Source organism: Microlunatus sp. GCM10028923, assembly GCF_042666975.1.
Lineage (GTDB): Bacteria > Actinomycetota > Actinomycetes > Propionibacteriales > Propionibacteriaceae > Microlunatus.
Genome location: NZ_JBHTFF010000004.1, coordinates 1 through 110,802, shown reverse-complemented (window position 1 = coordinate 110,802; position 110,802 = coordinate 1). Strand labels below are relative to the sequence as shown.

At 71.3% G+C, this 110,802-nt stretch carries 113 protein-coding genes and 1 riboswitch (1 of these 114 only partly in view); of the genes, 63 read left to right on the top strand and 50 right to left on the bottom strand.

Translation table 11 applies throughout. From position 1 onward, the window contains the following. A protein-coding gene (locus tag ACFQU4_RS10770) for a cupin domain-containing protein (RefSeq protein ID WP_377490901.1) crosses the window boundary here: on the bottom strand, positions 1-14 show its 5' portion. The gene continues 454 nt to the left of window position 1, outside the view; only the first 14 of its 468 coding nucleotides appear in the window; its start codon is at positions 12-14; its stop codon lies beyond the left edge, outside the window. An 88-nt stretch (positions 15-102) separates the two neighbouring features. Between ACFQU4_RS10770 and ACFQU4_RS10765 the strand changes: the two genes are divergently transcribed. Next, positions 103-1,137 (top strand): LuxR C-terminal-related transcriptional regulator, encoded by a 1,035-nt coding sequence (locus ACFQU4_RS10765; protein WP_377490898.1) that lies wholly within the window; start codon positions 103-105, stop codon positions 1,135-1,137. On the opposite strand, the gene ACFQU4_RS10760 is transcribed toward ACFQU4_RS10765, so the two are convergent. After that, on the bottom strand, positions 1,138-2,127 hold the full coding sequence (locus ACFQU4_RS10760) for a GlxA family transcriptional regulator (protein ID WP_377490895.1): 990 nt from the start codon (positions 2,125-2,127) through the stop codon (positions 1,138-1,140). A gap of 70 nt (positions 2,128-2,197) precedes the next feature. On the opposite strand from ACFQU4_RS10760, the gene ACFQU4_RS10755 reads away from it, so the two are divergent. Beyond that, positions 2,198-3,025 carry an MBL fold metallo-hydrolase gene (locus ACFQU4_RS10755; protein ID WP_377490892.1) on the top strand — a complete coding sequence of 276 codons (828 nt, stop codon included), beginning with the start codon at positions 2,198-2,200 and terminating at the stop codon, positions 3,023-3,025. Here ACFQU4_RS10755 and ACFQU4_RS10750 read toward each other — a convergent pair. From ACFQU4_RS10750 to ACFQU4_RS10740, 3 genes are all read right to left on the bottom strand, one after another. Then, positions 2,980-3,732 (bottom strand): dienelactone hydrolase family protein, encoded by a 753-nt coding sequence (locus ACFQU4_RS10750; protein ID WP_377490889.1) that lies wholly within the window; start codon positions 3,730-3,732, stop codon positions 2,980-2,982. The two genes, ACFQU4_RS10755 and ACFQU4_RS10750, sit on opposite strands and share 46 nt — an antisense overlap. Positions 3,733-3,803: 71 nt before the next feature. Next, the gene (locus ACFQU4_RS10745) at positions 3,804-4,526 is read right to left on the bottom strand and encodes a class F sortase (RefSeq protein WP_377490886.1); all 723 of its coding nucleotides are present in this window, start codon (positions 4,524-4,526) and stop codon (positions 3,804-3,806) included. Between the two features lie 2 nt (positions 4,527-4,528). Continuing rightward, the gene (locus tag ACFQU4_RS10740) at positions 4,529-5,314 is read right to left on the bottom strand and encodes a hypothetical protein (RefSeq protein ID WP_377490883.1); all 786 of its coding nucleotides are present in this window, start codon (positions 5,312-5,314) and stop codon (positions 4,529-4,531) included. 198 nt (positions 5,315-5,512) lie between these two features. Here ACFQU4_RS10740 and ACFQU4_RS10735 point away from each other — a divergent pair, with 198 nt between their 5' ends. After that, complete coding sequence (locus ACFQU4_RS10735) at positions 5,513-6,550, top strand: glutathione S-transferase family protein (RefSeq protein ID WP_377490880.1); 1,038 nt, start codon at positions 5,513-5,515, stop codon at positions 6,548-6,550. A 49-nt stretch (positions 6,551-6,599) separates the two neighbouring features. Then, positions 6,600-7,433 carry a TIGR03620 family F420-dependent LLM class oxidoreductase gene (locus ACFQU4_RS10730; RefSeq protein ID WP_377492227.1) on the top strand — a complete coding sequence of 278 codons (834 nt, stop codon included), beginning with the start codon at positions 6,600-6,602 and terminating at the stop codon, positions 7,431-7,433. A 3-nt stretch (positions 7,434-7,436) separates the two neighbouring features. On the opposite strand, the gene ACFQU4_RS10725 is transcribed toward ACFQU4_RS10730, so the two are convergent. The 7 genes from ACFQU4_RS10725 to ACFQU4_RS10695 form a co-directional block, all read right to left on the bottom strand. Next, positions 7,437-7,898 (bottom strand): hypothetical protein, encoded by a 462-nt coding sequence (locus tag ACFQU4_RS10725; RefSeq protein WP_377490877.1) that lies wholly within the window; start codon positions 7,896-7,898, stop codon positions 7,437-7,439. Positions 7,899-7,956: 58 nt separating this feature from the next. Next, on the bottom strand, positions 7,957-8,271 hold the full coding sequence (locus ACFQU4_RS10720; protein WP_377490874.1) for a nucleotide pyrophosphohydrolase: 315 nt from the start codon (positions 8,269-8,271) through the stop codon (positions 7,957-7,959). A 25-nt stretch (positions 8,272-8,296) separates the two neighbouring features. Further along, positions 8,297-8,707, bottom strand: a complete 411-nt coding sequence (locus ACFQU4_RS10715; RefSeq protein WP_377490871.1) for a GreA/GreB family elongation factor — start codon at positions 8,705-8,707, stop codon at positions 8,297-8,299. A 150-nt stretch (positions 8,708-8,857) separates the two neighbouring features. Continuing rightward, the gene (locus ACFQU4_RS10710) at positions 8,858-10,645 is read right to left on the bottom strand and encodes a cytochrome bc complex cytochrome b subunit (protein ID WP_377490868.1); all 1,788 of its coding nucleotides are present in this window, start codon (positions 10,643-10,645) and stop codon (positions 8,858-8,860) included. Beyond that, a complete protein-coding gene (locus tag ACFQU4_RS10705; RefSeq protein WP_377492224.1) occupies positions 10,645-11,646 on the bottom strand; it encodes a Rieske 2Fe-2S domain-containing protein in 1,002 nt (333 codons plus the stop codon). Before ACFQU4_RS10705 ends, ACFQU4_RS10710 begins: the two co-directional genes overlap by 1 nt. Before the next feature lie 125 nt (positions 11,647-11,771). Then, positions 11,772-12,587, bottom strand: a complete 816-nt coding sequence (locus tag ACFQU4_RS10700) for a c-type cytochrome (RefSeq protein WP_377490865.1) — start codon at positions 12,585-12,587, stop codon at positions 11,772-11,774. Between the two features lie 81 nt (positions 12,588-12,668). Then, positions 12,669-13,274: a heme-copper oxidase subunit III gene (locus ACFQU4_RS10695; RefSeq protein ID WP_377492221.1), complete on the bottom strand. Its 606-nt coding sequence runs from the start codon at positions 13,272-13,274 to the stop codon at positions 12,669-12,671. Positions 13,275-13,492: 218 nt separating this feature from the next. On the opposite strand from ACFQU4_RS10695, the gene ACFQU4_RS10690 reads away from it, so the two are divergent. From ACFQU4_RS10690 to trpD, 3 genes are all read left to right on the top strand, one after another. Further along, complete coding sequence (locus ACFQU4_RS10690) at positions 13,493-14,008, top strand: DinB family protein (protein ID WP_377490862.1); 516 nt, start codon at positions 13,493-13,495, stop codon at positions 14,006-14,008. A gap of 61 nt (positions 14,009-14,069) precedes the next feature. Further along, positions 14,070-14,510, top strand: coding sequence for a response regulator (locus tag ACFQU4_RS10685; protein WP_377490859.1), 441 nt, complete (start codon positions 14,070-14,072; stop codon positions 14,508-14,510). Between the two features lie 40 nt (positions 14,511-14,550). Beyond that, positions 14,551-15,615 carry an anthranilate phosphoribosyltransferase gene (trpD, locus tag ACFQU4_RS10680; RefSeq protein WP_377490856.1) on the top strand — a complete coding sequence of 355 codons (1,065 nt, stop codon included), beginning with the start codon at positions 14,551-14,553 and terminating at the stop codon, positions 15,613-15,615. Positions 15,616-15,640: 25 nt separating this feature from the next. Here trpD and ACFQU4_RS10675 read toward each other — a convergent pair whose 3' ends face one another. Then, positions 15,641-16,723, bottom strand: coding sequence for a DUF2510 domain-containing protein (locus ACFQU4_RS10675; protein WP_377490853.1), 1,083 nt, complete (start codon positions 16,721-16,723; stop codon positions 15,641-15,643). A 90-nt stretch (positions 16,724-16,813) separates the two neighbouring features. Between ACFQU4_RS10675 and ACFQU4_RS10670 the strand changes: the two genes are divergently transcribed. After that, positions 16,814-17,245 (top strand): pilus assembly protein CpaE, encoded by a 432-nt coding sequence (locus ACFQU4_RS10670; RefSeq protein WP_377490850.1) that lies wholly within the window; start codon positions 16,814-16,816, stop codon positions 17,243-17,245. On the opposite strand, the gene ACFQU4_RS10665 is transcribed toward ACFQU4_RS10670, so the two are convergent. Then, on the bottom strand, positions 17,231-17,956 hold the full coding sequence (locus ACFQU4_RS10665) for a prepilin peptidase (RefSeq protein WP_377490847.1): 726 nt from the start codon (positions 17,954-17,956) through the stop codon (positions 17,231-17,233). The two genes, ACFQU4_RS10670 and ACFQU4_RS10665, sit on opposite strands and share 15 nt — an antisense overlap. Before the next feature lie 50 nt (positions 17,957-18,006). Beyond that, positions 18,007-18,486: a hypothetical protein gene (locus tag ACFQU4_RS10660; RefSeq protein ID WP_377490844.1), complete on the bottom strand. Its 480-nt coding sequence runs from the start codon at positions 18,484-18,486 to the stop codon at positions 18,007-18,009. Positions 18,487-18,715: 229 nt separating this feature from the next. Between ACFQU4_RS10660 and ACFQU4_RS10655 the strand changes: the two genes are divergently transcribed. From ACFQU4_RS10655 to ACFQU4_RS10640, 4 genes are all read left to right on the top strand, one after another. Beyond that, complete coding sequence (locus ACFQU4_RS10655) at positions 18,716-21,985, top strand: S41 family peptidase (protein WP_377490841.1); 3,270 nt, start codon at positions 18,716-18,718, stop codon at positions 21,983-21,985. A 21-nt stretch (positions 21,986-22,006) separates the two neighbouring features. After that, a complete protein-coding gene (locus tag ACFQU4_RS10650) occupies positions 22,007-22,426 on the top strand; it encodes a DUF3592 domain-containing protein (protein WP_377490838.1) in 420 nt (139 codons plus the stop codon). Between the two features lie 54 nt (positions 22,427-22,480). Further along, a complete protein-coding gene (locus tag ACFQU4_RS10645) occupies positions 22,481-23,218 on the top strand; it encodes a tyrosine-protein phosphatase (protein WP_377490835.1) in 738 nt (245 codons plus the stop codon). A 62-nt stretch (positions 23,219-23,280) separates the two neighbouring features. After that, a complete protein-coding gene (locus tag ACFQU4_RS10640) occupies positions 23,281-24,417 on the top strand; it encodes an epoxide hydrolase family protein (RefSeq protein WP_377490832.1) in 1,137 nt (378 codons plus the stop codon). A gap of 70 nt (positions 24,418-24,487) precedes the next feature. On the opposite strand, the gene ACFQU4_RS10635 is transcribed toward ACFQU4_RS10640, so the two are convergent. Further along, entirely contained in the window at positions 24,488-25,492 is a 1,005-nt protein-coding gene (locus ACFQU4_RS10635; RefSeq protein ID WP_377490829.1) for a hypothetical protein, read from the bottom strand. Positions 25,493-25,847: 355 nt separating this feature from the next. On the opposite strand from ACFQU4_RS10635, the gene ACFQU4_RS10630 reads away from it, so the two are divergent. Next, positions 25,848-26,366: a peptidylprolyl isomerase gene (locus tag ACFQU4_RS10630; RefSeq protein ID WP_377490826.1), complete on the top strand. Its 519-nt coding sequence runs from the start codon at positions 25,848-25,850 to the stop codon at positions 26,364-26,366. A gap of 9 nt (positions 26,367-26,375) precedes the next feature. After that, entirely contained in the window at positions 26,376-27,233 is an 858-nt protein-coding gene (locus tag ACFQU4_RS10625; protein ID WP_377490823.1) for a rhomboid family intramembrane serine protease, read from the top strand. Here the strand turns inward: ACFQU4_RS10625 and ACFQU4_RS10620 are convergent. From ACFQU4_RS10620 to ACFQU4_RS10610, 3 genes are all read right to left on the bottom strand, one after another. Further along, complete coding sequence (locus ACFQU4_RS10620; protein ID WP_377490820.1) at positions 27,226-27,948, bottom strand: hypothetical protein; 723 nt, start codon at positions 27,946-27,948, stop codon at positions 27,226-27,228. The two genes, ACFQU4_RS10625 and ACFQU4_RS10620, sit on opposite strands and share 8 nt — an antisense overlap. A 61-nt stretch (positions 27,949-28,009) precedes the next feature. Continuing rightward, on the bottom strand, positions 28,010-28,450 hold the full coding sequence (locus ACFQU4_RS10615) for a hypothetical protein (RefSeq protein WP_377490817.1): 441 nt from the start codon (positions 28,448-28,450) through the stop codon (positions 28,010-28,012). A gap of 3 nt (positions 28,451-28,453) precedes the next feature. After that, entirely contained in the window at positions 28,454-28,732 is a 279-nt protein-coding gene (locus ACFQU4_RS10610) for an Lrp/AsnC family transcriptional regulator (protein ID WP_377490814.1), read from the bottom strand. 183 nt (positions 28,733-28,915) lie between these two features. Here ACFQU4_RS10610 and ACFQU4_RS10605 point away from each other — a divergent pair, with 183 nt between their 5' ends. The 3 genes from ACFQU4_RS10605 to ACFQU4_RS10595 are packed head-to-tail and all read left to right on the top strand — an operon-like array spanning position 28,916 to position 30,977. Continuing rightward, positions 28,916-29,614 (top strand): hypothetical protein, encoded by a 699-nt coding sequence (locus tag ACFQU4_RS10605; RefSeq protein WP_377490811.1) that lies wholly within the window; start codon positions 28,916-28,918, stop codon positions 29,612-29,614. A 5-nt stretch (positions 29,615-29,619) separates the two neighbouring features. Then, on the top strand, positions 29,620-30,294 hold the full coding sequence (locus tag ACFQU4_RS10600; RefSeq protein WP_377490808.1) for a DUF4166 domain-containing protein: 675 nt from the start codon (positions 29,620-29,622) through the stop codon (positions 30,292-30,294). After that, the gene (locus tag ACFQU4_RS10595; protein WP_377490805.1) at positions 30,291-30,977 is read left to right on the top strand and encodes a TetR/AcrR family transcriptional regulator; all 687 of its coding nucleotides are present in this window, start codon (positions 30,291-30,293) and stop codon (positions 30,975-30,977) included. Before ACFQU4_RS10600 ends, ACFQU4_RS10595 begins: the two co-directional genes overlap by 4 nt. 8 nt (positions 30,978-30,985) lie before the next feature. Here the strand turns inward: ACFQU4_RS10595 and ACFQU4_RS10590 are convergent, their stop codons facing one another. Then, positions 30,986-31,663, bottom strand: a complete 678-nt coding sequence (locus ACFQU4_RS10590; RefSeq protein ID WP_377490802.1) for an alpha/beta fold hydrolase — start codon at positions 31,661-31,663, stop codon at positions 30,986-30,988. Between the two features lie 54 nt (positions 31,664-31,717). Here ACFQU4_RS10590 and ACFQU4_RS10585 point away from each other — a divergent pair, with 54 nt between their 5' ends. From ACFQU4_RS10585 to ACFQU4_RS10575, 3 genes are read left to right on the top strand one after another with little or no spacing between them, the layout of a single operon-like run. Next, positions 31,718-32,521 carry an AraC family transcriptional regulator gene (locus tag ACFQU4_RS10585; protein ID WP_377490799.1) on the top strand — a complete coding sequence of 268 codons (804 nt, stop codon included), beginning with the start codon at positions 31,718-31,720 and terminating at the stop codon, positions 32,519-32,521. After that, a complete protein-coding gene (locus ACFQU4_RS10580) occupies positions 32,518-32,991 on the top strand; it encodes a DUF1990 family protein (protein WP_377490796.1) in 474 nt (157 codons plus the stop codon). The genes ACFQU4_RS10585 and ACFQU4_RS10580 overlap by 4 nt, the downstream gene beginning before the upstream one ends. A gap of 38 nt (positions 32,992-33,029) precedes the next feature. Continuing rightward, positions 33,030-33,911: an aminoglycoside phosphotransferase family protein gene (locus tag ACFQU4_RS10575; protein WP_377490793.1), complete on the top strand. Its 882-nt coding sequence runs from the start codon at positions 33,030-33,032 to the stop codon at positions 33,909-33,911. Here the strand turns inward: ACFQU4_RS10575 and ACFQU4_RS10570 are convergent. The 6 genes from ACFQU4_RS10570 to ACFQU4_RS10545 form a co-directional block, all read right to left on the bottom strand. Continuing rightward, positions 33,892-34,641, bottom strand: a complete 750-nt coding sequence (locus ACFQU4_RS10570) for a methyltransferase domain-containing protein (protein WP_377490790.1) — start codon at positions 34,639-34,641, stop codon at positions 33,892-33,894. The two genes, ACFQU4_RS10575 and ACFQU4_RS10570, sit on opposite strands and share 20 nt — an antisense overlap. Positions 34,642-34,690: 49 nt before the next feature. Further along, entirely contained in the window at positions 34,691-36,412 is a 1,722-nt protein-coding gene (locus ACFQU4_RS10565; protein WP_377490787.1) for a DEDD exonuclease domain-containing protein, read from the bottom strand. A gap of 55 nt (positions 36,413-36,467) precedes the next feature. Continuing rightward, positions 36,468-37,253: a DUF4097 family beta strand repeat-containing protein gene (locus tag ACFQU4_RS10560; RefSeq protein ID WP_377490784.1), complete on the bottom strand. Its 786-nt coding sequence runs from the start codon at positions 37,251-37,253 to the stop codon at positions 36,468-36,470. A 7-nt stretch (positions 37,254-37,260) separates the two neighbouring features. Then, positions 37,261-37,911, bottom strand: a complete 651-nt coding sequence (locus ACFQU4_RS10555; RefSeq protein WP_377490781.1) for a response regulator — start codon at positions 37,909-37,911, stop codon at positions 37,261-37,263. Further along, a complete protein-coding gene (locus ACFQU4_RS10550) occupies positions 37,899-39,182 on the bottom strand; it encodes a sensor histidine kinase (RefSeq protein WP_377490778.1) in 1,284 nt (427 codons plus the stop codon). Before ACFQU4_RS10550 ends, ACFQU4_RS10555 begins: the two co-directional genes overlap by 13 nt. Positions 39,183-39,247: 65 nt before the next feature. Further along, positions 39,248-40,321, bottom strand: coding sequence for a LacI family DNA-binding transcriptional regulator (locus ACFQU4_RS10545; protein WP_377490775.1), 1,074 nt, complete (start codon positions 40,319-40,321; stop codon positions 39,248-39,250). 161 nt (positions 40,322-40,482) lie between these two features. Between ACFQU4_RS10545 and ACFQU4_RS10540 the strand changes: the two genes are divergently transcribed. Together ACFQU4_RS10540 and ACFQU4_RS10535 are read left to right on the top strand one after the other, a co-directional pair. Beyond that, positions 40,483-42,108 carry an FAD-dependent oxidoreductase gene (locus ACFQU4_RS10540; protein WP_377490772.1) on the top strand — a complete coding sequence of 542 codons (1,626 nt, stop codon included), beginning with the start codon at positions 40,483-40,485 and terminating at the stop codon, positions 42,106-42,108. Positions 42,109-42,146: 38 nt separating this feature from the next. Beyond that, positions 42,147-43,811, top strand: coding sequence for an extracellular solute-binding protein (locus tag ACFQU4_RS10535; protein WP_377490769.1), 1,665 nt, complete (start codon positions 42,147-42,149; stop codon positions 43,809-43,811). A gap of 12 nt (positions 43,812-43,823) precedes the next feature. On the opposite strand, the gene ACFQU4_RS10530 is transcribed toward ACFQU4_RS10535, so the two are convergent. Genes ACFQU4_RS10530 through ACFQU4_RS10515 form a run of 4 tightly spaced genes read right to left on the bottom strand, consistent with a single transcriptional unit; the run spans position 43,824 to position 46,580 of the window. Then, entirely contained in the window at positions 43,824-44,720 is an 897-nt protein-coding gene (locus tag ACFQU4_RS10530; RefSeq protein ID WP_377490766.1) for an alpha/beta fold hydrolase, read from the bottom strand. Continuing rightward, positions 44,717-45,391, bottom strand: a complete 675-nt coding sequence (locus tag ACFQU4_RS10525; RefSeq protein WP_377490763.1) for a TetR/AcrR family transcriptional regulator — start codon at positions 45,389-45,391, stop codon at positions 44,717-44,719. The genes ACFQU4_RS10530 and ACFQU4_RS10525 overlap by 4 nt, the downstream gene beginning before the upstream one ends. Before the next feature lie 46 nt (positions 45,392-45,437). Beyond that, a complete protein-coding gene (locus tag ACFQU4_RS10520; RefSeq protein WP_377490760.1) occupies positions 45,438-46,151 on the bottom strand; it encodes a phosphotransferase in 714 nt (237 codons plus the stop codon). Between the two features lie 45 nt (positions 46,152-46,196). Then, positions 46,197-46,580 (bottom strand): hypothetical protein, encoded by a 384-nt coding sequence (locus tag ACFQU4_RS10515; protein ID WP_377490757.1) that lies wholly within the window; start codon positions 46,578-46,580, stop codon positions 46,197-46,199. 121 nt (positions 46,581-46,701) lie between these two features. Here ACFQU4_RS10515 and ACFQU4_RS10510 point away from each other — a divergent pair, with 121 nt between their 5' ends. Then, positions 46,702-47,634, top strand: a complete 933-nt coding sequence (locus tag ACFQU4_RS10510) for a LysR family transcriptional regulator (protein WP_377490755.1) — start codon at positions 46,702-46,704, stop codon at positions 47,632-47,634. A gap of 19 nt (positions 47,635-47,653) precedes the next feature. Here the strand turns inward: ACFQU4_RS10510 and ACFQU4_RS10505 are convergent, their stop codons facing one another. Then, positions 47,654-48,280, bottom strand: a complete 627-nt coding sequence (locus tag ACFQU4_RS10505; protein ID WP_377490752.1) for an AAA family ATPase — start codon at positions 48,278-48,280, stop codon at positions 47,654-47,656. A 16-nt stretch (positions 48,281-48,296) separates the two neighbouring features. After that, positions 48,297-49,067: an RluA family pseudouridine synthase gene (locus tag ACFQU4_RS10500; RefSeq protein ID WP_377490749.1), complete on the bottom strand. Its 771-nt coding sequence runs from the start codon at positions 49,065-49,067 to the stop codon at positions 48,297-48,299. Positions 49,068-49,209: 142 nt separating this feature from the next. Here ACFQU4_RS10500 and ACFQU4_RS10495 point away from each other — a divergent pair, with 142 nt between their 5' ends. From ACFQU4_RS10495 to ACFQU4_RS10460, 8 genes are all read left to right on the top strand, one after another. Next, entirely contained in the window at positions 49,210-49,449 is a 240-nt protein-coding gene (locus ACFQU4_RS10495; RefSeq protein ID WP_377490746.1) for a hypothetical protein, read from the top strand. Between the two features lie 120 nt (positions 49,450-49,569). Continuing rightward, a riboswitch (cyclic di-AMP (ydaO/yuaA leader) is annotated at positions 49,570-49,762 on the top strand. A 54-nt stretch (positions 49,763-49,816) separates the two neighbouring features. Beyond that, positions 49,817-50,899: an NlpC/P60 family protein gene (locus tag ACFQU4_RS10490; RefSeq protein ID WP_377490743.1), complete on the top strand. Its 1,083-nt coding sequence runs from the start codon at positions 49,817-49,819 to the stop codon at positions 50,897-50,899. A gap of 43 nt (positions 50,900-50,942) precedes the next feature. Then, positions 50,943-52,115 (top strand): hypothetical protein, encoded by a 1,173-nt coding sequence (locus ACFQU4_RS10485; RefSeq protein WP_377490740.1) that lies wholly within the window; start codon positions 50,943-50,945, stop codon positions 52,113-52,115. Then, on the top strand, positions 52,112-53,218 hold the full coding sequence (locus ACFQU4_RS10480) for a glycosyltransferase family 4 protein (RefSeq protein ID WP_377490737.1): 1,107 nt from the start codon (positions 52,112-52,114) through the stop codon (positions 53,216-53,218). The genes ACFQU4_RS10485 and ACFQU4_RS10480 overlap by 4 nt, the downstream gene beginning before the upstream one ends. Beyond that, positions 53,215-53,601, top strand: a complete 387-nt coding sequence (locus ACFQU4_RS10475; protein WP_377490734.1) for a hypothetical protein — start codon at positions 53,215-53,217, stop codon at positions 53,599-53,601. Before ACFQU4_RS10480 ends, ACFQU4_RS10475 begins: the two co-directional genes overlap by 4 nt. A gap of 137 nt (positions 53,602-53,738) precedes the next feature. Continuing rightward, positions 53,739-53,942, top strand: coding sequence for a type II toxin-antitoxin system VapB family antitoxin (locus ACFQU4_RS10470; protein WP_377490731.1), 204 nt, complete (start codon positions 53,739-53,741; stop codon positions 53,940-53,942). Between the two features lie 215 nt (positions 53,943-54,157). After that, complete coding sequence (locus tag ACFQU4_RS10465) at positions 54,158-54,586, top strand: SRPBCC family protein (protein ID WP_377490728.1); 429 nt, start codon at positions 54,158-54,160, stop codon at positions 54,584-54,586. A gap of 2 nt (positions 54,587-54,588) precedes the next feature. Then, positions 54,589-55,635 carry an ROK family glucokinase gene (locus ACFQU4_RS10460; protein WP_377490725.1) on the top strand — a complete coding sequence of 349 codons (1,047 nt, stop codon included), beginning with the start codon at positions 54,589-54,591 and terminating at the stop codon, positions 55,633-55,635. A gap of 3 nt (positions 55,636-55,638) precedes the next feature. Here ACFQU4_RS10460 and ACFQU4_RS10455 read toward each other — a convergent pair whose 3' ends face one another. After that, positions 55,639-56,013: a cupin domain-containing protein gene (locus tag ACFQU4_RS10455; RefSeq protein ID WP_377490722.1), complete on the bottom strand. Its 375-nt coding sequence runs from the start codon at positions 56,011-56,013 to the stop codon at positions 55,639-55,641. A 61-nt stretch (positions 56,014-56,074) separates the two neighbouring features. Here ACFQU4_RS10455 and ACFQU4_RS10450 point away from each other — a divergent pair, with 61 nt between their 5' ends. Next, positions 56,075-56,542, top strand: coding sequence for a MarR family winged helix-turn-helix transcriptional regulator (locus ACFQU4_RS10450; RefSeq protein ID WP_377490719.1), 468 nt, complete (start codon positions 56,075-56,077; stop codon positions 56,540-56,542). A 97-nt stretch (positions 56,543-56,639) separates the two neighbouring features. On the opposite strand, the gene ACFQU4_RS10445 is transcribed toward ACFQU4_RS10450, so the two are convergent. Both ACFQU4_RS10445 and ACFQU4_RS10440 read right to left on the bottom strand, forming a co-directional pair. Beyond that, positions 56,640-57,149, bottom strand: a complete 510-nt coding sequence (locus tag ACFQU4_RS10445) for a hypothetical protein (RefSeq protein WP_377490716.1) — start codon at positions 57,147-57,149, stop codon at positions 56,640-56,642. After that, positions 57,149-57,970: an alpha/beta hydrolase gene (locus ACFQU4_RS10440; protein WP_377490713.1), complete on the bottom strand. Its 822-nt coding sequence runs from the start codon at positions 57,968-57,970 to the stop codon at positions 57,149-57,151. Before ACFQU4_RS10440 ends, ACFQU4_RS10445 begins: the two co-directional genes overlap by 1 nt. Before the next feature lie 53 nt (positions 57,971-58,023). On the opposite strand from ACFQU4_RS10440, the gene ACFQU4_RS10435 reads away from it, so the two are divergent. The 4 genes from ACFQU4_RS10435 (at position 58,024) to ACFQU4_RS10420 (ending at position 61,397) form a co-directional block, all read left to right on the top strand. Then, positions 58,024-58,827: a lysophospholipid acyltransferase family protein gene (locus ACFQU4_RS10435; RefSeq protein WP_377490710.1), complete on the top strand. Its 804-nt coding sequence runs from the start codon at positions 58,024-58,026 to the stop codon at positions 58,825-58,827. A gap of 4 nt (positions 58,828-58,831) precedes the next feature. Beyond that, positions 58,832-59,617, top strand: a complete 786-nt coding sequence (locus tag ACFQU4_RS10430; RefSeq protein ID WP_377490707.1) for a lysophospholipid acyltransferase family protein — start codon at positions 58,832-58,834, stop codon at positions 59,615-59,617. A 42-nt stretch (positions 59,618-59,659) separates the two neighbouring features. Continuing rightward, complete coding sequence (locus tag ACFQU4_RS10425; RefSeq protein ID WP_377490704.1) at positions 59,660-60,517, top strand: GNAT family N-acetyltransferase; 858 nt, start codon at positions 59,660-59,662, stop codon at positions 60,515-60,517. 91 nt (positions 60,518-60,608) lie between these two features. After that, a complete protein-coding gene (locus tag ACFQU4_RS10420; RefSeq protein WP_377490701.1) occupies positions 60,609-61,397 on the top strand; it encodes a VOC family protein in 789 nt (262 codons plus the stop codon). Positions 61,398-61,400: 3 nt separating this feature from the next. On the opposite strand, the gene ACFQU4_RS10415 is transcribed toward ACFQU4_RS10420, so the two are convergent. Continuing rightward, a complete protein-coding gene (locus tag ACFQU4_RS10415; protein ID WP_377490698.1) occupies positions 61,401-62,642 on the bottom strand; it encodes a cytochrome P450 in 1,242 nt (413 codons plus the stop codon). A 44-nt stretch (positions 62,643-62,686) separates the two neighbouring features. On the opposite strand from ACFQU4_RS10415, the gene ACFQU4_RS10410 reads away from it, so the two are divergent. Beyond that, entirely contained in the window at positions 62,687-64,072 is a 1,386-nt protein-coding gene (locus ACFQU4_RS10410) for a class II 3-deoxy-7-phosphoheptulonate synthase (RefSeq protein WP_377490695.1), read from the top strand. A 10-nt stretch (positions 64,073-64,082) separates the two neighbouring features. Further along, entirely contained in the window at positions 64,083-65,123 is a 1,041-nt protein-coding gene (locus ACFQU4_RS10405) for a threonine aldolase family protein (protein WP_377490692.1), read from the top strand. Between the two features lie 86 nt (positions 65,124-65,209). Here ACFQU4_RS10405 and ACFQU4_RS10400 read toward each other — a convergent pair whose 3' ends face one another. Together ACFQU4_RS10400 and ACFQU4_RS10395 are read right to left on the bottom strand one after the other, a co-directional pair. After that, positions 65,210-66,979, bottom strand: a complete 1,770-nt coding sequence (locus tag ACFQU4_RS10400; RefSeq protein ID WP_377490689.1) for a SulP family inorganic anion transporter — start codon at positions 66,977-66,979, stop codon at positions 65,210-65,212. A gap of 52 nt (positions 66,980-67,031) precedes the next feature. Next, on the bottom strand, positions 67,032-68,612 hold the full coding sequence (locus tag ACFQU4_RS10395; RefSeq protein ID WP_377490686.1) for an ABC-F family ATP-binding cassette domain-containing protein: 1,581 nt from the start codon (positions 68,610-68,612) through the stop codon (positions 67,032-67,034). A 179-nt stretch (positions 68,613-68,791) separates the two neighbouring features. Here ACFQU4_RS10395 and ACFQU4_RS10390 point away from each other — a divergent pair, with 179 nt between their 5' ends. From ACFQU4_RS10390 to ACFQU4_RS10360, 7 genes are read left to right on the top strand one after another with little or no spacing between them, the layout of a single operon-like run. Further along, a complete protein-coding gene (locus tag ACFQU4_RS10390) occupies positions 68,792-70,060 on the top strand; it encodes an ABC transporter substrate-binding protein (protein WP_377490683.1) in 1,269 nt (422 codons plus the stop codon). Continuing rightward, positions 70,057-70,995, top strand: coding sequence for a carbohydrate ABC transporter permease (locus tag ACFQU4_RS10385; RefSeq protein WP_377490680.1), 939 nt, complete (start codon positions 70,057-70,059; stop codon positions 70,993-70,995). The genes ACFQU4_RS10390 and ACFQU4_RS10385 overlap by 4 nt, the downstream gene beginning before the upstream one ends. Continuing rightward, positions 70,992-71,849, top strand: a complete 858-nt coding sequence (locus ACFQU4_RS10380) for a carbohydrate ABC transporter permease (protein ID WP_377490677.1) — start codon at positions 70,992-70,994, stop codon at positions 71,847-71,849. Before ACFQU4_RS10385 ends, ACFQU4_RS10380 begins: the two co-directional genes overlap by 4 nt. 2 nt (positions 71,850-71,851) lie before the next feature. Beyond that, a complete protein-coding gene (locus tag ACFQU4_RS10375) occupies positions 71,852-72,868 on the top strand; it encodes a LacI family DNA-binding transcriptional regulator (RefSeq protein ID WP_377490674.1) in 1,017 nt (338 codons plus the stop codon). Then, positions 72,865-74,160: a sulfatase gene (locus ACFQU4_RS10370; protein WP_377490671.1), complete on the top strand. Its 1,296-nt coding sequence runs from the start codon at positions 72,865-72,867 to the stop codon at positions 74,158-74,160. Before ACFQU4_RS10375 ends, ACFQU4_RS10370 begins: the two co-directional genes overlap by 4 nt. A 29-nt stretch (positions 74,161-74,189) precedes the next feature. Further along, positions 74,190-74,834, top strand: coding sequence for an MBL fold metallo-hydrolase (locus ACFQU4_RS10365; RefSeq protein WP_377490668.1), 645 nt, complete (start codon positions 74,190-74,192; stop codon positions 74,832-74,834). A gap of 13 nt (positions 74,835-74,847) precedes the next feature. Continuing rightward, positions 74,848-75,495 carry an NAD(P)H-binding protein gene (locus ACFQU4_RS10360; protein ID WP_377490665.1) on the top strand — a complete coding sequence of 216 codons (648 nt, stop codon included), beginning with the start codon at positions 74,848-74,850 and terminating at the stop codon, positions 75,493-75,495. An 11-nt stretch (positions 75,496-75,506) separates the two neighbouring features. Here the strand turns inward: ACFQU4_RS10360 and ACFQU4_RS10355 are convergent, their stop codons facing one another. Next, positions 75,507-75,923, bottom strand: a complete 417-nt coding sequence (locus tag ACFQU4_RS10355) for a hypothetical protein (RefSeq protein WP_377490662.1) — start codon at positions 75,921-75,923, stop codon at positions 75,507-75,509. A gap of 69 nt (positions 75,924-75,992) precedes the next feature. Then, complete coding sequence (locus ACFQU4_RS10350) at positions 75,993-77,294, bottom strand: hypothetical protein (protein ID WP_377490659.1); 1,302 nt, start codon at positions 77,292-77,294, stop codon at positions 75,993-75,995. Positions 77,295-77,474: 180 nt separating this feature from the next. On the opposite strand from ACFQU4_RS10350, the gene ACFQU4_RS10345 reads away from it, so the two are divergent. Then, positions 77,475-78,287, top strand: a complete 813-nt coding sequence (locus tag ACFQU4_RS10345) for a hypothetical protein (protein WP_377490656.1) — start codon at positions 77,475-77,477, stop codon at positions 78,285-78,287. Between the two features lie 55 nt (positions 78,288-78,342). Here the strand turns inward: ACFQU4_RS10345 and ACFQU4_RS10340 are convergent, their stop codons facing one another. Together ACFQU4_RS10340 and ACFQU4_RS10335 are read right to left on the bottom strand one after the other, a co-directional pair. Further along, positions 78,343-79,284, bottom strand: a complete 942-nt coding sequence (locus ACFQU4_RS10340) for a DMT family transporter (protein ID WP_377490653.1) — start codon at positions 79,282-79,284, stop codon at positions 78,343-78,345. A gap of 690 nt (positions 79,285-79,974) precedes the next feature. Beyond that, complete coding sequence (locus ACFQU4_RS10335) at positions 79,975-82,170, bottom strand: PASTA domain-containing protein (RefSeq protein ID WP_377492218.1); 2,196 nt, start codon at positions 82,168-82,170, stop codon at positions 79,975-79,977. Positions 82,171-82,437: 267 nt separating this feature from the next. On the opposite strand from ACFQU4_RS10335, the gene ACFQU4_RS10330 reads away from it, so the two are divergent. From ACFQU4_RS10330 to ACFQU4_RS10305, 6 genes are read left to right on the top strand one after another with little or no spacing between them, the layout of a single operon-like run. Further along, positions 82,438-82,881: a TIGR03667 family PPOX class F420-dependent oxidoreductase gene (locus tag ACFQU4_RS10330; protein WP_377490650.1), complete on the top strand. Its 444-nt coding sequence runs from the start codon at positions 82,438-82,440 to the stop codon at positions 82,879-82,881. 18 nt (positions 82,882-82,899) lie between these two features. Then, positions 82,900-83,634 (top strand): thiamine phosphate synthase, encoded by a 735-nt coding sequence (locus ACFQU4_RS10325; protein ID WP_377490647.1) that lies wholly within the window; start codon positions 82,900-82,902, stop codon positions 83,632-83,634. Continuing rightward, positions 83,631-84,065, top strand: coding sequence for a ribonuclease domain-containing protein (locus ACFQU4_RS10320; protein WP_377490644.1), 435 nt, complete (start codon positions 83,631-83,633; stop codon positions 84,063-84,065). The genes ACFQU4_RS10325 and ACFQU4_RS10320 overlap by 4 nt, the downstream gene beginning before the upstream one ends. Next, on the top strand, positions 84,062-84,478 hold the full coding sequence (locus ACFQU4_RS10315; RefSeq protein ID WP_377490641.1) for a barstar family protein: 417 nt from the start codon (positions 84,062-84,064) through the stop codon (positions 84,476-84,478). Before ACFQU4_RS10320 ends, ACFQU4_RS10315 begins: the two co-directional genes overlap by 4 nt. Before the next feature lie 22 nt (positions 84,479-84,500). Then, positions 84,501-84,863: a VOC family protein gene (locus ACFQU4_RS10310; protein WP_377490638.1), complete on the top strand. Its 363-nt coding sequence runs from the start codon at positions 84,501-84,503 to the stop codon at positions 84,861-84,863. Positions 84,864-84,869: 6 nt separating this feature from the next. Continuing rightward, the gene (locus tag ACFQU4_RS10305; RefSeq protein WP_377490635.1) at positions 84,870-85,643 is read left to right on the top strand and encodes a MerR family transcriptional regulator; all 774 of its coding nucleotides are present in this window, start codon (positions 84,870-84,872) and stop codon (positions 85,641-85,643) included. A 25-nt stretch (positions 85,644-85,668) separates the two neighbouring features. Here ACFQU4_RS10305 and ACFQU4_RS10300 read toward each other — a convergent pair whose 3' ends face one another. Both ACFQU4_RS10300 and ACFQU4_RS10295 read right to left on the bottom strand, forming a co-directional pair. Further along, the gene (locus ACFQU4_RS10300) at positions 85,669-86,955 is read right to left on the bottom strand and encodes a hypothetical protein (protein ID WP_377490632.1); all 1,287 of its coding nucleotides are present in this window, start codon (positions 86,953-86,955) and stop codon (positions 85,669-85,671) included. Between the two features lie 21 nt (positions 86,956-86,976). Continuing rightward, positions 86,977-89,283: a DUF4838 domain-containing protein gene (locus ACFQU4_RS10295; RefSeq protein ID WP_377490629.1), complete on the bottom strand. Its 2,307-nt coding sequence runs from the start codon at positions 89,281-89,283 to the stop codon at positions 86,977-86,979. A gap of 226 nt (positions 89,284-89,509) precedes the next feature. On the opposite strand from ACFQU4_RS10295, the gene ACFQU4_RS10290 reads away from it, so the two are divergent. Then, on the top strand, positions 89,510-90,463 hold the full coding sequence (locus ACFQU4_RS10290; protein WP_377490626.1) for a glycoside hydrolase family 43 protein: 954 nt from the start codon (positions 89,510-89,512) through the stop codon (positions 90,461-90,463). On the opposite strand, the gene ACFQU4_RS10285 is transcribed toward ACFQU4_RS10290, so the two are convergent. Next, positions 90,460-92,868, bottom strand: a complete 2,409-nt coding sequence (locus ACFQU4_RS10285; RefSeq protein ID WP_377490623.1) for a family 78 glycoside hydrolase catalytic domain — start codon at positions 92,866-92,868, stop codon at positions 90,460-90,462. The two genes, ACFQU4_RS10290 and ACFQU4_RS10285, sit on opposite strands and share 4 nt — an antisense overlap. Positions 92,869-93,009: 141 nt before the next feature. Here ACFQU4_RS10285 and ACFQU4_RS10280 point away from each other — a divergent pair, with 141 nt between their 5' ends. The 4 genes from ACFQU4_RS10280 to ACFQU4_RS10265 are packed head-to-tail and all read left to right on the top strand — an operon-like array spanning position 93,010 to position 97,933. Beyond that, positions 93,010-94,275, top strand: a complete 1,266-nt coding sequence (locus tag ACFQU4_RS10280) for an SGNH/GDSL hydrolase family protein (protein WP_377490620.1) — start codon at positions 93,010-93,012, stop codon at positions 94,273-94,275. Further along, positions 94,272-96,020, top strand: a complete 1,749-nt coding sequence (locus ACFQU4_RS10275; RefSeq protein WP_377490617.1) for an extracellular solute-binding protein — start codon at positions 94,272-94,274, stop codon at positions 96,018-96,020. The genes ACFQU4_RS10280 and ACFQU4_RS10275 overlap by 4 nt, the downstream gene beginning before the upstream one ends. Then, positions 96,017-96,949, top strand: a complete 933-nt coding sequence (locus ACFQU4_RS10270; RefSeq protein WP_377490614.1) for a carbohydrate ABC transporter permease — start codon at positions 96,017-96,019, stop codon at positions 96,947-96,949. Before ACFQU4_RS10275 ends, ACFQU4_RS10270 begins: the two co-directional genes overlap by 4 nt. A gap of 6 nt (positions 96,950-96,955) precedes the next feature. Beyond that, positions 96,956-97,933, top strand: a complete 978-nt coding sequence (locus tag ACFQU4_RS10265; protein ID WP_377490611.1) for an ABC transporter permease — start codon at positions 96,956-96,958, stop codon at positions 97,931-97,933. 1 nt (position 97,934) lies between these two features. Here ACFQU4_RS10265 and ACFQU4_RS10260 read toward each other — a convergent pair whose 3' ends face one another. The 5 genes from ACFQU4_RS10260 to ACFQU4_RS10240 form a co-directional block, all read right to left on the bottom strand. Beyond that, positions 97,935-98,936 carry a LacI family DNA-binding transcriptional regulator gene (locus tag ACFQU4_RS10260; protein WP_377490608.1) on the bottom strand — a complete coding sequence of 334 codons (1,002 nt, stop codon included), beginning with the start codon at positions 98,934-98,936 and terminating at the stop codon, positions 97,935-97,937. Between the two features lie 57 nt (positions 98,937-98,993). Then, entirely contained in the window at positions 98,994-99,749 is a 756-nt protein-coding gene (locus tag ACFQU4_RS10255; protein ID WP_377490605.1) for a class II aldolase/adducin family protein, read from the bottom strand. Continuing rightward, positions 99,746-100,921, bottom strand: a complete 1,176-nt coding sequence (locus ACFQU4_RS10250; RefSeq protein WP_377490602.1) for a TIM barrel protein — start codon at positions 100,919-100,921, stop codon at positions 99,746-99,748. Before ACFQU4_RS10250 ends, ACFQU4_RS10255 begins: the two co-directional genes overlap by 4 nt. Next, the gene (locus tag ACFQU4_RS10245) at positions 100,905-102,323 is read right to left on the bottom strand and encodes a rhamnulokinase family protein (RefSeq protein ID WP_377490599.1); all 1,419 of its coding nucleotides are present in this window, start codon (positions 102,321-102,323) and stop codon (positions 100,905-100,907) included. The genes ACFQU4_RS10250 and ACFQU4_RS10245 overlap by 17 nt, the downstream gene beginning before the upstream one ends. 166 nt (positions 102,324-102,489) lie before the next feature. After that, positions 102,490-104,028 carry an amidohydrolase family protein gene (locus ACFQU4_RS10240; protein WP_377490596.1) on the bottom strand — a complete coding sequence of 513 codons (1,539 nt, stop codon included), beginning with the start codon at positions 104,026-104,028 and terminating at the stop codon, positions 102,490-102,492. Between the two features lie 122 nt (positions 104,029-104,150). Between ACFQU4_RS10240 and ACFQU4_RS10235 the strand changes: the two genes are divergently transcribed. From ACFQU4_RS10235 to ACFQU4_RS10210, 6 genes are all read left to right on the top strand, one after another. Further along, the gene (locus ACFQU4_RS10235; protein WP_377490593.1) at positions 104,151-104,858 is read left to right on the top strand and encodes an RNA polymerase sigma factor; all 708 of its coding nucleotides are present in this window, start codon (positions 104,151-104,153) and stop codon (positions 104,856-104,858) included. Next, complete coding sequence (locus ACFQU4_RS10230) at positions 104,855-105,493, top strand: hypothetical protein (protein ID WP_377490590.1); 639 nt, start codon at positions 104,855-104,857, stop codon at positions 105,491-105,493. The genes ACFQU4_RS10235 and ACFQU4_RS10230 overlap by 4 nt, the downstream gene beginning before the upstream one ends. Positions 105,494-105,584: 91 nt before the next feature. Beyond that, the gene (locus ACFQU4_RS10225) at positions 105,585-105,893 is read left to right on the top strand and encodes a hypothetical protein (RefSeq protein ID WP_377490587.1); all 309 of its coding nucleotides are present in this window, start codon (positions 105,585-105,587) and stop codon (positions 105,891-105,893) included. A 165-nt stretch (positions 105,894-106,058) separates the two neighbouring features. After that, positions 106,059-107,909, top strand: coding sequence for a bifunctional metallophosphatase/5'-nucleotidase (locus tag ACFQU4_RS10220; RefSeq protein WP_377490584.1), 1,851 nt, complete (start codon positions 106,059-106,061; stop codon positions 107,907-107,909). Further along, positions 107,906-109,393, top strand: a complete 1,488-nt coding sequence (locus ACFQU4_RS10215) for a hypothetical protein (protein WP_377490581.1) — start codon at positions 107,906-107,908, stop codon at positions 109,391-109,393. Before ACFQU4_RS10220 ends, ACFQU4_RS10215 begins: the two co-directional genes overlap by 4 nt. A gap of 35 nt (positions 109,394-109,428) precedes the next feature. After that, positions 109,429-110,628 carry an endonuclease/exonuclease/phosphatase family protein gene (locus ACFQU4_RS10210; RefSeq protein WP_377490578.1) on the top strand — a complete coding sequence of 400 codons (1,200 nt, stop codon included), beginning with the start codon at positions 109,429-109,431 and terminating at the stop codon, positions 110,626-110,628. Positions 110,629-110,802: the final 174 nt, after the last annotated feature.

The following is a 110,802-nucleotide window of genomic DNA, read 5'->3' as shown; positions in this document are numbered from 1 at the left end:
ACCTGATGGGTCATGGCAGCGACGCTAGGCCCGGCTTCCGGCTCCGGTCGATCCCAGGAATCGGGGATATCGGGGCCGCCGGCCCGAGCGCATACTGAAGGCGTGTGGGAGGACCGGGCCGACCGAGCGCGGCGCGAGATCACCGACCTCGCCGTACGGGGAGCCGGCGTGGCGGAGCTGCAGGCCGCCGCGATCACCCTGGTCGACCGGGCCGTGCCGAGCGAGCTGACCTGCTGGGCGACGCTCGACCCGGAGACGTTGATGATCACCGGCATGATCGGCGGTACGGCCACGATCACCGCCGCGGGCGAGGAACGGCTGGCGGCCGCCGAGTACGCGCCGGGGGAGCCGCACACGTTCGCCGGGCTGGCCCGGGAGCACCGTGTGGTGGCCCGGCTGTCCGACCTGCCGGAGCGGGAGCTGGCCCGCAGCGGCCGCTACCACGAGGTCTGGCGGCCGCTCGGACTGGACCGCGACCTCCGGGTGCTGTTCTCCGACGCCGGCGTGTGGTGGGGCGCGGCCGGCTTCGTCCGCCGCGGCGCCGACTTCACGGACCGGGAGACGGAGTACCTGGCCGCGGTCGCACCGGCCGTCGGCGCGTCGATCCGGGTGGCCGTACGGGCCGAGGCGTCCCGGGCCGGCGGCGTACCGGCGATCGTGGTGCTCGGTGCGGACGGCGCGATCCGGGCCGTCACGGCCGCCGCCGCCGACTGGCGGGACAGCCTGGACGAGATCGCCCCGGGCCGCTTCCAGACCATGATGCGGGTGCTGGGGTACGGGGCCCGGACCGCCGGGCCGGGTGGGTTCCACGGCCGGCTCCGGGACGCCCGCGGCCGCTGGGCGCAGCTGGAGGCGAACCGGCTGATCGGCGCCGGCGACGAACGGACCGTGATCACCATCGAGCCGTCCTCGGGGGATCGGCTGCTCGCCCTGCTCCTGGTCGCCTACGGCCTGTCGGCCCGGGAACGGGAGCTCTGCGCCGAGGTGCTGGCCGGCCGGTCCACCGCGGAGATCGCCGACCGGCTGTTCATCTCACCGCACACGGTCCAAGATCATCTCAAGTCGATCTTCGGCAAGGTGGGCGTCCATAGCAGGGGAGAGCTGATCGCCCGGCTCCGGCCTGCCGCCGGTTCCTGATCAGTTCTTGATCAAGGACCGGGTCCGGAACTGGGCCCGGTGCGCGGCCGGGCTGGTGCCCAGTTGCTGCCGGAAGTGGTGCCGCAGACTGACGGCGGTGGCGAAGCCGGCGTCGCCGGCGACCCGCTCGACGGGATCGTCGGTCGTCTCGAGCAGCAGCCTGGCCCGGTCGAGGCGCTGGTGCAGCAGCCACTGCTGCGGGCTGGTGCCGGTCCGGTCCCGGAACCGGCGGGTGAAGGTTCGGCGGGACAGGGCGGCGGCGCGGGCCCAGGCGTCCAGGTCGATCGGCTCGGCGAGCCGGGCCGACGCCCACACCATGGCTCGCTCGATCGGGTCGTCCTGGTCGGCCGCCGGCACCGCGACCGGGACGAACTGCGCCTGTGAGCCGCTGCGGTGCGGCGCCAGCACCAGCCGGCGCGCCAACTCGGCCGCGGTCCGGCTGCCGAGGTCGGTACGGACCAGGTGCAGGCAGCAGTCCAGTGCCGCGGCCACGCCGGCCGACGTGATCACGTCGCCGAGATCGGACCAGAGCAGGTCGGCCCGGACCCGGACCGCCGGATGGGCCCGGGCCAGCCGCTCGGCGTCCGACCAGTGGGTGGTCAGTTCCCGGCCGTCGGCCAGCCCGGACGCGGCGATCACCCAGCTGCCCAGGCAGAGCCCGACGATCCGGGTGCCGCGACGGTGCGCGGACCGGATCGCCGCCAGCAACGGCGCGGACGGGACGGCGTCGCGGATCCAGCTCGGCACGATCAGCAGGTCGGCGGGACCGGAGCCATCGCCGGTCAGCTCGTCCAGGACCTCGAGCCCGTACCGGACCGTGATGTCGAACCCCGCCTCGGTCGCCAGCTCTCCCGGCTGCTCCGCGCAGATCCGGAGCCGGTACGGCCAGTCAGCCGGGCGGTCGATGCCGGCCCGGCCGAACACCAGGGCCGGCACCGAGAGGTGGAACGGGCTGATCCCGTCGAACGCGAGGACTGCGACGGTAGGCATGGCCCGATCTTAACGAACATCGTCCATCGGGCCACTGTTGTGAACCTGTGGCAGCGCCGAGACTCGGGTCATGATCACTTCTGCTGAGACCGGCGCCGACCAACTGGAGGCGCTGCACGTGGGCGGGCCGACGCTCCGGTTCCGCTACGCCGGGCTGACCTGGCTGACCGACCCCACCTTCGACCCGCCGGGCGACTACCCGGGTCGGGTGGTGCTGCACAAGCTGACCGGCCCGGCCGTGCCGCCGGAGCAGGTCGGCCCGATCGACGTCGTGCTGCTGTCGCACGACGAGCACGCCGACAACCTGGACCGGTCCGGCCGTGCCCTGCTCTCCTCGGTGCCGACCGTGCTGTCGACGCCGGAGGCCGCAGGCCGGTTGCCGGGCGTCACCGGTCTGGACCCGTGGCAGACCGTCGCCGTGTCCGGGACCGTCGAGGTGACCGCGGTTCCGGCGCTGCACGGTCCGGCCGGTGCGGAGGAGTTCAGTGGGGTCGTCACCGGCTTCGTGCTGCGGTCGGACGGGGCACCGACCGTGTACGTCTCCGGCGACAACGCCTCGGTCGACCTGGTCGCCGAGATCGTGGACCGGCTCGGTCCGATCGACGTGGCCGTGCTCAACGTGGGCGCCGCGAACGTCGGCGTGTTCGGCGATGCCGACGTGACCCTGAACGCGCGGACCGCGCTCCGGGCGTCAGAGCTGCTCGGCGACGCGATGATCATCGCCGTGCACGGCGAGGGCTGGGCCCACTTCTCCGAGTCCCTTGATCATCTTCGGCGGACCTTCGGCTACGCCGGCCGTGCCGAGAAGTTGATCATCCCGCCGCTCGGCGTACCGATCATGATCACCGGACGTCAGTCCGACAGCGTCCTGGCGAACAGGGCCTCGAGTTCGGCGTAGTGCCGCTCGGCGCCCGCCTCCTGGTACATCGAGGTGTCCGGCATGGTGAAGCCGTGCGGCGCGTCCGGGTAGATCGCCGTGCTGCGGGTGATCCCCGCCGCGTCCAGCGCCTCGTCGAGGGCGGCGATCGCCTCCGGCGGGTTGGCCCGGTCGTTGTCAGCGTGGCCGGCCAGGATCTCGGCGGTCGCCGTCGTGATGATCTTGTGCACGCTGTCCGGCTCGTCGGTGACCAGGTTGGCGGCGTGGAACGCGCCGGCGGCCCGGATCCGGTCCGGGTGGGCGGCGGCCGCGCGGAGGGCGAGCATGCCGCCCATGCAGTAGCCGGTGCTGCCCAGCCGGTCGGCGACGACGCCGGGCTGGGCGGCCAGGGCGTCGAGGTAGGCGGTGATGTCGCGGAGCAGGTTCGCGGTGTCCAGGCCGGTCCGCCGGTTGCCCATGGTGGCGAAGAACGCCTCCCGGGCGCCCGGCTTCCGCAGGTCCTCGGCCGGGGCCAGCTCGGCCGCCGTACCGGCGCGGTAGAAGACGTTCGGCGCCAGCACGGTGTAGCCCCAGCCGGCGATCCGATCCGCGATGGTCTCGATCGCCGGCCGCAGCCCGATCGCGTCGACGAACAGCAGCACCCCGGCGTGCGGGGTGTCCGGGCCGGGGGAGAGGTAGGCCTCCGCCGTCCCGTCGGCCGCCGCGATCTCGATCGTCCTGCCCGCCATGCCCGCCTCCATCGGTCTCGTTTCCCTCGACCCTAAGGCGCGGCGCCCGGCCACTCGGACCGGGGCCGGGTTCAGTCGGCGAGCTGGGCGAAGACGACGAAGTTGAGGTCCTGCTTGGAGCCGTCCGCGTTCAGGTAGCAGCCGACCAGGACCAGCCGCCCCGGTACGGTCTCGTACACCTCGTCGGCCCGCTGGATCTCGTTCTTCGGGTACATCTTGGTCGCCTGCACCTGGTACGTCAGCGAGCCGCTCTCGGTCTCGACGATGATCGACTGGCCGATCTCGACGTGCTGCAGCGGATCGAAGACACCGCCGCCGGAGCGGACCGTGTGGCCGAGCAGGTAGACCGTGTCGCCCGAGTCGGAACCGGGACGACCTCGGTCGGCCCACCGGTAGACCAGCGAGGTCTTCGGCGGCACCAGTTCGTTGGTCGACGGGTCCGGGGAGATCGCACCGCCGGAGTCGCCGGAGAGGACGTCCGGGATCTTCAGCCGGACCACCTCGGACTCCGGCACCGAGCGGTCCCGGTCCGGCGGATCGCTCGACTCGCGCCGTGGGGGAAGGGATCCTTCGCCGGTGGTCTTCGCGTACGGCCGCTCCGGCGCCTTGGACGCCTTGGGACTCGACGAAGCGTCGGACGACGGGTCACCGGGCTTCGCCGAAGCGGAGGCGGGACTCGACTCCGGGGCCGGTGGCGGCCCGGCAACCGGCGGTGTCCCGCAGCCCACGAGGAGCCCGGACACCGCCAGCGCTGCCGTACCGGCGATCAGGATCGAACGCAGCAGCCGATGCACGATCAGTGGCGGCGGATGCGCTTCAGCAGCAGGGTCATCCCGGTGCCGACGATTCCGGTGCCGATCACGCCGGCGCCCGCCAGCAGCGGCCAGGCCGTGCCGCCGTCAGTGCCGGTGCCGAAGCCGGGCCGCGGTTCCGACGGAGTAGCGGTCGGCGACGGGCTCTCGCTCTCGCTCGGCATCCCCGACTCGGACGGCGTCTCGCTCGGCGACTCGCTGGGGGTCTCGGACGGCGTCTCGCTCGGCGTCTCGGACGGCGGCGGCGTGTCGGTCGGCGACTCGCTCGGAGTCGGCGTCTCGCTCGGGGTCTCGGTCGGCGACTCGCTCGGAGTCGGCGTCTCGCTCGGGGTCTCGCTCGGCGTCTCGGTCGGCGTCGGCGTGTCCGTCGGCGTCGGAGAATCGGACGGCGTCGGGGTCGGGGAAGGACCCTCGTCGGCGGAGCACAGGATCGCGTGCGAGATGTCCTTCTTCGTCGAGTGCTCGTACGCGGTGCCCGAGACCGGGTCCTTGATCACGTCGTTCTCGCTGTCCCCGGAGCCGGCCTTCAGGACCAGCAGAACCCAGGAGCCCGCCGGCACCTCGTACGGCGTGGCGACGGAATCGTCCTTCGAGCAGTCGGCGTTCTGGTACCCCTGCTCTTCGAGGTACTTCTCCCAGTAGCCCGGGTCATTGGTGTTCGTCGTCTCGTCAGCGCTGGCGGCCACCGTGGCCGCGGCGACGGTGCCGAACGCGAGTGTCAGGCCGGCGACCATCAAGCCGGCAACTTTGGTACGTGCGCCTACGCGCATCCTTGGTCTCCCCCGAATCCAGGTCCGCCTCGTCGGTGAGGCAAACAGGTTGCTCGGGGACAGGTGGTCCGGACGGACCGAGGAACTGATGCCGACACCCCCGAAATGTCACCATCCGCGGTGGATGCTATCGCGTTCCGCCGACACTGCACAGGAGGCAGACAGGATTCGTCCGAACTGACTTGTACGCTCGCGACCATGAGCGACAACGACGCGGAGCCGGGTAGCTACGTCGAGGCCGGCGAGTTCAAGCGGGACACCAACTACATCACCACCCGGATCACGGCCGACGGCCGGGACGGCTACCCCGTCGAGGCGGGCCGCTACCGGCTGGTGGCGGCGCGGGCCTGCCCCTGGGCGAACCGGACGCTGATCGTCCGCCGGCTGCTGGGGCTGGAGGACGCGATCTCGCTCGGGCTGTGCGGGCCGACCCACGACAAGCGGAGCTGGACCTTCGATCTTGATCCGGGCGGCGTGGATCCGGTGCTCGGCTACGAACGGCTGCAGCAGGCCTACTTCGCCCGGGTGCCGGACTATCCGCGCGGGATCACGGTGCCGGCGATCGTCGACGTACCGACGAAGGCGGTGGTGACCAACGACTACCCCCGGATCACGCTCGACTTCTCCACCGAGTGGACCGCGTTCCACCGCGACGGCGCGCCCGATCTCTATCCGGAGGACCGCCGGGACGAGATCGACGAGGTGGCCGAGTTGATCTTCCGCGACGTCAACAACGGCGTCTACCGGTGCGGCTTCGCGGGCTCGCAGGAGGCGTACGAACGCGCCTACGACCGGCTGTTCGCGCGGCTGGACTGGCTCGAGGATCGCCTGCGTGGGCAGCGATATCTGGTCGGCGACACGATCACCGAGGCCGACGTCCGGCTGTTCACCACGCTGGCCCGGTTCGACGCGGTCTACCACGGGCACTTCAAGTGCAACCGGCAGAAGCTGTCCGAGTTCGACGCGCTCTGGGCCTATGCCCGGGACCTGTTCCACACGCCCGGCTTCGGCGACACGACCGACTTCGTCCAGATCAAGCAGCACTACTACGTGGTGCACACCGACATCAATCCGACCAAGATCGTTCCGGCCGGACCGGACCTGAGCAACTGGTGGGAACCGCACCACCGGGAACAGCTCGGCGGCCGCCCCTTCGGTGACGGTACGCCGCCCGGCCCGCCGCGGCCGGCCGAGCAGGTGCGCGCCGAGCACGGGCTGCCGCCGCGGGCCGGGTGATCGTGATCTTGGTGGGAATGTCCGGGCCGGGCCGCCGGTTGTCGTGATCATGGTGAATGACGTACGCGGCGTGGGGGTCTGGCGCAGGTCCGGTCAGACCAGCCCACAGCTGGCGAAGGAACTGGAGAATCTCGGCTACCGGTCGATCTGGCTCGGGCTGTCGCCGGGCGACCTGGCCGAACCCGAGGAACTGCTGGCCGCGACCGATCGGCTGGTGGTCGGGACCGGGATCGTCAACATGTGGGCCGACGAACCGGAGCCGGTGGCCGAGGCCTACCACCGGGTCGCCGCGCGGTTCCCGGGCCGGCTCGCGCTGGGCGTCGGGATCGGGCACCCGGAGGCCACCCGGGAGTACCGGAGCCCGTACGCGACGATCGTCGACTACCTGGACCGGCTGGCCGCGGCCGGCGTGCCGGAGCAGGACGTCGTGCTGGCGGCGCTCGGGCCGAAGGTGCTGAAGCTGGCCGCCGAGCGGACCGCCGGGCCGCACCCGTATCTGGTGACCCCGGAGCACACCCGCCGGTCCCGCGAACTGATCGGCCCGGAGCCCCTGCTGGTGACGGAGCAGAAGGCGGTGCTGGGCAGCACGCCCGCCGCGCGCGACCTGGCCCGGCACGGGGTCGGGATGTATCTGCGGCTGCGCAACTACGTCAGCAACCTGCTCACGCTCGGCTTCACCGAGGACGACGTCGCCGGCGACGGCAGCGATCGGGTGATCGACGCGCTGGCACCGCAGGGCGACCCGGCCACCGTCGCGGCGGCGCTGACCGCACACCTGGACGCCGGCGCCAGCCAGGTGGTGCTGCAGTTGCTGACCGAGGACGGCGAGGACCCGCTGCCCGGCTATCGCGCGATCGCCGAGGCGCTCGGGCTGACGAACTGAACCTCAGCGACAGTCGAGGCCGGTGGACACGGACCCGGTCCGCCAGGTCGCGATCGTCCGGCCGTCCTTGCTGACGGTCACCGAGGTGATCTTGGCGGACTTGGTCTTGCTCGTCACGGCCTCGACGTCGAGGCCGAGGCGGGCGGCCTCGGCGTACGCCCGGTCCAGGTCCCACCCGTCCTGGGCCGCGGAATAGACCTGCTCGGCCAGGGCGCAGTCGTCCTCGGCGGCGGCCCAGCCGTGCACCTGGAACGCGAAGACGGCGAGCAGGACCGCGACCCCGAGATAGATCGCCCGGACCACTCCGCGCGGCAGTCCGCCGAGCCGGACCCGGCGGTCGTCCCAGCTCCGGTCGTCGCCGTCGGACACGCGTACCGTCCAGTTCCGGAACAGGTCCGGCTTCGCCACGATCACCAGGCAGAACAGCGACAACGCCCCGAGCAGGTAGGGAAGCAGCTGGACCATGGCAGGACCCTAGCGTCGTGAGTCAGTAGCGGGGCGCGGCACCACCAACCGGCCCAGGTCAGCGGTCGAGGTGGGCCCTGATCCCGGCCATGGTGTCGGTGAAGGACCCCTCCAGGTTCACGCCGTACGCGTCGGCGAGGGTCAGCACGCTCCACAGGCAGTCGGCGAGCTCGTGGGCGAGCTTGGCGTCCAGGTCGGCGGTCGGCCGCACCCCGGCCTTGCCCTGGACGAGCTTGGCAAGATCACCGACGTCGCCGACGAAGCCGATCATGATCTCCTCGGTCGTCCAGCTGCGCCCGTAGCGTTCTGCCTCGACCTCCGCGTACCGGGAGCGCACCGCCCGCGCCTCGGCCTGCATGGCTGCAAATTCCATCCCTGCAGCCTGCCACCCAGGGGCCTCAGCCGAACGGTGCCGCGGCGACCACAGTGGCCTTCACGGTGCCGTTCGGCGCCGGGTAGCTGATCGTGTCGCCGACGTACCGGCCCACGATCGCCAAGCCGAGCGGCGAGCTGGGGGAGTAGACATCCAGGTCGACGCTGGCGTCGAGCGCGGCCAGCTCCCGGCTGCCGACCAGGAAGGTGGTCGGCTCGTCCTCGCCGTCGAACCGTACGGTGACGATCATGCCCGGCTCGACCAGCCCGTCGTCCGGCTTGGCCTCGGTCTCGGCCCGCCGGATCAGCTCGCGCAGCTCCAGGATCCGCGCCTGCTCGGCGTCGTCCGGGGTCCGGCCGGGCCGGGTCAGGTCGGCCACCGTGTCCTCCAGCCGCTGCAGCGTGCGCGGCGTCATCCATACCGGTTCGGCGGTCATACCGATCAGTCCCTTCTGCTGTCCGGCCGCGTCCGCGTCCGGATAAAAACGTTCAGCCTACCGGCGGGCCCGGACAGTCGGCCCGGCGCGGAAACGAGAAACGCCCCCTCCGGCCGGCGGCCGGAGGGGGCGTGTTCCCCTTGCTGTTGATCAGTGCGTGGTCGTACCACTCCTGGTGGCCGCGTCGCCCGACTCCAGCTCGGCCTGATCATCGGCCGCTTCGAGCTCGCCGTGACCGTTGCCGTTGCCATGGCCGTTCTCGTGGCCGTTGCCGTGGGCCTGGTGCTCCGCGGCAGCCTCCAGTTCGGCCCGGGTCGGCTTGCGCAGCGCGTCCCGGTAGAAGAACCGGGTGGCCAGCCGGCGCCGGTTCTCCGCCTTGACCTCGCCGTCGCGCAGGCCGTCGCCCTCGCCGTCCCGGATCGGCTCCAGCGGCAGGTACTCCTTGTGCTGGGTGAGCGTGAACGCCTCGTCCTGGCTGATCGGCACGTGCTTCTCCTCGTACCCGCCGGACGGGTCGCGGACGATGATGCCGGACTCGGCGCCGTGCAGCAGCCGGGCCTCGTCCCGCCGCTGCAGGCCGATGCAGACCCGCTTGGTGATCATGAAGGCGATCACCGGGCCGACGAAGACCGCGACGCGGAGGAAGTCGGTCACCGAGTTCAGCGACACGTCGAAGATCACGGCGATCAGGTCGTTGCCGCCACCGGCCCAGAACAGTCCGTAGCAGGTGATCCCGGCGATGCCGAAGGCGGTCCGGGTCGGGTTGTTCCGCGGCCGCTCCAGGATGTGGTGCTCGGAGTTGTCGCCGGTCACCCACCGTTCGATGAACGGGTAGGCCACCAGGATCCCCGGGAACAACATCATCAGTCCGACGCCGGGCACGAAGATGTTCCAGGACCAGGTGGTGCCGCCGATGTGCGACTCCAGGCCCGGCATGATCCGGACCGCGCCCTCGACGAAGCCCAGATACCAGTCCGGCTGCGAACCGGCGGTCACCTCGGCCGGGTTGTACGGTCCGAACGCCCACACCGGGTTGATCTGCATCACCGCACCCATCAGCGCGATCACGCCGAACACGATGAAGAAGAAGCCGCCGGCCTTGGCCATGTAGACCGGGAACAGCGGGAAGCCGACCACGTTCTTCTCGGTCCGGCCCGGGCCCGGGTACTGGGTGTGCTTCTGGTAGAAGACCAGCCCGACGTGCACGGCGATCAGGCCGAGCAGGATCGCCGGCACCAGCAGGATGTGCGCCATGTAGAACCGGGAGATGATCAGGTCGCCCGGGAACTCCCCGCCGAAGACGAAGAACTCCGCCCAGGTGCCGATCAGCGGGACCGACCGGATCAGGCCGTCGACGAACCGGACACCGGTGCCGGACAGCAGATCGTCCGGCAGCGAGTAGCCGGTCAGGCCCGCGATGATCGTGGTCATCAGCAGCAGGACGCCGAGGATCCAGTTCAGCTCACGGGGCTTGCGGAAGGCGCCGGTGAAGAAGGTCCGCATCATGTGGGCGTACATCGCGACCACGAACAGCAGGGCGGCCCAGTGGTGCATCTGCCGGACCAGCAGCCCGCCGCGGATGTCGAACGAGATGTTCAGCGTCGAGGCGAACGCCTCCGACATGTGCAGGCCCTTGAGCAGCTGGTACGAGCCGTCGTACTCGATCTCCGCCATCGAAGGCTTGAACCACAGGGTCAGGAAGACGCCGGTGATCAGCAGGACGATGAAGGAGTAGAGCGCGATCTCGCCGAGCAGGAAGGACCAGTGGTCCGGGAAGATCTTGCGCAGATTCGCCCGGCCCAGCTTGGCCACGCTCAGTCGCTCGTCGGCCCAGCCGGCCGGACCGGCGGCGGCCTTGAGCAGCGGGCCCGGCTGCTTCGCCGGGGTCTGTGCCTCGGTCGCCGAACTCTCGGTGACCGTGCTGGCAGGTTTCGCCATCAGTTATCACCCTTTTGGTAGTCGCCGTGCGAGTCGCGCTCGAAGAAGCTCGGCCCCACCGGGACGGTGAAATCGCTCCGGGCGATCAAGTATCCCTCCGAATCGGTGGTGATCGGAAGCTGCGGCAGCGCACGCGCCGCCGGGCCGAACACCACGACACCGGAATCGCCGAGATCGAACGTCGACTGGTGGCAGGGGCAGAGCAGGTGGTGGGTCTGGTCCTCCCACAGGCTGATCGGGCAGCCGACGTGGGTGCAGATCTTGGAATAGCAGAGGATCCCGCCGACCTGCCAGTCGCGCCGCGACTCGGGGATCTTGATCCGGTTCGGGTCCATCCGGACGACCACGATCGAGGACTTCGCCTTGGCCTGCTGGAATTCGGCGCCGTGCAGTTCCTGCAGGTTCTCCGGCTGGCCGTTGATCAGCTGGCCGATCCGCATCTCGGAGGCCTTGATCGGGGTGTAGCTGACGTCCTGGACGAGCTTGACGCCCTCGGCCCAGATCGTCTTCATGATCGTCTCTTTACGGGTCGCCGCGACCGGCCACGGCCCGAGGTCGGCCAGGACGACGAGCGCCGGCAGGCCGAGCGCCCCGAGCGCGCCGGCCAGGCTGCGGCCGAGCACCTTGCGGCGGCTGATCGCCGACTCGTCGATGCCGGTGTTGAGGTCCGCGACGACCGCAGTACGGTCCTCGTCGCTCGACTTCAGCTCGTGCCGGTCGTCGGAGATCTCGTGGTTGGCCATGATCTGGCGCGACCACTGGATCGCGCCGATGCCGATCAGCAGGATCGCGAAGCCCGCGGTCAGGCCGAGCCCGACATGCTGGGCGTTGGAGTGCAGCGGGCCGAAGTCGATGTACATGTCCCGCGGCACCGCGAAGTAGATCACGACGAACGCGATCGCCAGCAGCGGGACGAGCCCGAACATGGTCGCGACCTGGCGGGTGGCCCGTTCGGCCGCCTTCGGGTCGACATCGGTCAGCCGCGGGTGGTGCTCTTCCATGCCCGGGTCCGGGACGGGGTAGCGGGGCCAGCCCTGGCCCTGGTCCACGCCGCCGACGCTGGTTGTCGCGAGCTCCTTGCCCTGTGCCGCCGAGGATTGGGGGTCGGTTTCGCCCCGGGTGTCACTCATTTCGCGCGAGCTCCCTTTGCGGTGATCCAGACGGTGAACCCAATCAGCACCCCGAGACCGACGACCCAGGCCCAGAAGCCCTCACTGACCGGGCCGATCCCGCCGAGGGTGAAGCCGCCCTGGTTCGGTTGCGAGTTCAGGTTGTTCAGGTAGCCGATGATCTGGCGCTTCTCCTCCGGAGTCAGCGCCCGGTCGGGGAAGACGGGCATCTGCTGCGGGCCGGTCTGCATGGCCTCGTACAGGTGCCGGTTGTCGACGCCCTCCAGGGTCGGCGCGTACTTGCCGTTCGGCAGCGCGCCGCCGGAGCCGGCGAAGTTGTGGCAGGCCGAGCAGTTGGTCCGGAACAGCTCGCCGCCGCGGGCCAGGTCCTCGTCCGACATGCCCTCGGTGTTGTAGTTCTCTTCGGCCGGGATGTCGGGGCCGGGGCCGAGCGAGGCGACGTAGGCCGCCAGCGCGGCGATCTCCTCGTCGGTGTACACGTTCTTCTTGCGCGGGGCCTGCTGGCCCGGCTGCGCCATCGGCATCCGGCCGGTGCCGACCTGGAAGTCGACGGCGGCGGCGCCGACGCCGATCAGCGGCGGGCCCTGGATGGTCCCGCTGACCTGGCCCTCGCCGTTCAGGCCGTGGCAGGACGCGCAGCCCACCGCGAACAGGGCCTTGCCCTCGGCGATCTGCTGGCTCTTGCCGGTGTCGGCCGCCACCTGGTCGGCCGGCGAAACGACCGCATAGATGCCGCCGACCACGACGAGGGCGAACAACAGCATCAAGACCTTGGCGGCCGGATGGCGTCGTCTGGCGGACAGGAATCGCACGTCGGGGGTCCCTCTCGGTGTCAGGGCTGACTTTTCAGTCGTCGAGCTTGTTCGGTTGTCGGAGGTCCGTCGGCTGCGCGGTCAGCGCAGGATGTAGATCACGAAGAACAGCGCGATCCACACCACGTCGACGAAGTGCCAGTAGTACGAGACCACGACGGCCGAGACCGCCTGCTCGTGGGTGAAGGTGCGGGCGAGGAACGTACGTCCCAGCAAGATCAGGAACGCGATCAGGCCGCCCAGCACGTGCAGGCCGTGGAAGCCGGTGGCCAGGAAGAACACCGAGCCGTAGCCGTTGGAGGAGATGGTCAGGCCCTCGTGGATCAGCTCGGCGTACTCGTACACCTGGCCGCCGATGAAGAAGGAACCCATCACGAAGGTCAGCACGTACCACTCGCGCAGGCCCCACTTGTTCACCTGCAGCAGGGAGCCGGTCCGGCCCACCTGGCCGCGCTCGGCGGCGAACACGCCCATCTGGCAGGTGATCGAGCTGGCCACCAGCACGCTGGTGTTGAGGATCGCGAACTCGATGTTGAGCATCCCGGACTGGGTTGCCCACAGTGATTCCGCGGCGGGCAGCCCGGCGACCGCGTTCTGGCCGTTGGTCACGTTGCGGATCGTGAAGTAGCCGGCGAACAGCGCGGCGAAGAACATCAACTCGGAGGCGAGCCACACGATCGTGCCCACGGCCACCATGTCCGGACGACCCGGACGCCCGTGCAGCCGCGACTGCGGGATGGAGTGCAGGGCCCCGGCCGGCTTTTCGGCGGAGGTCGTCGTGGAGTGCGTGTGTAGAGCCACGGGGTCATTATGTCTGTGCTGACCCGCCCGGTCACGTCGGGGTTGGCAATGTCGCGTGTGTGTCTGGCCACGTCGTCGTCGCCGACCCTTTCTATAGTGCGGCGGTGACCGAATCGATACCGGCGGCGCTGCGTCCGGACGCCTTCCACGCCGACCTGCGGGCCCAGTTCGACACCTTTCTCGACGACCACCGCGCCGCCCTCGATGCGTCGCTGGACGGGCTCACCGAGGAGCAGGCCCGGCGCCGGCTGGTCCCGTCGGCGACCACCCTGCTCGGCCTGGTCCAGCACGCCACCTTCGTCGAACTGGTCTGGTTCGACGAGGCGGTGACCGGGCGCAGCCGGGCCGAGATCGGGATCCCGGACACGCCGGACGAGTCGTTCCGGCTGGCGCCGGACGCCACGATCGCTTCGGTACGGGCCGCGTACCGCGCCGCCTGCGCCGCTTCCCGGGCCGCCGCGGCCGGCCTCGGCCTGGACGACGTGGTGACGGGGAACCGCCGGGGCCCGCTGCCGTTGCGCTGGATCTATCTGCACCTGCTCCGCGAACTGGCCCAGCACTGCGGCCACGCCGACATCCTGCGCGAACAGATCGGAGTGTCCTCCGCCCGGCCCACCTGACCCGTTCGGCTTTCGGTACGATCTGACGGTTTCCAGCGCGACGATGAGGATGATGACGATCATGGCTTCTGACCAGCACCACGGCGAGGCGGCGGAGAAGTCGCTGACCGTCCTGCTCTACGCCTCCGATCGGGGCCGCCGGGACAACGTGCGGCTCGCGCTGGGCCGGCGGATCGCCGCCGACCTGCCCGAGATCACGGTGCTCGAGGTGGCCACCCAGCCGGCCGTGCTGACGGCGATCGAGGCCGGCGGCATCGACGTGGTGATCCTGGACGGCGAGGCGGTGCCCGGCGGGATGGGCCTGTGTCGCCAGCTCAAGCACGAGATCCTCGAGGCCCCGCCGGTGCTGCTGCTCGCCGCGCGTCCCGACGACGCCTGGCTGGCGACCTGGGCCCTGGCCGACGCCATCGTCGCCTACCCGGTCGACCCGGTCCGGCTGCCGACCGCCCTGGCGGACCTGGTCCGCCGGTCGACCGCGGTCGAGCCGTCCGCGCAACCCTGACCGCGCAAACCTGTTTCGCGCAACGCTGAGGAGACCGACCATGACCGACGACACCGGGGTCGCCGATCCGACCTGGCCGGGACTGCTGTCCGACCTGATCCGGGGCGAGGACCAGGCCGTCGACACCACCGCCTGGGCGATGGAGCAGATCCTCGAGGGCGTTGCCACGCCGGCCCAGATGGCCGCCTTCCTGGTCGCCCTGCGGGCCAAGGGTGAGACGGTCGACGAGCTGACCGGCCTGGCCCGGACCATGATCAAATACGCCACGCCGCTCGAGGTGCCCGGCCCGGCGCTGGACATCGTCGGCTCCGGCGGGGACCGGGCGGGCACCGTCAACATCTCCACCATGGCGGCGATCGTCGCCGCCGCGGCGGGCACCCGGGTGGTCAAGCACGGCAACCGGGCCGCCTCGTCGGCCTGCGGTTCGGCCGACCTGCTGCAGGAGCTGGGGCTGGTGCTGGACCTGACCCCGGAGCAGCAGCACCAGGTGATCGCCAAGGCCGGCATCGGGTTCCTGTTCGCCGCGCACTACCACCCGGCGTTCCGCCATGCCGGTCCGGTGCGGCGCGAGCTCGGGGTGCCGACCGCCTTCAACTTCCTCGGCCCGCTGACCAACCCGGCGCAGCCGTCGGCCGTCGCGGTCGGTGTCGCCGACGCCCGGATGGCCGGGCTGCTGGCCGGCGTCTTCGCGTCCCGCGGGCAGCAGGGTCTCGTCTTCCACGGTGACGACGGGCTGGACGAGCTGACCACGACGACGTCATCGAAGGTGTGGGTGTTCGGCCCGGACACGGAGCTGACCACGCTCGAGTTCGACCCGGCGGCGCTGGGCCTGGCCCGGTCCCGCCCGGAGGACCTGGTCGGCGGCCCGCCGCCGGTCAACGCGCAGATCGCCCGCGACGTGCTGGCCGGCGCCGCCGGACCGGTGCGCGACATCGTGCTGCTCAACGCCGCCGCCGGGCTGACCGCCTGGGACGGCCCGCAGCCGGACCGCCTGGTCGCGCAGCTCGGGGACAACCTGCAGCGGGTCGCGACCGCGATCGACACCGGCGCCGCGGCAGCCCAGCTGGAGCAGTGGGTCACCCTGAGCCGGGCCGTCGCGAGCTGATCCCGGCCCGTTCCGGCTCTTCGGCCTATTCGACGATCCGGAGCGATTCCAGCGATTCCCGGGAGAGTTCGGCGAGTTCTCGGTCCGCGTCGTTGGGCACCGAGCTGATCGCCGCGATGAACGAGCCGTCGTCGAGCCGGACCAGGATCACCGAAACCTTGTCGTACTTGCTCTTCAGGCCCTCGACGTCGTAGCTGACCCGGAAGTTGATCATGACCCCGGGGTGGCCGTCGACCGCCCAGTCGGAGGCCGAGAGCCGGCCCAGCTTGGTCGCGTGGCTGCCGAAGAACCTTTGCGCGTAACGTTCGGCGGCCTTGGTCGCCGTCTTCTCCAGATCGGCCGAGTTGATCAGGTCGGGACTGATCTGGGCCAGCGCGACCGTCGCCGACCAGGTGGCCTTGCCGTCGTACCGCTCGTGCACGGGCGCGTTGGCCAGGAAGCACGCCTGGAACAGATAGGGCACCGTGATCGGGTCCGCGTAGAGCCGGAACGGGGAGTCCGGCAGCGTCAGCGTGGCCGGCCCGAGGCTGGCGGTCCGGGTGGTCGGATCGAGCTTGCCGGTCGGCGCCGCACCCGGCGTGGTCGGCTTGGTCACCGGCGGCCGGCTGCCGGGAGCGGGTTCCTCGACCGTGGTCGGCGAACCGGGGTCGCGCCAGATCACCAGGCCGGCTCCGAGCCCGGCCGCGACGACCAGGGTGAGGCTCAGCGTGATCGCCAGCACCATCCGGGCCGGTGACGCCCGCCGGGGCTCGATCACCTCGGGGTCGTCGAGCTCCGGATAGTCGGCCAGCCAGCCCCGGTCGGCCGCGGCGCCGCCGGAACCTCGGCCGTGCCCGGCTTCGAGTTGCTCCGAGGCCGGCGGATCTGCCGCGCCGTCGGCCGGGCCGCCGCTCTCCTGGGCGGCGCCGGTGTGATCACTCTCCGCCCGGCCGGAACGCAGGTCGTCCTGGGCGAAGTCGCCCCGGGCCAGCCGGGCCGCGAGGGCGTCGGGTGGCGGGGCCTTCGGCGACTCACCGATCGCCTGGGTCCACTGGGTCCCGTCCCACCAGCGATAGGGTCGGGGCACCCCAGCCGGATCGGGGTACCAGCCGGGCCTCGGGACGGTCACGGCGACGAGCCTAATCGAGGCGGCAACCTCAACAAGAATGGTGTCGGGCGGTGACCTGCCGCGTGGCACCCCGGGGCATACTGGCTGATCATGATCTCCCGCGAATTGGCCGGACGGCTGAGCGACCGGCTGGAGTGGAAACCCGCGAACGGCGACCTGTTCTTCATCCCGCGGCCGGAGATCGCCGATTCGATGTTCCTGGTCAGCGACATGGTCGTCGAACTCATCGTCCGGGACGGGCAGCGCCGGTTCCACTTCAACGGCACCGTCGAATGGGCGTTGGACTCCGTCGAGGTCGGCGAGGTCGTCTGGCTGCCCCGCGAGGACCAGTTGCGGGACCTGATCGGCGACCGGTTCGTCTCGCTCGACCGCACCGGCGACGGCTACCTGGTCACGCTGAGCGGCCCGCCGCGCACCTTCCACACGCCGGCCCAACCCTCGCCCGCCGACGCGTACGCCACCGCCCTGCTGCACCTGCTGGACCAGGAGGCCGCCCAGCCGGACCGGTCAACCCAGCGGTGACGGCAGGCTGAGCATCCCCGCGAGGTAGGTCCCGGCCAGCATTGCGGGCGCGTACGCGAAGCCGCCGCGGCGGCCGGCGATGATCCGAATCGCCCCGAACACGCCGCCGAGCAACGCGCCGCAGAGCAGGGCCCAGAGCAGCAGGGTCCAGGACACCGAGCCCGCGGCGGCGCCGAGCAGCGGCGCGAACCGGACGTCGCCGAACCCGAACCCGCCCCGGCTGAGCACCCAGATCGCCAGATACCCGACCCCGGCGACGGCTGCGCCGGCCACTGTCCGCAGCAGCATCCAGGCGTCGCCGAACGCGAAGGCGGTCCCGACCGTCGCCGCCGCCATCGCGATCCAGCCCGCGTAGCTGAGCCGCATCGGCAGCCAGGTGGTCGCCCAGTCGATCCCGGCCAGCGCCACGCCGAACACGGCCAGCACCAGCCAGAGCGCGATCCGGTGCGGCGGCATCCAGAACACGCCGATGGCCGCCGCACCGGCCGCCGCCAGCGCACAGGCGGCGACGAAGCCGGGCCGGGCCAGCTCCGCGTAGGGGATCTTGGCCGGCTCCGCGACCAGGGCCCCGCTGCCGGACTCGGTGCTGTCGCCGTCCCCGGGCTGCGGTGCCGGCGGCTCCGGCAGCCGGCGCAGCACGATCGGCAGGCCGACGCCGACGACGGTCGCCGTGATCATGATCAACAGCGCCGCGATCGGGGGCTCAGGCATCGCCCCACCACCATGGCTCCACGAGGCACGAGGCTACTGGTCCGGCCACCTCAGGCGACCGGACGCAGCGACCGAACGGCCGGCGGCACCGCTCGCCGGGGGAGTGTCCGCAGTGCCGCCAGGACCCGCAACTGGGTGAGCCGCGAGCAGGCCAGCGACCGCCCGTCCAGCAGCAGCCGCAGCGCCGGTCGCCGCATCCGGAGGTAACGGGTCAGCCGGTCCAGGTCCCAGCCCGCCGCGAGCAGCCGGTCGAGGCCCTGCCGGACCGGTTCGGCGGGGACGAGTTCGTACCGGACCGAACGGACCTCGGCCGCGGTCACCGAGAGCAGCCGACGGCCGACAGCCGCGGGGATCAGGTCGGCACCGGAGCCGCGGCCGAGCAACGGCCGAAGTTGATCATGACGCAGGTCGGCGAGCTCGGCGATCACGCCGGCCGACACCGACCCGGCGTTGATCAGGAACCGCAGCTGGGCTCGGAACGGGCCGGCCGCGACCGGCGGGTCCGGTTCGGCCACGAGAGTGTTGATCATGGAATGCTCCTGGGCTGTCATGGGGAGGATCGCCTGCACCCAGCAAGCCAGACCGCGGGCCGGAACGGGGGCCGTTGCTGTCGTCCGTACCGGGCGGCTGTTGGCCGTCGACGGCAGACGTTGGCCCGACCCGGGCCGGTGTTGCCCGGTGCCGGGCGGGTGTTGTCCGGCCCATCGGAATCGAGCCTCCGGCGGCACGACTGTCGCCGTGGCCGTCTAGGGTCGCCTCATGACTGCCGGCTACTTCCGCTTCCCAGACGTCAACGATGATCAACTCGTCTTCTGTGCCGGGGACGACCTGTGGCTCGCGCCGCTGGCCGGCGGCCGGGCCGCCCGGCTGACCGCGGACGCGGCTCCGGTCCGGCATCCCCGGTTCTCGCCGGACGGCCGGCGGGTCGCCTGGGCCTCGGCCCGCGACGGCGGCTGGGAGGTGCGGCTGGTCGAGCTGGACAGCGGGGCGGTCCAGCGGCTCACGTACTGGGGTTCGGATCAGACGACGGTGATCGGCTGGCGGGACGACGAGACCGTGCTGGTCGTGTCGTCGGCCGGCGAGATCAACCTGCGGCACACCACGGTCCGGGCGGTCGGCCTGGACGGCCGGTCCGAACGGCTCGGCCTCGGTCCCACCTCGATGCTGGCCGTGCACCCGTCCGGAGCGGTCGCCCTGGCCAGCCGGTACAGCCGGCCGCCCGAGTACTGGAAGCGTTACCGCGGCGGCACCGCGTCCCGGCTCTGGCTCGACCCGGCCGGCGACGGCGACTGGCGCCGGCTGCTGCCGGACGTCGAGGCCAGCCTGACCGGCCCGCTCTGGTACGGAGATCGCCTCGTCTTCGCCTCCGACCTGGAGGCGGACCTGCCGGGCAACCCGGACGGGCAGGCGAATCTCTACTCGGTGTCGGCCGAGGGCGACGACCTGACCCGGCACACCCAGCACACGGTCCGGCACGGTTACGTCCGGGACCCGGCGAGCGACGGCCGGACCGTCGTCTATCACGCCCAGGGCGTGCTGTACCGGATGTCCGGGCTGAACACCGACCCCGAGCCGATCGAGCTGAGCCACGGCACCGCGCTGGCGGGCCGGCAGCCGCGCGCGCTCGAGCCGTCCGAGCAGCTCACCCAGGTGCGGCCGGACCGGGCCGGCAACGGCAGCGTGCTGGAGTGGCGCGGGAACGCGTTCTACCTGACGCACCGGGAGGGCCCGGCCCGCGCGCTGGCCGCCGAGTCCGGCGTCCGGATCCGGGAGCCGCGGGTGCTCGGCGACACCGGCCGGGCGGCCTACGTCACCGACGCCGACGGCGAGGACGCGATCGAGATCCGGGCGACCGACGCGCTCTCCCCGTCCCGCCGGGTCGCCGGCGGCCGGCTCGGCCGGGTGCTCGCCCTGGAGTCCGACCCCGCCGGAGCCCGGCTTGCGGCGGTCAGCCACGACGGCCGGATCAGCCTGGTCGACGTCGACTCCGGTGAAGTCCGTGAGCTGGGCCGCAGCGTCAACGGCGAGGCGACCGGCCTCGCCTTCTCGCCGGACGGCCGCTACCTGGTCTGGAGCGAGCCCAACCCGACCCACCGCTATCTGCGGCTGGCCGACCTGGCCGCGCCCGACTCCGAGCCGGTTCAGTTGACCAGCGGCCGGTTCTCGGACTTCGCGCCGTCGTTCACCGCGGACGGGAAGTACCTCGCGTTCCTCTCCGCCCGCACCTTCGACCCGCGGTACGACAGCCACACGTTCGACCTCGGCTTCACCGGCGCGGTGCGGCCCTATCTGGTGCCGCTGGCCGCGACCACCGAGGCGCCGTTCGGGCCCAGCGCGGACGGCTGGCCGGTCGCTCCGGCCGACGCCAAGGCCGAGGGCAAGGAGGGCGCCGACGCCGACGGCGACCAGGAGGCCGGCGCGAAGGACGCCGGGATTGCGGCCAAGCCGACCGACGAGATCGCGGTCGACGGGTTCGAGCACCGGATGCTGCCGTTCCCGGTGCCGGCCGGCGGCTACCGCGACCTGAGCGCGACCAAGACCGGGGTGGCCTGGATCCGGGAGACCGATCGCGGCGTGCTCGGCTCGGCCCGCGCGGACGTACCCGGCGAGGGACCCGGCGATGCCCTGGAGGTGTATCTGCTCGCCGACCGGAAGCTGGAGACGCTCGCCGATCCGGTGGACGACTACCAGGTGAGCGGCGACGGCAGCCGGCTGGTCGTCCGGTCCGGCGCCGAGATCAAGGTGCTGCCGGCCGACCGCCCGGTCAAGGAGGACGACGATCCGGCCGTGGTCACGGTCGACCTGTCCCGGCTGCGGTTCGAGCTCGACCCGGTGGCCGAGTGGCGGCAGATGTTCGACGAGCAGGGCCGGCTGATGCGCGACCACTTCTGGCGGGAGGACCTGGACGGCGTCGACTGGACGGCGGTGCTGGACCGGTACCGGCCGATCGTGGACCGGCTGGGCAGCCACGACGACCTGGTCGACCTGCTCTGGGAGACGGTCGGCGAGCTCAACACCTCGCACGCGTACGTGATGCCGGCGGGCCGGCCGGAGCGGGAGGCGAAGCGGGTCGGGCTGCTCGGGGCGGACCTGGCGCCGGCCGACGACGGCTGGGAGATCGCGGCCATCCTGCCGGGGGAGACCTCGGATCCGGAGGCCCGGTCGCCGCTGCGGGCCGCCGGCGTCGGCGCCGAGCCGGGGGACCGGATCGTCGCGGTCGACGGCCGGCCGGTCGATCCGCGGTTCGGCCCGACGGCCTCGCTCGCCGGTGCCGCCGGCCAGCCGGTCGAGCTCACCCTGCGCCGGCCGGGCGGCGACCCGGACCGCCGGGTGGTGGTCCGGCCGCTGGAGTCGGAGGAGCCGATCCGCTACCAGGCATGGGTGGCGAGCCGCGCGGCCTACGTCCGGGAGGCCACCGGCGGCCGGCTCGGCTACCTGCACATCCCGGACATGGCGTCCCCGGGCTGGGCCCAGTTGCACCGTGACATCGACCTGGCCACGCGCGCCGAGGGACTGATCGTCGACGTCCGGTACAACCGCGGCGGGCACACCAGCCAGCTGGTGATCGAGCGGCTGGCCCGGCGGGTGGTCGGCTGGGACGTCGCCCGGCAGATCAGCACGGCCGAGGAGTACCCGAGCCAGGCGCCACGCGGCCCGGTGATCTTCGTGACCAACGAGTTCGCCGGTTCGGACGGCGACATCGTCTCGGCCGCGGCGCAGGCGTTGCGGATCGGGCCGGTGATCGGCATCCGGTCCTGGGGTGGCGTGGTCGGCATCGACGGCCGGTTCGGGCTGGTGGACGGCACCGGCGTGACCCAGCCGCGGTACGCGTTCTGGCTCGAGGGCTACGGCTGGGGCGTGGAGAACCACGGCATCGATCCCGACATCGAGGTGCCGATCACCCCGGCCCAGTGGGACGGCCCGGCCGACCCGCAGCTGGACCGGGCGATCGAGGAGGCGGACCGGCTGCTGTCCGAGCGACCGGCGGCGGCCCCGCCGCGGCCCGAGCCGCCGCGGGCCGCCCGCTGACGGCCGGGCTGGAGCAGCGGGATGGACTCGCGGCTGATCGCGGTCCTGATCTTCGTCGCAGCGGCGTTGATCATGATCGCGATCCTCGGCAGCTCGGTCTGGCAGACGGTGCGGCTGATCCGGACCGGGCACCGGCTGACCGGGCAGTGCACGGAGGTGTATCAGGAGGTCCGGCCGGGACGGCGGTTCGCTCCGTTGTGGTTCGCGACGGTGCGGTACACGATGCCGGACGGGCGGCGGTACGCGCTCGATGCGCGGACCCGTACCCGGACGGTCGGTGAGTTGATCATGGTCCGGGCCAGGACGGAGCACCCCGAGGGCGCCCGGATCGACGAGTGGTGGCAGTTGTGGTGGCGGTCGCTCATGATCGGCTCGTTCACCGTCGTGTTCGTGCTGGCCGCCTGGATGGTGATCACGGGCTGGCTCGCCGCGACGGCCTGAGACGAACACCCGGCCGAGGCCCGGACCGCCGGCGATCGTCGTACCCTGTGATCGATGTCTGCTACCGGGGAAATCGACGAGACCTATCGTCCGCTGCATCTCGACTGGCCGTCGTGCCTGAACGCGCGGGACCTCGCGGGAATGCCGACCAAGGGCGGCGGCCGGATCCGGGCCGGCGCCTTGATCAGGACCGACGGGCACCACAGGCTGACCGAGCAGGGCGTCGCCGCGGTCCGCGACTACGGCGTGACGAGGATCATCGACCTGCGCCGGCAGCGTGAACTGGACCGAGAGCCGAGCCCGTTCTTCGGCAATCCGCTCTACCTGCACCATCCGGTGCAGAACCCGGCCGATCCCGATCATGAATGGATGACGCTGGCCGACATCTACATCGCGATGCTCGACCTGCGTCCCGACCTCTACGCGGCCGCGGTGGCGGCCGTCGCCGACGCCCCGCCGGGCGGGGTCGTCGTGCACTGTGCCGGCGGCAAGGACCGGACCGGGATCACCGTCGCGCTGTCGCTGGCCGTGGCCGGTGTCGAACCGGCCGTGATCGCCGCGGACTACGCGCTCACCGAGGCCCGGCTGGCCGAGGAGTCCGCCGCCCATCTGGAGACCATCGCGGACAGCCGGGAACGGGAGATCGTCGCCGGCCTGCAGCCGACTCCGCCGGAGAACATGATCAAGGTGCTGGACCACCTGACCGAGAAGTACGGCAGCATCGAGGGGTTCCTCGAGGCCGGCGGCCTGACGGCCGACCAACTGGCCGCGCTGCGCGACCGCCTGGCCTGACGATGATCTTGGTCCGGAGGTCAGGACAGCAACTGTCCTGAATGGCTCCTAGGGTCGGGACCATGACGACGCCGACCATGATCAGCCCGTACAGGATCGAGATTCCGCAGGCCGACCTGGAGGACCTGGCGGCCCGGCTGGCCCGGACGCGCTGGCCGGACGAGCTGCCCGACGTCGGCTGGAGCTACGGCACACCGACCTCGTACCTGAAGGAACTGGCCGACTACTGGGCGACGGGCTTCGACTGGCGCGCGGCCGAGTCCCGGCTGAACGCGCACCCACAGTTCCTCGCCGACATCGACGGCACCCGACTGCACTTCCGGCACGTCCGGTCCGCGGACCCGGCGGCGATTCCGCTGCTGCTGATCCACGGCTGGCCGTTCGCCGACTTCTCGGCGCTGATCGAGCCGCTGACCGATCCGGCGCGCCACGGCGGCGGGCCGGCGTTCCACCTGATCATCCCGACGCTGCCGGGTTTCGGGTTCTCCGGTCCGCACCGACGGCCCGGGGACGGCGCCGTCGAACGGTCCGCCGAACTGCTGGCCCGGCTGATGGGCGAACTCGGGTATGACCGCTATCTCGCCCACGGCGGCGACGCCGGCTCGTTCATCGCCCCGCAACTGGGCCGGATCGACACCGGCCACGTCCTCGGCGTTCACGTCAACGACCCGATCACGATCCCCGGCCAGGACGAGGACGGCTCGGCCTACGACGAGCGGGACCGGCAGCGGCTGGCGAAGCTGCAGCAATGGGGTCAGCGCGACACGTCCGCGTACGCCGGCAGCCACGGCCGGCCGCAGACGCTGGGTAACGGGCTCAACGATTCGCCGGCCGGGCTGCTGTCCTGGGTGATCGAAATCGTGCACACCTACATCGATCCGGCCAAGGACCTGCCGGAGCAGGCGATGGACCGGGACCGGCTGCTGACCGAGATCAGCGTGCTCTGGTTCACCGGCACCATCGGCTCCTCGATGGCGCTCTACAAGGAATCGGACGTGTGGGGCACCGAGTTCGCCAACTCGGGCGTGCCGACCGGGATCGCGGTGTTCCCGAGCGGCACCAGCATCCGTGCCGTCGCGGAGCGGCAGCACACGGTGGTCCGCTGGACCGAGTACGACCGCGGCGGCCACTTCGCGGCGATGGAGGCGCCCGACCTGCTGATCGAGGACCTGCGCGCCTTCGCCGCCGGACTGGCCTGAGCCGGGGCAGGAACGACGAACGCGCCGGCGGAGATCCGCCGGCGCGTCGCCGTCTGTCCGAAACCCCAGGTCAGCGCTGGGCGCGAACGAACCCCGCGGCCTGCGCCGCCTCCTCGCTGTTGAACCACACCTCGGCGATGGTCCGGTTGTAGCCGGCCGCCTCGGGCAGGTGGTACTTCATCGAGCGCTCGTTGCCCTTGATCGTGAACCCGGCCGGCGGCTCGGCGCCGACGTAGACGCCCTCACCGTTGTACTTGGCCCGCAGCGCGGCGTCGGCCGGTTCGGCGTCGGCAGCCACTTCGGTCACGGCATCCTCGGCGGCGGTCTCCGCCGACGGCTCGGCCGAGTCGGCACCGGCCGGCTCGGCAGCCTCCGGAGCGGCGCCGTCGATCGCGCTGCCCTCGGTGGAGATGCTGTCGGTCGCGGGGACGTCGGCCGGCTCGTCGGTGACCGCGGCGATCTCCTCGGTCGGCGAGTCGTCGGCCACGCCCACCGGGGCGTGTCCGTTGACCGGGGCTGGGTCGCCGGCGGGGCGGTGCCCGTTCGACCCGGACCCGGCCGGTTCCGACCACGGCGAGCTCGGCGTCGGCGGCGTCGGCGCGTACGGAGCCGACGGGCGGGCCGCCTGCCAGCCCTGGTCCGAACTGCCGAGGAGCTTCTTCACCACGACCGCCGCGACCCCGGCGACGACCGCGACGATCGCGATCCGCTTGATCCAGCGGCCCTTCTTCTTCGCCTTCTGCTCCTTGACCGGCTCCAGCTCGCCCTTGGCGGCTTCGACCACGGCCCGGCCCCGCTTGCCGGCCTCGACAACCACCGGGCTGCCGGCGGCGGCATTGAGCGCCTCGGTCAGCTTCGGCAGGACATCCTCGTTCATCCGCAGTCGTGCGGCCTCGACGGCCGGCGAGACCCGCTCCAGCGCCTCGTCGAGCCGCGGGCCGAACTTCTCCACAGCGTCATGCGCGGCCTTCGCCCCGCGCTTCTTGGCCTCCGCAGCGTACGGTCCGACACGTTCGACGGCCTGCTCCACGTACGGATTGACCCGCTCGAATGCCGACTGGGCGAAGGGTGTCACCCGTTCGGCGGCAGACTGGGCCAGCGGCCCAACTCTGTCTGCGGCTGACTGCGCGAGCGGCCCTACTCGATCGGCTGCAGTGTGGACCAGCGGTCCAAGTCGGTCAGCGGCCGCGTGAATCGCATCGTCGGCGGCTGGTGCAACCAGCTTTCGGGCGGCGTCCACGCGGTCGGAATTCTTGCGCTTCACGATTCCTCCGTTGGGTCACCTACAGCTCCTGTCCGGAGCATCTCTACACCGTACCGTTACCCACCGGCCGGTGGTCAGAACCCGGCGGTGTGACGTACGCGCTTGGCGGGGCATGACAGGATGGCGCACGCGACAACCGACGACGACCAGATGAAGGGGCCATTCCGTGCCGCAGCAGACCGCCATCCTGCACACCAACCACGGCGATATCACGCTGAACCTGTTCGGTGACCACGCGCCGAAGACGGTGCAGAACTTCGTGGGCCTTTCCAACGGGACCCAGGAATACGTCGACCCCGAGTCCGGGCAGAAGACGACCGGCCGCTACTACGACGGCCTCATCTTCCACCGCGTGATCGACGGCTTCATGATCCAGGGCGGCTGCCCGCTCGGCACCGGCACCGGCGGTCCCGGGTACGAGTTCGGCGACGAGATCCACCCCGAGCTGCAGTTCGACCGGCCGTACCTGCTCGCGATGGCTAACCGCGGCCCGGGCACCAACGGCTCCCAGTTCTTCATCACCACCGGGCCGCAGTCCCACCTGAACCGCAAGCACACGATCTTCGGCGAGGTCGCCGACCAGGCCGGCCGGGATGTCGTCGATGCGATCGGCAAGGTGCCGACCGGCCGACAGGATCGCCCGGAGCAGCCGGTCGTGATCGAGTCGGTCGAGATCAGCGGGTAGGACCGATAGGTGGCCGGACCCGACTTCACCGCGCCGACCGATCCGGTCTGCTACCGGCACCCGGACCGGCCGACCGGCATCCGCTGCCAGCGCTGCAAGAAGCCGATCTGCGGTGAGTGCATGAATCCCGCGTCGGTCGGCTTCCAGTGCCCGCGCTGCGTGGCGGCCGGCCGGGAGACGACGCGCGCGCCGCGGATACCGTTCGGTGCCGGCCTGCGGAGCGGCGGCGGGATCGTCACCAAGGTGCTGATGGGCATCCTGGTGGCCACCTTCCTGCTCGACATGCCGACCGGCGGGCTGGTGTCGAACACGCTCGCCATGGCCGGCTATTACATCGACTCGGGCCAGTTCTGGCGGCTGCTGACGTACGGGCTGATCACCACCGGTTCGGGGTCGTTCTTCTCGATCCTGGGCCTGCTGATGAACCTGCTGGTGCTCTGGATGGCCGGCCGCAGCCTGGAGTCCGAGTTGGGCCCGGTCCGGTTCGCCGCGCTCTACCTGCTCGCCGGGTTGGGCGGTGCAACCGTCCTGTACCTGGTGGCACCGACGAACTACGCGTTCGCCGGGTCGACCGCCGCGCTGGTCGGGCTGCTGGCCGCGAACGCGATCTTCAAGCGACGCACCGGTGAGGACATCCGGCCGGACATCACCCTGCTGGTCCTGCTGGTGCTGTTGAACATCCTGGCCGCGTTCGCGTCGTTCGGCTGGATCGGCGTGATCGGCGGGATCGTGGTCGGCGCGATCGCCGGCGCCACCATCGCCTACGCACCACGGGACCGGCGCGGCACCTGGCAGGCCGTCGGCCTCGGCAGTGTCGCGGCCGCCTGTCTGGTGGCGATCGCGGCGAAGCTCGTCCTGTTCAGCTGAGCGGGAGCGTGATCGAGACCGACTCCGGTCCGTCGAAGCCGTGCCGGAAGACGGTGCCGAAGCTCAGCCGGGCCTCGGTCGCGTCGGCGGGCAGCGGCGCGGTGAAGATGATCACTCCGGTCACCGTCACGCCGACCGGCACCGTCTCGCTCCACCGGCTGCGCAGCGGCAGTGAACTGGCCTCGGCCGTGGTGTCGTCCGCGGTCAGCAGGCAGTTCCGGTAGAGCGGCAGGTCCACGGTGTTCCCGGTGTGGTTGGCCACGGCCAGCCGAACCCGGGTGAAGTCACGGCTGACGACGACCTCGCGTACCTCGAACCGGAGCCCCGACCGATCCACCTTGACCGGCTCGGCGAGCCGGTCGACGCCGTCCTGGGTCGCCGTCAGCAGCTGGAAGCCGGACCGCAGTCCCAGTCCGACGGCGACGCCGGTGCCGGCCAGCAGCACCAGGACCATGATCGCCACGCCCACCGTCCGGCCGCGCCTGACGGGACGGGCACTGCGCGGCGGCGGGGCCGGTTCGGGCCGGTTCAGGTCGAGGCCGACCTTGATCATCGCGAAGCCGAAGGCGACGACCGCCGGCAGCACCCAGCGCAGCAGTCCGGTGTCCGTCTCGGTCAGATAGCTGGCCACCGCGACGGCCGTCAGCCCGGCGGCCTCGACTCCGAGCGCGATCAGGACCGCCGGCCAGACCGCGACCCGTCGTCCGCCCGCCATGATCGGAGGATAGGACCGCGGATCGGGCGTCACCAGGGGCGAACGCCGCCGGTCGAAGGGCTCAGCCGGCGGGGATCGTCGGTACGTTCAGCGGCTGCATCGGCGGGGTCAGCCAGAGGGCCAGGATCACGCCGGCCGTGACGATCAGGGCGACGACGGCGACCGCGGTGATGATCAACAACGCCCGGTTGGGCAGCCAGGGTGCGGGATCCGAGACCGGGCCGGTGGCCGGAGCCGGACCGGCGGCCGGCGCCTCCTGGGTCGCGACGGCCGCGGCAGCCGGATGGAACGGTTCGGGCTGCTCGGCGGGGTCCGGGGGTTGGGCCCGCTTAGGGCTGGGGGAGTGCGGGACCTGGTCCGGCGGGTTCGGCTGCTGCGGCATCCGCTGCCGATCGGACGGCTGCTGCGGAGCGGGCGGCTGCTGCGGAGGGGGCGGAGGCTGCTGCTGCGGTGACTGCGGCAGGTTCCAGGACCAGGGCTCCGGCGGCTGCTGGTTCGCCATCGCTCAGTCGGTGCCCAGCGCGAAGGCCGACTCGAGGTCGTGCTTGGAGTAGCTGCGGAACGCGATGTGGGTCTCCGTGCTCTGCACGCCGGCCACCTTGTTCAGCCGGTCGGCGACGACCTGCGCGATCTCGTCGTGGTCGCGAACCCGGACGATGGCGATCAGGTCGATCTGCCCGGTCACCGAATAGACCTCGCTGACCCCGTCGAGCGCGGCGAGCTGCTCGGCCACTTCGGGGATCCGGGCCACATCGGCCTTGACGAAGACGATCGCGGTCACCATCGGGGCTCCTCGGGCGAAGTCGGCATGCGGGTCAGCCTAATGGTGCCCGGCCCATCGACGGGAGACGCCACGGGCCCGGCGCGCGGCGTCCGTACCGCCGGGAAGGCTCTTGAGCGACTGCTCAAACACCGTGTTAGGCTGCGTCTTGAGCGATTGCTCAAGAGGTACGGAAGGGGCGGTGGCATGGGACTTCTCGTCGAGACCGTGATCGAGGCCGACCTGGACCTGCTCTGGCAGCGGACCCAGCGGTCCGATCAGCACCAGCGTTGGGACCTGCGGTTCGGCTCGATCGACGACCTGCCGTCGGACGGGCCGGGCGCGCCGCAGCGGTTCCGCTACGCGACCAGGATCGGGCCCGGCCTGGTGATCGCCGGCACCGGCGTCACGGCCGCCGACCGGCACCATCCCGACGGCGGGGCGACCTCGGTGCTCCGGTTCGGCTCGCCGCACCCGTGCTGCCCGATCCGGACCGGTCAGGGCTACTGGAGCTACCGGCCGGACGGCGGCACGGTCCGGTTCCGCACCGGGTACGACTACCAGCCGCGCTGGGGCCGGTTCGGCCGCTGGTTCGACCTGCTGGTGTTCCGGCCGCTGATGGCCTGGGCCACGGCCTGGTCGTTCGACCGGCTGCGGCTCTGGTGCGAACGCGGGATCCCGCCGGAACGGTCGCTCCGGCAGGCCTGGTTCGAGGTCGCGGTCCGCTCGGCGGCGGTGGCGCTCGCGGTGGGCCTGGCGGTCGCCCTTCGCTCGCCGTACCCGCTGGTCCTGGTGGTGGCCGCGATCGGTCTGCCGCCGCTGCCCACGACGCCGGCGGCCCGCCGCTGCCACTACCACCCGGGCCGGTGCCGCTGCCGCCGCACCGCCAACGCGACAAAGGAGTGAGCGGGATGTCCATCTTCCGTACGGGTCTCGGGTCCGGCTTCGACCGGCTGCACCCGCAACTGCAGCGGCGCTTCTCGGTCGGCCTGGACAGCGGCGAGGCGTGCATCGGCCGCGGCGTGATGGAGCAGGTCTGGCACGGCGCCGGCTTCGTCCGGCCGTTCCTCGCCCTCGGCGCGACCCGGCACATCCTGGTCCCGAAGGCCGGCGCGGGTGTCCCGTTCCGGATCGAGAACTTCCCCTACCTCGACCGGTACGGCCGCGAGACCGTCACCTTCGCGCGCACCTTCAGCTTCCCCGGCGACCGGGAGCGGCACTGGGACGCGACGATGATCCACAGCCCGGCCCGCGGCTGCATCGTCGACTACCTCGGCACCCACCAGCACCTGGCCAGCGACCTGCACCTCAGCGCCGAGCCGGACGGCTCGCTGCTGATCCGGTCCGGCGAGCACCGGTTCCGGGAGGGCCCGGTGGACCTACGGGTGCCGGACCTGATCGGCGGCGAGGCCGAGGTGCGGGAGTCGTTCGACGAGGCGATCGGCCGGTTCCGGATCCAGGTCCGGGTGGTGAACCGGCGGTTCGGCCCGCTGTTCGGCTATCACGGTACGTTCGACGCCGAGTACGTCCGGGTCGCCGAGACGCCGGGCCGGCTCCGACCCGTACGTGAGGAGGCCCGGGTGTGACCGAGTCGAGGACCGCGGCGACCAAGGAGCGGCTGCTCGCCGGCACCCTGACCTGCCTGACCGAGCAGGGGATCGCGAAGACCTCGGCCCGGACCATCGCCGCCGCAGCCGGGGTCAACCAGGCGCTGATCTTCTACCACTTCGGCACCGTCGACGCCCTGCTCGCCGCCGCCTGCCAGCATGCGGCCGAGCTCCGGGTCGCCCGCTACCGGGACCGGCTGGCCGAGGTCGGGTCGCTGGGCGAACTGCTCGACCTCGGCCGGGCCATTCACGCCGAGGAGCAGGCCGACGGCAACGTCCGGGTGCTGGCCCAGCTGCTCGCCGGGGCCCAGACGAACCCGCAGCTCGGCCCGGCGACGGCGGCCGGACTCCGGCTCTGGATCGAGGAGCTCGAACCGGTCACGGCCCGGCTGATCGCGGACACCCCGCTGGCCGGTCTGGTCGATCCGGCCGGGCTGTCCCGCGCCGTCGCCGCGTCGTTCATCGGCCTCGAGCTGTACGACGGCGTGGATCCGGACGGCAGCGCCACGGCGTTCGCGGCTCTTGATCAACTGGCCGCGCTGGCGGCGCTGCTGGACGACCGCAACCCGGTGGTCCGCCGGGCCGTCACGGCCGCGGTGCGGCGCGGGTTGCGGAAGGGCGAGAAGGCGCCGGAACCGCGCCGGGGCCGGCGATCCTCCTGATCCGCGGCTCAGCCGGTCAGGATCGCGAACAGCCGTTCCGGCGCCTCGTTCATCACGGCGTGCCGGACGGCGAGGTCGTGCACCTCCCAGGCCGGATCGCGGCGCAGTCGCTCGTATTGCTCGCGGAACGGCGTCTCCGCCCAGCCGGACGCGTGGATCAGGGTGCGCCGCTCGACCCGGTCCAGGCCGTCGCCGAGCCGGAGTCGTTGCAGGAAGGTCGCCACCGGTTGCGGCCGGGTCCGCGGGTCCATGCCCTCCCTCGGCGCCACCAGACGGCCGTCGGCCCGGGCCCCGGCCAGGATCCGGTCGCGGTAGTGATCGTTGGCGCGCTGCCACCAGGACTCCCCGTCCGACGGTACGAACGCGTCGCAGAAGATCAGCCGGTCGACGGGCCGGGCCGCCCGGTCGGCGGCGCCGGCGATCACGAACCCGGCGTAGCTGTGCCCGCACAGGGTGATCGGTTCGGGTCCGCAGGCGGCCAGGGCAGCCAGCACCCGGTCGATGTGGGTGTCGAGATTGGCCGAGGCGGCGGCGGGAGTCGGCTCCGGCTCCAGCCCGTCCAGGGTGACGGCGACGGCCCGGTGCCCGGCGGAGCGGAGCCGGGCCACGGTGTCGGCCCAGGCCCAGCCGCCGTGCCAGGCGCCGGGTACGAGGACGAAGGTCTGCTGTTGATCGGTCGCGTTCATGCGATCCAACTTCGCCGATCGGGCGCTGGCGTTCCACCGTTAAACTGCCAAGTTATGCCGATTCGACGCCAAGCTGACGATCGGGCGCCGGCGGGTGGGTCGACCCTCTGGCCCGCCGGCGGCCGGCACCTGTGGTCGGCCGGTCAGGCCAGCGCTCCGCACGCGCACGACCGCGGGCATCTCGTCTACGCCGCTCGCGGCGTGCTGTCGGTGCACACCGGTCCCGGCATCTCGGTGGTACCGACCAACCGGGTCGCCTGGATCCCCGCCGGCGTCGAGCACCACCACCGGTCGCACACCGCGACCGACCTGCGCATCCTGTTCCTGCCGCCGTCGCTGGGCCGGCTGTTGCCGGACCACCCGGTGGTGCTCGCGGCCGACCCGCTGGCCCGGGAACTGCTGCTCACCCTCACCGGGCCGCGCGGTTCCGAGTCCGCCGAGGCGTACGACCGCGGCCCGCTGGCCCGGCTGCGCCGCGTCCTGGTCGACGAACTCCAGGTCACCCGGGAGCAGCCGCTGCACCTGCCTGAACCGCAGGACGACCGGCTCCGGGCCGTCGCCCGGCGGCTCCGGAACCATCCCGGCGACAGTGCCTCGCTGGCCGAACTGGGCCGGGCCGGCGGTGCCAGCGCGCGCACCCTGAGCCGGCTGTTCCAGCGCGAGCTCGGCCTGACCTTCTACCAGTGGCGCACCCAGCTCCGGCTCTTCCACGCCCTGGTCCTGCTCGCCGACGGCCACGACGTCAGCCACGTCGCGCACGCCTGCGGCTGGTCCAACCCGAGCACCTTCATCGCCGCGTTCACCGACGTCGTCGGCACCACGCCCGGCCGCTACCGCAGGGAGGGCGTCGCGTCGTGACGCTGGACGGCTGGCCGGCCGGCCGCGCCGGGTATCACCGGTCCGAGGCGACCGCAGTGATCGGGTACGGCACCGAGACCTGGACCCGGGCCGGCGCCGACCTGCTGCGCTGGCGGGTCAAGACCGCGAGCGGGTTCGAGGTCGACGACGACAGCCCGGTGCGGCCCGGCCTGCGGGTCACGGTCCGGGTCCGGCTGCTCCTGCTGGTGGTGGTCGAGCCGGTCGAGGTCGCGGCCGTGGTGACGGAGCCGGACCGGGTCGGCTTCTCGTACCGGACCCTGCCCGGGCATCCCTTGTGTGGTGAGGAATCGTTCGTGCTGGACCGCACCGAGGACGAGGTACGGCTGACGGTCCGCTCGATCACCCGGCCGTCGCCGCGGCAACCCTGGCGGGCCCTCTATCCGCTGCTGCGGATTGCCCAGCGCATCGTCCGCCGGCGCTACCTGCGTGCGCTCGTCGTACCGAAATGATCATGACCGGGCCAGGTCGGGTCTGAGAGGGTGCGGGGATGAATCAGGAGGAGGCCGCCTGGCGGCAGCGCGTTCCCGACCTCGTCGAGCACTACGCCGAGCGCTGGGAACTTGATCTTGGTCAACCGTTCGGCGGCGGCAGCGCGGCCGAGGTGATCGCGGCCACCACCGCCGACGGGCGGGACGTGGTGCTGAAGCTGTCGCTGCCGCACCGGGAGGCGCGCGGCGAGGCGGCGGCGCTGCGCTGGTGGGACGGGGACGGCGCGGTCCGGCTGCTCCGCCACGAGCCCGAGGACTACGCGCTGCTGATCGAGCGCTGCCGGCCCGGCGTGCCGCTGACCGCCGCCGCGCTGCCGCCGCGGACCCGGCTGACGGTCGCCGCCGAGCTGCTGGCCCGGGTCTGGCGGCACGGCACGCCGCCGGCGGACTTCCAGCTGGAGTTGCTCACCGACGTGGCCGCGGAGTGGGCCGACCAGATCGAGGAGCGCCAGCACCGGCTGGCGCCGCCGTACGACCGGACCGTGGTGGCCCGCGGCGCCGAGCTGCTGCGGACGCTGCCGCTCACCGGTGATCGCGAGGTCGTCGTGCACGGCGACTTCAACCCGGGCAACGTCCTGTCGGCGGCCGGCGACTCCTGGATGATCATCGACCCGAAGCCGATGATCGGCGATCCCGGCTACGACTTCTGCCCGCTGCTGCTGCAGGTCGACAACCCGTTCGACCACGCTGACCCAGCGCCGTTGCTGCTCGATCGCGTCAAGCTGGTCGCCGACCTGGTCCAGGTGCCGCCGGAGCGGCTCCTCGCCTGGTGCCTGGCCCGGCTCGTCGAGGCCGCCCACTGGTATGCGGACCAGGGCGAGATCGAGGAGGGCGCCAAGGAGCTGGCCGCCGCCGAGGTGATCAGCGCGTTGCTTCGATGAGGTGCCGGGTCGAGTGGGTGACGAACGAGCCCTGGTCCCGGATCAACTCGTCCATCCGGCGCAGCTCCGTCCCGTACCTCTCGACGGAGAAGTCGGGCACCCACCAGACGCACTTGCGCAGGATCCAGACCACCGCGCCGACGTCGAAGAACTCCATCCGGCAGCGGGCGGTGCGTACCTCGGCGACGGTCAGCCCGGCCTGCTCGGCGGCGGCCTGCTCGATCGCGGGGTCACGCCCGTCGGTGGTTCCCGGCAGCGGGCCGACGAAGAACTCGCTCAGCCCGACCACCGACTTCGGCCCGACATGCTGGGCGAAGTAGCGGCCGCCCGGCGCCAGCACCCGGTGGATCTCCGGCCAGTCCGGCTTGATCGGATGGCGTGACGTGACCAGCTCGAAGGAGCCGTCCGGGAACGGCAGCGGACCGCCCGGCTCCGGTTCGTGGACCTCGACGCCGCGCGGGCCGAGCAGGGTGCGGGCGCGTTCGGCGTTGGGCGGCCAGGACTCGGTGACGCACATCCGGTCCGGGAACCGCGGCGCCTCTCCGACCACCTCGCCGCCGCCGGTGTCCAGGTCGAGCGCGCTCGCCACCCGGTCCAACCGGTCGGCGAGCAGCCGGGCGTAGCCCCACGGTGGCCGCTCCTCGGTGGCCCGGCCGTCGAGCCAGGCGAAACTCCAGCCCGTCACGTCGGCGTGGGTCGCCTCCGCGACGAGTTCCTCGTACGTACGCATGCCGCCGATCCTGGCCGAACCCGGCCGCCGACGACAACGCGATTTCCGCTCAGTCCGGGCGGACGTCGAGCAGTTCCGGCAACCGCTCGTCGGTCAGCACCCCGTACAGCGGCCAGCTCCAGTCGCCTTCGATCTCGATGATCCGTACCCCGGGCTGCTCCAGCCAGTCGGCGACCCGCTCCGCCTCCTCGATGCCGGCGGCCGGCAGCGGCCCGATCGGCGGCGCCACCGTCTCGGCTGTCGCGACGCAGGCCCGGGCCACCGCCTGCGGCACCTCGTGCGGCTTGGCCAGCGCGGCGCCGGCCAGCCGGCCGTGCCGGATCACGTGGATCTCCCAGTCCCGTTCGACCCGGCGAGCGGCGACGATCTGGGCGCAGCCGGCGATGCTGTTGACCCGGTGATAGCGCCGGCCGGTCCGGGTCAGCGCGGCCAGCCGATGCCGGATGGTGGCCGCCTCCTCGTACCGCTGCTGGCTGACCAGCCGGCGCAGCCGGTGCTGCAGCGCGGCGACGGCGGGCCGGACGTCGTCGCTCAGCGCGGACCTCACCTGGGCGACGATCCGGTCGTAGTCGGTCCGGCTGATCGTGCCGTCGCAGGGCGAGCTGCACCGGCCCAGCTCGGCCAGCGCGCAGGACGGCGAGGTCTGGGCCAGCGTGATCCGGGTCGCGCACTGCCGGATCGGGAAGCCGTCATAGAGCGCCAGCATCGCGTCGTTCGCCGACTGCCGCTGCCGGAACGGGCCGAAGTAGCTGGCCTGGTCGTCGCGCACCGTGCGGACCAGCGACAGCCGCGGGAACGGCTCGGTGGTGATCTTGATCCAGTGCTGCCGCTCCGGGAACTTGGACCGCCGGTTGTAGCGCGGCGCGTGGGTCGCGATCAGCCGCAACTCGCACACCTCGGCCTGCAGCGCGGTCGCGCACTCGACGGCCTCCACGCCGGTCGAGACCCGGACCATCTCGTCCATCCGGCGGCGCGACTCGGAGGCGGTGAAGTAGGTCCGGACCCGGCGCCGGATGTTGACCGACTTGCCGACGTAGAGCACCTGCCGGTCGTCGCCGTGCTCGGCGACGAACAGGTACACGCCGGGCGCCTCCGGCAGGTCGGCGGCCCAGGACCGTTTGGCCCGGCGGCCCGGCGACACCTTGCGGCTGAACTCGCGCAGGTCCTCGATGGTGTGGACGCCGAGGTTGCCGACCCGTTCGATCAGCCCGTGCAGCACGTCGACCGTGGCCTGCGCGTCGGTCAGCGCCCGGTGGTTCGGCGTGGTGGGGGAGTGGAAGTGCCGGGCCAGCGTGCCGAGCCGGCAGTTGGCCACCTCGTCGGCGAGCAGGATCTGCCGGGCCATCGCCGCCGTGTCCAGGACCAGCCAGCGCGGCGCCGGGTAGTCCAGTTCGGCGCAGGCCCGGCGCAGGAAGCCGTGATCGAACGGCGCGTTGTGGGCGACCAGGACACAGCCCTCGGCGAACGCGAGGAAGGCCGGCAGCACTTGGGGCAGCCGGGGCGCGTCGGCGACCATCCGGTTGGTGATCCCGGTCAGCACCTGGATCAGCGCCGGGATCGCCGACCGTGGGTTGACCAGCGTCTGGAACTCGCCGAGCACCTCGCCGCCGCGAACCTTGACCGCCCCGATCTCGGTGATCGCGTCCGCGTCGGTGCTGCCGGTGGTCTCCAGGTCGACCACGCAGAAGGTGACCGCGGGGAGCGGCGTGCCGAGCTCGTCGAACGACGGCTGTGCCGCCATGACGTCCCGCGCCGCCGATCCCTGGGCCATGACACGACGCTAAATCACACCACTGACATTCCGGTCGAGGCTAGGGGAGACCGTCTCAGCCGCCGCATTCGACGAACACGCTGCCGTTGCTGGCCCGCGCGTGGACGCTCCGCGGCGCCCGCGGGTCGGTCGGCACGGTGATGATCGCCTCGTTCTCGGCGTCGACCTCGACCGCGTAGGGCAGGCAGGCGCCGAGGTCGATCCCGATGCTGCCGTTGGTCGTGGTGGCGGACAGGGTGTCGGGCTGCTGGACCTCGAGGGAGATCTCGCCGTTGCGGGTCTTGGCCGTGACCGAGCGGGCCGTCGAGTCCTCGACCAGGATCCGGCCGTCGCCGCTCTCGGCCTCGATCGGGCCGGCGGCGTCGCTGATCCGGATCTGGCCCTCCCGGGTGGTCAGCCGGAGACTGCCGGCCAATCCCTGCGCCTCGATCGGCCCAGAGCGGTTCGTCGCGATCACCGCGGTGCCCTCCGGCACCTCGACCGACAGCTCCAGTTCGCAGTCGTACGAGGACGAGGCGGGACAGTCGGCATCGACCCGGGCGCCGTCCGGGGTCACCGTGATCCGCGGCTCGTCGCCGCTGTAGCTGCCGCTCCCGTAGACCCGGATCCGGCCGGCCGGACCGGCTCGCAGATCAAGATCAATTCCTTCCCGGCCGGCGTCCACGGTGATCGTCGGGCGGGCGGCGAGCTCGGTGCTGAACTCGTACGGTCTGGTGCCGGGCAGCAGGTCCTGGCTGATGTTCAGCCCGCCCAGCACGACGCTCAGCGCCAGCAGCGGCAGGACGATGATCAACATCCGGCGCCGGGCCGGCGTGATCATGGTGGTGGCCGTCTCGCTCATCAGGTGATCATCCGGAGACGCCGAGGTAGCGCAGCACGGCGAGGACCCGGCGATGCTCGCCACCGGCGGGGTTCAGGCCGAGCTTGCTGAAGATGCTCGAGATGTGCTTCTCCACCGCGGCCGGTCCGATCACCAGCAGCTCGGCGATGCCCGCGTTGGAACGGCCCTCGGCCATCGCGGCGATCACCTCCCGCTCCCGCGGCGACAGGGTGGCGATCGGGTCGGCCCGCCGGCTCCGGGCGAGCAGCTGCTTGATCACCTCGGGGTCGATCGCGGTCCCGCCGGCGGCCACCCGCTGCACCGATTCGATGAACTCCTCGACCTCGGCCACCCGGTCCTTGAGCAGGTAGCCGACCCCCTCGGTCCGGTCGCCGATCAGCTCGGTCGCGTACCGCTCCTCGACATACTGCGACAGCACCAGGACGCCGATCTCCGGCCACCGCTGCCGGATCACCAGCGCCGCCCGGAGCCCCTCGTCGAGGAACGTCGGCGGCATCCGGACGTCGACTACGCAGACGTCCGGTTGATCATGGTCCACGGCCCGGAGCAGCTGCTCGGCGTCGTCGACGGCGGCGATCACCTCGGCGCCGGCGTCGATCAACAGATGCCGTACGCCCTCGCGCAGCAGCACCGAGTCCTCGGCGATCACGACTCGCATGGCAACTCCGCTCTGATCATGGTCGGTCCGCCCGGCGGGCTGTCGACCGTGAAGGTCCCGTCGATTCCCTGCACCCGCCCGGCCAGCCCGGCCAGGCCGCCGCCGGCCGAGAACCGGGCGCCGCCGCGGCCGTTGTCGGTCACCTCGACCACCATCCGGTTCGCGCCGAGGCGACTGATCCGTACCGTGATCTTGGTCGCGCCGGAGTGCTTGGCGGCATTGGTCAGTGCCTCGCTGACGACGAAGTAGGCGGCCGACTCGATCGCCGCCGGCGGCCGCCGGTCACCGGTCAGGTCGGGCGTCACGGTGATCTCGGCCGGGATCGGCAACCGCCCGGCCAGCGCCGACAGCGCGGCGTCCAGGCCGCGGTCGGTGAGCACCGGCGGGTGCAGCCCGCGGGTCAGGTCACGCAGTTCGGTGATCGCGGTCTTGGCGTCGGCGTGTGCCTGGTTGAGCAGCCGCAGCACCTCGGGGTCGGCGTCCGTCCCGGCGGCGCGCAGCCGTACCTTCGCGCGGCCGATCGCCACCGCCACCGCGATCAGCCGCTGCTGGGCGCCGTCGTGCAGATCCCGCTCGATCCGCTGCCGCTCCACCTCGGCGGCGTCGACCACCCGGGCCCGGCTGACCGTCAGCTCCTCGACCCGGCGGGTCAGCGAGGTCCCGCCGAGCAGCCGTCGGGCCACCGCGAGATCGACCTCGACCAGCAGCTTGATCAACAACGGGCTGAGCACCAGGCCGGCGGCGACGGCGCAGGCGCTGACCAGCCCGGCGACCCAGAACGAGTCGACGGTGATCGGCCCGACCGAGGCGGACCGGGTCGGGAAGGACGACCAGTAGGTCGGCAGCAGGCCGAGCGTGATCGGCAGCGCGAGCGCCAGCACGACCCCCATCAGCGTGACGAAGGAGAGCGGCAGCCGGACCAGCCAGTAGCCGAGCTGGCGCCAGGTGTGCCGGTTCCGCAGGTAACCCCAGGATCCGCGGAACGCCGAGGTGGCCGCCGGCGGGTCCGGCCGGGCGATCACGGCGCCGGTGCCGGTGGCCAGGATTCGCCGCTGGCTGTCGCCGAGGCGCCAGAGCAGTCGGCCGAGCAGGGCGAACAGCGGAAAGCCGATCACGATCGGCAGGGTCAGCAGGCCGATCGCGGAGAGCAGCAGGATCGCGAGGCCGAGCAGCCCGGTCAGGCCGTCCAACCAGAGCGTCGCACCGGCCAGCCACAGGCCGGGCGAGGCCCAGGCCCGGACAGGGTTGGCGGGGATGGCGACACGGTCCACGCTGGGCAGCGTAGTTACCGCAGGCCCCGGCGGCCCATCCGGCGGGCCGACGACCGCACCTCCGGTTAACCCGAACCCGGGCGAGCGAGGGTCGCGCCCTCGAGGATGCCGCAGCTGAGCCGGGTCCGCAGCGGGCCGCCGGTCGGGTCGACCATCAACCGCAACAGCAGCCGTACGGCCTCGGCGCCCATCTCGTAACGGGGGATCTGCAGCTCGGTCAGGCCGGCGTTCTCCGGCCGGAACTGGGTGCCGCCGAGAGCGATCAGGGACAGGTCGCGAGGGATGTCGAGGCCGCGGTCCAGGGCCGCCGCCCGGAAGGGCTCGACGAAGCTGTTGTTCTCCAGGATGACGGCGGTGATGCCGCGGCGGATGATCTCGGACAGGAAGTCGTCCAGGCCGAGCTTGCCCGGTGTCGGGCCCAGCGACACCGGCAGGAGGGGCGACTCCTCGGCGTCGAGCCCGTACTGCTCGCGGCCGGTCCGGAAGCCCGTCTGCCGGCCCGGGATCGGCTCGTCCGCCTGCAGTTGCGCCATCGCGATCCGCCGGTGGCCCAGCTCGACCGCCCGGCCGACCAGGGCCGCGGTGCCGCCGACGTAGTCGCCGGCGACGTAGGACAGTTCGACGCCCGGGAAGTCGCGCTCGCCGACGAAGACGAACGGGTAGTTCTCGCCGGCCAGCCGGACGATCTCGTCGGTCATCTCGTTGGTGCCGAGCAGCAGCCCGCCGTCGGCCAGCCGCAGATGGTTGACGCCGCCGGCGTAGATGGACCGGCGGTGGTCCTCGTTCTTGGCGCCGGTGACCAGCAGCAGGTGGTACTCGGCCTGGTCGGCCGCCTCCTCGATGCCGACCAGGAAGTCGTGGTAGAAGCTCTGGGATCCCAGTGGGAACAGGGCCTCGTAGGTGAACACGCCGATCAGCCGGCTGCTGCCGCCGGCCAGGTTGCGGGCGGCGATGTCGGGCACATAGCCGAGTTCCCGGACCGACTCCAGGACCCGCGCCCGGGTCGCGTCGCTGACCCGGATCGAGCCGTAGTCGCGGCCGTTGATCACCGACGACACGATGCCGGGGGAGACACCGGCGTGGCGGGCCACGTCGGCCTGCGAAACCCGTCGCGGCCCGGTCCGAGCCCTGCGTGCCACGTGTCGTCCTCCTCGCCCAGCCCGATCCGAGGCTCCCGTACGACCTCGTCCGGCGATTCTCGCCGAATCGGCCCCGGACAGCATCTTGACGCCGGCGCCGACCCGCTCTTAGCGTATTGCGTAATGCGCTTTATCACTACCCCACGGAGGTGTGGTCACCGATGACGGAGCGATCGACCGAGGTACTGGTGATCGGCGGCGGACTGGGCGGCGTCGGCGCCGCGCTGGCGGCGTTGACCCTGGGCCGGAAGGTGATCCTGACCGAGGAATCGCCCTGGCTGGGCGGGCAGGTGACCTCGCAGGCGGTGCCGCCGGACGAGTATCCCTGGATCGAGAAGGAGTCGCCGTCGCGGCTGTACCGGCGGTTCCGGAACGGCGTCCGGTCCTACTACCGGCGGACCTACCCGCTGAACGAGGACGCCCGCACCAACGACCTGCTGAACCCGGGCGGCGGCGGGGTGAGCCCGATCTGCCACGAGCCGCGGGTTGCGGTGGCGGTGATCGACGAACTGCTGGCGCCCTACCGTTCGGACGGCCAGCTGCTGGTCCTTCTCGATCATGAACCGGTCGCCGCCGAGGCCGACGGGGACCAGGTCACCTCGGTCCGGGTCCGGTCCAGCCGGACCGGTTCGGAGTCGACCCTGACCGCGCCGTACGTGATCGACGCGACCGAGACCGGCGATCTGCTGGACCTGGCCGGAGTCGAGCACGTGTACGGCGCCGAGAGCCGGGACGATACCGGCGAGCTGCACGCCGTGGACGGCCCGGCGCAGCCGCTGAACCAGCAGTCGTTCACCTGGTGCTTCGCGGTGGACTACGACCCCGACGGTGATCACACGATCGACAAGCCGGCCGACTACGACTACTGGCGCTCCTACCGGCCCGAGTTCTGGCCCGGCCCGCTGCTCGGCTGGGAGGACGTCGAGCCGCACACGCTGGCCCCCCGCAAGCGGGCGATCTTCGAGGACCCGGACTCCTGGCGGGGCGCGGTGACCCGGGACTTCTGGCACTACCGCCGGATCTTCGCCAGCCGGAATCACGAGGAGGGCCGCTACCGCGGCGACGTGACGCTGGTGAACTGGCCGCAGATCGACTACATGGACGGCCCGATCCTCGGTGTTGATCAAGAAACCGTTGATCGACATCTGGCCGGGTCCCGGGCGCAGAGCCTGGCCTTCCTCTACTGGATGCAGACCGAGGCGCCCCGGCTGGACGGCGGCACCGGCTATCGCGGGCTGCGGCCCCGGGGCGATCTGCTCGGCTCCGATGATCACCTCGCGCTGCGTCCGTACATCCGGGAGTCGCGGCGGATCAAGGCCGAATTCACTGTGCTGGAACAACATCTGGGCGTCGAGGCGCGGGAGGCGGCCGGCCTGCCGGACGGTTCGGAGATCTTCCCGGACACGGTCGGCGTGGGGTCGTACCGGATCGATCTGCATCCCAGTACCGGCTCCGGTGCCGGGCCGCGGAACTACATCGACGTCTCGAACTACCCGTTCCAGATCCCGCTCGGTGCGCTGATCCCGCAACGGGTGGACAACCTGCTCCCGGGCAACAAGAACATCGGCTCCACGCACATCACCAACGGCTGCTACCGGCTGCACCCGGTGGAGTGGGTGATCGGCGAAGCTGCCGGCGCCCTGGCCGCGCACGCCCTGGACACCGGCCAAACACCGCGCGCGATCCGTAACGACCCGTCCCGGCTGGCGGACTTCCAACGCCTGCTGGCCACCACCCTCGACACCCGGCTGGCCTGGACCGACCAGGTCCGTGCCACACGGCGTTAGCCGTCGCCGGGTCATCCATAACCACATCGGAGTGAACCATGGAGAACCCCACGCAGATCAGCCGGGCACAGCGGCTGCTGACCCGCCGTTCCTTGATCAAGACCGCGACGCTGGCCGGCGGCGCGTTGGCCGTCGGTACGGCAGCCGCCTGCACCCCGGACAAGACGGTCGAGACGAACAAGGGGGAGGCGAACGTCAATGCCCAGCTGCCCTCCTACATCCCGGCGGAGTTGATCAAGCCCGACCTGCCCGGTGATCAAGTCCTGATGCCCGGCTACTACGCGTACCCGCAGGATCCGAAGCAGGTCTTCGACACCCCGCCGGGTGCCGGGCTGGACAAGATCACGATCATGTACCCGACGTTCATCGCGGCACCGCCGGGGCCGGACCGGAACACGTTCTACGCCCAGGTGCAGACCGAGCTCGGGGCCCAGCTCGAGCTGCAGCCGATCCCGAATGCCGACTACGGGGCGAAGTTCCAGACCACGGTGGCCGGCGGCTCGTTGCCGGACGTCATGATGTTCCCGCTGCCGACGCCCGACCAGCCGCGTGTCATGGAGCGGCTGTTCGAGGATCTCGGGCCCTACCTGGCCGGCGACAAGGTCAAGGATTTCCCTTATCTGGCGAACATCCCGGAGGCCTCCTGGAAGCCCGCGGTCTCCAACGGAACGATCTATGCGGTGCCGCAGCCGCGCTCGGTGGCCGGCGGCGCGATGTACTTCCGCAGGGACCTGTTCGACGAGTTGCAGGTGAACCCGGAGCCGGCCAGCTGTGCCGAGTTCGCCGAGCTGTGCCAGGCGGTGACCGATCCGAAGAAGAGCCGCTGGGCGATGGCCAACGCCCCGAACGCGCGCGGCCAGATCGCCGAGATGCTCGGCGCGCCGAACGGCTGGACCGAGTCCGGCGGCGAGTTCACGAACGCGTACGCCGACGAACGGACCAAGGAGTCGGTGGCCCGGGCCGCCGAACTGATCAAGGCCGGGGTATTCCATCCCGACGCCGCCTCGGCCAGCTACACCCAGTTCCGCGACTTCTTCTTCGCCGGCCGGACCGTCCTGCTCAGCGACGGCTACGCCGGCTGGGAACTCTTCACCCGCCAGCTCGGCGGAGTCGTCGAGGGCACCGGGAAGCTCGGCCTGATGATGCTGCCGAAGTTCGACGGCGGCGGCGATGCCCCGCACTTCGCCGGCACCGGCTTCCAGGCGATCACGGTGATCAAGAAGGGCCTCGGCGAGGAACGGACCCGCGGAGTGCTGAACGTGCTCAACTACCTGGCGGCGCCGATCGGTTCGGCCGAACACCTGCACCGCAAGTACGGCGTCGAGGGCAAGGACTTCACCTGGGCGGACGGCCTGCCGACGATGACCCAGCAGGGCACGACGAACTTCCTGGACCTGCAGTACATCGTCGACGCCCCGACCATCATCGGCCCCGGGCCGCGGGACGGCGTCGACCGGCAGCACGCCTGGCACCAGCGGGCCACCGCGGACCTGGTCAAGGATCCGAGCATCGGCCTCTACTCCGACACCGCGAGCCGCAAGAAGAACACGCTGGACAAGGTGATCGGCGACGCGGTGACCGGCATCATGTTCGGCCGCAACCCGCTGAGCGACTACGACGAGGCCTTCGCGAAGTGGCGCTCCGAGGGCGGCGACAAGATCGCCGCCGAGTACGGCGAGGCGTTCCAGGCCGCCAACGGCTGACCGGGCGGGTGCTCAGCGGAGGCTGAGCGCCCGCGCCGCGAGGTCGCCGATGAAGGCGGCGACCTCGTCCGGCTTCTCCTCGGCCATGAAGTGGCCGGCCTGGAGGGGCTGGTAGGTCAGGTCGGTCGCCCAGGCGCCCCACAGCGCGGCGGCGTCGAAGCCGAGCCGGGAACCCCAGTCCTGGGAGATCACGCCGACCGGCATGATCAACATCGCGCCGGCCGCGCGGTCGGCCTCGTCCATCGCCAGGTCGATGCCCGCGGTCGCCCGGTAGTCGGCCACGATCGAGTCGACGGCGGCAACCGAGCTGTCCAGGTAGTGCTGCCGTACCTCCGGGGTGAAGGTGGAGCCGTCGGTGTCCCAGGCATCCAGGAACGAGGCGAAGAACTCCGGGGCGACGGCGGTGATCATCTTCTCGGGCAGGCCGGCCGGCTGGGCCATCAGATAGAGGTGCCAGGCCACCTTGGCGTTGACCCCCTGCAGCACCGCCCAGGTGTCCAGGGTCGGCAGCACGTCGAGGATGCCGAGGTAGTCGACCCGGTCCGGGTGGTCCAGGCCGGCCCGGACACCGACCAGCGCGCCGCGGTCGTGACCGACGACGCCGAACCGCTCGAAGCCGAGGGCGCCGGCGATGGCGACGACGTCGCGGGCCATGGTCCGTTTCGCGTACGTCTCCGGATCGGTCCCGGCCGGCTTGCCGCTGCGCCCGTAGCCGCGCAGGTCGGGTGCGATCACCGTGTAGCGGTCGGCGAGCCGGCCGGCCACCCGGTGCCACATGTAATGCGTCTGCGGGAAGCCGTGCAGCAGGACGACAGCGGGGCCGGTGCCGCCGACGGCGACGTTGAGGTCCACGCCGTCGGCGCCGGGCAGGGTCTGGTACGCGAAGCCTTCGAGGGCGAGGTCGGTCACGGGGTCTCCTTCGTCTGGATGGCGGGCCGGCCCGAGAAGATGCCGGCCGGCAGTGGACCGGGCCGGCCCGCCGTCGCGGTCAGCGCGGGCAGCAGCACGGTGTCGATCAGGGCGTCGAGATAGGCGTCGTCGGCGAGCAGCCCGTTGACCCGGCGGAGCAGCAGGGCCGACCCGACGATTTCCTCGTACGGGAAGGGATCCGCGCCGGCCGGCAGCTCCCCGCGGGCGATCGCGGCGTCGATCACCGGGCCCGGCAGCCGGGCACCGGTCGGCCCGGTCGAGACCTCGATCGCCTCGCACAGCTCGGGGTCCTCCAGCCCGGCCTGGAGCAGCAGCATCGCGGTCCGGCTGTCGGCCGACCGCATCGTCTGGTCCAGCCGGCGGCAGAGGGCGAGCAGGTCGCCGCGCAGGCTGCCGGTGTCGATCGCGTCCGCGCCGTCGCGCCGGGCCGGGCCCGCCTTGAGCGCGGCGATGACCATCTCCCGCTTGGTCTTCCAGCGGCGGTACAGGCTCGCCTTGGCGGCACCGGACCGCCGGGCGACCTCCTCGAACGTCACGCCCTCGTAGCCGGCCTCGGACAGCAGAGTGCCGACGGCGGCCAGGATCCGTTGCTCCAGTTCGTCGTCCCGGGGCCGGCCGCCGCGGGCCGCTGGTTGTTTACGATACGGCACGTGCCGGATCGTAATAGGCGGGCGAGCGTTGCGGCAAACTCGGGCGTCACCCGCCGAGGGCGCGGAGCCAGTCGTCCCAGCGATCCCGCAGCGTCCGCAGGCATCGGTCGGTGAAGGCCGAGGACTGCGCCTCCAGCCGGGCCCGGACTGCCGGCAGCAACTCCTGCCGGGTGGCCCGGTCCATGCCGTACGCGTCGGCGAACAGCCGGAGTCGTTCGGCCGCGCGGTCCGGCGGGTAGCCCATCGCGACGCAGTCCTCGGGCGCATAGAGCGGGACGAAGCTGCGGACCGCGTAGCCAAGATCCCACAGTGCCGTGGTCGGGGCCGCGAAGTCCCAATCGATGAAGGCCTCCGGGCGACCGTCCCGATAGATCGTGTTCGCCGGGCCGAGGTCGTTGTGGCAAACCAATGGCCCCGGCGGAGCGTACGGATCCGGCCGCCAGTGGGCGTCCGGCGGCGGGACGAAGGTGGCCGCCGTGTCGTGCAGGCTCCGGACCAGCCGGGCGACCTCGATCAGGGCCTCGTCGTCGTAACAGCGGGCGGACCGGCCGTCGGTGCCGGGCACGAAGGTGAGGATCTCCCGCCCGCCGGCCGGCTCCACGCCGACCACCCGCGGCGCGCCGGCGAACCCGGCGGTCTCGAGGTGGCGGAGCAGCGCGTGCACCGTCCGGGACCACGGCCGGAGCGGCCGGCGTACCGTCTCGCCGACCCGGGTCACCGGCCCGGAGTCGTGCCCGCCCGTCAGCAACTCCTCGTCCATCCGCCCAGTATCGGCGCGCCCGCGCTGCCGGCCGGCGGCGCCCCGCTACCGGGCCGTCAGCTCGGCGCCGGGCCGCTCGTCGATCAGGGTCGCACCGAGCGGAACGCCCGGCAGCCCCAGGTCGCCGTCCTCGATCCGGCCGCCGGCGGTCTCGCCGACCGGGAGCGGCCCGACCGGTACGGGCTCGTCGCCGAGTCCGGCCGAGCCGACCGCCCGGCGGCGCCGGCGGTAGCCGGTGATCATGGAGTAGCCGGCCAGGGCGGCCCAGAGGAAGCTCGCCGCCGCGCTCGGCCAGGCGCCGTAGAGCGTCGCCGCCGTACCGCCGAGCAGGCCGCCGACGGTGTTGAGCGACGCGTAGCGGAGGGACTTCGGGGTCAGCCGCCCGCGCGTCAGCATGACGTAGGCGACAAAGGTTCCGATGGTTCCCAACCACCCCAAAACTGCGGCCAGCATTCCTGTCCTATCCGCGCGGACCCGACGTATTCGGGTGCAACTATGAAGACGCCGGAGATTAAGATCAATTGCAGTCGTCTGCACTCATGGTTTAGAAATGCTGAACATGGATATCGACCCGCGCCGGCTGCGCGTGCTGCTGGCGATCGGCCGCACCGGCGGGGTGCTCGCCGCCGCCGACGAACTGGGCATCACGCCGTCGGCCGTCTCCCAGCAGCTCAACAAACTGGAGGACGAGGCCGGGCACGTGCTGGTGGTCCGGACGCCGCGCGGCTCGGTCCTCACGCCGGCCGGACTGGCAATGGCCGAGGCGGCCGAGGAGATCGAACGGGCCCTGTCCGTGGCCCGCGGCCGGATCGAGGGCGAGGCCGATCTGACCGGGCTGGTCCGGCTGGGCGGGTTCAGCAGCTTCGTCCGGACCATGGTGATCCCGCGGCTGCCGGACTGGCGCGCGCAGTACCCGCACCTGCAGATCCGGATCGTCGAGGCCGACATCCCGACCCTGATCCGGCTGCTCCGCCGGCGCGAGCTCGACGCGGCGGTGCTGGAGCTCGACTCGACCACCGCCGAGCAGCGACCGCTGTCGCCCGGGATGTCCGAGGAGCCGTTGCTGGACGAGCCGTGGAAGCTGGCCGTACCGGCCGGTGCCCTGATCGACAGCGAGAACCTCGACCTGACCCGGCTGCCGCTGCCCTGGCTCGACGTGGACGCCTCGGCCGCCAATGCCGCCGTGATCGGCCGCCTCCGTCGGTCGGCGAGTCCGTCCGCGGAGACCGTGCACCGCTATCAGGAGACGTTGACGGCCCTTGCCCTGGTGGCCGCGGGGGAGGGGGTCGCGGTCGTGCCCACGCTGGCGTTGTCCGGCATCGTCCACGACGGCGTCACCATCCTGGACATCCCCGGGCTCGGCACCCGCCGGATCGTGCTGCGGCGGTTCAACGAGCGACGGTCCGTCGGCAGGCCGGTGAACACGATCGCCCGCCTGCTGCGGGAGTCCGTGACCTCGTTCGACGCCGCGGAAGCCTTGTGAACAAGGCGATTTCGTAGGATCAGGCGGGCGGGACGATGCCGCGGGCCGCGGCGGCGACCATGATCAACTCTTCTGCGGCGTCCCAGCCGAGGGCGCCGGTGTTGATCACCAGGTGGTAGTGCTCGGCCGCGTTCGGGTCGGCCCGGTAGGCCTGCCGGACGTAGCGGGTCCTGGCCTCGTCGTTGATCTTGCGGTTCTGCTTGGCCTCCTCGGCCGAGATGCTGTGCTGTTCCATCGCGGCGGTGATCCTGGCCTCGACCGGGCCGTCCAGCCGGACGTGCAGCGCGTTCGGCACATCGGCCAGGACGAGCGCCGCGGCACGGCCGAGGATGACGCCGCCGGCGCCCTCCGCGATCTCCCGGAGCCGCTTCTCGGAGCGCTCCCGGACCAGCTGTTCCGGCGGGTGCACCGCGGCCAGGCTCGGGTCGGCGTAGAAGGACATCGCCGAGACGTTGGCCAGCCGGGCCCACCAGCCGCCCGGACTCTCACCCTTCGCCTCGGGCGCGTCCGGCGAGATGCCGAGCTCGGCGGCGATGGCGACCGAGATCGCGCGGTCCAGAAAGGGCAGGCCGAGTCGGGAGGCGACACGCGGAGCGAGCACGCTGCCGCCGGCGCCGTACGAGGCCGAGATGGTCACGGTTCCCACGGGGCCAAGTGTGCCGTCAATCGCGGGCCGCGGACAGTGCCGCAGGTCCCGGCGTGTCGAGACCGGGAACGACCGCGAAGAAGTCCGGTCCGGGCTCGGCCTCCAGCTGCAGTCGCCGGCCGCCGGCCCAGTCGGCGTCGACGGCCAGCCGCCAGGAGTGCAGGGCCGTCCGGCCGGCGGGTTCGTCGCGGGCGGCGAACAGGGGATCGCCGACGATGGCGTACCCGATCCAGGCCAAGTGCACCCGCAGCTGGTGCCGCCGTCCGGTGACCGGGCTGAGCTCCAGCAGGTCGGCGTCCGGCGCCTGGAGGAGCCGCCGGAAGGTGGTCAGCGAGGGATAGTTGCGGACCTGGTCGAAGACCGCCGTCTCGGGCACCGACCAGGTCGGCGGGTCGCCGTGCTGCTCGATCGCCGCCCGGTCCGCGGCGATCCGGATCCGGCCCTTGCGTCCCGTACTCAGCGGCAGGTCGATGGTGCCCCGCTCGGGCAGCCCGCCGGGGCGGACGACGGCGACGTACTGCTTGGCTGCGGTCCGTTGCGCGAACTGGCGGGTCAGCCCGCCGTGGAACCGGAGTTCCTTGGCCAGCAGGATCAGCCCGGAGGTGACCTTGTCGATCCGGTGCACCGGATACAGCGTCTCGCCGGCCGCCTCGGCCAGCCGGACCAGGTCGGTGTCGTGGCGCTCGCCCATCACGGAGATGCCGGCCGGTTTGTTCAGGGCCAGCACCGCCTCGTCCTCGTAGCAGCAGGCCGCGCGCAGCGTCGCCCAGTCGGGGCCGGAAGTCACGGCACGAGGGTACGGGGGCATGTCCTTGCGCGGAGCGGGGCGGGGGATCTCAAGGGGGTCGTCCCCCTTGACTTCGAAAGGACTGTCAGTGGTGCCCGGCAGAGTCTGTCGTACGGAAGCACAACGGGCCCGAGGAGGACCGATGAGTGAAAGTCTGCACGTGGACTGTGGCACCTGCGCGGCACGCGGTCCGGCCTGCGACGACTGCGTGATCAGCGTCCTGCTCGGCGCGCCGGCGGAGGGCGTCGACCTCGACGCGGACGAGCGGGCCGCGCTGGCGGCCCTGGCGGAGTCCGGGATGGTCCCGCCGCTCCGGCTGATCCCCGGCGCGACGAAGGTCGAGCCGGTCCAGTCCCCGCTGACCTGGCAGGACTACGCCTGAACCGCCATCGGCGCTGGTCGTGGGCGGGTGTTCCATCCTTCGAAACGACACGGCGAGATCCGGCGTGTCGGGTGTTTGCGCGTGATCATTCCGTGACCTAGTGTGTTCCCTGCGCGATGGACATCGCGCACGCTGAGTTCCTCAACCGTGAGTGCCGCCCACGAAGCGGCGCGGACGAGGAAGCCGGGGAACCAATCTAGTGGGGTGAATCGGCGGGCGCGGTCGGCTCTGAGAGGCTGAACGCGCGGTCGTAGGGCTTCCTTCCCAGCCCGAATCCGTCAGCTCACCTGGTAAGCGTCGAGTGAGAAGGGAATTACGCGTGACCGCACGCTCCGCTGGGGCTCGGACATCATCGCTCTTTCGCATCGTGATCCGGCGGGCCGGCTGCGGCTTCGCTGCGGTCGCACTCGGTGCCACTGTGCTGGTCGGCGCCCAGGGCACGTTCGCCCGGGCTGAGCCGCCGCTCACCGTGGAGGATGCGAAGGCCCAGATCGAACAGCACGAGGCCGAGGCCGCCGGGCTGGACCAGGAATACAACGACGTCAAGCTGGAGATCTCGGACGCCGAGAAGGCGCTCAAGGAGAAGCAGCAGAGTCTCCAGGCGCAGCGGGCCAAGATCGCCAGGCTCAAGAAGATCGTCGGTCAGGTGGCGCTGGCCAACCTGCAGAACAAGAGCCTCGGCACCACGGCGCAGCTGTTCCTGCACGCCAACACCGACCGGTTCCTGAGCCAGCTGTCGACGGTCGAGAAGATCACCCAGAACCAGAACAGCGCGCTGCAGGACTACCAGGAGCAGCAGGCCGCCCTGGTCACCCTGGAGCAGTCCGCGTCGGACGAGCTCGAGTCGCTGGAGAAGCAGCGCGACGAGCTCAAGAAGATCCGCAAGGACGCCGACAAGAAGGTCAAGGACGCCGAGAAGATCCTGGATCGGCTCACCTCGGAGCAGCGCGAGGCGCTCGCCGCCGAGGAGCGGCGCCAGTCCGAGGACTCGGAGCGCGCCGCGCAGGCGAGTGACGACGATTCCGACAGCGACTCGGACGACAGCAAGTCCGACGACAGCGACTCGGACGATGAGGACCCGAAGGTCACCGGCTCGGGCAAGGGCGCCACGGTGCTCGCCTGGGCGCTGACCCAGAAGGGCAAGCCGTACGTGTTCGGCTCGGACGGCCCGGATTCGTACGACTGCTCCGGTCTGACCCTCAAGGCGTGGGGCAAGGTCGGGGTCAGCCTGCCGCACTCCTCGTCGAAGCAGTTCAAGATGGGCACCCCGGTGTCGAAGGACAACCTCCGGCCGGGCGACCTGGTCTTCTACTACAGCTCGTCGCGGCCCAGCCACGTGGGCATCTACGCCGGCAACGGCCAGATCTTCCACGCTCCGAACTCCCGGAAGCCGCTCGGCTACTCGCCGCTCGACTCGATGCCGTACGTCGGTGCCCGCCGCTACGGCTAAACCTTCGCAACGACTCCCCGAACGGGGACGACGAATCGCCCACGTGACCGCAGTCCTGGTCACGTGGGCTTTTCTCGTGGCCGGGTGCTCGGCGCCGGCACCGACGACGCCACCGAGCCAGGGTGCCGCCGAGCAGGTGCTGGGCCGGATCGACGCTGCCGTACGGGAACGGCGGCCGGATGACTTCCGGGCGCAGTTCGCGACCGGGGAAGAGGCGATCGGCCGCACCGCCGAGCGGTGGTGGGCCAACCTCGCCGCGCTGGACGTCGACCGGTTCGTCCTGACCACGGGCCCGCTCGACCAGGCCGGGACCGGCGAGATCACGATCCACTGGGCGGTACCCGGCGACTCGGGGACCGCGAGCCACACGGCACGGTTCACCTTCCGGACCGGACCGGACGGCGAGACCCGGGTCGTGGCCGCCGAGCCGGCCGCGGCGCCCGCAGCTCGGCCGAGCTGGTGGTCCGACACGCTCCGGGTGGTCCGGCAGGGGCACGCCGCGGTGGTCGCGGCGGACGGGGCCGACCAGGCCCTGGTCTCGGCCTGGTCCGACCGGGCGGACCACGCCGCCGACCGCGTGACGAAGGCGCTGCCGGCGTCGATGCGGAAGGGCTGGACCGGCGCGGTCGTGGTCGAACTACCGGCCGACGGCGCCGGCTACGACCGGCTGCTCGGCGGCGAACCGGGCAGCCACTCCGGCTACGCGGCCGTGGCCTGGGCGGAGGGCCTGGCCGACCCGCGCCGGGAGCGAATCGCCGTGCGGATCGTGGTCAACCCGGATCGGGCCGCCCTCGATCCGCGGGCGCTGGACCTGCTGCTGACCCACGAGGTGACCCATCTGGCCCGCTACGACGCCGGGTCGCGGGCGCCGTTGTGGCTGGTCGAGGGCTTCGCCGACCAGGTCGCCTACGCCGGCTCGCCGGAGCTGCGGGCCGTGGCCGAGCGGAGCCTGCGCGACACCGTCAGGTCGGCCGGCGTGCCGGACGCCCTGCCCGCCGACGACGCGTTCCGCCGGGGCGATCTCGATCGGGCCTACCTGCTGGCCTGGTCCGCCTGCCGCCTGATCGCGGAACGGTACGGCGAGGACGCCCTGGACCGGTTCGTCACCGCAGCCGGCACTGGCGAGCCGGTCGACCGGGCGCTCCGGTCGGCCACCAGGGTGGGGCTGACCGAGTTCCGGGCTGAGTGGATCCGGAACCTCGGCGGGCTGCGATGAGTACGCCGGGCACCACGCTGGTGGTCACCAACGACTTCGGCCCGCGGATCGGCGGCATCGAGTCGTTCGTCGAGGACGTCTGCCGGTTCCTTGATCACGACGTCGTGGTGCTGACCTGCCGGGTGCCGGGCAGCGAGGCGTACGACAGAGCGGCCGGGTTCCCGATCTACCGGCGGGATCCGGTGCTGCTGCCCACCCCGGGCGTCGCCGCCGACGCCGCCGGGCTGCTGCGCCGGTACGGGGCGGAGCGGGTGGTCTTCGGTGCCGCCGCACCGCTCAGCCTGCTCGCGCCGTCGCTGCGGGCGGCCGGTGCGACCAAGATCATCGGGATCAGTCACGGCCACGAGCTCTGGTGGGGCCGGCTGCCGCCGAGCCGGGCCCTGCTGCGCCGGATGGTCGCCGGGCTGGACCGGCTTACCGTGATCTCCGAGTTCACCGGCGCAGGCCTGCGGGCCGCTCTGCCGCCCGATCTCGGCCGGAAGTTGATCATGATGCCGCCGCCGGTCGACCCGGCCGTGTTCCATCCGGGCGACCGGGAGCCCGACGGCGTGGTCCGCTGCGTCGCGGCCGCCAGGTTCGTGGCCAGGAAGGGGATCGACGTCCTGCTCCGGGCCTGGCAAGGGGTGCAGGACGAGCTCGGCGACAGCGCCGAATTGATCATCGTGGGCGACGGCCCGCAACGCCGGCGGCTGCATGCGCTGGCCGCCGAACTGAAGCTCACCGGCACCGTGCGCTGGGCCGGTCCGCTGAGCCGGCCGCAGGTGGCCGAGGTGCTGCGCGGCGCCGACCTGTTCGCGCTGCCGGTGCGGACCCGGCTGGCTGGCCTGGAACCGGAGGGGCTCGGGCTGGTCTTCCTGGAGGCTGCCGCGACCGGGTTGCCGATCCTGGTCGGGGACTCCGGTGGCGCCCCCGAGACCGTCCTCGATGGCCGGTCCGGCTACCTGGTCGATCCGCTCGACCATGATCAACTCGCCGCCCGCCTGCTGGAGTTGATCAAGGACCCGGCGCTGCGCGGCCGGCTGGGGGAGGCCGGCCGGGCCCACGCGCTGGCCGGGTTCGGTGCGGACCGGGTCCGGGCCACTCTGCGAGAGTTGATCACATGACCACCACGATGGACTCCGCGATCGAGGCCGAGACCTATCTCCGTGCCGACCCGGCCCGGATCGCCGCCGTGCTGGCCGACCCGGGCTGGCAGTCCGGCTGGGCCGAGGGCCTGGTGCTGAGCCCGTACGAGGACCGCGGGGTCGAGGGGCTCCGGGCGGTGGTGACCGGCGCGCTCACCGGGAGCTGCGAGTGGTGGATCGAGGCGCGCCCGGGCGGCGGCGCCGTGGTCCATTTCTGGCTCCGGACCCGGTCACCCCGGCGGGACTGGCTGCGGGCCGGGCCGCTGGCCGGCCGGCGCGATCTGCTGCACCGGCGCAACGTCGGCCGCCGCTGGCGGACCGCGCTGTTCCGGCTCAAGGACGACCTGGAAAGCAACGGGTGACACCCTCCCTCGTTCGGACAACAGCTCCGCCAACACCGACCAGGAACAATGGAAGGTGACAACAGGGACAGCGGGGGGAGAACCATGGACAGGTCAACAGTCTTCCGTCACGGCTCAGCGGCTCCGGGTGGTTGACGATGAAGGGGACACGAACCGGGGCGGAGTCCACCGGCTCGACGATCGTCGACGTCGAGGTTCATCTGCTCGAACGGGCCAAATCGGTGCTCGGCGTCCGCACGGCACGGCGTGCGGTCGAGCTGGCCCTGCGTGAGGTGATCCGGCGGGAACGAGCCCGCCGGGACCGGGGCGCGAGGCCGAAGCTCACCGACGAGACCGAGTAGCCGGCGCCTGACCGGTCGGCGCACCCGCGGGGCGTGCGGGGTGTGCCGCCCAGGTAGCTTGCCGGTGCCCGGGCGCGCGTGATGCGCCCGGGACGAGGCGGGAGCGCTGCCGCGTGACCGCCGAGGGTTCCGACGTGCACGTCCGGGCTCCCGCAACCGGCAAGCTATCTGGGCGGTACATCCCGGCGCGGACCCGCAGCACTAGGGTGTTCCTGGTGAGCGAACAGACCAGCGCCAGCATCCGGATCGGCGCTTCACCGGCGACGATCATGGACGTGATCGCCGACTTCGAGCACTACCCGGAGTGGGTCGATTCGATGCGGAGCGCCGAGGTGCTCTCGACGGGTGCCGACGGTCGTGCCGAGACCGTACGGATGACGCTGCAGCATCCGCTGGTCTCGGACACCTACGTGCTCCGCTACGCCTGGCAGCAGGACCGGGTCGACTGGAAGCTGGTCGAGGGCTCGCTGTTGAAGGCGATGGACGGCAGCTACGAACTGGCCACCGGGGGCGACAGCAGCACGGTCACCTACCGGCTCACCGTCGACGTCAACCTGCCGATGATCGGGATGTTCAAGCGCAAGGCGGAGAAGACGATCATCGACGGCGCCCTGAAGGGGCTGAAGCGGCGCGTCGAGGGATGACCGTGCCGCAACAGACCGCCACGATCGGGGTCGACATCGGCGGCACCAAGGTCGCCGCCGGCGTGGTCGACAGCAAGGGGGCCGTGACGGACCGGCTGGTGGTGCCGACGCCGACGCACAGTCCGCAGGCGGTCGAGGACGCCATCGTCGACGTGGTGAACGACCTGCGCAGCCGGCACACGGTGGACGCGGTCGGCATCGGCGCCGCCGGCTGGGTCGACAGCGACCAGGCGACGATCCGGTTCTCGCCGCACCTGGCCTGGCGGTCGGAGCCGCTGAAGGACCGGCTGGAGTCGCGGATCGACGTGCCTCTGATCGTGGACAACGACGCCAACGCCGCCGCCTGGGCGGAGTACCGGTTCGGGTCCGGGCAGGGCTCGTCGGTGATGATCTGCATCACCCTGGGCACCGGCATCGGCGGCGGCCTGGTGGTCAACGGCCAGCTGTTCCGCGGCACGTACGGCATGGCCGGCGAGTGGGGCCACATGATCAGCGTTCCCGGCGGGCACCGGTGCGAGTGCGGCAACCGCGGCTGCTGGGAGCAGTACGCCTCCGGCAACGCGCTGGTCCGGGAGGCCCGGGAGCTGGCCCGGACCAAGTCGCCGCTGGCGTACCGGCTGCTCGAGTCGGTGAACGGCGACATCGACCAGATCACCGGTCCCGGGGTCACGGCGCTGGCCCTGGAGGGGGAGCCGACCTCGATCGAACTGCTTGCCGACGTCGGCCAGTGGCTGGGGCAGGGGATCGCCAACCTCGCGGCGGCCCTCGATCCCGACCTGTTCGTGATCGGCGGCGGCGTCAGCGCGGCCGGCGACCTGTTGCTGCAGCCGGCCCGGCACGCGTTCGAGCGGACCCTGACCGGCCGCGGCTACCGCCCGACCGCGACCGTCGCGCTCGCCTCGTTCCGCAACGACGCCGGCCTGATCGGCGCCGCCGACCTGGCCCGGGTCTCGATGTCCGAGCCGCCCGGTTCGGAAGGCTCCGGGTTCTGGCCGCGGCGCCGGAAGCGCAAGACCCGGCGGATCCTGCGCGGCCGCGGCCAGACCTGAGGGTCAGGCGATCCACGGCGGCAGCACGGGATCACCGCCGCCCGGAGTGCTGGCGCGGGCACCGGCCGCGGCGGCGACGATGGCGGTGAACCCGGCGTCGGTGTGCACCCGGCGCGGCACTTCGGCCGGGATCACCAGGGTGTCGCCGTCGCGTACGTCGATCGGCCGCGCGTCCACCGACACGGTGGCGGAGCCGGACAGCCAGGTCCAGATCTGCTCGACGTCGAACGTGTGATCGGGCCCGGTCTTCCCGGCCTCCATCTCGACCTGCCAGAGCGCCAGCCCCGAGTTGCCCTGGGTCGGCGAGGCCAGCGTGATCATGACGGCGTTCGGCGTCTCGGTGCGCCGCGCATCGGCGCGACGGATGGCGTCGGTCATCGTTCCCCCCTATAGTTTGGTCAATCAGATTGACCAATATAGTCAATGAGGTTGTCTATCCATGTCAAGTGAACCGCCCGGCTTCGAGCTCCCGCTGCGGCTGCTGCTCGGGTTCCGGATGATCATCGACCGGCTGCACGCCGAGCTGGCCCGGCAGGGTCACCCGGACCTGCGCCCGCTGCACGGGTTCGTCTTCCAGGCGGTCGGCCGGGAGGGGATCACCGGCGTCGAGCTGGGCCGGCGGCTGGGCGTCAGCAAGCAGGCCGCGGGCAAGACCATCGAACAGCTGGAGCGGCTCGGCTACCTGGAGCGGAGTGCTGATCCGGCCGACGCCCGGCGGCGTACCGTGCGGCTGACCGAGCGCGGCGTCGACGCCCTCCGCAGGTCGGCCCGGATCCTCGACCGGGTGCGCCGCGAGTGGGCCGAGACGACGGGTCCGGAACGGTTCCGGGAGTTCGAGCAGGACCTGCAGCGACTGACGCCGGACGACCTGTTCCGCCTGGACGCGCCCGGCTGGCTGGGTAACTGAGCCGGGCCGCCTACTTTCCCTGAGCCTGTCGAAAGGCAGGCCCGGGCTTGGCACTTCGCGTTCACACGCGTCGGTGCGCGTTCAGCGCGTCACCGGGTCAGAGAATCGCGCCGTCGTCCGATCCGGGCGGCCGGTTCCGGGGCAGCCGGAAGACCAGGATCGCGCAGCCGACCATGAAGCCGACGACCGCCAGGATGCCCATCCAGGCCGGGAGCGGGGCGCCGAACATCAGGGCGATCATGACCAGCGTCGCGTACCCGATCGACACCGCGGCGACCAGCGTCGGCCAGGACGGCCGGGGGAGCGGCGGCGACGGCTCCGGAACGTACCGCTCGTCCTCGGGCTCCGGTTCGGGCGGGGGTGGCGGCGGGTCGAAGGTGAACAGTGGATGATCATCGGCCCACACGGTCGGTTCCGGTTCGTCGACCGGATCACGATCGGTAAGGGGCGGCAGCGGCTCCGGGTCGTTCGCCGGGCCGTCGGCGGTGTGGAAACGCGCGACGATCTCGGCGAAGGTCCGGTCGATCGCGGTCTGGTCCTCGGGTGCGAGATCGCTGGGGTCCGCTGGACTGTCCGGTCGATCCGGCTCGGAGTCGGGCGTGCTCATCACGTCACTCCTTCCGATCCCGCGGACCAGGCCTGCTCGGCGATCACCGAGCAGAATGCCGCCGAACGATCAAAGATCTCCGGGGCATCGGCGTCCATGGTGGCTACATGGTAGCTACGGCGGAGCACGATCTCCTCCGTCGTGCGCGAATTCACAGCTTCCAGAATCAGTCGGGCCGATGACGGGTCCACGACGTGGTCGGTCTCCGACCGGAACAGCAGCAGCGGCGCGGTGACCTGATCGAGCCGTCCGCGGACGTCTCGCCAGAGCCGGGTCAGCGACCCCAACGCCCACAACGGCAGCCGGTCGTAGCCGCCCTCGTCGACGCCGGGCAGTGCGATGTCATTGGTGATGCCGGCGATCGAGGGGGTCAGTCGCTTCAGCAACGGCAACGCGAACAGCCGCGGGTCGGGGTCGCGGACCGACGGGTTGACCAGGACCACCCCGGCGACCCGGTCGGCGTGCTCCGCGGCCAGCCGCAGGGCCAGGCTGCCGCCCATCGAGAGCCCGAAGACGAACACCGTCCGGTGCTCCCGGGCCAGCTCGACGAAGGCGCGCTCGACGCACGCGTACCAATCGGTCCAGGCGGTCGTGTTGAGCTCGCGCCAGTCGGTGCCGTGGCCGGGCAGCCGGGGCAGGTCGACCGTGTAGCCGCGCCGGACCAGGTCCTCGGCCCAGGCCCGGAGGGACTTCGGTGAACCGGTGAAGCCGTGGCAGAGCAGGACGGCGGTCTCGCCGGTGCCGCCCCGGAACGCCTCGGCCTCCGGTCGCACCGAGACCCGGCCGAGACCCGTTGCCGGATCCATCCGCGGGGTGTTCATGAGCCGACGATAGTCGCCGCGAATAGAGTTGGGCCCGGTGAAGGAGGCAGCGGTTGTTGTTCTTGGTGCTCAAGTGGCTGGTCGTCCGGCCATTGGTGAAGGTGTTGTTCAAACCGTGGATCGAGGGTGAGGAGAACATCCCGGCGAAGGGCCCGGTCCTGATCGCGAGCAATCACCTGTCGGCCGGCGAGACGTTCCTGATCCCGGCGATGATCCGGCGCTCGATGAGCTTCCCGGCCAAGATGGAGTTGTTCACCGCGACGTCGGTGCCGGGGCGGCTGTTGGGTCTGTTCCTGCGCGGCGTCGGGATCCGGCCGATCGACCGGTCCGGTGGCCGGGTCAGCACCTCCGACATGGACCAGGTGGCCGACATCCTGCGCGAGGGCGGCGTCCTCGGCATCTTTCCCGAGGGCACTCGCTCGCCGGACGGCCGGCTCTACAAGGGCAAGACCGGAGTGGCCCGGCTCGTCCTGCAGACCGGCGCCACGGTCGTCCCCACGGCCACGGTCAACACGCAGCTGGTGCCGACCCGGCTGTTCCGGATCCCGTGGATGCACCGGCCCGGGCTGCGCTTCGGCAAGCCGCTGCGGTTCGATCAGTACGCGGGCGCCGGTAACGACCGGGAGGTGCTGCGCTGGATCACCGACGAGGTGATGAACTCGATCATGGAACTCTCCGGTCAGGAGTACGTCGACGCGTACGCGGCGTCGGTGAAGTCGGCCGAGGAGGAGGGCCGCGAGTTCAACGCGGTGGTCAAGGACCGACCGGGCGCGGGCAACCGGGTGCCGCCAGTGCCGGCCGATCGGCCCGCCGCGCCGCAGGATTCCCCCTCCGGCGACGCCGATCGGGCACGATGAGGTCATGAACGACGAGCTGGTCACCGTCGACCCGCAGCCGCCGGGTGGGCGCCGCAACGCCGGCCGGGGGATCTACTGGGCGCTGAAGAACGTGGTGCTCGGGCCGACCGTGCGCCGGCTGTTCCGGCCGATCGAGGTCGGCGCCGAGAACGTACCGGCGGCGGGGGCGGCCATCGTGGCCAGCAACCACCTCTCGTACGCGGACTGGCTGTTCCTGCCTCTGGCCCTGGACCGGCGGATCACGTTCGTCGCCAAGGCGGACTACTTCACCGGCGCCGGCCTGAAGGGCTGGGCGCAGAAGCGGTTCTTCGCCGGCACCGGTCAGGTGCCGATCGACCGCAGCGGCGGCCGGGCCTCGGAGGGCGCCCTGCGGGCGGGCCTGCGGGTGCTGGAGCGCGGCGAGTTGTTCGGTATCTATCCCGAGGGCACCCGCAGCCACGACGGCCGGCTCTACAAGGGCCGGACCGGGGTGGCCCGGATGGCGTTGCTGGCCGACGTGCCGGTGATCCCGTCCGCCGTGATCGGCACCGATCTGATCGCGCCGCCGGGCAAGATCATCCACAAGGTGATCAGCCCGACCGTCAAGTTCGGCAAGCCGCTCGACTTCTCCCGCTACGCGGGGATGAGCGACGACCGGTTCATCCTGCGCTCGATCACCGACGAGATCATGTACGCGATCATGGAGCTCTCCGGCCAGGAGTACGTCGACCTCTACGCCCCGGCCGCGAAGGAGCTGGCGGCGAAGGAGAAGGCCGCCGACGACGAGGCCGAGACCTCGCCGCAGGCCTGAAATCGGGTCGCGGCCGCGGTCCGTCCGCGGTTGAGTGGGGCCATGCACGAGCACTGGGCGAGCGGGCCCGAAGCCCTGGCCCTCTCCACCGACCTGCTGCGGCGGGCCCGGCTGGCCGATCCCGACGGCGGCGTCTGGGAGGCCGCGGACGTCCAGTGGTGGAGCCGCCGGCCGCGGGCCTCGGACGACGTCCGGCGGCCGTTCTGGCTGGACGACGAGGGTCCGGTGGCGGGCGTGTTGATCACCAGCTGGCGGGCCGACCGCTGGCAGTGCGATCCGATCATGGTCCCGGGGACCGGCGGTCCGGACCCGGGTGTGGTCTGGACCCGAGTCGGTGATCTTGTGGCGACGCACGTCCGCGGGAGCCTCGAACTCACCGTCCGGGAGGACGATCCGACGTTCACCGAACTGATCATGGACTCGGACTTCGTCGCCCAGGGGCGCAGCATGATCGACTGGCTGGCGCCCGGCGACCGGTCGGCGCCCCGGGCCCCGGCGACCGGGTTCACGATCATCGACCGGTCCGGCACCGCGGACTCCCCGCATCCGATGCGCGAACGCAACGGTCCCGAGGTCGCCGAGCGGTTGCGCGCCTGTCCCCTCTACGACCCCGCCCTCGATCTCGCCGTGGTGACCGACGACGGCCGGGTCGCCGGCTACTCGCTCTACTGGTTCGACCCGGTCACCCGGGTCGGTCTGGTCGAGCCGATGCGGGTCGAGGACGAGTTCCAGCGCCGCGGTGTGGCCACCGCCATGCTGCTGGAGGGCGTCGACCGGCTGGCCCGGCGAGGCGCCGAACGGATCAAGGTCTTCGGCCCCGAGTCCGGCCGGACCGTCTATCGCACGGCCGGCTTCCGGCCCGGCCAGACCTTGATCAGCTACGCCGCGTCCGTCGGCTGAGCGGACCGCGCGTCACGCGCGGGATCCGTATCGTGGGTCTCGAGCCGCCCCGTACCGTGGCCCGGTCCCGGGGTGAGACGGGAGGATCGCCATGACCGTACGGATTCGCGCAATCACGTTCGACGGTCCGGACGCGCAGGGCCTCGCCTCGTTCTACGCCGAGGTGATGGCGATGCCGACGAGGTTCGTCGACACCGCCGAGCGGGTGGAGATCGGTCATGATCATGGCCGGACCCGGCTGGCCTTCGTGACCGTACCCGATCATCGTCGGCCGACCTGGCCCGATCCCCGCTACCCGCAACAGCTGCATCTCGACCTGCCCGCCTTCGACGACGACCGGGTCAGGGGAAGGGACGACACCGAGCCGGCCTGGTTCTCACCGCTGTGGCACGAGCGCGTGATCGACCTCGGCGCGACACGGCTGCCCCATCGTGGCGGTGGTTGTCCGGTCTATGCCGACCCGGCCGGGCACCCGTTCTGCCTGTGCGCCGCGCCACGAGCCAGGACCGACGCCCCGGTCGAACCTCACGCCGTCATCGACTGCTTCGTCTCCGCACCCGCCCTGGCGACGTTCTACGCCGAACTGCTCCAGTTGCACGACCGGGTCGAGGATTCGCCCGGCTGGGTGATCATCAGGAGCGGCGACGGCCGGCCGCCGGGGCTGTCCTTCGCGGCAGCCGCCGGGAACGCGCCGCGCTGGCAGGACCCGGAACGGCCGCGCCAGGCGTACCTGGAACTCGAAGCCGATGATCATCGAGCCGCCGAGCAGCTGGCGCTGAGCCTGGGGGCGACCCGACTCACGCCCCGCTCATCGGACCGGATCCTCTTCGCGGACCCGGAGGGGCACCCGTTCTCCTTGGCGGCGTCGGGTCGACCTTGATCATCAGGCTCGGGCGAGGACCGGGTAGCCGACGACGGGGAAGCTGGACATGCCGCGGATCAGGCTGCCGGGGCGGCGCCGGCCGGGTTTGATCATGGCCAGGTTGCCGAACCGCTGGGTGAGTTCCTGGATCGCGATCCGGGCTTCCAGCTTGGCGAGCGGCGCGCCGACGCAGTAGTGGATGCCGCTGGAGAAGCCGAGATGATCGTTCGCGTTGGCGCGGTCCAGGTCGAACCGGGCCGGCCGGTCGAACACCTTCGGGTCCCGGTTGGCGCCGCCGAGCAGGGTCACCACGTACTCGCCCTTCCGGACGATCCGGCCGGCGATCTCGACGTCGTCCAGCGCCATCCGGCCGGTCCGTTGCACCGGGGCGTCGTAGCGCAGGGTCTCCTCGATGGCGGCCGTCGCAAGGTCGGGGTCGGCGGCCACCCGGTGCCAGGCCTCGGGGTGCCGGAGCAGGGCCAGGGACGTGTTGCCGATCAGGTTGACCGTCGTCTCGAAGCCGGCGATCAGCAGCAGGGTGCACAGCGGCACCATCTCCTCCGGCCGGACCTTGTCGCCCTCCGCGGCCACCAGCCGGCTGATCACGTCGTCGCCGGGCTCGCTCCGCTTCAGGTCGAACAGCCGGGTGAAGATCCGTTGCAGCTGCTTCCGCGCGTCCAGCAGTTGCGACGCGTGCTGGAGCGACTGCAGGCCGCCGAGCGCGCTGCCGAAGACGGTCCCGTACCGGGAGAACTCCTCGGCGTCGGCGTCCGGGATGCCGAGCAACTCGCTGATCACCGCGATCGGCATCGGCGCGGCGAAGTCGGTGACCAGGTCGAACGGCCGGCCGGTCGGCACCCGGTCCAGCAGGTCCCGGACCACCGACGTGATCGTCGCGTCGAAGCCGGCGATCGTACGCGGGCTGAAGGACGGCGCCGCCAACCGGCGCAGCCGGGTGTGGTCCGGCGGGTTCATCTCCAGGAACGACAGCTCGGCGGTGTCGTCGACCACCCGGCCGCCGACGCCGAACCGGCGGTCCCGCAGGACCTGGTCGCAGATCGCGTGGTCGGCGGTCGTGAACACGCCGAGCCGGGACAGGGTCAGCGGCCCTGCTGCCCGTACCTGCTCGTAGAGGGGGTACGGGTCGATCCGGCCCTCGTCCAGGTGCAGCCGGGACAGCGGGTCGCCGCGCAGCCGGCCGTTGATCAGGATCGTCGCGCGTTCCCGGAGGAACTCCCGGACAAAGGCCGCCTGTCCTGCCATGGTCGCCGTCCTTCCCTCCGTGCTGGACCGTCTACAGTAGCCCCGTGTCCGTAACCCTCCCGACGCTCGACTCCCTGCATGCCCTGAAGCCGCTGCAACAGCCGAGCTATCCCGATGCGGAGCAGGTCGCCGAGGTCGTCGCCCGGCTGCGTGCGCTGCCGCCGCTGGTGTTCGCCGGCGAATGCGACGAACTGCGTGCGAAGCTGGCCAGCGTCGCGGCCGGCGAGGCGTTCCTGCTGCAGGGCGGGGACTGCGCCGAGACGTTCGCCGGGGTCACCGCGGGCAACATCCAGGGCAAGCTGCGCACGCTGCTGTCGATGGCCGTCGTGCTGACGTACGCGGCGCAGGTGCCGATCGTCAAGGTCGGCCGGATGGCCGGTCAGTACACCAAGCCGCGCAGCTCCGACACCGAGACCCGGGACGGCGTGACGCTGCCCGCCTACCGCGGCGACTCGGTCAACGGCTTCGCGTTCACGCCCGAGTCCCGGGTGCACGACCCGCGCCGGCTGCTGGACACCTACAACGCCTCCGCCGCGACGCTGAACCTGACCCGCGCGTTCGTCACCGGCGGCTTCGCGCACCTGCGCAGCGTGCACAGCTGGAACGCGAACTTCGTCAAGACCTCGGCCGCCGGCGTGCGCTACCAGAACCTGGCCGACGAGATCGACCGGGCGCTCGCCTTCATGGTGGCCTGCGGCATCGACGACGAGGAGTTCCGGACCGTCGACTTCTACTCCAGCCATGAGGCCCTGAGCCTGGAGTACGAGCACGCGCTGACCCGGATCGACTCCCGTACCCAGGACCCGTACGGCGTCTCCGGGCACTTCCTCTGGATCGGGGAGCGGACCCGGCAGCTGGACGGCGCCCATGTCGAGCTGCTGCGGCACGTCCGCAACCCGCTCGGCGTCAAGCTCGGCCCGACCACGACCGCCGATGTGGCGCTGCAGCTGGCCGACAAGCTCGATCCCGAGCAGCAGCCGGGCCGGATCACGTTCATCACCCGGATGGGGGCGGGCAAGATCAGGGACCTGCTGCCGGACGTGGTGGAGAAGGTGACCGCCAGCGGCCGCCAGGTGGCCTGGGTCTGCGACCCGATGCACGGCAACACGTTCGAGTCGGCCAACGGGTACAAGACCCGGGCGTTCGCCGACGTGATCGACGAGCTGAACGGGTTCTTCGACGTCCACGAGGAGCTCGGCACCTGGCCGGGCGGCGTGCACGTCGAGTTGACCGGCGACGACGTCACCGAGTGCCTGGGCGGCGGTGACGACCTGGTCGAGGCCGACCTGGCCAACCGGTACGAGACGCTGTGCGACCCGCGGCTGAACCGGAACCAGTCGCTGGAGCTGGCCTTCCTGGTCGCCGAGCGGCTGACCACCGGCCGGATCAAGCGGCCGAACCCGGTGCAGGCGTTCCAAGCCGACGAGTGACGCCCGGACCATGATCGTTGATCTTCGTTCGGACACGCTGACCCGGCCGACCGAGGCGATGCGGCAGGCCATGATCATGGCCGAGGTCGGCGACGACGTGTACGGCGAGGACCCGACCGTGACCGCGCTGGAGCGGCGGGTCGCCGACCTGCTCGGCCACGAGGCCGGCCTGTTCTGCGCGACCGGTTCGCTGGCCAACCTGCTCGGCGTTCGGCTGCTGGTCGAGCCCGGCCAGGAGGTCGTCTGCGACGTCGAGGCGCACATCGCCCGGGCCGAGATGGGTGCCCATGCGGCGCTCGGTGGGCTGACCATGCGGACGTTCCCGTCGGACCGCGGCCGGATCGACGTGGCCGAGGTGGCCAAGATCATCTCGCCGGCCGCCGGTCCCTACCTGGTCTCCACCGCGGCCGTTGCGGTGGAGAACACGCACAACTTCGGCGGCGGTACGGTCCAGAGCCTTGATCAACTCCGGGCCGTCTCGGAGCTCTGTCGTGATCATGGACTCGGCTTCCACCTGGACGGCGCCCGGCTGTGGAACGCGCACGTGGCGACCGGGACCCCCTTGATCGACTACGGCCGGCTGTTCGACACGGTGAGCGTCTGTTTCTCCAAGGGGCTGGGCGCTCCGGTCGGCTCGGTGCTGGTGGCCGACGCGGATCGGATCGGGCGGGCCCGGGTGCTGCGCAAGCGCCTCGGCGCCGGCTGGCGGCAGGCCGGGATCCTCGCCGCCGGCGCCCTGCACGCCCTTGATCACCACGTGGACCGGCTCGCGGATGATCATGCCGCGGCGCGCGCGTTCGCCGAGGCGGTGGCTGAGAACGTACCGGCGGCTGTGGATCCGGCCGGCGTCGAGACCAACATCGTGATCATCGACACCGGCGACCGGCCGGCCGGCCCGATCGCCGCCGCGGCCGCCGACCAGGGCGTCCGGGTGTCCGCGCTGGGCGCCCGGATGCTGCGTGCCGTCACCCATCTCGACGTCGACGCCGCTTCCTGCGCCGCCGCCGGCAAGATCATCGGCACCCTGCTGACCCGCCACACCGCGCCCTGAGCCTGTCGAAGGGGCCGAGCCAGATCGTGCCTGCCCTTCGACAAGCTCAGGGAACGTAGTGGTCGTCAGGTCCGGACGTGGCCCGGTCAGCCCGGTGCGCCGTCGGCGTCCCGGGCGTCGTCGTCCTCGGGACCGTCACCGTCCCACTTCGTGCCCTTGAGGTCTCCGCGGAGGGTTCCGGTGATCTCGTCGACGGCGGTACCCACGGTGGGCGCGAAGCGGTCGGGGGTGAACCGGTCGGTCACGCCGTAGCTGCGCAGGGTGTCGACGACCGGGTCCTTCATCTCGGCGAGCACCAGGCGGATTCCCTGCGAGGCCAGGTATTTGTCGAGCTCGACGAGTTGCTCGACCGCGGTGGTGTCGATCCCGGTGATCGGCTCGGCGGCGAGGATCACCGTATGGACGCCGGGACCTGCCGCGGTCACCCGGGAGCGCACGAAGTCGTCGAAGATCCCGCCGTTGGCGAAGAACAACGGCGCATCGAAGCGCACGATCACGATGCCGGGCAGGCGTTCGCCCTCGGGATAGCGGGAGAGGTCGTGGTACCCCCGGAGCCCGGCCACCCGGCCCAGTTCCGCGCGGTAGGGCCGCCAGGACTGGTTGACGAACGCGAGCAGCGAGAGCGCGATCGTGACCGCGATTCCCTGCAGCACGCCGACGACGAGCACGCCGAGGAACGCCGCCACCGAGAGCAGGGCGTCGAGCCGGTTCATCCGGACCAGCCGGACGAACCCACGGACGTCGATCAGGCGCGCCGCGGCGGTGACCACGATCGCTCCGAGTGCGGCCTCGGGCAGGAAGGCCGTGACGCCCGGCGCGAGCATCATGAAGGCCACGATCAGCAGCGCACCCACCACGCCCGTCAGCTGGGTCCGGGACCCGGCCGCCTCGGCGACCGGCGTCCGCGTGGACGAGGCGGAGACCGGGAACCCGCCGAGGACGCCGGCGCCGAGGTTGGCCGCGCCGATCGCCGCCATCTCGCTGCTGCCGCTGACCGACTCGCCGCGACGTGCGGCGAGCGTCCGGGACAGGACGGTGCTGTCGGCGAACGCGACCAGCGCGATTCCGGCGGCCGGCAGCGCGAGCGCCGTGACGTCGGCCCAGGCGAGGGAGCCGAGCGCCGGCGCCGGGAGTCCCCGCGGCAGGGCGCCGACCACGGCCAGGTCGTCGGCGAGGCCGAACACCCAGGTGGCCAGGGTGGCCGCGACCACGGCGACCAGAATGCCCGGCACCGGGGACCGCAGCCAGGTGAGGACCAGGATCACGGCGAGGGAGCCCGCACCGAACAGGACCGCGAGCGGGCTCACCTGGCCGCCCGCGATGCCCCGCACGATGTCGGTGACCTGGCCGAACGGCGACCCGGCGTCGATCCCGAATCCCAGCAGTTTCGGCACCTGCGAGATGATCACGAGCAGGGCCACCGCGTTGAGGTACCCCATCCGGATCGGCTTCGACAGCAGGTCGGTCACGAAGCCGAGGCGGAGGACGCCGCCGAGGAGGAGCACCACGCCGACCATGACGGCGAGCAGGCCCGCGAGCGTGACGGCGCGCTGCTCATCGCCCAGTGCCAGCGGCAGGATGGCTGCCGCGATGATCGGCGCGAGGGCCGAGTCCGGGCCGAGGACGAGGATGCGTGACGGGCCGAGCAGGGCGTACACCAGGAGCGGGATGACGGTCGCGTACAGGCCGGTCTCGGGCGGCAGGCCGGCGACCTGGGCGTAGCCCATGCCGGCCGGGATCAGCAGCGCGGTGACGACCAGGCCCGCACGCAGGTCGGGCAGCAGCCAGGCACGGCGGTAGCGCAGGGCGGTCTCGATCCCCGGCGGCACCCACCTCCGCTTCGGTCTGCTCGTCATCTGCGGCTCCTCGCGTCCATGATGGCCCGCGGGCGCCGGTTCGGCCGGAGAATCAGGTCCAGACGGGCTCGGCGGTCTCGGCCACCCGCTCGTCGGCGCTGAAGGTGACGAAGCGGTCGAAGCCGCGGACGAACCAGCGGTCGTGGGTGACCGCGAGTACGGTGCCGTCGAACTCGTCCAGCGCCGCCTGCAAAGCGTCGGCCGAGGCGACGTCGAGGTTGTCGGTCGGCTCGTCCAGCAGCAGCATCGTCGCGCCGGACAGTTCGAGCAGCAGGATCTGGAACCGCGCCTGTTGGCCGCCGGACAGGGTGTCGAAGGACTGCTCCCGGGCCGCGACGAGCTCGTACCGATTGAGCACCCGGGCCGCCTCCTCGGACCGCAGCGAGCAGTCGGTCCAGAGGATGTCGAGCAGGGTCCGGCCGGCCAGCTCCGGGTGTTCGTGGGTCTGCGAGAAGTGCCCGGGGACGACCCGCGCGCCGAGCTTCCAGGACCCGGCGTTGGCCACCGCATCCGGCTCCGGCCAGCCCGCCAACAGCCGCATGAAGTGGCTCTTGCCGGTCCCGTTGCCGCCCAGTACCGCGACCCGCTCGCCGTAGAACACCTCGAGGTCGAACGGGTCGGTCAGGCCGGTCAGCGACAGCCCGGTGCAGGTCAGCGCGCGCACGCCGGTCCGGCCGCCGGGCAGCCGCATCCGCAGGCTCTGCTGCCGCGGCGGCTCGGGCGGCCGGACCGCCTCGTGCCGGCGCAGCCTCGTCACCGCGGCCTGGACCTTCGGCGACTTGGCCAGTCGCAGCGTCTGGACGAGTTCGGCCAGCCGGTCCCGCTGCTCCTCCCACCGACGGCCCAGCTCGGCGTACCGCTCGTGCCGGTCGACCCGCGCCTGGTGGTAGGTGGCGAAGCCGCCGCCGTGGGTCCAGGCGGTGTTGCCGGCCGGGCCGCCTTCCAGGGTGACGATCTGGGCGGCCGTGTTGGCCAGCAGTTCGCGGTCGTGGCTGACGTACAAGATCGTTTTGGGGGTCTCGTTGAGCTGCTCCTCGAGCCAGCGTTTGGTCGGTACGTCGAGGTAGTTGTCCGGCTCGTCCAGCACCAGGACTTGATCTTGGTTGCGCAGCAGCACCCGCAGCACCAGCCGCTTCTGCTCGCCGCCGGACAGGGTGCCCAGTTCGCGATACTTGGCCCGGTCGTAGGGGACGCCGAACGCCTCCGTACAGCAGATGTCCCAGAGCACCTCGGCCTGGTAGCCGCCGGCGTCGGACCACTCCGCGAGCGCCGTCGCATAGCCGAGCTGGGTGGCCTCGTCGTCGCGCTCCATGGCGGCCAGCTCGGCCAGGTCCACGGCCCGCGCGGCCGCCCGCAGCCGGGGCGCTGCCACCGACAACAGCAGCTCCCGTACGGTCTCGGTGCCCGACCCCACGAACTGCCGCATCACGCCGAGCCCGCCGCTGGTCGTGACCGAGCCCGCATCGGGCTCGAGGTCGCCGGCGATGATCCGGAGCAGGGTCGTCTTGCCGCAGCCGTTCGCCCCGACCAGCGCCACGTTGGCCCCGTCGCCGACCCGGAAGCCGACCTCGGCGAGCAGCCGCCGCCCGTCGGGGAGCCGGTAGTCGACACCCGACACCTCGACATGGCCCATGGCGGGACAGTCTTCCGGGCGGCCCGGTCGCGGGGCGAGCCGTTTTCCATGGTGACGTTTCCAGACTCATCGCGAAGCTGCGATCTATTCTCATGCCTGCAAGGAGAGTCTTGTGGTGAGAACGTTTCCACCTTAAGTTGGGGCGCACCGCATCGTTGAGGGATCGAAGGGGATCTGACATGAGACTTGGCGCACTCCTGGCCGGCGCAACCCTGGTGTTGACCGCGGCCCTGTCGGCCTGCGGGGGCACCGGTACGGCCGACGGACCGGTGACGCTGACCTTCCGCCAGTTCGACCCGCCGGCCGAGACGGCCGGCCTGCAGGCGGCGGTGCAGGCCTGGAACGAGAAGCACCCCGAGACCCAGGTGAAGCTGGAGACGTTGTCCGGGCCGGACAGCGCCCAGCAGTTCGCCCGCGAGGCCAACTCTGGCTCCGGCCCGGACGTCATCCAGATCGCCAACGTCAACGTGAAGGACCTGGCCAAGCCCAAGATCCTGCGCCCGCTGGACGAACTGGCCGGCAAGGCGGCGCCGGAGACCCCGGTCGAGGACTACCTGGCGCTCGACCTGGCCCGGTTCGAGGACAAGACCTGGGCGCTGCCGTGGACCGTCGACACGTTCGCGCTGGCGTACCGGCCGGACCTGCTCGCCGACGCCGGGCTGAAGCCGCCGACCAGCTGGGAGCAGCTCGCCGACCAGGCGAAGCAGCTCTCCGACGTGAAGGCGAAGCGGTCCGGTTTCTGCCTGCCCGGGGCCAGCGGGCCGGACTCCGGCCAGTGGTTCGCGATCAACTACTTCCTCTGGTCGCACGGCGCGACTTTGATCAAGGACGAGGGCGGCAGCTGGCAGGTCGGCGCGACCGCCGAGCAGCTGCAGCAGGCGATCGACTGGTTCAACGCGCTGTTCACCGACGGCGGCACCGCCAAGTCCATGATCGCGGTCGCCTCGCTGACCGACCCGCAGATCGTCGAGGGCCTCGGCCGGGGCACCTGCGCGATGACCCTGATGGCGCCGCAGACCTTCCGCAAGGCCAAGGAACTGGACCCGTCGCTGCGTACGGCTCCGATGCCGGAGGGCCTGACCGACGGCAACAGCCACCTCGGCGGGCGGATGCTCGGCATCAACGCGTCCAGTGATCATCCCGAGCAGGCCTGGGAGTTCATCCGCTACCTCAACAGCGCCGAGGCGTTCACCAAGATCGACCAGTACCCGGCGGCCACCAGCGTGCTGTCCTCGATGAAGGTGCCCGAGGGCGAGGAGGGCTACCAGGAGCAACTGCCGCACGCCGAGACCTTCGGCCGCTACATCGCCGGGCCGGTGCCGGTCACGACCATCACCAAGATCACCAACGCGCAGTTCGGCGCCGTCTACTCCGGCCAGACCGACAGCCGGGCCGCAGCCGAGTCGATCATCGCCCAGCTCCAGGCCGAGCTGGCTGCCGGGCGGTGACCGTCGCATCAGGGAGCGTCCGGGTGCCGGTGCGCCGCCGGCCCTGGACGACCCGGCTCACCCCGTACGGGCTGGTGGCTCCCGGAATGATCATGCTGCTCCTGCTGTTCGGCGTTCCGGCCGGCTACAACGTGTGGCTGTCGCTGCACGAGGTGACGCCGTACGACGCGCTGGGCGACGGCCCGTTCGTGGCGCTGGGCAACTTCGCGGCCGTGCTGGCCGACCCGCAGACGCCGCTCAGCCTGGGCAACACCGTGCTCTGGCTGACCCTGCTCACCGTTGCGCTGCGGCTGGTCTTCGGGCTCGGCATCGCGCTGCTGCTGAACGCGCCGGTGCTGCGCCGGCTGCGACTGCTCGGCGTCTGCCGCACCCTGGTGCTGATCCCGTGGATGATCCCGCCCACCGTCGCGGTGGCGGCCTGGCGCTGGCTGTTGGACGGGCAGTCCGGGTTGATCAACCAGCTGCTGCTGCGCTGGGGGCTGATCGAGCAGGGCATCCCGTTCCTCGCCCAGACCAGCACGGTCTGGTGGTGCCTGACCGCGATCATCACCTGGCGCGAGCTGCCGTTCGTGATCATCGTGCTGATGGCCGGGCTGCAGGCCATCCCGGGGGAGCAGTACGAGGCGGCCGCGATCGACGGCGCCGGCGCCGGGCGGTCGTTGCTGCACGTCACGCTGCCGAACCTGCGGCCGGTGATCGGAGTGGTCGGCCTGATGATCACCATCGGCGCCTTCAACAACTTCGTCTACGTCTGGCTGACCACCGGCGGCGGACCGGGCACGTACACCCAGGTGCTGGCCACCCAGCTCTACACGTACGCCTTCGTCGACAACGATCTCGGCCGCGGCGCCGCGATCGGGCTGATCATGTCCCTCTGCATGGTGATCTTCGCGCTGATCTACCTGTTCCTGCTGCAGCGCCGGGAGCGGTCATGAGTGTCGCCGTGCCGGCCCGGCGCCGGTCCCGGGTCATCCGGCCGTCCGAGATCGTGGTGCTGGTGGCGGTCGCCGTGGTGCTGTTGATCATGGTCTTCCCGTTCGCCTGGATGCTGCTGACCTCGCTGCGGCCGGCGGCGGAGATGTTCGACCTGCGGCAGCTGCTGCCGTCCCGGCTGACCCTCGACTCGTACGGTCGGCTGTTCGCCGACTCGACGTTCGGCCGGTTCCTGATCAACAGCCTGCTGGTCGCGACAGTGGCCATGATCGCGTCCGTCGTGCTGTCCTGCCTGACCGGCTACGCCTTCTCGCGGTTCGAGTTCCGCGGCAAGCGGGTGCTGATGGTGCTGGTGATCGCCGTGCACCTGTTCCCGTTCGTCATCCTGATCACGCCGCTCTACCTGTTCTTCTCCGAGCTGCGGCTGCTGAACACCTACCAGGGCTTGATCATCGCCTACGTCGCGATCACCCTGCCGTTCGCGACGTACCTGATGATGGGCTACTTCGAGACCGTACCGAAGGGTCTGGACGAGGCGGCCCGGATCGACGGCTGCTCCACCCTGTCGGTGCTGTTCCGGGTGGTCTTCCCGGTGGCCTGGCCCGGTGTCGCGACGGTCGCGATCAACACGTTCATCGTGGCCTGGGAGGAGTACCTGTTCGCCAAGGTGCTGATGACCGACGAGACGCTGAAAACGGTCCAGGTCGGCCTGTCCAACTTCTTCGGCGAGTTCACGACCCAGTGGGATCTGGTCATGTGTGCCTCCGTAGTCGCCTCCGTGCCGACTATCGTGCTCTTCGCGATCGCCCAGCGCCGGCTCGTCTCGGGCCTCGCGGTCGGTGGCGTGAAGGAGTGAGCGTGAGCAAGGGAATGCGGGGGCGACCGCCGACGATCCGCGACGTGGCGGCCCGGGCCCGGGTCAGCATGTCGACCGTGTCGCGGGTGCTCAACGATTCGGGGCCCGCCTCGCCGGACGCCCGGGAACGGGTGCTGAGGGCGGTCGACGAACTCGACTTCGTGACCAGTGCCTCGGCGCGGACGGTCCGGCCGGACGTGCGGTCGATGACCTGGGGCCTGCTGGTCGACGACGTCGACTCGCACTACTTCGCCCGGATCGTGGTCGAACTGGACCGGGCCGCCCAGGAGCACGGCAGCACGCTGCTGGTCGCGGTCACCCAGAAGGCCTGGGCGCGGGAGAAACACCTGGTCAAGGAGATGACCAGCCGCCGGGTGGACGGCCTGATCGTGGTCCCGGCCAACGGCGACGAGTACGGCGAGCGGCAGCGCCAGACCGGGGTCCCGCGGGTCTATCTGGACCGGTTCCCGGGCGGCGGGATCACCGCCGACGTGGTCACGTTCGACTACTACCGGGCGGTGGCGGACCAGGTCGAGGAGCTGTGGCGGCGCGGCCATCGGCGGATCGCCTTCGTCGGCGGCGAGATCGAGACCGACCCCGGGACCCGTCGCTACGCCGCCTGGAACGACGGGCTGCACCAGCACGGACTGCCGGTCGAGACCAGGCTGGTCAGCGTCGGGCACGGCGCGGCGGCGACCGCGCGCCGGGCCACCGAGGACCTGCTGCGCGCCGCCGACCCGCCGACCGCGATCGTCACCACCACCGGACTGCTGCTGCTCGGCGTGCTCGAGGCCGTGGCCGGGGCCGGCGCGACGGTGGAGGTGGCCGCGTCGGAGGACATCGACGCGGCGTTCCTGTCGCCGGTCCCGCTGCGCCTGGTCCAGGCCGACATCGACCGACTGGCGCACGAGGCGGTCGAACTGCTGGTCGCCCGGATCGAGGGGGCGGACGGCCCGCCGCAGACCCGGATGCTGCCCGTCGGGCACATCCGTCACGGATATCAGGAGGAGCAGGAGTGAGCGGACCGAACGTCGTGATCATCTACACCGATGATCTTGGTTGGGGCGACCTCGGCTGCTACGGCAGTACGGACGTCGAGACGCCGCACCTGGACGCGCTGGCCGAGCGCGGCGTCCGGTTCACCCAGTGGTACTCGAACTCCCCGGTCTGTTCGCCGTCCCGGGCCTCGCTGCTGACCGGCCGCCATCCGGCGCACGCGGGGGTCGAGTCGATCCTGGGCGCGGCGCGGACGGTGACCGGGCTGCCGGACCAGCCGACGCTGGCGTCGCGGCTCGGCGAACTCGGCTGGACCACGGCGATCTTCGGCAAGTGGCACCTCGGCGTCGAACCCGGTTCGGCACCGCAGCGGCGCGGGTTCGGCCGCCACCTCGGCTTCCGCGCGGGGTGCGTGGACTACTACTCGCACATCATGTACTGGGGCAACCGGCACCCGCTGCACGATCTCTGGGACGACGACACCGAGATCTGGCGCAACGGCGAATACCTGACCGACGTGATCACCGACGAGGCGGTCGACTTCCTCACCGCGGTCCGGGATCCCTTCTTCTGTTACGTCTCGTACAACGCGCCGCACTACCCGATGCACGCGCCGGCGGACGCGATGGACCGGTTCGCCCACCTGCCCTGGGAACGGCAGGTGATGGCGGCCATGATCAGCCGGGTCGACGACGGGGTGGGCCGGATCGTCGAGACGCTGCGCCGGACCGGGCGGCTGGACGACACGATCATCGTCTTCTCCTCCGACAACGGGCCGTCGGCGGAGGAGCGGAACTGGCTCGGCGGCGAGGAGATCGCCTATCCGGGCGGGTCGGCCGGCGGGCTGCGCGGGCACAAGGGATCCCTGTTCGAGGGCGGGATCCGGGTGCCGGGGATCTGGTCCTGGCCGGCCGGGTTGCCGCAGGGCGTGCAGTGCGACGAGCCGGCGATGATGATGGACGTGCTGCCCACCGTGCTGGCCGCTGCCGGCTCCCCGGTCGACGACGTGGACGGTGTTGATCTTGGTCCGCTGCTCCGGGACGGCGGGGCGGGGGAGCGGACCCTGTGCTGGGCGTACGAGAGCCAGCTGGCGGTCCGGCGGGGCCGCTGGAAGCTGGTGATCGATCCGAGCGAGCGGCTCGGCACCCCGTCCGTACCGGGGCGGCTGCTGTTCGATCTGGAGGCCGATCCGGCGGAGCGGCAGGACCGTTCCGGCGACCGGCCGGAGGTGCTGGCCGAGCTGTCGGCCGCGGCCGCGGACTGGTCGGCCGACCTTGATCGCTGGCGGGCGGGGGCGGCCGACCCGACCGGCTGAAGCCGGTCCGGTGGCGTACCGTGGCGATCATGAAGATCAGTCACCTTGGGCACGCGGCCGTCCTGGTCGAGACCGAACGGACCCGGATCCTGATCGACCCGGGCAACTTCGAGCCGGCCTGGCACGGCCTGACCGATCTGGACGCGGTGCTGGTCAGCCACGTCCATCCCGATCATCTCGATCCGGCCGCCGCGGCGGACCTGCTGGCCGCCAACCCCGGCGCCGCGGTGCACGTCGAGCCCTCGATCACGGAGGCCGGGCTGCCGTTCGCCGACCGGCTGACGGCGGCACCGGTCGGCACGACGCTGACGATCGGCGAGGTCACGGTGGAGACGGTCGGCGGTCAGCACGCCGAGATCCACCGGGACATCCCGCGGATCGGCAACATCGGGCTGGTGCTGCGCGCCGAGGGCGAGCCGACGCTGTTCCACCCCGGCGACTCGTACGCGACGGCACCGGAGGGCATCGACGTGCTCGCGATGCCGGCCTACGGGCCCTGGGCGGCGATGAAGGAGACCGTCGACTTCGTCCGCGCGGTCGGTGCGGCGCACGCGTTCCCGATCCACGACGAGCTGCTCAACGACCGGGGTCGCGGGCTGATCGCCGGCCGGATCGCCGACATGACCGAGACCGCGGTCACCGATCTTCGGGATCACCAGCCACACACATTCTGAGCGGGAGGACACCATGCGGATCGTCATCGCCGGCGGGCACGGCAAGATCGCCCTGATCATGATCGAAAGACTGGCTGCGGCGGGTCACGAGGCCGTCGGGATCATCCGGAATCCCGATCACGCCGCCGAGCTGGTCGCGCTGGGCGGCATCCCACTGGTGCTGGACCTGGAGGCGATCGGGGCGGAGGAACTGGCCCGCGACCTGGCCGGTGCCGATGCGGTGGTCTTTGCGGCCGGCGCCGGTCCGGGCAGTGGTGCGGCGCGCAAGCTGACCGTCGACCGGGATGGTGCGATCTTGCTGGCCGAGGCGGCCGAGCGGGCCGGGATCCGCCGGTACGTGATGATCTCGGCGCACCGTACCGACGACTTCGACGCCGATTCCGACGACGTCTTCCAGGTCTATCTGCGGGCCAAGAGCGAGGCGGACGCCGACCTGCGCGGCCGGGACCTGGACTGGACCGTGATCAGGCCCGGCGGGCTGACCGACGAACCGGGCGCCGGACTGGTCACGCTGGGCGAGCAGACCGAGCGCGGCCAGGTGCCGCGGGCCGACGTCGCGGCCGTGATCATCGAGGTGTTGATCACGGGCCACGGCGTCCGGCGCCAGCTGGAGTTGATCACCGGGCTGACGCCGGTCGCCGAGGCCGTTGCTGCGTTCTGATCAGGCCTTGATCAGGCGGCTTCCTTTGCGCATTCCCCGGAGACCTTGCCGAACGCCGTCGTGTCGCTCACGTCCATCTTGGTCGGTTCGCCGTCCTTGAACGCCGTCATCGTCTTCGGCTTCGCCTGGTCATACATCGCGTCGACGATGCAGCTGGCGACCTTCTCCGCCTTGTCCTTCGGCAGGCCGTTCGACTCCCAGTACTTCGCGAAGCCGGCAACGACCTCCTCCTTGGCCGGCTTGCCGCCGGTCTCGCTGCCGCCGCTGCTGTCGCTCGGCGCGGAGCTGCTTCCCTGGGCCTGGCTGGACGGCTGCGCCTCGGGCGCGGGCGCGTCGCTACCGGTCTGCGCGGCGCCGCCACAGCCGGACAGCAGCAGCGCGGACGCCGCCACGGCGCCGGCCAGGGTGAGGGAAAGCTTGCGGATCATCGAATTCTCCTTGCTCGTCTGGTCGTAGGACCGCGACGGCAACTCCGGCGGGCGATCCGAGGCGCGAGACTAGCGAAGAACCGGGTCAGCCGAGGAACCGGGGCCCGGCGGAGGAGCCGGAACCGGGGGAGCGGTGCCGAGATCGTTCCAGACGAACTCCGGAATCCGGCCCAGGAAGGACGTCATCAGGTCGCCCAGCTGGGAGATCATCGCCGGATCGTGCACGCTCGGATAGGTGATCAACATCCCACGGGTCATGATCAACTGCGGCGGTCGGGCCCAGATCAGGAACTCCATCATCCGCGGGTGCACCACGTCGTGGGCGAACTTCGGATGATCACTGGTGACATCGAACACATTGTTGAACGCCGAACTCTCGAAGTCGATCGAGCCGCTCTTGAACAGCCCGCTGAAGGCGCCGTCCGAGGCGATGGTGAGCGACGGGGTGGTCACCGGCAGGCTGAGCGTCATGATCGGCTGCTCATGCGACCGGGTGTACGTCTCGGTCCGGCTGCCGCCCTTGCCGTCGGAGACCGTACGGGTGTGGGTGGTCTTCCAGTGGTAGACGAAGGCGGTCAGCGGCACAACGCCGCGGGCCGTTCCGGCGATCACGTTGCTGGTGCTCCAGCCGTGGCCCTGGCCAAACGGGTGCAGGCCCTGGAACCGGTCGATCAGCGCGTTGTCCGTGCCGACCAGGGTCCAGTCGGTGCCGTGGAAGCCGAGCCGGGGTTGCTTCGGCTCGATCCGGTACGGGGCGACGGCGGCCGGGTCGATCGCGGCGGCGACCGCGTCCAGCCGGTCCAGGTAGCTGCGCAACTCGTCCGGATCCTTCGGCGCTCCGCTGGAGACCAGGTTGTCGCCGTCGATGCTGAGGTCGATCGCCTGCGGTTCCGCACCCGGAGGTCGGCCGAGGTGGTCGACGGCCTGGACCAGGCCGGGCGTGACCACGGTGCGGGCGTACTGCGGGTCGGCGCCGAGCACCTGGAACGGCGTCCCGAGGTCGACCGGCGGTTCGCCGACGCCGGCCCTGGGCCCGTTCCCGGTCAGGTAGAGCTCGGGCAATGGCAGCGGCAGTTTGACCAGCGCCAGCCGCCGCTCGCCCGTACCGCCGTAGCGGTAGTCGAACACCGCGAACGGCCGGCCGCTCGCCGTGCGACCGGTGATCAACTCGTCGGTCTTGCGGTCGAAGCCGAGGTCGAACGGCGGGTTGGCCAGCGGCAGCACCGGTGCCAGCGACGGCGACGACTCGAAGGTCCAGCCGAGCTCGCGGAGCCGGGCCTTCCAGCGCTGCCGGCGGACGATCAGGATGGTGCCGATCGCGATGCCGATCACCAGCAGCGCGAGCAGGACGACGATCAGCGGTTCGTTCATCCGCAGGCCTGTTCGGTCAGATACACCGCTGTGACGATAGCGAATCCCCCGGCCAGCCTGCGACCGGTGACCGCTTGGAGGATCTTGACCGGATTGGTCGCGCGGACGGTGACCCCGGGAGAGGCCAGGTCATGATTCTTCTAGCTTCGTCCCCACCACTCGACTGACGGGAGTCCGATCATGAGCAGCAGGGTGAGCAGGCGCAGGGCATTGGCGATCGGCGGGGGTGCGCTGGCCGGCACCGTCGCGGGCACCAGCAGGGCATCGGCGGCGACCGACTGGTTCCGGCTGCCGGTGATCACGGCGAACGTCGGCCGGGACAACCTCGGCGCCCGGGACGCCGCGTTCGACGCCGTCCGCAACGCCGACGGGACCAACCGGCCCCTGGTCTGTTTCCAGGAGATCCGCGAGGGCGATGGCGACACCCTCGAAGAGACCATGATCGACCACTACTTCGGCCCGCTCTACACCAAGGCCTTCCTGCGCGACGGCCGGGCGTTCCGCGTCCCGATCTGCGTCGGCCGGCCGTGGGTCGTCGTGTCCCAGCAGCGCTACTACGCGCATGCCGGCGTCTCCGGGTGGTCACCGGAACGTTGGCTCACCGAGGTCATCGTCCAGCACGAGACGTACCCGCAGGTCGAGTTCGCGGTGCTCAACACCCACTACATCGCGAACGCGTTCAACGGCGACATGCGTACGGACCTGCAGGACGAGTGGTGGCTGTTGCGAGACGTCCACCGGGCTCGGTCCCGCGCGCACCACACCGCGGGCCGGCTGGTGATCTGGGGTGCGGACACCAACCGCCCGGACTTCGGCACCGCGTCGGACCTGTCGGCGGAGCAGAAAGCATTCGGTACGGGCATCGACCGCCTGCACTGGTTGCCCGGCAACAACGGTTCCGTCGAGATCACCCTGAACTCCACCAAGGTGATCGACATGAACGTCGACTCGCACAACGCGCGGATGGCGATCTTCCACGTCCGCGCCGTCTGAGGGGTAGTCGCCGTCGAGGCTGAGGCCGGGCGCGATCGGGCGAAGGGACGTTCTTTCAGCCGGCGGCGCGCTCGGTCACGGCCCGCTCCGCGTCGGGCGGCGGTTCGCCGCCCGACCGCCGGCGCAGGCGGGGTGCGAGTTCGGTCAGATACATCGCGGCGACGATCGCGAACCCGCCGGCCAGCATCCGCCAGGTGATCGACTCGCCGCCCAGCGCGACCGCGAATCCGGCCGCCCAGATCGGTTCGCCGGCCATGACCACCGCGGCCCGGGTCGGCTCGATCCGGGCCTGCGCCCAGGTCTGCAGCAGCATGGTCAGCGCGCCGGCCACCACCGCGATATAGATGACGATCGCCCAGTCGGTGCCGGTCGCCGGCAGCTGGATGCCGCCGGGCAGCGCGAAGACCGTGCAGAGAACGGTGATCACCGCCAGCTGGACGGCGGTCAGCCCGAGCGCGTCGCCGGGTTTGCTGAGCCGGCTCAGCGCGAGGATGTGGCCCGCGTAGACGACGGCGGAGGCGAGGGTGAGTAGCTCCCCGTACCCGACGGAGAGGCCGTTCAGCGACAGGATGCCGAGCCCCGCTGTCGCCAGCCCCACCGCGAGCCAGGTCAGCGGTCCGATCCGGGTCCGCAGGATCAGCGCGCCGAGCAGCGGCGTCGCGACGACGTACAGCCCGGTGATGAAGCCGGACACGCTCGCCGCCGTATGCGCCAGCCCGAATGTCTGCAGCAGCTGCGCGCCGCCGTAGAGCAGGCCGAGCAGGGCGCCGTCGCGAAGGATCCGGCGATCCAGCCGAAGCCCGTTCGGCCGGCCGAACGTCGGTGCGGCCAGCAGGATCAGGGCCACCGCCGCGATCGCGAACCGTACGGCGAGCAGGTCCGGCACCGGGATCCGGGTGACGATGTCGCCGATCATGAAGAACGTCGAACCCCACGCCGCGGTCATCGCGATCAGGGCGACGAACGCGAGCGTCGTCCCTCGTCCGCCCCGCTTCACCCGCACAGCCTAAGGTCCTCTTCCCACATCCGCCGACCGGCCGGGAATGAGGCCGGGCAGGCGGCGGGTGGGTCGCCGCGGTGACCATGGAGGCCGCGGCGCAGCGGGCCCGGGGAGCCGCGGTGCGGGGAACGGTCCGGCAGCGCGACCGAAGATTCTTCCGCTTCAACCCCTGCGGCCCGAGCCCGCGCGCGCCGAGTGTGGACTTAACGACCTCCCCGGGCCCTGAACGCGGTACCTAACGTCACACTCGATGCGTCCGGGGAATCGAGTTCGGCGCGGTGGGTTCGTCGACGCGAGTCTTGCGGGGAAGGCTTCGCGGCGTTCGCGAGGTTGATGGCCGTCAGGGTCGACGGCGATGACCAGGAGCCGCCACGAGCGCGCGGCGCCGATGATCATGGCCGGGGTCGAGGTCGGTCAGCCGCACGGTGCCGGTCCGTTCGACCCGGAGCTGGGTGCTGAGTTTGTGGTTCGTGGCGGTGGATCCGGGCGAGTCCTGGGTCGTGGCTCGCTGCCATGGCCGCGGAGTGCACCCGCGGATCGCGGCTCGTACCCGAACTCGGCCTTCCCGTTCCACGCCTCAACCGCGATCCCGACCCCCTCCCGAGATCGACTCGGCACAACCGCAGCGACACGCCGCCAAAACCGGTGCTTTTGTGCCCGGTCGGCGGGCTTTGGGGCGGGGGGAGGTCAGATCAGGTAGAGGGTGATGGTGGAGCCCTTGGGGGCCTTGGAGCGTTCGCCGGGGTCGGTGTAGGCGACGAAGCCGAGGTTGAGGAAGTTCACCGGGGCGGGCTTGCTGACGACCTTGAAGCCGGCGTCCTTCATGACCTGGGTGGCCTGCGCCTCGGGCATGGAACGGACGTTCGGCACGGTGACCAGGATCGGGCCGAGGGACTTGGTCAGGGTGATCGAGTCACCCTTGTAACCGTTGCCCGAGTCCGGCGACTGCTTGATCACCTGGCCCTCAGGGACCGTGTCGGAGTGCTCGGAGGCGATCTTGACGTCGAAGCCGGCGTCGGACAGCTCGCGGTCGGCCTTCTTCGCGGACTGGCCGGTGAAGTTGGCGATCTTGATCGGCTTCGGGCCCTTCGACACGACCAGGTCGATCGGGGTCTGCTTCTTGAGCGAGGCGCCCTTCTTCTCGGAGGCCTCCAGGACAATGCCGACGTCGGCCTTCTCGTCCCAGCGGCCCTCCACCTCGCCGATCGCGAGGTTGGCCTCGATCAGCGCCATCCGGGCCTTCTCCTCGGGCAGCCCGAGGACCTTCGGCATCGCGTACCGCTCCGGGCCGCGGGACAGCAGCACGGTCAGCTCGCTGCCGTCGAGGATCCGGCGGCCGGCGGTGGGGTCGGTCGAGACCACCTGCCCCTTCGGTACGTCCTCGGAGTAGGTCTCACCGAAGGCGGCGGTCAGCCCGGCGTTCTGTACCGCCTGGTTGGCCTGGTCCTTGGTCATCCGGGTCAGGTCCGGGGCGGTGGTGAACCGGCCCTCGACCACGTACCAGCCGGCCACCGCGACGGCGGTGGTCAGCGCCAGTACGAGCAGCAGGATCACGATGCCGCGCCGGCGCCGGCGGGCGGCCCGGCGCTGCTGGGCCAGCGCACGCTCGGACGGTCCCGGCGCCGGGGTACGCGAGCTGTCCTCGACGGCCGGCTGCGGCAGGGTCGGCGGACCCGCGTCGAACACCGACGGGGTGCGCGGCGTCCGGGCCCGGCGGTACTCGGGGCTGGCCGGCGACCGGACCGGGCGGACCGGCTGGTCGTTCAGCCCGACGGCCGCGGAGATCAGGGTCGGCGGGGCCGGGGTCGGGGACACCGGGGTCGCCGGCGGCACCTCGACGAACTCGATCGACGGGGCGAAGCCGGCCGGGCCTGCGACCGGGGCCGCTCCGGGCACGACGTCGGCGAGGTTCGGGATCGGCTGGGTCAGTTCGGTGCCGGGATCGACCTGGATGCCGCCCGGGTTGTTCGGCAGTGCCAGGTCCGCGGTCAGCTGCGGGTCGTCCGGCAGCCCGTCCCGCAGCGCGGCCTGGACCCGGTGGATGTGGGACAGCAGCACCCGCGCGTCGTGCGGCCGGTACTCCGGCCGGCGGGCCGACATCCGGGCGACCAGGGCGTCCAGGTAGGGCGGGATCGGCGCGACGGTACGGAAGCCGGACGGCGCCGGGACGTCGTTGTGGACGTGGGCGTACGCGACCTGGATCGGCGTCTCGCCGGTGTGCGGCTTGCGGCCGGTCAGCAGCTCGAACAGGACCACGCCGAGGCTGTACACGTCGGAGCGGGCGTCGGCCTTGCCAGTCACCACCAGCTCCGGCGGGAGGTAGGAGACCGTACCGATCAGGACGCCCTGGGTGGCCGTCGAGGTCTGCGAGGTGATCGCCTTCGCCAGCCCGAAGTCGGCCACCTTGATCTGGCCCTGGTCGGAGATGAGGACGTTCTCCGGCTTGATGTCGCGGTGCACCAGGCCCGCGTCGTGCGCGGCGGCGACGGCCCGGACCACCGGCTCGATCAGGTCCAGGGCCCGCAGCGGCGGCATCGCGCCGTCGCGGCCGATCACGTCCCGCAGCGTCTGGCCCTCGACGTACTCCATCACGATGTACGGCCGCCGGCCCTGACCGCCGATGTTGTCGGCGCCCTGGTCGAACACCGCGACCACCTGCGGATGGGAGAGCCGCGCCGCCGCTCGGGCCTCGCGGTCGAACTTCCGGGCGAACTCGGCATCGTCCCCGAGGCCGACGTGCATCACCTTCACGGCGACGGTCCGGGTGAGCCGAGCATCGACCGCTTCGTACACGGTGGCCATGCCACCGCGGGCGAGTCGACGGGTGATCCGGTAGCGCCCGTCGAGCACGAGACCCACCAAGGGGTCGCTGATGCTCGTCATGGTCACGCTTGCTCCAAACACGGTGGGGAAGGGGCCGTGCTGGCCTGCATCGGAGTCTAGAAGGGGTCGGGTCGTTTGGTGCTCCGGCACGCCGCTGCCGTACCGAATCGCTCCGTCACCATGCCCACCGTGCGGTTCCCCCGAACCCAAGACCGTCCTCCGACCTCATCGTTGCTCCAAGCCTCAGCCAGTCTGCCGAGTCCCGCAAACTGAGGTCGAATCCCGGTACGCCAGCGACTGTCGGTGCCGCCGTCTAGCGTCTCCGGCGTGACGAAGACGAGTGCCCTGGACAGCGGGGCCGACCTGGACGCTGAGCGGCTGGAGCGTGTCTCGGGCCGGCTGGCGAGCAACCTGATCGCCTGGCTGACCACCGTGGACCGGCACGGCCAGCCGCACAGCGTCCCGGTCTGGTTCCTGCACTGCGACGACGGGACGGTCCTCGTCTACACCCGGCCGGGGAAGCGCAAGCTGGCCGCCCTCGAGCACAACCCGAGGGTGAGCCTGGTCCTCGACGTGACCGACCTCGGCCGGGACGTGATCCGGATCGAGGGGACGGCCCGGATCGACCGCACCGTGCCGCCGGCCGACCAGGTGCCGGCGTTCACGGTGAAGTACGCGGAGCGGATCGGAGCCCTGTTCGACTCCGCCGCCGAGTTCGCCGCGATGTTCTCGGTGCCGATCGTCATCGTGCCGGAGCGGCTTATGGGGTGAAGACACTAATCTGACCGGATGACCGCACTGCTGGGCCTCGGCGCCCGATTGCGACTGGCCCGGTTGTATCTGTGTACGGACGCGCGGACGCGTTCCGGAGACCTGGCCGAGTTCCTGGCCGCGGCGCTGCGCGGCGGGGTCGACATCGTGCAACTGTGGCAACCAGGGCTGGATCCGGACCAGGAACTGGCCGCGCTGGAGACCTGTCGTGCTGCCGCGAAGAAGCACCAGGCCCTGGTGGTGGCGTACGGTTCGGCCGACCTGGCCGCGCGGTTCGACGGTGACCTGCTCCACCTCGGACTGGACGACGGAGCGAGCCGGATCGCGCGCCGCAAGCTGCACCGGTACGCGCTGCTCGGCCGGACCGCGCAGACGCCGAAGGCGCTCGACGCCACGGTCGCCGACGGCGACGTCGACTACTTCAGCGTCGGCCCGGTGTACGCGACGCCGACCGTGCCCGGGGCGCGCCCGGTGGGGCTCGACCTGGTCCGGTACGCGGCCCGGCTGGCGCCGGTCGCCGAGCCGGACAGCAAGCCCTGGTTCGCGATCGGCGGGATCGGCCCGGACACGATCGACGAGGTGATCGAGGCCGGCGCCCGGCGGGTGGCCGTGGTGCGGGCGATCACCGAGGCGGACGACCCGGAGGCGGCGGCGCGGCGGCTGTCGGAGCGGCTGCGGCAGGCCTGGCGGGACGACCCGGCGATGGAGGCGTACACGTTCGCCGCCACGGCCTGGTCGGGGCCGGACCGGTGACGCCCGGCGGCCGGTGGGGTCGCCGGTCGGGCGGGTCGCGGCTGGTCGGCGTGCTCGTCGGGCTGCTGGCGGCCCTCGCGCTGCTGGCCGGCTGTTCCGTCGGTACGGCCGAGCCCGAGGCCGGCACCGGGGACCGGGATCCCGAGTCCGGGCTGGTCGTCGTCGAGCTTGATCAACTTCCGCCCGAGGCGGCCCGGACGGTGGAGTTGATCAAGGTGGGCGGGCCGTTCCCGTACGCCAAGGACGGATCGACGTTCGGCAACCGGGAGGGCCTGCTGCCGGACCAGCCGCGCGGCTTCTACCGCGAGTACACGGTGCCGACGCCGGGGGAGGGCGATCGCGGCGCGCGCCGGGTCGTGACCGGGGACCGGGACCGGATCTTCTACTACACGGGTGATCACTACAAGTCGTTCTCGAGGATCCGATCATGATCGATGACCTGGCTGGGCTGCTGGACGGGCGACGGCCCGGGGTGTACCGCGCGGGACCGGGCGAGTTCGCGCTGTCCGAACGCACGGCGGCGGCGGGCTGGCAGGTGGCCGAGGTCGGGCCGTTCGACGATCTTGACGGCTTCTACGACCGGATCGCCGACGCGCTCGAACTGCCGCGCTACTTCGGCCGCAACCTGGACGCCCTGTGGGACTGCCTGACCGACCTGATCGACCCGACCGCGGTGATCATCGCCGACTGGAGCAGGTTCGCGCTGCCCGAACCGCGGGACGCGGCCCGGCTGCTCGCGGTGCTGACCGACCGGACCCGGGAGGGCACCCCGTTCGCGGTGGTGCTGGCCAACCGTGGCGCGCTGGACGTCAACGACGACGTTCCGGGCTTGAACCCGACGTAACGTCATGTTCTACCGTGCGGCCATGGACACCGCAACAGTCTCCGGACTCTCCGTGATCATGGAAACCAACGACGACGTCGACCGGGCCGCCGGCTTCCTGTCGGCGGTCGGCCTCGAGGTCGAGGGCGAGGACGGCTTCGTCCAGGTGAAGGGGCCGTCGCTCAACCTGACCATCATGCGCGGGGCGATGATCGACACGACGCCGCACGGCGGACTGCTGATCCAGCTCCGGGTCGCCGACGTGGACGCCGCCGCGAAGGCCGCCACGGACCACGGCGGTGAGGTGGGCTGGGGCCCGGCCAAGACCGACTTCGGCACCTACTCCGCCTACGTCAAGGGCCCGGCCGGGCTGACCGTCGAACTGCTCACCCCGGTGGGTGACTGACCGACGGTGGGGACGGGCGGCGAGTCGTACTGGAGGGTCGGTGAACTCAGCCGGGCCACCGGCCTGACCGTGCGCACGCTGCACCACTACCACCAGATCGGCCTGCTCGACCCGGCCGCGCGCACCGGCGGCGGCCACCGGCTGTACGCGCCCGCGGACGTGCGCCGACTGATGTACATCGTCATTCTGCGCCGGGCCGGGCTCTCCCTGGCCGCGATCAAGGAGATCCTCGAGCAGGACCGGATCGACGTCGCCGCCCTGATCGACCAGCAGCGCCGCGACCTCGAGTCGGTCCTGATGGACACGGTCGAGTTCGGCCGCCGGCTGCAGGACGCGTCGATCGACGAGCTGTCCCGCGACCCGCGCCGGCTCCGCGAGTTGATCAACTGGGTGACGCCGAACCCGATCACGTCCCAGCCGGTGGTGCCGCTCGTCTACGCCGACGTCGAGCTGGCGTACCGGACCTTGATCGACATGTTCGGCTTCGGCCCGGGCCTGATCGCCCGCGACGCCGACGGCCATGTCGGCTACGCCGAGGTGACCGGCCCGATGGGCAACGTCCGGCTGCACTGGCCACGGCCCGGCCTCAGCCCGCCGGACCCGGACCGGGACCCGTCGTCGATGACCACCGTCGAGGTGGCCGACCTGGACGCCCACTACGCCCAGGCGCGGGCCGCCGGCGCGACGATCGTCCGGCCGCTGACGACGCTGCACGGGTCCCGCGAATACCTCGCTCTTGATCATGAGCACCACCTGTGGTGCTTCCAGCACGAGGGCTGACTCGCTCATCCCGCCTCGGCGGAGCTCAGGACCCGTTCGCCTGCCGCAGCTTGCTGATGGCGATCAAGGGCACGCTCACCGTGGTGAGGTAGACCGGTCCCCGGGTGTAGGCCGGCAGCCGATGACATTCATAGGGGCCGCCGAAGCCGTCTCCGTTGCGGAAGTCGTGGCGCCGGAGATCGTCGACGTACTCCCGGATCAGCCGTGCGGCAAGGTCGACGTCCACCCGGGCGATGGCCGCCGCGACCCAGCCCGTGGGCGTTCCCCAGTAGGCGCCGTTCTGGTACTCGCCGAGCGGCACCAGAGAGTCCTCCCACGCCGTGGTCGCGTCGAAGTCGTCTCCTTCGATGAGGTGGCGGACGCTTCCCCGAGAGGTCAACGTCCCGGCCCGGTACGCCCCGGCCAGCCGGTTCGCCGCGGTCTCGGCGGCGCCCTCGTCCAGAAGATCTTGGTCCAGTGCGAGGGCGGTGCCCCAGACGTCCGGTTGGCTGCTCCGTCCGGTCGACGCGGTGAGCATTCCCTCCGCGTTGAGGAAGACTCGGGGCAGGCTGGCCCTGATCTGGTCGGCCACCTGCCGATAGGTCGCGGCCGAGCCCTCGTCTCCGACCACGACGCAGAGGTCCGCCAGGTCCCGGGCTGCTCGGTGTCGCAGGATGGACGGATAACTCAGGCTGCCGGTCATCGAGACGGCGTCGCGGAAGCCGAAATCGACCGCGCGGAATCGGTCCGTGCCGTGGACGAGCTGGGTCTCCGGATCGGCCGGGGCGGTCCCGAACGCGATCTTGAGCCGGTCGATCAGCCGCAGCCCGTTGATCATGAGCTCCAGCAGGGTGAGGTCGCCCGTCACGGTGACGAGATGACGGGCCATCTGGATGAAGAAGTACTGATCACAGTGCGGCGGGAGGGTGCCGAACTCCTCGGTTCCCTGATCTTCGTCGTCGTAGGTGCCGGGAAAGTAGATCGGCCGCGAACCCGACACGTTGACGTGATCGGGGATGGCGCCGAACGGGACCAGGCTCCCGCCCCGGGTGATCCAACTCCGGTCGCATTGCGTCGCCGCGGTCAACCGGAGCAGGTGGCGCTGCTCGGCCTCGCTGACGAACCCGGTCTCGAGGGACATGGCGTAATCCCTGATCCAGAAGGCGGGATAGGTCTCGCCGGCCCCGGGCCGGATCACCGTGCCGCCCGTGGTGTTGCTGCCGAAGGGCTCGACCAGGCGCTGTCCCGGAAGCACCCGGGACGCGTCCAGCACGTCCCGGGTCAGCTCCGACAGATAGCGGTAGTCCTCGTCGGAGATGAGCTGATCAGACATGGGAAATGATCACCACGGCTTCTATTCCTCGATCTTGACGGCGAACACCCGGTCGACCCGGATCGCGGTGGAGTTGGTGATGTTGTGGACGAAGAGGAACTGCTCGTCGTCCCGCTGGTAGCTGCCGGGCAGTTCGATCTCGTGGTAGCGCCGGTCGGCGAGGTCGCCGATCTTGACCGGCGCCTCGACGCCGAACGGCGGGTAGACGCCGAGGTTGGCCGCGACGTCGGTGTGCGGGGCCGTGACCGCCTCGATCCGCAGGGAGACGAAGAGCCGCCAGGACGCGCCCTCGGGCAGCCGGTTCAGCCGGACCTGGACGCCCCACTCGGATCCCCGGGGATCCATCCGCGCGCACCGGTGATCGGACGCGTCGGGGTCGTCCGCGATGGTCGTCATCAGCGGCCAGATGGTGAACGCCTCCTCCTGGAAGTCGTGCCACTGATCGGGATCCAGCCCGTCGACGGCCGCCGGCGGAGCAGCCGGTACGGGCTCGCCGGTGTAGTAGTTGTCCACCAGGAACTGCGGATCGCCGCCGCCCTCGTTGATCTTGGAGAAGCCGCTGGCCTTGAGCGCCGCCTGGGATCGCTGCTTGCGCCGCACCAGGTCGAGGTCCCAGGTCTCGCCGGCCCGACGCGCGTCCTCGCGGTAACCGGCGGCCCGCATGAAGATCACGTAGTCGAGGTTGAACCGGGCGATCTGGACCCGCCGCAGCAGCGCGGCGTCGCGGCGAACCGCCTTCTCCGCCCGGGCCAGGGCCTGGTCGGCGGCCCGTACGGTCGGGTAGTCGAACAGGGGAGTCTGCACCCGGCCGCCCTCCGGGAGCGGGTCCTCGAGCTCGTTCTTGCGGTGCCACAACAGGTCCAGGTAGGTCCGGACCGACTCGGCGGCGTCGCCGAAGTACGCGGCGAGGAACTCGTCGACCAGTTCGCCGGTGTCCAGGCTCGGGTCGCGGAGCAACCGGCTGTGCACCCAGACCCGGAGCGGCCCCATCTCGGCGCCGGCCGTGTTCCACGGGCCCTGGACGAACACGCCCTGGAACTGTTCGATCGACGCCAGTTCCTTGATCGTCTCGAACCCGTCGAACCACTGTGGGAAGGGTTCGAGATAGCTCTGGAACGAGGTCTGGTAGTCCCACAGCACGAGGTTGTCGGCGAGCTTCGCCCAGCCGCGCAGGTAGCCGGTCTGCAGCTCGTTCGCGGGATGGAAGAGTGACTGCCCACGGACCGCCCAGATCGGACAGACGGTGATCACGACGTTGTCGCGGATCCGCATCCCGGTCGGCGGCGCGATCGACCAGACGTAGGCCTCGGTCTCCAGCCGGGCCTCCGGAATGATCTTGGCGACGCGCTCCGCGACTTCGTTGACGAAGTCGAACATGGCCGCACCCGCGGCACCGCCGTGAGCCTCGTTGAACGCCCGGCTGTCCGGATCGGGCTGCCAGGTCCCGCGATCCCACTGGATCAGCCCGACGACCGGGTCGTCGCCGGCGGCGATCCGGTCCTTGAGGAACGCGACGACCTTCGGCACGGCCTGGTCCCGGGCCTCGCGGCTCATGAACTTGATGTTGTCGTCCTGCCGCAGTGCCGCGTCGTCGACCAGGTCCCGGAAGAACAGGTACTTCTCCTCGGGCCAGTAGCTGGACCACAGGTCGAGCCCGGGCGGTACGGGAGCGTCGAACCAGTCCCGCCGCCCGTTCAGCTGACGGTGATGCCGGAACATCGCCGGCCTGGCCTCGCCGTAATGGCAGTGCCGGAACCGGAACCGCGGCACACTGTCGGTGTCCAGCAGGCTGCCCGGCACGGCCACGCGCCCGGTCCGGCGCGGGACGACGGTCTCGGTCGCGGTCAGCCACCGCACGCCGAGCACCCCTTCGATCAGGGCGTACACGCCGTGCAGCGTGCCCAGGTCGGAGGTGCCGGCCACCAGCAGGTCGTGCCGGTGCCGGCGGGTGGTGTACCCGTCGTCGCCGAGCCCGGTGATCGGGCCGAAGTCCGCGGCGTACGGGTTCTGGGTGCCGACGATCAGCCGGTGCGAGTCCGGGCCGGGCGCCGAAGTTCCTTCTTTCGCAGGGATCTCGAGCACCGGGACCTCGGCGCCGGTGACCTGGCGGAGCAGGTCGACCAGCTCGGCGGCGACGTACTTGACCGCCGCAGACTCGCCGCTGCCGACGCACACGGCGTAGTCGCTCCGGCCCTGGTCGGCGATGATCAGCGGCTCGGCGGCCGCGGCCGGCCTCGGCAGGTGCTGCCAGGCGGCCGCCCCGACACCGGCGGTGGCGGTCAGCTGGAGCAGGTGACGTCGAGAGACGGACGGTACGGGCTGGGACACGTTGGTGACTCCTTTGGCCTCGCGCTCCCCGAATTGAAGCGCTCCAACTTTCGATCACTGTAGGCACGTCCCCGCGGCCTGTCAACGGTCCGGCGAGGCTGCTGAGCGGCTGCTCCGGACTCCTTGCCAACGGCGCCGGAGTCGGAGATCATCACTGGTGAGTTGATCAATTCCCGCGATGATCTTCGCCGAAGTTGATCATGAGCCTCTGCTTCGGGAGCCACTGATGCCTCGTCCCCGTCGTGTTGTCCTCGCCCTCGTGGCGGCCCTGATCCTGGTCCTCGGCCCGACGGCCCCCGCGGTCGCGGGCGTTCCGGACCAGCCCTACCTCGCCCTCGACCAGGACTTCCCCGATCCGGCCCTGCTGCACGCCGAAGGTCGCTCCTGGCTCTACTCGACCAACTCCGGCGCCGGCAACCTTCCGGTCGCGACCGCGGCGACGCCGTACGGGGCATGGCAGGTGCTCGGCGACGCCCTGCCGGTCCTCGGGGCCTGGGCGAGCCCGGGCTTCACCTGGGCGCCGGACGTCACCCGGCTCGGCGACGGTCGCTATCTCGTGTACTACACGGCGCGGCACACCGCCTCCGGCCGGCAGTGGGTCGGGGCGGCCGAGTCGGGCGATCCGCGCGGACCCTTCACGCCGCTCGGCGACGGGCCGCTCTACTGCCCGGTCGACCAGGGCGGTGCCATCGACGCCGCCGCCTTCGTCGACGCGGACGGCGCCCGCTACGTGACCTGGAAGAACGACGGCAACGCCATCGGGCTGCCCACCCGGCTGTACGTGCAGCGGGTGGAGGACGACGGGGTGACGCCGATCGGTGCGCCGATCACGGCCCTGGAGAACGATCCGGAGCTCGAGGGCGGGCTGATCGAGGCGCCCTACCTGGTGCGCCACCACGACCGGTACTACCTCTTCTACTCCTACGGGGAATGGTGGAACGAGACCTACACCACCGGCTACGCCACGGCCCCCCGGCTGGCCGGGCCGTGGGTCCGGTCCACGACTCCGCTGCTGACCACCGAGATCATGAAGGGGACCATGATCGGTCCCGGTGGCGCGTCCTTCCCGGGTGACCTGATCGTCGCGCACGGCGTGCGGAACAACCCCGACTTCTATCGCGCCGCGTACGTCATCAAGCTCGGCTGGCGCGGCTCGACGCCGGTGGTACGGGTTCGCTAGGCGACTCGGACGGTGTGCGTCCCGCCGGCCAGGGCGGTGCCGTCGGGCAGGGTGCCGACGATCCCGTCCGGCACCGTGACGGACCCGTCCAGCCGGTCACCCGTGCGCTGCCAACGCACCTTGAGCGTCCCGTGCGGGGTCGGGACCGTACCGCCGGCGCGATCAAGATCACCGAGATCAGGGGCCAGGGCGAACCGGGCGAACCCGGGCGCCGTCGGCCGGACCCCGAGCACGGAGCGCTGCAGGAACGGCAACGGCGTGGTCGCGAACCCGTGGCAGAGGCTGCCGGCACCGCCGAAGGCCGAGGCGCCGGATTGCGTGACGCCGCACTCCCAGACCGTGGGCGACTCGGCGTCGACCATGGCTCCCCAGTGCCGGCGGATCCGGGCCAGCGCGGCGGGCATGCCGTCGCGCAGCAGCTCGGCCTGCAGCACGTAGTGCAGCATGTACAGCTCGCTGGGCGAACGGCCGGCTCCGTCCAGCCGCGGCCAGGCCGCCGGTTCGACTCGGCCGGAGAGGATCGCCAGTGCCTGACTCAGCTGGGTGGCGGCGGGGCGGTCGTCCCGGGCGCCCTCGGTGAACACCTGCCGGTCGGCGCTCCAGAAGCGGTCCTTGATCGCCACCGTGAGTTCGTCGGCGCGCCGCCGCCAGGCCGGGACCCGGTCGGCTCCGGCTCCGGTCCAGTCGGCCAGCCGGGTCATCGCGTCCAGGGCCCGGACCCAGAACCAGTTGACCGAGGCACAGGCCCGGCCCCGCAGGGCATGGGCCTGCTCGTTGTCGATCGCCCAGTCAACGAAGTTCCAGTGTTCCGCCGGCGGCTGCAGCAGACCGGCGTCGTCCCGCCAGCCCTCGAGGTGATCGAGGGTCCCGATCAGGTGCTCGGTCAGTGCCGTCGCGGTCTCGAGGTCACCGGAGTACAGCAGCAGGTCCTCGACGATCTCGCTGAGATACAGCTGGGTGGCCGGAAACGTCATGTAGGCATCCGCCGTGTTCCGGTCCATCCCGGGCTGCAGTCCGTTCGGTACGGACGCGGGCACCAGCCCGGCAGGATCGGCCTCGGCCAGGGCCAGCCGCAGACTCCGCGCGGTCAGTCGGCCGTCGCCGAACGCGGCCAGCGCCACCACGTTCTCGACCAGCAGATCGTTGATGTACAAGGTGTTCTCGCGCCACGGACAGTCGACGAAGGTGTCGGTCGCACAGACCGCGATCGTCTCCCGGCAGAGCTCCCAGACCGCATCGAGTTGATCATCGTCGCTCACGAAGGTGGCCGGAGCCGGGAACGGATAGCGGCGGTCGGTGGCGCTGACCCGGTGGATCGTGACCGGTCCGGTCAGGTTTCGCAGGGCCACCTGGACGTAGCGGAAGCCCCGTTCGTCGAACCAGGTGCCGACGGTCTGCCGGCCCGCCCGGGTCAGCTGCCGGTCGGCGAAGCGGTAGCCGCCGACGACGGTGCGGACCCGGCCGTCGGCCAGATGCTCGCCGTAGCCGAGGTCGACCGTCGTCCCGGCCGGGGCGTCGAGGTCCAGCCGGAAGGCGCCGTTCACCTCCCGGCCGAAGTCGATCACCACGACGAGGTCGGTGACCGACGGTTCGGGGTCGATGATCACCGGGACCGGGTCGGGCCGGACCAGGTCGTCGACCGGCAGCGCCCGCTCGGGGCGCGCGTACGGCTCGTGCTGCATGATCATCGCGACGTCGTCGGCGAGCGCCGGCCGGATCCGCGGAACGGCGGCCACGACGGGTATCGCAACTGGAGCGATCGTCGTCTCGGCCAGCAGGGGGATGTCGCGGTCCCGCAGTTCCTTGGCCAGCAGCGCCGCCCTGGCCGGGTCCGTCGCCGCGGTCGCCGCAGTGATCGGTAGGGCCGGCTGCCAGTCGGGGCGCTCGCCGGGTGGCTGGTCCGGGCCGTCGGCGAGGTCGACCCACTCCATCGGACCGTGCTGGAACGTGAAGGTCGGCGGGTCGGTCCGCCAGCCGGGCATCGGCCGGGTCTGCCAGTCCGGCCCGGTGCCGAGCCGGCCGGGCAGCTCGACCCACACCGCGGGCAACGCGGGGGAGGCCCGGAAGGTGGGCCAGCCCGGCGCCTGCACCGCGACCATGATCGAATTCGGTCCCTGCCGCAGATGCCGGCCGACCGGATGGCTGTCGACGAAGTTCACCGTCCGGGCGCCGCGGGCCGGACCGGTGCCGACGAACGTGCCGTTCACCCACAGCCGGTAGTGGGACTCGGCCGCGATCCGCAGCACGGCGCCGTCGTCCGGATCGCTCGCGGTCCAGCTGCCGCGGGCCCAGAACGCGCTGCTGCGGGCCTCGGCCGGGAGTCCTTCGTGGCTGATCCAGAGCGGCGGGGAAGCCGGTCCGGGGCCTGGTCCGGTGATCAATTCCGGGTGCGGGGATGCGGTCATGGCGGTCCTTGATCGAGCGTCGGGAGTTTGATCAACTCGTCCGTTTGATCAGCGGTGAAGACCGTTGACACGGTTCCGGACGCCCCGTACTCTACCCGAATTAGAGCGCTTCAATTCGTACTCGCCAGGAGGAGGTCAAGGGTGACCGGGCAGCATTCCGAGTCGCGGCTGGACCGGCTCCCGATGGCGTTGATCAACGAGATCGAGCCGGCGCCGGTCGACCAGGTGCTGGACGAAGATCATCTCCTGGCGCCGGCCGGGGTGCCCGGCTGGCGTCCCGAGAAGGGCCCGGCCCGGATCCGCAGCTCCTGGCGGGGGAGTGACGGGGCGCTGGTCCCGGGCGCCCTCGACCAGGCGAGCGTGATCATCCGGACCGACGCGGGGCGGCTCGTCGACGGGCGTGACTACACGATCGACCCCTTCTGGGGCTCCCTCGAACGCAGCACCGCTGGAGGTTCGGAGGTCGCGGCAGGGCCGGCCCGGGTGCGGTTGTCCTACCGCTGGTCGAGGCGACGGGTGGACTCGGTGAGCCAGGACCGGGACGGCCGGTGGCACGTCTGGCAGGGCGCGGAGCACCTCGCGGCGCCGACCCCGCCGGAGCTGCCGGAGCACCAGCGCCGGGTCGCGAACGTCTTCGTCGATCATTTCGCGCGGACCGGCCGGATCCTCTACTGCGACCGGAGCCGGCCGCGGCGGCACCTTGATCAACGGGAGCGGCTGGCCCGGGTCCGGACCAAGATCAGCTCGGGCCGACCGGTCCGGATCGTCTGCTGGGGCGACAGCGTCACCGCCGGCGGCGACGCGTCGTCACCCGCGGCGGCGTTCCCGGCACTGCTGGGTCGCCGGCTCGGCGAGGCCTGGGGCGAGGACCGGGTGGAACTGCACACGGTGGCCGTCGACGGCTCCAGCACCAGCGACTGGCTCGACCCTGGGACGGCCGCGGCCGCCGGGCTCCGGGGCTCGGCCCCGCTGCCGGCCGATCTGGACGCGGTGCTCGGACTCGAACCGGATCTGGTGATCTCGGAGTTCGTCAACGACGCCTGGCTCGCCGCGGACGTCCGGCAGCGCAACCACGAACGGCTGCTCGAACTGTTCCGCACGATCGGTGCGGACTGGATGATCACCACCCCGCACTTCACCGCCGGCGCCTGGATGGGCACGGCCCGGCTGGACGCACCGGACGGACGGCCGCTGACCCGCTTCCTGCGCGCGTTCGCGAGCCGGCACCGGCTCGCCCTGGCCGACGTCTCCCGGCGCTGGGAGGCGCTCTACGACGACGGGCTGCCCTACCCGACCCTGCTCAACAACGGAGTCAACCACCCCGACGATCGAGGCCACGCGTTGGCAGCCGACGTGATCACCGCGGCGCTCGGTGTCGTCCCTCATTCCCTTGGAGAACCCGCATGATCATGAACCAACGAACCAGCCGGCGCACGCTGCTCGGCGGCACGGCGGCCTTGGCGGTCGCCGCGTCCGGCCTGACCGCCTGCACCTCGGGCGGGAAGCCGAAGGCGCCGGCCACCGCGCTGGAATCGATGGCGCCGAGCGTCACGGCGGCACCCGAGGTGACCGGGATCAGCTACCCCGACGGCTACGTCGGGCCGCGGGCGCGCACGATCTCGCCGATCGTCACCGAACCGGCGTCCTTCACGGTGCTCGTTCCGCAGGACGCGCGGGTCGGGGACTGGTCCAAGAACTACTTCTCGAAGTGGTACCAGGAGCAGACCGGGATCGAGATCACCTTCCGCCAGGTCGCCGGTGGCGAGGACATGATGACGAAGGTCAACGCGATGATCGCGGCCGGCGACGTACCCGACGCCTTCCTCGGCATTCCCTTCTCCCGCAGCCAATTGCTGCAGTACGGCGAGCAGGGCATGTTCGCCCCGCTGCGCTCGCTGATCGGCGGCTACGCCCTCAACCTGCAGCAGGCGATGAAGGACTATCCGGACTCGTACAAGCTGATCCGTTCGCCCAACGACGAGATCTACGCCTTCCCGGACTACAACGACGGCAAGCACGCCCGGGCCAGCGAGGCGCGCGCGTTCATCAACACCGACTGGCTGGAGCGGCTGGGCCTGGAGGAGCCGACCACGACCACCGCGTTCCAGGAGGTGCTGCGGGAGTTCAAGAAAGCTGATCTTGGTGGCGGCGGCCGGACCATCCCGTTCGCGGCCTACGCGGAGGCCAGCCTGGACAAGTACTTCATGAACTCCTTCCTCTACCACCCGGGCGGGCTCGGCCTGGTGGTCAACGGCGGCACGGTCGAGACGACGGTCAACAAGCCCGAGTACCGCGAGGGGCTGAAGTACATCAAGGGCCTGATCGACGAGGGCTTGATCAACAACGACGCGGTCACCGCGACCGCCGACCAGATGCTGCGGCGGGGCAACCAGCCCGGCAACACGATCATGGGCGGGGCCCGGGCCTACTACTGGGGCCTCTTCGTCGACATCGACCAGAAGGACCCGGAGGCCCGCTGGCGCCAGTACCGGACCCTGGCCCCGCTGGAGGGTCCGAACAAGGTCCGCTACAGCCCGTGGGACTACTACACGATCGGCGTGGAGACCCCGACGTTCGTGATCTCCGGTGCCTGCGAGCGGCCGGAACTGCTGGTGCAGTGGGCCGATCTCCAGTACGACCTCGAGGTCAGCCTGCACGCGAACCTCGGCAAAAAGGGGGAGCGCTGGGAGTGGGCGCCGGAGGGCGTGAAGGGGATCAACGGCAAGGACGCGCTCTACTACTTCCCGGGCGGCTGGAACGAGAAGCCGGCCGACGCGACCTCGGGCTGGAGCCTGTTCTCGGTCTCCTACCGATCCGAGGACTACCGCCTGGCCGAGGGCGTCGTCGAGGGCAACGAGACCTTCGAGAAGCCCTTGTACGAGCAGACGGTCGAGTACAACGAGCCGTACAAGCAGCCGATCGAAATGCAGTTCCCGCCGGTGACGCTGACCGAGGCCGACGCCGCCGAGGACGCGGAGATCTCCACCAACCTGCAGAACGAGGTGTCGGTGGCGCTGGCCAAGTTCTCCACCGGGAAGCTCGATCCGAACGACGATGCCGCCTGGCAGGACTACGTCGAGCGGCTGGACCGGATCGGCCTGGGCCGGATGCTCGAGTCCCGGCAGGCGGCCTACGAGCAGTTCATGGCATGACGGCCCTGCTGCGAACCCGCGCGGTGACCCGGCGTCGGGCCCGCCGGATCGGTGACACCGCCGGCGACCGGTGGTTCGACATCGCGAACCACACCGCACTGGTCGCGCTGGCCCTGGCGACGCTCTTTCCGCTGCTGCACGTGATCAGCGCCTCGTTCAGCGAGCCCGAGGCAGTGGTCGCCGGCCAGGTCTGGCTGTGGCCGAACGGCTGGGACACCGGCGCCTACGAGGCCGCGTTCCGCTATCCGGCGTTGCTGACCGGCTTCGCCAACTCGCTGTTCTACGCCGTCGCCGGCGGGATCGTGTCGACGGTGCTGACCCTGCTGGCGGCCTACCCACTGGCCCGCCGGACGCTGCCCGGCCGGAACAAGCTGATGTTCCTGTTCGTCTTCACGATGTTCTTCAGCGGCGGCCTGATCCCGACCTACCTGGTCGTCGACTCGCTCGGGCTGCTGAACACCCGGGCCGCGATGATCTTGCCGGGCGCGCTGGCCGTCTGGAACATGATCATCACCCGGACCTACTTCCAGATGACCATCCCGGACGAGCTGCTCGAGTCGGCGAAGGTGGACGGCTGCAGCGACTTCCGGTTCCTCTGGTCGATCGTGCTGCCGCTGAGCAAGCCGATCATCGCGGTCAATCTGCTCTTCTACGGGCTGGGGCAGTGGAACTCGTTCTTCAACGCGCTGATCTATCTGACCGACGAGTCGTTGTTCCCGCTGCAGCTGGTGCTGCGGCAGATCCTGGTCCAGAACGAGGTGGACCCGTCGCAGATGGTGAACCTGCAGGACCTGGCCCGGCTCCAGGATCTGCGCCAGCAGCTCCGGTTCGCGGTGATCGTGATCGCCGCGGTGCCGCCCTTGATCATCTATCCGTTCGTGCAGAAGCACTTCGTCAAGGGAGTCATGATCGGCTCCCTCAAGGGATGAGGAACGATGGCCACCGTCACCACCGCCGCCGGCACCGGCCGACCTGCCGCGCCCGCCCCGGCAGGGCAGCGGCGGACACCGCTCCGCGGCCGGCTGCGGTCCCATCTGCAGCTCTATCTGCTGCTGGCGTTGCCGCTGGCCTGGCTCGCGGTCTTCGCGTACGCGCCGATGGCCGGGATCGTCATCGCCTTCCAGAAGTACAACCCGATGGACGGACTGTTCGGCAGTGAGTGGGTCGGCTTCGACCACTTCGTCCGGTTCTTCGAGTCGTTCAACTTCTGGCGGCTGATCAAGAACACGGTCGTCCTGCACCTGTACGAACTCGCGGTCGGGTTCCCGCTGCCGATCGTGCTGGCGCTCGGGCTGAACTCCCTACGTAGCCAGTGGTTCCGGCGATCGGTGCAGACGATCACGTACGCGCCGCACTTCATCTCGACGGTCGTGATCGTCGGACTGATCGTGATGCTGATGGACCCGCAGATCGGCGTGATCAACCAGCTACTCGGCTTGATCGGCGTCGACCCGATCAACCCGATGGGCGACCCGGACAGCTTCCGGCACGCCTACGTCTGGTCCGGGATCTGGCAGAGCGTCGGCTTCTCGGCGATCATCTATCTGGCCGCGCTGAGCGGGGTTCCGCCGGAGCTGCACGAGGCGGCGATCGTCGACGGCGCGTCCCGGCTCCGCCGGATGTGGCACATCGACCTGCCGTCCATCCTGCCGGTGATGGTGATCTTGCTGATCCTCAACATCGGTTCGATCATGTCGGTCGGGTTCGAGAAGGTGCTGCTGATGCAGAACCCGCTCAACCTCGAGGCGTCGGAGGTGATCGACACCTACGTCTACAAGGTGGGCCTGGCCTCCCAGCTGCCGCAGTTCAGTTACGCCGCGGCGATCGGGCTGTTCCGTTCGGTGATCGGGATGCTGCTGCTGGTGCTGGCCAACCTGTTCGCCCGGCGGGTGGCCAAGACCAGCCTCTGGTGACTCAGCGGGCGCTGGACTCCCGCACGATCAGGGACGGATCGAAGGTCAGCTGCTGGTGCCGGTGCCGGCCGCCACGGATCTCGGAGAGCAGCAGGTCGGCCGCCGCGCGGCCCATCTCCCGCATCGGCTGGTGCACGGTGGTCACCGGCACCGACACCAGCTGGGTGAGCGCGATGTCGTCCGAGCCGACGACGGCGAGGTCCCGCGGCACCTCGATGCCGAGCAGTTGCAGCTGCCGGATCAGGCCGATCGCGAGCAGGTCGTTGCCGCAGAAGACACCGTCGAGCCGGTCGATCTGCTCGGCGATCAGGGCGGCGGCCGCGATGCCGCACTCGAGGGTGTCCTCGGGCGCGTCGAAGGTCACCAGATGGTCCCGCAGGGGGAGCCGGGCAGCGCGCATCGCGTTCTTCAGGCCGTGCAGCCGGTCGGCGTGCTGATGCACCCGGCGGGGCCCGCCGACGAACCCGATCCGGCGGCAGCCGACGTCGATCAGGTGCGCGCCGGCGAGCCGGCCGCCGAGCACGTCGTTGCCCGAGACGGAACACTCACCGGCCTGGCCCGGGCTGTCCAGGAGCACGACCGGGATGGACCGGGCGCGCAGCTCGTCCAGCCCGACCGGACCCGCGGCGGTGGGGGACAGCAGGATCCCGGACACCTGGTGCTCGGCGAACAGCTGGAGCGCGGCGTTCTGCCGCTGGGTCGAGGTCCGGCTGCTGGCCAGCAGGATGCCGTAACCCGCGGCGGTCGCGACGTCGTCGACGCTGTCGACGATCTCGGCGAAGAAGGGATTGGCGGCATCGTGGATGACCAGCCCGATGCCGCGGTCCTTTCCGCCGGCCAGCATCCGGGCCTGCCGGTTCGGGCGGAAGTTGAGCTCGGTCATCGCCTGCTCGACCCGGACCCGGGTCGCCTGCTTGACGATCTCCGGGTGGTTGAGCACGTTGCTCACCGTGCTCAGGGACACGCCCGCCGCCTGAGCCACATCGGACATCGTGGCTGCCATGTCGTCCTTTCCTCGGTCGCGCATCCCGGGCCGTCCCGCGGTAGCCGGCCCGGGCGATCATTCCACCAGCCCGAGCCGGACCCGACGATAGTGCTCGTCCTCGCGCCCGGCGATCCGTCGCACCTGGTCCGCCGGCATGGCGAGGGCCGGACCGGGACCCGCCGCCAGCAGGACCCGGGCACATTTCGCCGTCATCAGGGTCATGTCCAGGGCCGTCTGGACGTCCCGGGCGCAGCAGACCAGACCGTGGTTGGCCAGCAGCCACACCGGCTCAACGGCACCGCCGGCCGTCAATTCCCGGACGGTACGGGCCAGTTCCCGGCCCGGATCGACGTACGGCAGCAGCCGGCTCCGCTCGCCGCAGAGAACGACCTGGTCGGGCAGCAGCCGGCCCAGGGCCAGCTCCTCGCCGCGGCCGGCAGACAGGACGGCGAGGACGGCGGTCGGGTGCGTGTGCAGGATGACCCCGGCCCCGCGCCGCTCGGACAGCACGGCGTGCAGCCCGACCTCGACCGACGGCCGGGCCGAGACGGCATCGACCCGCCCGGCCAGCAGGACCTCCAGCCAGGCCTGGTCGGAGTCCGCGTCCAGTCCGGCCAGGATCACCTCCCGCCGGACCTCGACCAGGTCACCGGGTCCGAGGTCGGCCAGCCGCGCCCCGCTGGCGGTGACGAAGAGCCGCCCGTCCGCGGTCGTCACAGACAGGTTGCCCTCGCCCGCGATGCAGAGATCAAGGACGGGATCGGCGGCCCGGGCGGCCATCCGGCGGGCGGCCGCGAGCGCGCCCTCGGGACCGGCGGCCGGCCCGGTCACCAGCCCGCCGGTACGCCGACGCGGGTGGCCTCCCGCTGCCGCGGCGCCGCGGAGCCGAGGTAGCTGAGCAGAGGATCCGCCGGGACGCCGAGCCGTTCCCGGACCTCGGCGAGGAGCGGTCGTACATCGGTCAGGAACGCGTCGTTGACGATCCGGTGGGACAGCACGACGTCGCCGTTCGCGCGGGCCTCCTCGAGCGCCGGCCGGTCGATCAGCAGCGCCTTGGCGAACGCGGTCTGGATCGCGTCGACACTGTGCAGCATCGCCGGCAGCTTCTGCTCGATCATGGCGCACTGGTCGATCTTGTAGAGGATGTCCCGGGCCGGCCCACTGACCGCCGGGTCCGGGTCGTCCTCGGCCGCGACCAGCTCGGCACAGATCAGGAACGTCTCCTGCGGGTTGATCGCTCCGACGAACAGGTCGTCGTCGCCGTACTTCTTGCTGTTCAGGTCGAAGCCGCCCAGCCGGCCCCGGCCCAGCAGGGTCGCGACGATGTGCTCGATGTTGGTGCCCAGCGGATGGTGACCGATGTCCACGAGGACCTTGGCCCGCTCGTCCAGGCCCTCGCAGAGCAGCAGCGACTGCCCCCAGTCGGCGACATCGGTGTGGTAGAAGGCCGGCTCGAAGAACTTGTACTCCAGCAGCAGCCCGCCGCCCGGCGGCAACTGCCGGTGGATCTCGGCCAGGGACTCCTGCAGGTGGGCGGTCCGGCGCCGGAAGTCCGCCTGGCCCGGATAGTTGGTGCCGTCGGCCAGCCACAGCGACAACTGCCGCGATCCGACCGTCTTCATGATCTCGATGCACGCGACCACGTGGTCGACGGCCTTCGCCCGGATCCCGGGATCGCTGTTGGTGAGCGAACCCAGCCGGTAGTCGTCGTCCTGGAAGAGATTCGGGCTGATCGAGCCGATCCGGATGCCCTGGTCCTCGGCATGATCACGGAGGGCCCGGAAGTCGTCGACCCGGTCCCAGGGGATGTGCAGCGCCACCGTCGGGGTGACGCCGGTCAGCCGGTGCACCAGGGCGGCGTCGTCGATCTTCTCCCAGATGTCGCGCGGGGTGCCGGGGGTGTGATGCACCTTGAACCGGGTGCCGGTGCTGACGTACCCCCAGGACTGGGTCTCGATCGTCCTCGCCGCCAGCCGGGCGGCCGCGTCAACGGTCGTGGTCATGATCTTCCTCCTGGTACGGGCTTCGGGGCGTGAACGTCCGCGGCCGGACGGTACGGCGGACGACCTGGCGCATCGCGGCGAGCGTGGCCGGGCCGCCGGCCGCCCGGGCCTGGACCAGGGCGTTGCCGAGCAGCGTCGCCTCGACCGGGCCGGCGGTCACCGGCAGGTCGGCCAGGTCGGCCAACCGCTGGCAGAGCAGGGCGTTGCGGGCGCCGCCGCCGACCAGGTGCAGCCGTCCGGTGCGCCGGCCGAGCACCCGGTCGAGGTCCGCGACGTGGCGGGCCAGCGAGGCGGCCAGGCCGTCCAGCAGGCAGCGCACCACGGCGGCCCGCGTCTCCGGCACCGGCAGGCCGGCCTCGCGGCAGAGGTCGGCGACGGTCTCCGGCATCCGCTGCCGGCCGAACAGGCGCGGGTCGTCGACGTCGAACGGCGCCGGCGAGGGCGGCAGGTCCGCCGCCGCCCGGAACAGGTCCGCGGGCTCGCCGACGTCCCAGTGGCGCAGGCATTCCTGGAGCGGCCACAGTCCCATCGCGCTGCGGTGGAAGGTGACCGTGCCGTCCAACCCCTGCTCGTTGGCGAAGCCGGCCAGTCGCGCAGCCTCGGTCAGCACGGGCCGGTCCAGCTCGGCGCCGACGCAGGCCCAGGTCCCGCAGGAGATATAGGCGGCGTCGGGCTCGGCGAGGGGAGTGGCGACCAGGGCCGAGGCGGTGTCGTGGGAGCAGATCCCGACCGCGCGCAGGCCCGCGTCGGCGCCGATCGCGGCGGCCGTCTCCGGGCGCACCCGCGCCGTCACCTCGGAGTGGCGCCGGACCTCCGGGAAGGTGAGGCCGGCCGCGCCGACGCCGTCGATCAGGTCCCGGTCCCAGGCCCGGTCCAGGTCGAACAGCTGGGTGGTGCTGGCGATCGTCGGCTCGGTGCCCGCGGCGCCGGTCAGCCGAAACATGATCAGATCGGGCAGCAGCAGCAACCGGTCGGCCCGGGCCAGGGTCCGCGGATCCTCGGCGAGCAGCTGGGTGGCGGTGTTGATGTCCTGGCCTGGGATCCCGGTCCGGCGGTAGGCCGCCGGCTGGTCGATCCGGTCCCGCAACGAGTGGGTCCGGTCGTCCCGGTAGCTGAACGGCGGCTGGACCAGCCGGTCCTCCCGATCGAGCAACCCGTAGTCGACGCCCCAGCCGTCGACGGCCAGGCTGAACGGCGGGCCGAACCCCCGGTTGACCCGGCGACAGCCGTCGAGGAGGTCGGCCAGCAGCCGGTCGAGGTCCCAGCGCAGGCCGTTCGCCTCGATGATCGAGTTCGGGAAACGGTGCTGGGCCAGCACGGTCAGCCGGTCGCCGACCCGCACCCGCGCGGCCCTTCCGCCGGACGCGCCGAGGTCGACGGCGACGACATCGACAGTCTCCATGAACTCCGTCCCGGGCCGGGTGACCTAGAAATTGAAGCGCTCTAATTGTGATGAACCTAAGTGCCGTCACGGCAGGTTGTCAAGATCAACGAGGCGCTGGGTCACATGATCATGAGCTGCTCGCCGAACGTCGCCCGGGACGGCTCGTTCGGTCCGGGCCGGAGGGTCAGGCCGGCGTCAGCCGGGAGCCGCGGCGGACTCCGTTCCAGGTGCCGTCCATGATCGAGATCCGGCCGGACTGCATCACCCAGGCGATCCCGGCCGGCGGCACCGCGGGATCGGTGTAGCTGCCGTCATGATCAACAACCTCCGGGTCGAGGCAGACCAGGTCGGCGATGCCGCCGCGGGCGACGGTGCCGCGGCCCGGCACGCCGAAGATCGCGGCCGGCAGCGACGTCATCCGGCGGATCGCCTCGGCCAGCCCGATGATCTTGCGCCGCCGTACGTACTCGCCGAGCACCCGCGGGAAGGTCCCGTACAGCCGCGGGTGCGGGGTGCCGCCGAGACCGGGCGGCAGCCCGTCCGACCCGATCGCGCTGTACGGCGAGCGGAGCACGGTGATCACGTCGTCCTCGCTCATCGTGAACAGCACGGTGGTGACGTGCAGCTCCTCGTCCAGCAGGATCCGCACCACCGTCTCGAACGGGTCCAGGCCCAGTTCGTCGGCCAGCTCCGGGACCCGGCGGCCCTCGTAGCGGTGGCTCCGGGTCGAGGAGATCATGATCCGGTCGTAGTTCGGGTCGGCCTCGGCCCGCAGCAGGGCCAGGGCGTCCGGGTCGGTCAGCCGCCGCAACGCCTCGGCCGGGCCGGCGTCGAGCAGCCAGCCGGACAGGGTCGAGGTGAGCCCGGTCGACGACGCGACGTACGGGTACATATCCTGCGTCGCCGCGAGCCCGGACGCGCGGGCCGCGTCCAGCCGCTCCAGGGCCGGCCCCACGGCGCCCCAGTTGGCCCGGCCGGACGCCTTGAGGTGGGAGACCTGGACCCGGCAGCCGGCCTCGCGGCCGATCCGGACCGCCTCGTCGATCGCGTCCAGCAGGCCGGCGCTCTCGTTGCGGATGTGGCTGGCGTACACCCGGTCGGCGGGCAGCCGGCGGGCCAGCGTGATCACCTCCTCGGTGTCGGCGTACCGTCCCGGCGGGTAGACCAGCCCGGTGGACAGCCCGAACGCGCCGGCCGCCAGCGCCTCGTCGAGCAGGTCGCCCATCGCCGCAAGATCGTCGTCGGTCGGCACGGCCGCGGTCGGCCCGATCACCGCCTGGCGCAGGGTGCCGTGGCCGACCAGCGGGCAGACGTTGGTGACGGTGCCGGCGGCGTCGACCGCCGCGAACCACTCGGCGCTGCTGTGCCAGCCGCCCGGCTCGATGCCGAACAGGCGGCCGGGTCCCTGGGCGAACGACGCGTCGTCGCCGGCGCGGATCGGTGCCAGGGACGAGCCGCAGTTGCCGACGATCTCGGTCGTCACGCCCTGGCTGATCTTGGACAGGTCGTCCTCGGCGAGCACCGGCGCGTTGTCGGCGTGCGAGTGGGCGTCGATGAAGCCGGGGCAGACCACCCGCCCGCCCGCGTCGATGACGTCCGGTGCGTCCGGCGGCACGGTGCCCGGCGGTTCGATCGCGGTGATCGACTCGCCTTCGACGATCACCTCACCCGGGGCCGGCTGCGCTCCCGTACCGTCGACGACCAGGGCGTTGATGATCTTCATCCGGCGAGTCTACGAAGTCGTCCCGGTCCGGTCGGGAACCTTTCCCGGTCTGCCGGACACTCTTCACCGGCGGGTCTGTTCCCCGCCGCCCGGACGGGAACCGGAGGAATGGTGAATGGTGCATGATGGCGATCGGCGGAAGGGTCAGCGACGTGCGGGACGACGAGCGGCAGTCCGGCGAGCCGGCCGTGCCCGCCGCCGAGTTGCTCTGGCCGGCCGACTTGGACGCGATTGAACCGGACCCGGTCGACCTGCCGAGTTCCGACGACGGCGATCTCTGGGAACGGTTGCGGTCGGCCGACGAGGAGGCCTTCCGGGAACTGTTCCTGCGGCACAACAAGGCGGTCTACAACTACGCCTTCCGCGGTACGGGCTCGTGGGCCGCGGCCGACGACGTGGTCCAGGTGGTGTTCACCGCCGTGCTGCGGCGGGCGCTGGCCGCTGACCTGCCCGCGCTCCGGCTGGCGTCGGCCCGGCCGATCCTGTTCGCGATGGCCCGCAAGGAGTGCGCCAACCAGCTCCGCTCGGTCCGCCGCCAGGCCCGGCTCGCCGACCGGATCCGGATGCACGAGACCGGCCACGCCGCCGACAACACCGCGGAGTGGCTCGCCGCGGAGACCGCGATGCGCCAGATCGCCGAATCACTGCAGGTGCTGCCGGCCAACCAGCGCGAGGTGATCGCGCTGGTCCGCTGGTCCGGCCTGTCGCTGGCCGAGGCCGCCGAGTCGCTGGGCGTGCCCATCGGCACCGTGAAGTCCCGGCTGAACCGAGCCCAGCGCCGGCTGGGGGACACGCCGCTGGCCGGCCTGCTCAGGGGAGAACGCTCATGATCACGCCCACCGAACCGCCCCGGGACCGGCTGCCCAGGGACCGGGACCTGCCCGACCTGCAGGACCGGCTGGACCTGATCGTCCGCGAGGCGCGCCGGCCGGCCGCCCGGCCCACCCGTCACGTTCTCCCGATTGTGGCCGCAATCGCGGTGATCATCGCGCTGGTCACCGCCGCCGCGCTGATCCTGCCGGGCCGGCCGGACGTGATCGCGAGCCCGCCGGAGCCCTCGGTGTCGCCGCCGGCCGGAACCGCGACGACGTACCGGATCGGCGACCGGGTCAAGCTGAGGTATGTCGCCGTGACGCTCCGCGAGGCGCGCCAGAACAAGGACGGCCTGTCCGTCGCGGTCCAGACCTGCCTCCTCGCGCCGCCGCCGACGGACAACCCGGACGAAGAGGCCTGGTACTCGTGGGAGGCGGTGACCGACCGCGGCACGTACGTCATCGAGCCCTTCCAGACCTTCGACAAGCGGGGCCATTCGAGCATCCCGGTCTTCCCCGGCCGTACCGAGGCCGAGGTCGGCGAGTGCGTCGAGGGCTGGCTGCCGTTCGCCGGCCTCGGCTCCAAGGACGGCCGGGTCGTGCTCACCTACCGGGACAACTTCGACGAGTCGGCGCGCTGGTCGATCCGGTGACGACTGTGGCCTGGATCACAGCGGACCGACGGAACCTCCGGTGCCCGGCCGGACCCTCTTGATCAACAACCCAAGGTCGAACCCGAGGAGAATGATCATGAAGCTGGCCCGCCGCATCATCGGTACCGCAGTCGCCGGTGCCGGACTCGTCCTGGCCTGCACGTCGCTGGCCGCCGCGGATCCGGGACCGGCCGAGGAGGGGGAAGCCCGGGTGGCCAAGGCCGGGATCCGCTGCAAGGGCTCCGGCGAGCAGTGGACCCGGGGCACCTGGACGGTCTGGCTCTACGAGGGTGACGCGGAGCGCGGGCAGAAGATCGTGGTCCGCAAGCTCAAGGGCGTCGACTGCGTGGTCAGCCAGCTCGCCTGGCCCCGGAGTGCCTCCGAGTTCGAGCTGAAGTAATCGGCCGACGCTGGCCGGGGGGTCCTCCCGGCCAGCAACGGCTGAACGCCGGTTGAACTGACTCCGCCGTCGTGGACAACCCATTCCCAGTTGCGTGATTCTGTGTGTAGCGTCTGGCATCTGGCACGAATGCGCATTCGGGGGCCTCACGACGGAGCGGAGTTCATGATGGACGCATGCGATGATCCGGGGCGGTTCAGCCGCCGGGCGGTGCTGGGAGTCGGGGCCGGGATGGTCGCCGCGAGCCAGGTCGGCATCCGGGCCTACGCCGACGAGAACGGGCAGGACCAGGCACCGCCGGACGTCGACAGCGACCGGTACGTCGACGTCCAGCTGCTCAACATCACCGACTTCCACGGCTACCTCTCGCCGACCGACGTCGACGGCGACAACCTGATCAACGACGGCGGGGTGCCCAAGGTGGTCGGCGGCGCCGCCTACCTGGCCGCGCACCTGAAGCGGTTGCGGGCCGGGCGCCGGAACAGCATCTTCTTCTCGGCCGGCGACAATTTCGCCGGCTGGCCGTTCACGGTCGACGCCCATGCCAACGAGCCCACCATCGAGGTGCTCAACGCGCTCGGCCTGCAGTTCAGCACGGTCGGCAACCACGAACTCGACCAGCGGTTCCCGGAGTTCCTGGTCGAGCACATCGAGCAGGGCAAGCCGATCGGCGAGCCGGGCCGGGACAGCTCGTTCCTCGACTCCCGCGGCCGGCGGTTCGCCGGTGCCGATTTCTCCTTCTACAGTTCGGATGTCGTGCTGGACGAGACCGGGCTGACGGTACGGCCGCCGTACAACATCGTCCAGGTCGACGCGGGCGACGGGCGCACGCTGCCGATCGGGTTCATCCACCTCACCGTCACCAGCACCGCGACCGGCTCGACCTCGTACCAGCCCGGCATGCGCAATCTTGATCATCTCGAGACGGTCAACCGGATCGCCGCCGAACTGAAGGCGAAGGGCGTCCGGACGATCATCGTCAACATGCACGAGGGCGGCACCGCGGGCCGCGACATCAACGCCCTGACCGACCCGACCGGCCCCTGCTTCACCCTGGCCCGCACCGCGACGCCGGACATCGCCGCGTTCGTGACGGGCCACTGGCACGCCGGGTTCAACGGGATGGTGCCCGGCCCCGACGGCGTGCTGCGGCCGGTGGTCGAGGCCGGCTGCCACGGCCAGATGATCAACGAGATCACCCTCAAGCTGGACCGGCAGACCGGTGCCGTGGTGCCGGCCCTGACCACCTCCAAGAACCACGCCAACACCCACGAGATCCCGCCGGATCCCCGGGTCGGCAAGATCGTCAACTACTGGGTCGACCAGGGCGTCCGGCGCTTCCAGACCCCGGTCGCGCAGCAGAGCGCCGATCTCACCCGGGCGCCGTCGCCGTTCGGCGAGAGTGCGATGGGCAACCTGGCCGCCGACGTGCTGCTCTGGGAGGCGCACCGGCAGGGCGACAAAGTTGATCTTGCCCTGTTCGCGACCGCGCCGCGGAAGGGCTCGGTGGCGCTGTCCGGGGACGGACTGCTGCACGCCGCCGGCCGAAGCCCCGCCGACGCGGCCGGCCGGGTCCTGTTCGGCGAGGCCTGGAAAGCCTTCGGGTACGGCAATCCGGTGCTCGGCGTCACGGTCACCGGAGCCGCGGTCCTGGCCGCGTTGCAAGATCAGTGGAAGGCCAGCGGCGCCGGCGTCTCGACCTCCCCGATGGCCGTCTCTGCCAACGTGTCGTACGAAGTCGATCTTGGTGCGGCGCCGGGCAGCCGGGTGATCCCGGCCTCGGTCAAGATCAACGACGTGGTGCTGGACCCGGCGAAGTCGTACCGGGTCGCGGCGCTGGCGTACACCTTGATCGCCGCCGACGGAACGACGGCGCTGGCCGAGTTCACCGACCCGGTCCGGCACGAGCGCGACCGCGAGGTGTTCATCGCCTACCTGCGGGTACACCCGACTATCGACCCACCGCCCCTGACCAGGGTCCGACCAGCCGGCGGTACCGCTGAAGGGAGTCGATGATCATGGCTGAACCGACGATCAGCACCGTCACCGGGTACGGCTTCGACCAGGGCGGCTTCGGTGGCCCGGCCGCCAACGTCGACCTGCGCCAGCTGGGCACCAGTTCCCGGATGCTCGGTCACAACCAGGGCATCGCCGTCGACCGCGACGGGCGGATCCTGGTCGCCGCCACCGTGAACAACGTGGTCGGCCGGATCGCCGCGCCGGACTCCTGGACCGAGCAACCGTTGGGTGAGGCGCTGACCGCGCCGACCGGTGCGCTGCCGTGGCGGTTCTACTCGCCGTCGGCGGCCGCGGTGGGCACCTTCGCGGCGACCACGTACCAAGATCAGAGCGCGGTGCACTACGTGGCCACGAACGCCGACCGGCACACGGTGCTCTACCTGCAGCCGACGATCATCGCCGGCGCAACGGGGGTCGGCCGGCTCACGGTCGTGGGCAGCGGCACCGTCGTGCTCAACCTGTACAACGGCAAGGTCGAGATCTACAGCCAGACGATCACCCTGAGCGACACCCCGCAGACCTTGATCGCGGAGAAGGTGTTCGCGCCGGGCGCGCTGGACTTCAAGCTGCGCAGCCCGATCGCCCAGGACCGGATCGAGGCCACGGCGTACGGGGCCTCGATCGAGCAGCGCCAGGTCACCGGCGCCACGACGCCGATCGCCGGCCGGATGGCCCGGATGGGCGGCGACGGCGACGGCGGCCCGGCCACCGAGGCCCGACTGAACGCGCCCGCCGGGGTGGCGGTCGGCCCGGACGGGACGGTCGTGATCGCGGACTCGTACAACCACCGGATCCGGGCCGTCGACACCCGCGGCCGGATCCGGACCATCGCCGGCACCGGCGAGCCGGGCGACGGCGGCAGCAGCCGCGCGGTCGACTGCCGGCTGGATCATCCGGGCGGGGTCGCGGTCGACGCCCGCGGCACCGTGTACGTGGCCGACACCTACAACCACCGGATCCGTGCGGTCTCGCCCGGCGGATCGATCCGGACCCTCGCCGGCACCGGCGAGGCCGGGGACGGCGGCGACCCCGACCTGGCGGTCCGGGCCCAGCTCAACCACCCGCAGGGGCTGGCCGTGGACGGGGCCGGGAACGTCTACGTCGCCGACACGTACAACCACCGGATCGTGCGGATCCACCCGCACGGCCGGATCAGCCTGGTCGCCGGGACCGGCGCCGCGGGCTTCGGCGGTGACGGCGGGCCGGCGACGGCCGCCCAGCTGGCCGTGCCGCACGACGTGGACCTGGCCGGGGACGGCACGCTCTACGTCGCCGACACGCTGAACAACCGGATCCGGCGGATCGCCGGCGGCACCATCGCGACGTATGCCGGGGTCGGCACGTTCGGCGGCACCGGTCGGGCCGGCGGCCCGGCGAGCGCGGCCCAGCTGGCCCACCCGGTCGGGGTCGCCGCCGACGCCACGAGCGGTGACGTCTATGTCGTGGAGAGCACCCAGGGCGTACTCCGGATCCGGGCGTAACCCAGGGGTCGCCGGGATCCCTTATGGTTCGCCCCATGACACGCGTTCGGGGACTCCTGTTGTCGCTGCTGGCCGCCGTTCTCGCCGTCGGACTGGCGCCGGACCCGGCCTCGGCCACGGCGCCGACGGTACGGTTCGCGACCTTCAACGCCTCGCTCAACCGGGGCACCGAGGGCGAGCTGCTGGCCGACCTCTCCACGCCCGACGACCCGCAGGCCCAGGAGGCCGCGGAGGTGATCCAGCGGGTCCGGCCGGACGTGTTGTTGATCAACGAGTTCGACTACGTGCCGGACAACGCCGCGGCCGACGCGTTCCGGGCGAACTACCTCGCGGTCGGGCAGCAGGGTGCGGACCCGATCGACTACCCGTACGCGTACACGGCGCCGGTCAACACCGGGGTGCCGACCGGGTTCGATCTTGATCACAACGGCCAGGTCAGCGGCGGCAACGACGCCCACGGGTTCGGCCTGTTCGAGGGCCAGTACGGGCTGCTGGTGCTGTCGAAGCACCCGATCGCGTTCGACGAGATCCGTACCTTCCAGAACTTTCTTTGGAAGGACATGCCGGGCGCGCTGCTGCCGGACGACCCGGCCACCCCGGAGCCCGCGGACTGGTATCCCGACGCGGCGCTGGACGTGCTGCGGCTGTCGTCGAAGTCGCACTGGGACGTCCCGATCACGGTCGGCCGCCGTACCGTGCACTTCCTGGTCGCGCACCCGACGCCGCCGACCTTCGACGGACCGGAGGACCGCAACGGCGTCCGCAACCACGACGAGATCCGGTTCTGGGCCGACTACGTGGGCTCCCGGCGGCAGAGCCGCTACATCTACGACGACCAAGGTGACCGCGGCGGCCTGCGCCCGGGCAGCCGGTTCGTCATCGCGGGCGACTACAACGCCGACCCGCTGGACGGCGACAGCGTCGACGGCGCGGTCAACCTGCTGCTCGACCACCGGCGGATCGCCGACCCGGAACCGACCAGCGAGGGCGCCGTGATCGCCGCCGAGGAACAGGGCCAGGCAAACACCAGCCACCGCGGCGACCCGGCCCTCGACACCGCCGACTTCAGCGACACCGCCCCGGGCAACCTGCGGGTCGACCTGGTGCTCCCGTCCCGCGGCCTGGTCCAGCGCGGCGCCGGCGTCTTCTGGCCAACCCCTGACTCACCGCTGGCCCGCCTGAACGACGCCTCCGACCACCACCCCGTCTACCTCGACCTCCAACCCACTCGCTGACTCGGCACAAAAGCAGCGCTTTTGACGGCGTGTCGCTGCACTTGTGTCTGTGAGGATCGTCAAGTGCCGTTCGCGGCGGTGGGTCTGACCCGACTTGTGCCTGGTCTGGTTTGCCTTTGACTGGATCTGTCGGCCTGTCGTCGCGTGCGGTGCTTGCTGCCACCGGGCGGCTGG

Excerpts from the sequence above, each read along its gene's own strand:
- ACFQU4_RS10570 (WP_377490790.1), bottom strand. The coding sequence starts at position 34,641 with ATGCGTACGTACGAGGAACTCGTCGCGGAGGCGACCCACGCCGACGTG.
- ACFQU4_RS10355 (WP_377490662.1), bottom strand. The coding sequence starts at position 75,923 with ATGATCCGCAAGCTTTCCCTCACCCTGGCCGGCGCCGTGGCGGCGTCC.
- ACFQU4_RS10360 (WP_377490665.1), top strand. The coding sequence starts at position 74,848 with ATGCGGATCGTCATCGCCGGCGGGCACGGCAAGATCGCCCTGATCATG.
- ACFQU4_RS10425 (WP_377490704.1), top strand. The coding sequence starts at position 59,660 with ATGCACGAGCACTGGGCGAGCGGGCCCGAAGCCCTGGCCCTCTCCACC.
- ACFQU4_RS10685 (WP_377490859.1), top strand. The coding sequence starts at position 14,070 with ATGGCTTCTGACCAGCACCACGGCGAGGCGGCGGAGAAGTCGCTGACC.
- ACFQU4_RS10420 (WP_377490701.1), top strand. The coding sequence starts at position 60,609 with ATGACCGTACGGATTCGCGCAATCACGTTCGACGGTCCGGACGCGCAG.
- ACFQU4_RS10240 (WP_377490596.1), bottom strand. The coding sequence starts at position 104,028 with ATGAAGATCATCAACGCCCTGGTCGTCGACGGTACGGGAGCGCAGCCG.
- ACFQU4_RS10670 (WP_377490850.1), top strand. The coding sequence starts at position 16,814 with ATGATCTCCCGCGAATTGGCCGGACGGCTGAGCGACCGGCTGGAGTGG.
- ACFQU4_RS10225 (WP_377490587.1), top strand. The coding sequence starts at position 105,585 with ATGATCATGAAGCTGGCCCGCCGCATCATCGGTACCGCAGTCGCCGGT.
- ACFQU4_RS10705 (WP_377492224.1), bottom strand. The coding sequence starts at position 11,646 with ATGGAAGAGCACCACCCGCGGCTGACCGATGTCGACCCGAAGGCGGCC.
- ACFQU4_RS10250 (WP_377490602.1), bottom strand. The coding sequence starts at position 100,921 with ATGACCACGACCGTTGACGCGGCCGCCCGGCTGGCGGCGAGGACGATC.
- ACFQU4_RS10610 (WP_377490814.1), bottom strand. The coding sequence starts at position 28,732 with ATGGTGACCGCGATCGTCTTCGTCAAGGCCGATGTGGCCCGGATCCCC.
- ACFQU4_RS10445 (WP_377490716.1), bottom strand. The coding sequence starts at position 57,149 with ATGAGCACGCCCGACTCCGAGCCGGATCGACCGGACAGTCCAGCGGAC.
- ACFQU4_RS10475 (WP_377490734.1), top strand. The coding sequence starts at position 53,215 with ATGACCACCACGATGGACTCCGCGATCGAGGCCGAGACCTATCTCCGT.
- ACFQU4_RS10565 (WP_377490787.1), bottom strand. The coding sequence starts at position 36,412 with ATGGCCCAGGGATCGGCGGCGCGGGACGTCATGGCGGCACAGCCGTCG.
- ACFQU4_RS10725 (WP_377490877.1), bottom strand. The coding sequence starts at position 7,898 with ATGGTCCAGCTGCTTCCCTACCTGCTCGGGGCGTTGTCGCTGTTCTGC.
- ACFQU4_RS10615 (WP_377490817.1), bottom strand. The coding sequence starts at position 28,450 with ATGGCGAACCAGCAGCCGCCGGAGCCCTGGTCCTGGAACCTGCCGCAG.
- ACFQU4_RS10265 (WP_377490611.1), top strand. The coding sequence starts at position 96,956 with ATGGCCACCGTCACCACCGCCGCCGGCACCGGCCGACCTGCCGCGCCC.
- ACFQU4_RS10470 (WP_377490731.1), top strand. The coding sequence starts at position 53,739 with ATGAAGGGGACACGAACCGGGGCGGAGTCCACCGGCTCGACGATCGTC.
- ACFQU4_RS10660 (WP_377490844.1), bottom strand. The coding sequence starts at position 18,486 with ATGATCAACACTCTCGTGGCCGAACCGGACCCGCCGGTCGCGGCCGGC.
- ACFQU4_RS10650 (WP_377490838.1), top strand. The coding sequence starts at position 22,007 with ATGGACTCGCGGCTGATCGCGGTCCTGATCTTCGTCGCAGCGGCGTTG.
- ACFQU4_RS10540 (WP_377490772.1), top strand. The coding sequence starts at position 40,483 with ATGACGGAGCGATCGACCGAGGTACTGGTGATCGGCGGCGGACTGGGC.
- ACFQU4_RS10380 (WP_377490677.1), top strand. The coding sequence starts at position 70,992 with ATGAGTGTCGCCGTGCCGGCCCGGCGCCGGTCCCGGGTCATCCGGCCG.
- ACFQU4_RS10390 (WP_377490683.1), top strand. The coding sequence starts at position 68,792 with ATGAGACTTGGCGCACTCCTGGCCGGCGCAACCCTGGTGTTGACCGCG.
- ACFQU4_RS10440 (WP_377490713.1), bottom strand. The coding sequence starts at position 57,970 with ATGAACACCCCGCGGATGGATCCGGCAACGGGTCTCGGCCGGGTCTCG.
- ACFQU4_RS10210 (WP_377490578.1), top strand. The coding sequence starts at position 109,429 with ATGACACGCGTTCGGGGACTCCTGTTGTCGCTGCTGGCCGCCGTTCTC.
- ACFQU4_RS10605 (WP_377490811.1), top strand. The coding sequence starts at position 28,916 with ATGGGACTTCTCGTCGAGACCGTGATCGAGGCCGACCTGGACCTGCTC.
- ACFQU4_RS10310 (WP_377490638.1), top strand. The coding sequence starts at position 84,501 with ATGGACACCGCAACAGTCTCCGGACTCTCCGTGATCATGGAAACCAAC.
- ACFQU4_RS10400 (WP_377490689.1), bottom strand. The coding sequence starts at position 66,979 with ATGACGAGCAGACCGAAGCGGAGGTGGGTGCCGCCGGGGATCGAGACC.
- ACFQU4_RS10220 (WP_377490584.1), top strand. The coding sequence starts at position 106,059 with ATGATGGACGCATGCGATGATCCGGGGCGGTTCAGCCGCCGGGCGGTG.
- ACFQU4_RS10480 (WP_377490737.1), top strand. The coding sequence starts at position 52,112 with ATGAGTACGCCGGGCACCACGCTGGTGGTCACCAACGACTTCGGCCCG.
- ACFQU4_RS10315 (WP_377490641.1), top strand. The coding sequence starts at position 84,062 with ATGATCGATGACCTGGCTGGGCTGCTGGACGGGCGACGGCCCGGGGTG.
- ACFQU4_RS10365 (WP_377490668.1), top strand. The coding sequence starts at position 74,190 with ATGAAGATCAGTCACCTTGGGCACGCGGCCGTCCTGGTCGAGACCGAA.
- ACFQU4_RS10285 (WP_377490623.1), bottom strand. The coding sequence starts at position 92,868 with ATGACCGCATCCCCGCACCCGGAATTGATCACCGGACCAGGCCCCGGA.
- ACFQU4_RS10585 (WP_377490799.1), top strand. The coding sequence starts at position 31,718 with ATGCCGATTCGACGCCAAGCTGACGATCGGGCGCCGGCGGGTGGGTCG.
- ACFQU4_RS10665 (WP_377490847.1), bottom strand. The coding sequence starts at position 17,956 with ATGCCTGAGCCCCCGATCGCGGCGCTGTTGATCATGATCACGGCGACC.
- trpD (WP_377490856.1), top strand. The coding sequence starts at position 14,551 with ATGACCGACGACACCGGGGTCGCCGATCCGACCTGGCCGGGACTGCTG.
- ACFQU4_RS10715 (WP_377490871.1), bottom strand. The coding sequence starts at position 8,707 with ATGACCGCCGAACCGGTATGGATGACGCCGCGCACGCTGCAGCGGCTG.
- ACFQU4_RS10510 (WP_377490755.1), top strand. The coding sequence starts at position 46,702 with ATGCTGAACATGGATATCGACCCGCGCCGGCTGCGCGTGCTGCTGGCG.
- ACFQU4_RS10740 (WP_377490883.1), bottom strand. The coding sequence starts at position 5,314 with ATGCGCGTAGGCGCACGTACCAAAGTTGCCGGCTTGATGGTCGCCGGC.
- ACFQU4_RS10395 (WP_377490686.1), bottom strand. The coding sequence starts at position 68,612 with ATGGGCCATGTCGAGGTGTCGGGTGTCGACTACCGGCTCCCCGACGGG.
- ACFQU4_RS10300 (WP_377490632.1), bottom strand. The coding sequence starts at position 86,955 with ATGTCTGATCAGCTCATCTCCGACGAGGACTACCGCTATCTGTCGGAG.
- ACFQU4_RS10450 (WP_377490719.1), top strand. The coding sequence starts at position 56,075 with ATGTCAAGTGAACCGCCCGGCTTCGAGCTCCCGCTGCGGCTGCTGCTC.
- ACFQU4_RS10345 (WP_377490656.1), top strand. The coding sequence starts at position 77,475 with ATGAGCAGCAGGGTGAGCAGGCGCAGGGCATTGGCGATCGGCGGGGGT.
- ACFQU4_RS10325 (WP_377490647.1), top strand. The coding sequence starts at position 82,900 with ATGACCGCACTGCTGGGCCTCGGCGCCCGATTGCGACTGGCCCGGTTG.
- ACFQU4_RS10710 (WP_377490868.1), bottom strand. The coding sequence starts at position 10,645 with ATGGCGAAACCTGCCAGCACGGTCACCGAGAGTTCGGCGACCGAGGCA.
- ACFQU4_RS10215 (WP_377490581.1), top strand. The coding sequence starts at position 107,906 with ATGATCATGGCTGAACCGACGATCAGCACCGTCACCGGGTACGGCTTC.
- ACFQU4_RS10750 (WP_377490889.1), bottom strand. The coding sequence starts at position 3,732 with ATGGCGGGCAGGACGATCGAGATCGCGGCGGCCGACGGGACGGCGGAG.
- ACFQU4_RS10245 (WP_377490599.1), bottom strand. The coding sequence starts at position 102,323 with ATGGAGACTGTCGATGTCGTCGCCGTCGACCTCGGCGCGTCCGGCGGA.
- ACFQU4_RS10520 (WP_377490760.1), bottom strand. The coding sequence starts at position 46,151 with ATGGACGAGGAGTTGCTGACGGGCGGGCACGACTCCGGGCCGGTGACC.
- ACFQU4_RS10640 (WP_377490832.1), top strand. The coding sequence starts at position 23,281 with ATGACGACGCCGACCATGATCAGCCCGTACAGGATCGAGATTCCGCAG.
- ACFQU4_RS10620 (WP_377490820.1), bottom strand. The coding sequence starts at position 27,948 with ATGGCGGGCGGACGACGGGTCGCGGTCTGGCCGGCGGTCCTGATCGCG.
- ACFQU4_RS10720 (WP_377490874.1), bottom strand. The coding sequence starts at position 8,271 with ATGGAATTTGCAGCCATGCAGGCCGAGGCGCGGGCGGTGCGCTCCCGG.
- ACFQU4_RS10415 (WP_377490698.1), bottom strand. The coding sequence starts at position 62,642 with ATGGCAGGACAGGCGGCCTTTGTCCGGGAGTTCCTCCGGGAACGCGCG.
- ACFQU4_RS10290 (WP_377490626.1), top strand. The coding sequence starts at position 89,510 with ATGCCTCGTCCCCGTCGTGTTGTCCTCGCCCTCGTGGCGGCCCTGATC.
- ACFQU4_RS10555 (WP_377490781.1), bottom strand. The coding sequence starts at position 37,911 with ATGCGAGTCGTGATCGCCGAGGACTCGGTGCTGCTGCGCGAGGGCGTA.
- ACFQU4_RS10760 (WP_377490895.1), bottom strand. The coding sequence starts at position 2,127 with ATGCCTACCGTCGCAGTCCTCGCGTTCGACGGGATCAGCCCGTTCCAC.
- ACFQU4_RS10260 (WP_377490608.1), bottom strand. The coding sequence starts at position 98,936 with ATGGCAGCCACGATGTCCGATGTGGCTCAGGCGGCGGGCGTGTCCCTG.
- ACFQU4_RS10645 (WP_377490835.1), top strand. The coding sequence starts at position 22,481 with ATGTCTGCTACCGGGGAAATCGACGAGACCTATCGTCCGCTGCATCTC.
- ACFQU4_RS10535 (WP_377490769.1), top strand. The coding sequence starts at position 42,147 with ATGGAGAACCCCACGCAGATCAGCCGGGCACAGCGGCTGCTGACCCGC.
- ACFQU4_RS10655 (WP_377490841.1), top strand. The coding sequence starts at position 18,716 with ATGACTGCCGGCTACTTCCGCTTCCCAGACGTCAACGATGATCAACTC.
- ACFQU4_RS10560 (WP_377490784.1), bottom strand. The coding sequence starts at position 37,253 with ATGAGCGAGACGGCCACCACCATGATCACGCCGGCCCGGCGCCGGATG.
- ACFQU4_RS10350 (WP_377490659.1), bottom strand. The coding sequence starts at position 77,294 with ATGAACGAACCGCTGATCGTCGTCCTGCTCGCGCTGCTGGTGATCGGC.
- ACFQU4_RS10600 (WP_377490808.1), top strand. The coding sequence starts at position 29,620 with ATGTCCATCTTCCGTACGGGTCTCGGGTCCGGCTTCGACCGGCTGCAC.
- ACFQU4_RS10495 (WP_377490746.1), top strand. The coding sequence starts at position 49,210 with ATGAGTGAAAGTCTGCACGTGGACTGTGGCACCTGCGCGGCACGCGGT.
- ACFQU4_RS10335 (WP_377492218.1), bottom strand. The coding sequence starts at position 82,170 with ATGACGAGCATCAGCGACCCCTTGGTGGGTCTCGTGCTCGACGGGCGC.
- ACFQU4_RS10590 (WP_377490802.1), bottom strand. The coding sequence starts at position 31,663 with ATGAACGCGACCGATCAACAGCAGACCTTCGTCCTCGTACCCGGCGCC.
- ACFQU4_RS10430 (WP_377490707.1), top strand. The coding sequence starts at position 58,832 with ATGAACGACGAGCTGGTCACCGTCGACCCGCAGCCGCCGGGTGGGCGC.
- ACFQU4_RS10230 (WP_377490590.1), top strand. The coding sequence starts at position 104,855 with ATGATCACGCCCACCGAACCGCCCCGGGACCGGCTGCCCAGGGACCGG.
- ACFQU4_RS10270 (WP_377490614.1), top strand. The coding sequence starts at position 96,017 with ATGACGGCCCTGCTGCGAACCCGCGCGGTGACCCGGCGTCGGGCCCGC.
- ACFQU4_RS10735 (WP_377490880.1), top strand. The coding sequence starts at position 5,513 with ATGAGCGACAACGACGCGGAGCCGGGTAGCTACGTCGAGGCCGGCGAG.
- ACFQU4_RS10275 (WP_377490617.1), top strand. The coding sequence starts at position 94,272 with ATGATCATGAACCAACGAACCAGCCGGCGCACGCTGCTCGGCGGCACG.
- ACFQU4_RS10575 (WP_377490793.1), top strand. The coding sequence starts at position 33,030 with ATGAATCAGGAGGAGGCCGCCTGGCGGCAGCGCGTTCCCGACCTCGTC.
- ACFQU4_RS10455 (WP_377490722.1), bottom strand. The coding sequence starts at position 56,013 with ATGACCGACGCCATCCGTCGCGCCGATGCGCGGCGCACCGAGACGCCG.
- ACFQU4_RS10755 (WP_377490892.1), top strand. The coding sequence starts at position 2,198 with ATGATCACTTCTGCTGAGACCGGCGCCGACCAACTGGAGGCGCTGCAC.
- ACFQU4_RS10730 (WP_377492227.1), top strand. The coding sequence starts at position 6,600 with ATGGTGAATGACGTACGCGGCGTGGGGGTCTGGCGCAGGTCCGGTCAG.
- ACFQU4_RS10235 (WP_377490593.1), top strand. The coding sequence starts at position 104,151 with ATGATGGCGATCGGCGGAAGGGTCAGCGACGTGCGGGACGACGAGCGG.
- ACFQU4_RS10405 (WP_377490692.1), top strand. The coding sequence starts at position 64,083 with ATGATCGTTGATCTTCGTTCGGACACGCTGACCCGGCCGACCGAGGCG.